Here is a 112617-nt window from a genome sequence, read left to right on the forward strand (position 1 = left end):
CGTCAGGAACTGGGCTCAGACCGCCGAAAACCCACACGCCCAGCTCGCCGACCCAACCCCTCACTCGCCGACGGGGCGCTCCGTCACGCACGCCGTGACGGGCGCAGCCCGACTCATTGCATAAAACTGCGACGATACGTATAGTCATGCCATCGACGAGGAGGGCTCATGGCTGTACGTGTGGCGGTCGCCGGCGCGAGTGGGTACGCGGGCGGCGAGGTGCTGCGGCTGCTGCTCGGGCACCCCGAGGCCGAGATCGGCGCGCTGACCGGCGACTCCAGCGCCGGGCAGCGCCTGGGCGCGCTCCAGCCGCACCTGGCGCCGCTGGCCGACCGGGTGCTCGCCGAGACCGGCGCGCACACGCTCGCCGGGCACGACGTCGTCTTCCTCGCCCTGCCGCACGGCCAGTCCGCGGCCGTCGCCGAGCAGCTCGGCCCCGACGTCCTGGTCGTCGACATGGGCGCCGACTTCCGGCTGCGGAACCCGGCGGACTGGGAGCGCTTCTACAGCTCCCCGCACGCCGGGACCTGGCCCTACGGGCTTCCCGAACTTCCGGGCGCCCGCGCCGCGCTGGAGGGGTCCAAGCGCATCGCGGTGCCCGGCTGCTACCCGACCGCCGCCTCCCTCGCCCTGGTCCCGGCCTACGCCGCCGGGCTCGTCGAGCACGAGGCCGTGATCGTCGCCGCCTCCGGCAGCTCCGGCGCGGGCAAGTCGCCCAGGCCCCACCTGCTCGGGGCCGAGGTCATGGGCTCCATGTCCCCCTACGGCGTCGGCGGCGTGCACCGGCACACCCCCGAGATGACGCAGAACCTCACCGCGGCGGCCGGCGAGCCGGTCACCGTCTCCTTCACCCCGACCCTCGCCCCGATGCCCCGCGGCATCCTCGCCACGTGCAGCGCCAAGGCCCGCCACGGCGTCACCGCCGAGACCGTGCGCGCCGCGTACGAGAAGGCGTACGCCGACGAGCCCTTCGTCCGCCTGCTGCCCGAGGGCCAGTGGCCCGCCACCGCCTCGGTGCACGGCTCCAACGCCGTCCACATCCAGGTGGCCCTCGACGAGAGCGCACACCGCGTCATCGCGATCAGCGCCCTGGACAACCTGACCAAGGGCACCGCAGGCGGCGCCGTGCAGAGCATGAACATCGCCCTCGGGCTCGACGAGAGCACCGGACTTTCCACGATCGGAGTCGCACCGTGAGCGTCACGGCAGCCAAGGGATTCCAGGCCGCGGGGATCGCCGCCGGGATCAAGGACAACGGCGCCCCGGACCTGGCCCTCGTGGTCAACACCGGGCCCCGCCGCGCCGCCGCGGGAGTCTTCACCGCCAACCGCGTCAAGGCCGCCCCTGTGCTCTGGTCGGAGCAGGCGGTCCGCAGCGGCCAGGTGTCCGCCGTCGTCCTCAACTCGGGCGGCGCCAACGCCTGCACGGGCCCCCAGGGCTTCCAGGACACGCACGCCACCGCCGAGAAGACCGCCGAGGCGCTCGGCCGCGGCGCCGTCGAGGTCGCCGTCTGCTCCACCGGCCTGATCGGCGTCCCGCTCCCCATGGACAAGCTGCTGCCGGGCGTGGAGACGGCCGCCGCCCAGCTCTCCGAGCACGGCGGCGAGAAGGCCGCCATCGCCATCAAGACCACCGACACCGTCCACAAGACCGCCGTCGTCACCCGGGACGGCTGGACCGTCGGCGGCATGGCCAAGGGCGCCGGCATGCTCGCCCCGGGCCTGGCCACCATGCTCGTCGTCCTCACCACCGACGCCGACCTCGACGGCGACGCCCTGGACCTGGCCCTGCGCGCCGCCGCTCGGGTCACCTTCGACCGCCTCGACTCCGACGGCTGCATGTCCACCAACGACACCGTCCTGCTGCTCGCCTCCGGGGCCGCCGGGATCGCCCCGGACCACGGTGACTTCGCCGAGGCCGTACGGGCCGTCTGCGACGACCTCGGCCAGCAGCTCATCCGCGACGCCGAGGGCGCCACCAAGGACATCAAGGTCGAGGTGATCAACGCCGCGACCGAGGACGACGCCGTGGAGGTGGGCCGCGCCGTCGCCCGCAGCAACCTCCTCAAGTGCGCCGTGCACGGCGAGGACCCCAACTGGGGCCGCGTGCTGTCCGCGATCGGCACCACCTCCGCCGCCTTCGAGCCCGACCAGCTCAACGTCGCCGTCAACGGCGTCTGGGTGTGCAAGAACGGCGGCGTCGGCGAGGACCGCGACCTGGTCGACATGCGCTACCGCGAGGTGCACATCGTCGCCGACCTCGCGGCCGGGTCCCAGACCGCGACCGTCTGGACCAACGACCTCACCGCGGACTACGTCCACGAGAACAGCGCGTACTCCTCATGAGCGGCACACGCAGGCACACCGCCCTGCCCAAGGCCCAGACCCTCGTCGAGGCGCTGCCCTGGCTCACCCGGCACCACGGCAAGACCGTCGTCATCAAGTTCGGCGGCAACGCCATGGTCGACGAGGAGCTGAAGGCCGCCTTCGCCCAGGACGTCGTCTTCCTGCGGCACGCCGGGCTCAAGCCCGTCGTGGTGCACGGCGGCGGCCCCCAGATCAGCGCCGCCCTCGACCGGCACGGCATCGTCAGCGAGTTCAGGGCGGGGCTGAGGGTCACCACCGAGGACGCCATGGACGTCGTGCGCATGGTGCTGGCCGGGCAGGTGCAGCGCGAGCTGGTCGGCCTGCTCAACCGGCACGGCCCGCTCGCGGTCGGCCTGACCGGCGAGGACGCGCACACCATCACCGCCGTCAAGCACACCCCCGAGATCGACGGGACGCCGGTCGACCTCGGGCGGGTCGGCCAGATCACCGCCCTGGACACCGGCGCCATCGAGGCGCTGCTCGCCGACGGCCGCATCCCGGTCGTCTCCTCGATCGCCCGCTCCGAGGACGACGGACATGTCTACAACGTCAATGCTGATACGGCGGCTGCGGCACTCGCTGCTGCGCTGGGCGCCGAGACCCTCATGGTCCTCACGGACGTCGAGGGCCTCTACGAGGACTGGCCGCGCTCCGAGGAGGTGATCAGCCGGCTCACCGCGACCCAGCTCGAAAAACTGCTGCCGGAGCTGTCCTCCGGCATGGCGCCGAAGATGCAGGGCTGCCTGCACGCCGTCCGCAACGGCGTCCGCACGGCCCGCGTGATCGACGGCCGGGTGCAGCACTCGATCCTGCTGGAGATCTTCACCGACGAGGGCATCGGCACCATGGTCGTGCCCGACAGCGCAGAGGGGGCGTCGTCATGACGGGCAACCAGGAGCTGACCGCGCGCTGGCAGGGCGCGCTCATGAACAACTACGGCACCCCGCGGCTGCCCCTGGTGCGCGGCGAGGGCGCCCGGCTGTGGGACGCCGACGGCAAGGAGTACCTGGACTTCGTCGGCGGCATCGCGGTCAACGCGCTCGGCCACGCCCACCCCGCCGTGGTCGAGGCCGTCAGCCGGCAGATCGCCTCCCTCGGGCACGTCTCCAACCTGTTCGTGGCCGAGCCGCCCGTCGCTCTCGCCGAACGGCTGCTCCAGCTCTTCGGCCGCAACGGCAGGGTCTTCTTCTGCAACTCCGGGGCCGAGGCCAACGAGGGCGCCGTCAAGATCGGCCGGCTGACCGGCCGCCGGCACATGGTCGCCGCCCAGGGCGGCTTCCACGGCCGCACCATGGGCGCCCTCGCGCTCACCGGCCAGCCCGGCAAGCAGGCGCCGTTCCTGCCGCTGCCCGGCGACGTCACCCACGTGCCCTACGGCGACGCCCAGGCGCTGGCCGCCGCCGTCACCGAGGAGACGGCCCTCGTCGTCATCGAGCCGATCCAGGGCGAGAACGGCGTCGTGCCGCCCCCGCCCGGCTATCTGAAGGCGGCTCGGGCGATCACGGCGGCCACCGGCGCGCTGCTCGTGCTCGACGAGGTGCAGACCGGCGTCGGGCGGACCGGGCACTGGTTCGCCTACCAGGCGCACGAGGGCGTCCTCCCGGACGTGGTCACGCTGGCCAAGGGGCTCGGCGGCGGGCTGCCGCTGGGCGCCGTCGTCGCCTTCGGCCGCGCCGCCGACCTGTTCCAGCCGGGCCAGCACGGCACGACCTTCGGCGGCAACCCGGTGGCCTGCGCCGCCGGACTCGCCGTGCTCGACGCCATCGCCGGCGAGGGGCTGCTGGAGAACGTCAAGCGGCAGGGCGAGCGGCTGCGCGAGGGCGTGGAGTCCGCGGGCCACCCGCTGGTCGACCACGTGCGGGGCGCCGGCCTGCTCCTGGGTATCGTGCTCACCGGACCGCACGCGCCACATGTGCAGCAGGCGGCCCAGGAGGCCGGGTTCCTGGTGAACGCGCCCGCCCCCGACGTCGTACGGCTGATGCCCCCGCTGAACCTCGGCGACGACGCGGTGGACGCGTTCCTCGGGGCGCTGCCCGGCATCCTTGCCGGGGCTGCCGGGGCTGCCGGGGCTGCCGGGGCTGCCGGGGCTGCCGGGGCTGCTGGGGCCGCCGGGGCTGCTGGGGCCGCCGGGGCTGCTGGGGCTGCTGGGGTCGCCGGGGCTGACGAAGCCAAGGGGGCCGAAGGGGCCGAGCGGGCCGAGGGGGTCGGATGATCCGGAGAATGGGACGAGGATGAGCCAGGCACAGGATCACCAGGACGCCGCCGCCGACGCCGGGGCGGGCGGGGCCGCCGTGCCGCAGACCCGCACCGCGCGCCACCGCCGGATCGTGGACATCCTCAACCGCCAGCCGGTGCGCTCGCAGAGCCAGTTGGCCAAGCTCCTCGCCGACGACGGGCTGAGCGTCACCCAGGCGACGCTCTCCCGGGACCTGGACGAGCTGAACGCGGTGAAGATCCGCGACACCGAAGGCGACCTCATCTACGCGGTGCCCAGCGAGGGCGGCTTCCGCACCCCGCGCGCGCCGCTGGGGGAGTCGGCGAAGGAGGAGCGGATGCGGCGGCTCTCCCAGGAGCTGCTGATCTCCGCGGAGGTCTCTGCCAACCTCGTGGTGCTGCGCACGCCGCCGGGGGCGGCGCAGTTCCTGGCGTCCGCGATCGACCAGGCCGAGCTGCACGACATCCTCGGCACCATCGCGGGCGACGACACGCTGCTGCTGATCAGCCGGGACCCGAACGGCGGCCAGGCCTTGGCCGACCACCTGCTGCGACTGGCCCAGAACGGACACTGAACGCGCCCCGGGGCCCCGGGGCGGGTCGCGCCGGCAGGGCCCGCGCGGGCGGGTCAGCCGAGCCGGGCGGGTACGTCAGCCAAGCTGGGCAGCGGCATCACCCGAGCCGCGCGTGTCAGCCGAGCCCGGCGGACGGGTCACCCGACCGGGAAGGCGTGTCAGCCGACCCGGGCGGGCGGCTCCCCGAGCCGCGCAGGCGGGTAAGCCGAACCGCACGGCTCACCCGGCCGCGCAGCCGGGTAAGCCGAGCCGCACAGCTCACCCGAGCCGGGCGGCGAGACCGTCTGTGCAGTGCACCTCGCCGTCCGCGGTGATCAGCAGGGCCTCCGCCCCGGGGAGTGCCTGGAGCCAGCGCAGGGCGTCCCGCGCCCCCCGGGCGAACGCGGCCGTCGCCCAGCAGTCGGCCCAGGTCAGCCGGGGCGCGATCACGGTCGCCGACACCAGGTCGGTCAGCGCGGGACGGCCGGTGTGCGGGTCGTGGATGTGGGCGCCGCGCTCGGCCGTGCCGGAGGTGGCCACGGCCAGCTCCCCGACGCCGGCCGCGGACACCACCGCCGCCAGCGCGCCCGGACGCAGCGGATCGGACACCCCGATCCGCCAGGGCCGGTCCGCCTCGGGCGAACCCAGCAACTGCACGTCCCCGCCGCCGTTCACGCTTACCCCGCTCGCTCCGGCCGCCGCGATCCGCCGGGCCGCGCGTTCGGCCGCCCAGCCCTTGACGATCCCGGTCGGATCCAGCGGGCCCCGGTGCCGCATGCCGAACCAGCCCCCGCTGACCCGCTCCGCCACGGTGCCCAGCCGCAGCACCTCGGCGACCTCCGGATCGCAGTCCTCCACGGTCAGCTCGCCGCGGGCCAGCCGGGAGATCTGGCTGTCGTCGCGGTAGGTGCTGAACACCTCGTCGACCCGGTGCAGTCCGGCGGCCGCCTCGCGCAGCGCGGCCCCGACCGCCTCCGGGTCCCCGCCGCGGACGTCGAAGGAGAAGACCGTCCCCATGACCTCCTCCACGTGACGCACCGCGGCGGGAGCACGCGGCGGCGCCGCCTCAGCCACGGACCCGGTCCAGCGCCGACTGAAGCGACCGCTGGTAGCCGCCGCTGGTGTACGTCGCCCCGGACACCGCGTCGATGTCCGCGCTCTGCGCGGCGACCGCCTCCCGGTTCAGCCGGGGCACGGCCATGGCGGTCTTCTGGTCGCTGAGGCCGCCCTTGGGCGCCTGGACCGCCTCGGACCGGACGATCTTCCCGTCGCTCACCGTCAGCCGGACCTGCACGATGCCGTACTGGGTCTGCGCCGCGTCGCCGGTCACGGTCCGCGCGCCGGTGCGCTGCGCGCCGCTGCCGCCCTGCGGCGACTCGTTGGCCGCCGCGGTCCGCTGCGGCGCCGGACCGGCCGCCGCGTCGGAGGCCGGCCCGGACGCCGGTTTCAGCGACAGCAGCAGCACGATCCCGGACACGGTGGCGGCGCCCGCGAGCACCGCGCGGCGCAGGGGGTGGCTCTTCCTCATGGCTGTGCAGCTCCTGACGTACCGTCGCTCACATCTCGAACGACTCGTGATGGATGCGCCGGGCGGGGACCCCCGCGCCGCGCAGTGCCTCGTACACCGACTGGGCGAAGCCGGGCGGCCCGCACAGGAAGACGTCGTGCCGGTCGACGTCGGCGATCTTCCGCCGCAGGGACTCGGCGGAGATGTCGGGGCGTTCGCCCCCGGGGCTGTTGACCGCGTACATGAGCCGGGCGCCGCGCTCCTCGGCGATCTTCGCCAGCTCGTCCCACAGGGCCAGGTCCTGGGTGCTGTTGGCCCGGTAGAGCAGGGTGATGTCACCGGCGGCGCCGGGCAGCGTCTCGAACAGCGCCCGCATCGGCGTGATCCCGACCCCGCCCGCGACCAGCAGCACCTTGCCGCGGCTGCGCCGGGCCGCGGTCAGCGCGCCGTAGGGCCCCTCGGCCCACACGCGGGTCCCCGGGCGCAGCTCGCGCAGCCGGGCGCTGTGGTCGCCGATGGCCTTGACGGTGATGCGCAGCCGCTCCGGCCGGGGCGCCGCCGACAGCGAGTAGGGGTGCGAGCTGAAGCGCATGCCCGGGGCGAGGAACCGCCACCGGAAGAACTGCCCGGCCTGCGCGCCCATCCGGTGCAGCTTGCGCCCGCTGATCAGCACCGACACGATCCCGGGCGCCTCCTCGACCACGGCCTCCACCCGCATCCGGTGTTTGACGTTCATCCGGATCGGGGTGAGCACCCGGTACCAGAGGGCCAGGGCGGTCACCGCGCCGTACAGCCCGTACCAGAAGGTCTTCGCGGCCGGCGCCACGGCGAAGTCGTTGCCGTCGGCGATCTGGTGCCAGAACGTCAGGAACACCGCCGCGTAGGTGAACAGGTGCATGTAGTACCAGGTGTCGTACGGCATCCGGCGGCGCACCGGGCCCATGGAGACCAGCCCGATCGCTGTGAGCAGCCCGGCGCCGACGGCGGCCTTGCCCATGTCGGGCAGATGCTCGACGGAGTCGACGGTCTGCTGCACGATCTGGCCCAGCGGCCTGCCCGCCTGGCGCGCGTAGCCCCACATGACGAGGAACACGTGCGCGAGGACGAGGGTGAGCGTGTACCGCCCGCTCATCGCGTGCCAGCGGGCGACCCGGTCGGAGCCGACCCGCCGCTCCAGCGCGGGCACCCGGGCCATCTGGAGCACGACCAGCGCCATCAGGTACCCGGCGAGCAGCCCGGTGATCCGGCCCGCGCCCAGGATCCGCCCGGTGGTGTCGGCGATCGACGGGGTGTTCGTCCACCACAGCCAGAGCACGCCCGCCGCGCCCGCTCCCACGGCGAGCAGCAGCGGGACGGCGGGGGAGCGGCGCGGCCGGATCCGGCGCATCGTCTGGCGCCGGGCGGCGCGGCCTCCTGCGAGCGTGGTGGTCACGGTTCCTCCGTGGACGGGGCAAGGGGCGGGCGGCGTGGCCTCCCGGCCTTGCAGTACGTGCCACGGCGGCGGTGCGTTCAGCGCGGGCGACGCGCGAGGCGGCCGGGGTCTCGCGGTCGCCCGCGGGAGGCGGTCACGTCGCGGTGGCGGGCGTCCCGGCGGCGGGGGACGGCGGCAGCGGCAGCGGGAGTCCGGGCAGCCCGTCCAGGCTGACCGCCACGTGGTCCTTCTTGGCGAAGTAGTCATTCAGCGAGGCGTCGTCCTCGCGGGCGAAGCGCCGGGCGTGCAGGTCGCGGTCCTCCTCGTAGGCCATGAGCGGGACCGCGTAGCCGCAGGTGTCCCGGACCAGTTCGGCGTGCACGACGATGACCGCGCGCAGCCCGTGCGGGGTGGCGTCGAGGTCCGGGAAGCGGGCGAGGAGTCCGGGCAGGCGCGGGTCGTCGCGGAAGACCGGCTCGCCCCGCCCGTGCACGCGCACGATGTTCGGCGGTCCCTGGAAGGCGCACCACATCAGGGTGATCCGGCCGTTCTCCCGCAGGTGGGCGACGGTCTCCGCGTTGGACCCGGCGAAGTCCAGGTAGGCCACGGTGTGCTCGTCGAGCACGGCGAAGGATCCCTTGAGTCCCTTGGGGGAGAGGTTGACCGTGCCGTCCGGGGAGAGCGGGGCGGTGGCGGTGAAGAACAGGGGCTGCTCCTCGATGAACGTGCGGAGCCTGCCGTCGATGCGTTCGTACGTCTTTCCCATGTCCGGTGATTCTCCCGGATTCCCGTCCGCCTGGCTCAAGGAGCCGGAAGCGCGGGGGAGACCGGCGATTGACGATCCATGCGTCACCTTGCATAATCATGCAAGCCGTGCGGGTCTCTTCAGGCGTAGCCTGACGCGCACGCCCGGTCACCCACCGCCATCGCGAGGAGCACGCAAGTGAGCAGCAACAGCGGCGACGTCCGGCTCTGGGGCGGCCGTTTCGCCGACGGTCCCGCCGAGGCCCTGGCCAAGCTGTCCGCGTCCGTCCACTTCGACTGGCGGCTCGCGCCCTACGACCTCGCCGGCTCCCGCGCCCACGCCCGCGTGCTGCACCGCGCCGGACTGCTCACCGAGGACGAGCTGACCCGGATGCTCGCCGGACTGGACCGGCTGGAGGCGGACGTGGCGGACGGCTCGTTCACCGGCACGGTCGCCGACGAGGACGTGCACACCGCCCTGGAGCGCGGCCTGCTGGAGCGCCTGGGCCCCGAGCTGGGCGGCAAGCTGCGCGCCGGCCGCTCGCGCAACGACCAGGTCGCCACCCTCTTCCGCATGTACCTGCGCGACCACGCCCGGATCCTGGGCGCCCTGATCGCCGACCTCCAGGACGCGCTGATCGGCCTCGCCGAGGCCCACCCGGACCTGGCGATGCCCGGCCGCACCCACCTCCAGCACGCCCAGCCCGTCCTCTTCGCGCACCACGTCCTCGCGCACGCGCAGTCCCTCGCCCGGGACGCGGAGCGGCTGCGCCAGTGGGACGAGCGCACGGCCGTCTCGCCCTACGGCTCGGGCGCCCTGGCCGGCTCCTCGCTCGGGCTGGACCCCGAGGCGGTGGCACGCGACCTGGGCTTCGAGCGCGGCAGCGTCGGCAACTCCATCGACGGGACGGCCTCCCGTGACTTCGCCGCGGAGTTCGCCTTCGTCACCGCGATGATCGGCGTGGACCTGTCCCGGATCGCCGAGGAGATCATCCTCTGGAACACGAAGGAGTTCTCCTTCGTGACCCTGCACGACGCCTTCTCCACCGGCTCCTCGATCATGCCGCAGAAGAAGAACCCGGACATCGCCGAGCTGGCCCGCGGCAAGTCGGGCCGGCTGATCGGCAACCTCACCGGCCTCCTCGCCACCCTCAAGGCCCTCCCGCTCGCCTACAACCGCGACCTCCAGGAGGACAAGGAGCCGGTCTTCGACTCCTGCGACCAGTTGGAGGTGCTGCTGCCCGCCTTCACGGGCATGCTCGCCACCCTCACGGTCCACCGCGAGCGCCTGGAGGAGCTGGCGCCGGCCGGATTCTCCCTGGCCACCGACATCGCCGAGTGGCTGGTGCGGCAGGGCGTGCCGTTCCGGGTGGCGCACGAGGTCGCGGGCGAGTGCGTGAAGGCCGCCGAGGCCGAGGGCAAGGAGCTGGACGAGCTGACTGACGAGCAGTTCGCGAAGATCTCCGCCCACCTGACCCCCGAGGTGCGCACCGTGCTCGACGTGCCCGGCGCGCTCGCCTCGCGCGACGGCCGCGGCGGCACCGCCCCCGCGGCCGTCGCGGTGCAGCTCGCCGAGGTCAAGGCGGACGTCGCCGCGCAGCACGCCTGGGCGGACGCCCGGAGGTAGCCGGCCGCACGCGAGCAGGGCGTCGCGGCCGGCGCTGCGGCCGGAGAGGCTCACCGGCACGCCTGTTCGGCCACAGCACTGGATTCGGCCACCGCACCAGGGCGTGTTTCGATAGTGGTCCCGTCCGCCCGCAGGGCAGACGGGACTTCCGAAGCGCGCCCTAGATCGGTCGACAGCCGCACGGAACCGACGAGACGGAGCCCGCGATGTCCTTCGCCCGACTGGCCTCGGCGACCACGCCCACCTGCCGCCTCGGCCTGGGCCTGGCCGCCGTCGGGCGCCCCGGGTACATCACCCTCGGCCGCGACCGCGACCTGCCCGCCGACCGCACGGTCGACGCCCTGCGCGAGCGGACCCGCGACCTTCTCGACGCCGCCTACGCCCAGGGCGTGCGCTACGTCGACGCCGCCCGCTCCTACGGCCGCTCCGAGGAGTTCCTCGCCGACTGGCTGGACGGCCGCCCCGACGCCGACGACGTGGTGGTCGGCAGCAAGTGGGGCTACACCTACACCGCCGGCTGGAGCGCCGACGCCGAGCGGCACGAGGTCAAGGACCACTCCCCGGCGGCCTACGAGCGCCAGCGCGCCGAGACCGCGGCCCTGCTCGGCGACCGGCTCGACCTCTACCAGATCCACTCGGTGACCCCCGACAGCCCCGCCCTCACCGACCGCGAGCTGCATGCTTCGCTCGCCGAGGCCGCCGCGCGGGGCGTCACCGTCGGCTTCTCCACCAGCGGCCCCGCCCAGGCCGACGCGATCCGCGCGGCCCTCGCCGTGACCGTCGGCGGCGAACCCCTCTTCCGCACCGTCCAGTCGACGTACAACGCCCTGGAGACCTCCGCCGCCGCGGCCCTCGCCGAGGCGCACGACGCGGGGCTCACGGTGATCGTGAAGGAGGGCATGGCCAACGGGCGGCTCGCCGCGCCCCACGCGCCGGACGCCCTGAAGACGGTGGCCGAGGAGACCGGGGCGAGCTGCGACGCGGTCGCGCTCGCGCTCGTGCTCTGCCAGCCCTGGACCGGCGTCGTCCTCTCCGGCGCCGCGACCACCGGCCAGCTCGCCTCCAACCTGCACGCCGCGGTCGTCGACCTCGACGACGGCCAACGGGACCGCCTCGCCGCCCTGGCCGAGGCGCCCGCCGCGTACTGGGAGCGGCGCGCACGCCTGCCCTGGCACTGACATACGCCGTCGCACTGACGCCTACGCCCGCATTGACGTCTGCCCTGGCACTGACGCACGCCCTGAGCACTGACGCCCGCCCTCGCACTGACACAAGCCCTGGCCGCTGATGGCCGCCCTGACGCCGCCGCCTGCCCCGGCGCTGACTGACGCCCGTCGAACTGAGCCGCTCACGCCCCGAATGAGACACTGACGTCTCAAAAAGCTTACACTTGTCTCATGCCTCTGGACCGTGACCTCGTGCTGCGCAGCGCCGCGGCCCTGCTGACCCGTAAAGCCACCGCGACCATGGACGAGGTGGCCAAGGCGGCCGGCGTCAGCCGGGCCACGCTGCACCGGCACTTCGCCGGACGGGACGCCCTGGTGCGGGCGCTGGAGTCGCTGGGGCTCGCCGAGTGCGAGGCCGCGCTGGAGGCCGCCCGGCTGGAGGAAGGACCCGCACGCGAGGCCGTACGGCGCCTGGTGCGGGCGATCGAACCGGCCGCCGCCCTGCTGTCCTTCCTCTACACCGAGAACCAGTTGTTCGAGGGCGAGGGGCAGAACGAGGGCTGGGCCCGGCTCGACGCCCCCGTCGCGGCGCTGTTCCGGCGCGGTCAGGCGGCCGGCGAGTTCCGCATCGACCTGACCCCCGCCTGGCTCACCGAGGCGCTGTGGGGCCTGCTGGCCTCCGGCGCCTGGGCGGTGTCGGAGGGACGCGTCGCCTCCCGGGACTTCACCCACATGATCGTCGAGCTGCTGCTCGGCGGCGCACTGCGGAGAGAGGAATCATGACCGGCACCCTGCGGCCGGCGGCCGCGACGGGGGACACGGAGCAGCGTCCGGGCCGATGGCTCGCGCTCGCCGTCCTCGTCCTCGCCGTGCTGCTGGTGGCCGTGGACGCGACCGTCCTCGGTCTCGCGACCCCGTACCTCAGCGAGGACCTGAAGCCCTCGGGCACCCAATTGCTGTGGATCGGCGACGTCTACTCGTTCGTCATCGCGGGTCTGCTCGTCTCCATGGGCAGCCTGGGCGACCGCGTCGGCCGCAAGCGCGTCCTGCTGACCGGCGCCGCGGCGTTCGGCGCCGTGTCCGTGCTCAACGCGTACGCGAGCACGCCCGGCCTGATGATCCTGGCCCGCGCCCTGCTCGGCGTCGCGGGCGCGACCCTGATGCCCGCCACGCTCGCCCTGATCCGCAACCTGTTCCACGACCCGCGCGAGCGGAGCATCGCGGTCGGCGTCTGGGGTGCGACCGCCTCCGCCGGCACGGCCGTGGGGCCGATCGCGGGCGGCTTCCTGCTCCAGCACTTCTGGTGGGGCTCGGTCTTCCTGATCAACCTGCCCGTGATGGCGGTCCTCGTCCTGGTCGGGGCCCGGCTGCTGCCCGAGTCGCGCACCCCGGCGCCGGGTCCGTGGGACCTGATGAGCGTGCTGCTGTCGCTGGTCGGCGTGATCGCCGTCGTGTACGCGATCAAGGAGACCGCGGCCCGCGGAGTCTCCGGGACGGCCCTCGCCGCCGGCGCCGCCGGGGCGGCCGCGCTGTACTGGTTCGTGCGCAGGCAGCGGGCGCTGCCCCATCCGCTGCTGGACGTCAGGCTGTTCGGCGACCGCGGCTTCAGCGGCGCCGTCCTGGCCGACCTGCTGACCGTGCTCGGCATGTCCGGGCTGGTGTTCTTCCTCTCCCAGTACCTGCAACTGGTGCAGGGACGGGGACCGTTCGAGGCCGGGCTGGCCGAGCTGCCCGCGGCCGCGGGCGCGGTGGCCGCCGGTCTGGCGGCCGGCCGGGCCGCCCGGCGCCTCTCGGTCCGCGCCGTGGTCTCCGGCGGCCTGGCCGCCGTCGGAGGGGCGCTGGCCGCGCTGACGACCCTCGAACGCACCACCGGCTACCCGCTGCTGGGGACCGCCCTGCTGGTGGTCGGCGTGGGCGCGGGGTTCTCCTTCACCGTCACCGCCGACGTGATCCTGGCGAGCGTCCCCAAGGAGCAGGCGGGCGCGGCCTCGGCGGTCTCCGAGACGGCCTACGAACTCGGCGCGGCCCTGGGCATCGCCCTGCTGGGCTCGGTCGTGACCGCCGCCTACCGTGACTTCACCGGTCCCGCCGGGACGCCGCCCCAGGCCCGCGAGTCGCTGGGCGGCGCGGTGGAGGCGGCGGCCGGCCTGCCGGGCGGCGCGGGCGGCGCGCTGCTGACCGCGGCGCGCGAGTCGTTCGTGCACGGCCTGCACCTGGCCTGCGGCACGGGCGCCGCCGTGCTGCTCGCCACCGCCGCGGCGGCCTGGTTCCTGCTGAAGGGCCAGAAGCTGTGAAGCCGACCGCCCCACGGTCCGTGGACCGCGGGGCGGGAAGCGCGCGGGCGCGCGGCCGCACGGCCGCCGAGTGGACGGAGCCCACAGGCGGCGGCCGCGGCGGTGCTAAGCCGCCTTCGCCTTGGTGGCGTACACGTCGACGTACTCCTGGCCCGACAGCCGCATGACCTCGGTCATCACCGAGTCGGTCACCGCCCGCAGCACGTAGCGGTCGCGGTCCATGCCCTCGTAGCGGGAGAACTCCATCGGCTCGCCGAAGCGGACGACGACCTTGCCCGGCCGGGGCAGGCCGGAGCCGCCCGGCTGGAGCTTGTCGGTGCCGACCATGGCGAACGGGACGACCGGGGCGCCGGTCATGAGGGTGAGCCGGGCGATGCCGGTACGGCCCCGGTAGAGGCGGCCGTCGGGGGAGCGGGTGCCCTCGGGGTAGATGCCGAAGATCTTGTTCTCCTCCAGGATCCGGCGGCCCGTCATCAGCGCCGCGACGCCGCCCCGGCCGCCGTCCCGGTCGACCGGGACCATGCCGACGCCGGTGAAGAACCAGGCCATCAGCCGGCCCTTGAAGCCCTTCCCGGTCACGTACTCGTCCTTGCCGATGAAGAAGACCTGACGGTCGCAGACCAGCGGCAGGATCATCGAGTCGATGAACGTGAGGTGGTTGCCGGCCAGGATGACCGGGCCTTCGCCGGGGATGCGCTCCGCGCCTTCCGCCCGTAGGCGGAACATCAGGCGCATGATCGGACCGAGCACTGCCTTGATGAGCGCGAAGCGGGACAACGGGCCCTCCGGTGTCAAGCGGATCTGTATGAGTCTGTGCAGGTGAGGACATTACTCGCGGTTCGCGCCCGATTGCACATCGGGCACACCGGCCATATGCCCTCTTGACGTACGCTCACCTGCGTCGACGCCCTGTCGCGCCGGGTGACCGGACGGGTGCGGTGTGACGCACCTCGCGCCGCACCTCGCGCCGCACCTCGCGCCGCACCTCGCGCCGCACCTCGCGCCGCGCCCCTCCGCGCCCCGCCGCGTTCCGGGCGCCGGACGTCCGCCGTCCCGGGCCGACGGGGCGTCACCCGTGCGGCCCGGGTGCGACATCCGCCGTCGTCTCCGTGTTCCGCGCGCGTCCGCTTGTATGTCATGTACGCACCCCTACGATCGGCGCGCACGCAGGACACGACGGGCAGGAGGCGGACATGGGAACGCAAGCGCCGGACGAGCGAGCCGGGACGCGAGAGGAAGCCGCGGGCGGGACCGGGACCGGTCGCCGGGCGGTGCTGGGCGCCGCGGTGCTCGGCGCCGGGGGCGCCGTGCTCGGGCTGCCCGGGACGGCCGCCGCGGCGGCGCGGGGCAAGGCCGGCGGTCGCCGCGGCGGCGGCCTCGCGAGCCTGCCCGCGCCGACGGTCATCGGCCACCGGGGCGCCGCAGGCTACCGGCCCGAGCACACCTTCGGCTCCTACGACCTGGCCCTCGACCTCGGCGCCCACGTCGTCGAGGCAGGCGACCTCGTGCCGACCCGGGACGGCCACCTCGTCTGCCGGCACGAGCCGGAGATCGGCGGCACCACCGACGTCGCCGACCACCCCGAGTTCGCCGGTCGCAGGACCACGAAGACCGTCGACGGGACCGCCGTCACCGGCTGGTTCACCGAGGACTTCACCCTGGCCGAGCTGAAGACGCTGCGCGCCGTCGAGCGCATCCCGGCCAACCGCCCGCACAACACCCTCTACAACGGTCGCTGGGAGATCCCCACGTTCGAAGAGGTGCTGAGGTGGCAGGACGAGCAGACCCGCCGCCGCGGCCGCCAGGTGTGGATCTACCCCGAGACCAAGCACCCCACCTACTTCCGCGCTCTGGGCCTGGGGCTGGAGGAGCGCGTCGCCAAGCTGCTGCGCCGGTACGGGAAGGACCGCCACGACTCGCCGGTCATCCTCCAGTCCTTCGAGCCGACCAGCGTCCAGCGGCTGAACCGGCTGGTGGACAACCCGCTCGTCGTGCTGCTGTCCGACGCCGGGTCCCGCCCCTGGGACTTCGTCCAGTCCGGCGACCCGCGCACCGTCGCCGACCTCGTCCGGCCCGAGGGCCTGCGGGAGATCGCCTCCTACGCGCAGGGCATCGGCCCGACCGTCGACCTGGTCATCCCGAAGACGGCGGACGGAAGCCTCGGCAGCCCGAGCACGCTCGTGCGCGACGCGCACGCCGCCGGACTGATCCTGCACCCCTACACGCTGCGCAACGAGAACCCGTTCCTGCCCGCCGAGTTCCGCAAGGGCGCCGCCCCGGACGGCTACGGAAACGCCTTCGGCGCGTTCCAGGCGTACTTCGCCGCCGGCGTCGACGGCCTGTTCACCGACAACGCCGACACGGCCCTGCTCGCCCGTGAGACCTTCCTGAAGGGCCGGTCCGTCAACCGCTGAACCGGCTCGCCCCGACGGAGTGAACCCGCGGCCGTTCCGGCAACCCGCGCCGGGACGGCCGCGTCGTGCCGCATATGACGCACGACATGCTCACCGCCCTCCGCCCGCTGCTGCTCGCCGAGGCGTCGGCGGAGGCGCCTGCCGCCGGAGCGGAACCGGGCGACCTGGAACAGGCGGTCTGGCTGCGGCTCCTGGAGCGCCTGAAAGCGGACGGACCGCCGCGCGACCCGCAGGGCTGGCTGCGCGACGCGGTCCGCCGGGAGGCCCGCCGCGCCCAGCGCACCCGCAGCGCCGAACAGCCCTACGGCCCGGAGCCCGCCGACGACGGCGAGCACGGCCCCGAACAGCTCGCCCTGGCCGCCGCCCGGCGCCGCGCCCTAGGCGACGCGGTGCGCCGGCTGCCCGGCCGCTGCCCCCGGCTGCTGGAGGCGCTGCTGTCGCCGCGAGACCTCACCTACCGTGAGATCGCAGGGGAGTTGGGTATCTCACAGGGCAGTCTCGGCCCAGAACGTTCCCGATGTCTGGGATGTCTGCGCCGGTTGCTCGCACCGGACCTTGCGGCCGACGAGGCGCGGCGATAGGAGTGGGGGACCACGGGGAATCAGATGAGCGGAAGGCGTGCGCACATGGGCATGAGCGTGACCATCTCTGCGGCGACCGGGCAGGACGCGGAGCAGATCCTGAAGTTGCAGTACCTCTGCTTCCAGAGCGAGGCGGCGCTCTACGGCGACTACCGCATCGACCCGCTCGTCCAGACCCTGGAGTCGCTGCGCGAGGAAGTCGCCGCCGACTGCGTCGTCGTGGCCCGGCTCGGCGACGAGGTCGTCGGCTCGGTGCGCGGCCGGATCGCCGAGGACGGCTCCGCCGCCATCGACCGGCTCTGCGTCCACCCGCGCCTGCAAGGCCACGGCATCGGCGCCCGGCTGCTGCGCGCGGCCGAGGCGGCCCTCGCCGCGGAGCGCGGCGCCACCCTGTTCCGCCTGCACGCCGGCCCTCGCGGCGAGGGAAGCCTGCGGCTGTACCGGCGCGAGGGCTACCGGACCGTGGACGTCTCGCAGGGCGCCGACGGCGTGACGGGCATCGTCCTGGAGAAGCCGGCCAAGCCGGCGGGGGACTACGCGGCTACCGCGTGACCGAGCGCGCCCCGCGCAGCCAGCGCATCGCGGTCAGCGGCAGCAGCACCGGGATGAACAGGTAGCCCATCCCGTACTGCGACCACACCGTGGCGTCGGGGAACGCCGACGGCTCGACGATCGTCCACGTCCCCACCGTCAGCACGCCCGCCAGCTCGGCGGCGCAGCACGCCAGCGCCGCCTTGCGGGCCCTCTCGCCGCCGCGCACCAGCGAATACGTGATGAAGCCGTACACCAACCCGGCCACGCCGGACAGCGCGTAGGCGAGCGGCGCCCGGTCGAACTCGGTCGCGATCTGGTAGGCGGAGCGGGACACGGCGCCGACCACCATCACGCCGTAGAACCAGACGAGCAGCATGCCGGGCCCGCCGATGAGCCGTTTGCGCCGCCGGCCGGTCTCCTCCTGGACGTCAGCCATCTCACCCTCCCCAGATGTCGTACAGCCGCACTTCCAGCACGGCGAGGACGATTCCGCCGGCCGCCGCCGTCACCGAACCCCAGCGGGTGCGCTCGGCCAGCGACATGAAGCCCGCGGCCGGGACGCAGGCGGCGGCGCCCAGCAGATAGGCCACGAAGATCGCCGTGCCCTGGTCCGGCTTCTCGCCCCGCGCCAGCGCCACGAATCCGATCACGAGCTGCACCAGGGCCAGCAGGGTGACCACGGCCATCCCGATGAAGTGCCAGTCCTTCGTCGGCTGGTCACGGTAGGCCGCCCAGCCGCACCAGGCGGCGAGCAGCAACGCGGCGACGCCGGTCGCCAGCGTCAGGGCATCAAGCATGCGGCGAGCCTATTACGGAGCGCGCATACCGCCGCGTCCCGCCCCGGCGACGGGGGAGCGGGGGCCCGGCCGAGGAAGCTCCTCACCTCGCCCTAGGTGAAGAAGTTCATCGAGGAGAAGTACCGGGGCTCGGTCGTCCCGTCCTTCTAGGCCGCGGGCCCGTCCGGCGGCTCCGTCCGCGGTCCCGTCCGGCCGCCGTGGGCGGACGTCTGCGCGCGACCACGCTCGGGGTCCGCTCCCTCACCGGGAGTGGACCCCGTGGTGCGTCGCGGGGCTCCGATGCTGCATGCTGGGCAGTTCAGCGGGCCATGAAAGCTCACCGAAGGTTACGGAGCGGCGCATGACGAGCACCTTCCCCAACGTCTCCATCAGCACGGAGCGGTTGGTCCTGCGCCCCCTGGAGGAGTCCGACGCCGCCGCCTTCGCCGAGATGATGAACGACGAACTGGTCACCGCCTGGACCTCCGCCCCCCACCCCTACACCGAGGCCGACGCCCACGCCTGGATCACCGAACTCGCCCCGGCCGAGCGCGCCGAGGGCCGCGGCATAGTCTTCGCCGTCGACGAGTTCCTCACCCAGCGCCTGGTCGGCACGGTCCACCTGCGCAACACCGACTGGCGGGTGCGCTCCACCGAGATCGCCTACGTCGTCGCCCCCTGGGCCCGCGGCGAGGGCTACGCCTCCGAGGCCGCGCTGGCCACCGCCCAATGGGTCTTCCAGGACCGCCGGTTCGAGCGACTGGAACTGCGCACCGCCGCCGACAACACCGCCTCCCAGCAGGTCGCCCAGAAGATCGGCTGCATCAGCGAGGGAGTGCTGCGCGGCGCCTGGATCGCCCGCGCCAAGGACGGCCGCGGCGAATGGGCCGACACCCGCACCGACCTCATCGTCTGGAGCCTGCTGCCCGAGGATCTGGAGGGCATGGGCGACCAACTGGCCGACGCGGGCGGCTTCTCGTCCTTCGCCGACTGGAACTGACCCCGAACCGGCCGGAGGCGCGGCGGCGCCCCCGGCCCCGTGCACGGGCGCACAGCCGGACCGGGTACGCTCACGAGGCCGCCACGTGGACCGTCCGCACGACGACCCGAGCGCACCCACCCCCTGAGACACCCCAGGAGACTGACGACGATGGCCGACCGGGTCACGGTGATCGGCTGGGACGGCTCGCCGCTGACCGAGGCGGCGCGCGGCGCCCTCGGCGCCGCCACCCTCGTGGCGGGCGCCCCCCACCACCTGACGCTGCCCGAAGTGCCCGCCGAGGCCCAGCGCGTCCGCCTCGGCAGCGTCTCCCTCGCCGGCCGCCGCATCGCCGACCACCGGGGAACCGCCGTGGTGCTCGCCGACGGCGACCCCGCCTTCTTCGGAGTGGTGCGCACCCTGCGCTCCCCGGAGTTCGGCCTGGAGGTCGAGGTCGTCCCGGCCGTCTCCCCGGTGGCCGCCGCCTTCGCCCGCGCCGGAATGCCCTGGGACGACGCGCAGGTGGTCGTCGCCCACAAACGCACCCTGCGACGCGCGGTGAACGTGTGCCGCGCCCACACCAAGGTCGCGGTCCTGACCGCCCCCGGCGCCGGCCCGGCCGAACTCGGCCTGCTGCTGGAGGGCGTGCACCGCACCTTCGTCATCTGCGAGGAACTCGGCACCGAGCGCGAGCAGGTCACCGTCGTCACCTCCGACAAGGCCGCCGACCACACCTGGCGCGACCCCAACGTCGTCATCGTCGTAGGCGGCCACCCCGGCGCCGGCGAGGGCGGCGGCTGGATCGCCGGGCGCGACCCGGCCGCGGGACCGCGCGGCTGGACCCAGCCCGCCGCGACCTACGGCGGCGCGCTCGGCGAGGGAGAAACGGATCTGCTCCGCGCCGCCCAACTCGCCCGGCTCGGCCCGCGCCTAGGCGACCTGGTCTGGGACATCGGCTGCGGCAGCGGCGCGTTCGCCGCCGAGGCCGCGCGCGGCGGCGCCGCCGTCATCGCCGTCGACCGCGACCCGCAGGCGTGCGCCCGCACCGAGTCCGCCGCACGCGCCTTCGGCGTCCAGGTGCAGGTGGTGCACGGCGACGCCCCGCACATCCTGGAGAACCTGCCGGAACCCGACGTCGTCCGGATCGGCGGCGGGGGCGCCGCCGTGGCCTCCGCGGTCGCCGACCGCCGCCCGCAGCGCATCGTCGCCCACGCCGTGAGCCGCGACGAGGCCGAACTCGTCGGCCGCGACCTCACCGAGCACGGCTACCGCGTCCAGTGCGCCCTGCTCCAGTCCGTCGAACTCGACGTCCGCGCCTGGACGGAGACGGAGCGGAGCGTCGCGTTCCTGCTCACCGGAGAGATCGTGCGGCGCGAGTCGCCCCGCTGACAGCGGCCTCGGCGCGACGGCCGGACGCTCGCGGAGCACGCCCCGTGATCGGGTTGTCGTACCGCGCGCGGTAGGCTGGCCGATCGTTGTGCCGCACTGGGGGCCCCGGAACTTCGTTCGACGATGGTCGGCAATGCTCGTCGACTTTCGTCGATGTTCCTTCCCTGTCCGGAAAACCCACCCGTTGCGCGGGGGATGCGGTACGGCGGAACCGGAGGACGCGCAACGTGTCGCAGTCCACAGCGGACCGTGGTGAATCATGTAGTCGCGGCAGCCGGACGACTAGGACAATGCCACTCAATGGCTTTGTCGCCTTTTACGGGCGGGTCGTTCGTGCCGCTGGGCGCCGACGCTCGTTCTTCACTGGGGCGGTCGGTGCGCCGTCCCCGGTGAGCAGGTCGTAGAAAGCACTAACCGATGGGCGAGGGGTACGCATGACGGACACCGGCCAGGTCCCGGGCGAGGGACTGCCGGAGGGCGCAGGCAGGGTGGAGCAGCCGGGCGTCCCCGCGCACGGCTCGTACACCTACCTCTCCGAGTCGCCCGCCGAGGACGAAGAGCTGCTTCTGCCGGGCTCCCACGGAGCCTGGGGCAACGAGGTGCCGCCGCCCGCCCCGGAGCCGGTCCTGGAGACCGTTCACCAGCCGGGCCCGCACGAGACGGCCGGCCGTGACACCGGCTCCGTCGACCTCACCGGGGTCCTGCACCCCGACCACGCGGCCGAGGCGGTCGTGCCCGAGGCCGTCGTGGCCGCGGCGGCCGCCGCCGCGCCCCCGCGCCGGCCGCTGCACCTGGGCCCCGTGATCCCCGACGCCTCCGCCAGCCCGGTCCGCTCGCTCGCCGACCGCGGTCCGGCCGGCGCCCCGGTCCGGCCCTCCGGACCGCCCGCCGCCGGCCTCGACTACCTCGACGTGCAGCAAGTGCCGGACACGGCGCCGCCGGGCCCCGCGTCCTGGGGCGCCCAGCCGCCGCACGACGCGGCGCTGGCCGCCGCGGCGCCGGACGCGAGCGCACCGGCCCTGGCGCCGGACGCGGAAGCGGTGGCTCCGGAGGCCGTTGACGCGGACGCGGTCGGCGCGGGGTCTGTCGGCGCGGGGTCTGTCGGTCCCGAGGCGGGCGCTCCCGACGCGGTCGCCGGGGGAGCGGTCGCCTCGGAGGCGGCCGCGTCGGCGCCCGACGCCCTGGAGGCGGTCGCCCCGGAGGCGTTCGCTTCGGGTGAGGCCGAGCCGTTCGGCGCGGCGGAGGCGACCATGGCCCGGCTCACCGCCCAGGCGGGCGCCTCCGGCCCGGCGGCCGCCCCCGAGGGCGACGAGACGCGCGCGGGACATCCCAGCGCGCCTGCGGCGGACGGCGAGCAGCCCGAGTCCTGGCGCCACGCGGCCCAGGACGACGCCCTGGTCGCGCCCGGCGTCGACCCGAACGGCGCCGACACCTCCACTGGATTCTCCGTCGCGCCCGGCCTCACCGCGGGGGCGGTTCACGACGTCCCGAACGGCCCGACGTTCGAGGCCGGTTACCCGTCGGCCGCCGGAACGCCCACCGCGACTCCCGCCGTGCGGCCCGGCGTCCCCGCCGACGCGTCGCCCACGGCCCCGGCGGCTGCGACGGCGCCCCCCGCCGCGACCGTCGAGGAGGGCATCGGCGCGGACGCCACCGCGACGGCGACCGGGACCGTGCACCTTCCGGCGGCGGACGTCCTCGCGGGCGCCCCCGCCCAGGACGCCGTGCCCGCCCAAGGCGCTGGACCGGCGCCGACGGCCGCGCAGGGCGCCGAGACCGCGGTCCCCACCGCGGAGACCCCCGCCGGGCCCGCGCCCGAGGCCGGGCAGCCCGCCCCGCTGGGGACCGCCACCGGCCCCGCCGCCCCCCTTCCGGACGCTCCCGCACCGGCGCCGCTGACCGAAGCGCCGCAGGGCGCCGCCCAGTTCGCGGAGCAGGGACCCGTCACCGCGCCTGCGCCCGGCGCGCTCCCGCCGCGGACCCTCGCGGCGCCCGAGGCCGCCGCCGTCCCCGTCTCTGAGGCCACGCACGCCGCTGTGCCGCAGCCCGCTCCCGAGGCCGCCCCCGCCCCCCGGGACACAGCCTCCGAGGCCCAGGGCCACCAGGCGGCCGCCCCCGCGCACCTCACCGTCCACGACGGCAGCGCCCTCCCGGCCGCAGGGCCGGAATCGGCGCTGGACCAGATGATCGCGGCGCGGGCGACCGAGCCCGAGGACGCGTTCCCGCACCTCGCGGCCCAGCCTGAGCCCCCCGTGACCGGCCCGGTCGGTCCGCCCGCCGGTCCCGCACCGGCGGCGGGGCTGGCCGAAGGCGTTCCGTCGCAGGCGCGACCGGGCATGCCCTCGGGCCGTTTCGCGCCCGCCGAGGGCGCCGTGCCGACCGCCCCGCACCCGGCGCCGACCCCGGCGCATCCGCTCGTGCTCCCCACGGAGCAGGTCCAGGCCGATCACGATCTGGCGGACCAGGACGTGCCGGAGCACGCCCAGCAGCAGCCGGCCGCCGCCGACGCGGCGCACCAGACGGTCGCCGGTGTGCCCGCCCCGCGCGACGGCGCCGAGCCCGAGCCCGCGACGGCCCAGTGGAGGGACGACCTGGACGCCCAGGGCGCGGCTCCCCACGCCCAGCGACACCAGGGCGACCGGATCGCCGAGGACGACCTGAGCGAAGAGGGCCCCGAGGGCGAAGAGGGCGGAGAAGGCCACGAGGGCGCGGCCCCGCCGGTCACGGCCCGGCGGCCCGCCGGACCGGCCGCGCCCGGCTACGGCGACGCGGAGCGCGAGGCCGTGCTCAGGGTGATGCGAGAGCGCCGCGACGTCCGCAACGGCTTCCGCCCCGACCCGATCCCGCACGAGGTGCTGCTGCGCGTCCTGGAGGCGGCCCACACCGCGCCCAGCGTCGGCCACTCCCAGCCCTGGGACTTCGTCGTCATCCGCTCCGCCGACACCCGGCGCGCGATGCACGAACTCGCCGAGCGGCAGCGCGACGCCTACGCCAAGTCGCTGCCCAAGGGCCGGGCCAAGCAGTTCAAGGAACTGAAGATCGAGGCGATCCTCGACACCCCGGTCAACATCGTCGTCACCGCCGACCCCACCCGGGGCGGCCGGCACACGCTCGGCCGGCACACCCAGCCGCAGATGGCCCCCTACTCCGCCGCCCTCGCTGTGGAGAACCTCTGGCTGGCCGCCCGCGCCGAGGGCCTCGGCGTCGGCTGGGTCAGCTTCTTCGACGAGCGCGAGATGGTCCGTGCCCTGGGCCTGCCCGAGCACCTGGAGGTCATCGCCTACCTGTGCGTCGGGTACGTCGACGAGTTCCCGGACGAGCCCGAGCTGGTGCAGGCGGGCTGGTCCAAGCGCCGCCCGCTGTCCTGGGTGGTCCACGAGGAGACGTACGGACACCGCGCGCTGCCCGGGGAGGCGCCGCACGACCTGCTGGCCGAGACGATCGCGCAGATCCGCCCGCTGGACGCCAAGGCGCTCGGCGAGGCGTGGGAGCGGCAGAAGCGGATGACCAAGCCGGCCGGCGCGCTCGGCATGCTGGAGATCATCTCCGCGCAGCTCTCCGGCCTGTCCCGGCAGTGCCCGCCGCCGATCCCCGAGCCCGCGGCCGTGGCGATCTTCGCAGGCGACCACGGCGTGCACGCCCAGGGCGTCACCCCCTGGCCGCAGGAGGTCACCGCCCAGATGGTGGCCAACTTCCTCGGCGGGGGAGCGGTCTGCAACGCCTTCGCCGCGCAGGTGGGCGCCGAGGTGTGCGTCGTCGACGTCGGCGTCGCGGCCGACCTGCCCGCCACCCCCGGGCTGCTGCCCCGCAAGGTGCGCGCGGGCACGTCGGACATGACCGCCGGTGCGGCGATGACCCGCGAAGAGGTCAAGAAGGCCGTCGAGGTGGGCATCGAGACCGCCCGCGACCTGGTGGCGGCCGGCAACAAGGCGCTGCTCACCGGCGAGATGGGCATCGCCAACACCACCGCGTCGGCGGCCCTGATCTCCGTCTACACCGGCGCCGACCCCGCCGAGGTCACCGGACGGGGCACGGGCATCAACGACGAGACCCTGGCCCGCAAGACCGAGGTGGTCCGCCGCGCCCTCGCACTGCACCAGCCGGACCCGGCGGACCCCCTCGGCGTGCTCGCCGCGGTCGGCGGCTTCGAGCACGCGGCCCTGGTCGGCCTGCTGCTCGGCGGCGCCTCCCTGCGCACCCCGGTGATCCTGGACGGCGTCAGCGCCGGGGCCGCCGCCCTGGTCGCCCGCGCCATCGCCCCCGAGGTGCTCGCGGCCTGCATCGCCGGCCACCGCAGCGCCGAGCCCGGCCACGTCGCCGCGCTCAACAAGCTCGGCCTGCGCCCGCTGGTCGACCTCGACCTGCGCCTGGGCGAGGGGACGGGCGCCCTGCTCGCCCTGCCGCTGGTGCAGAGCACCGCACGGGCGATGCACGAGGTGGCGACCTTCGACTCGGCCGGCGTCACCGAGAAGTAACCAGTGACCGACAAGCAACCGGTCACCGACAAGTAACCGGTCACCGAGAAGCAACCGGCGACCGGGCCGGACGCCGTCGCGGGCCGGGGGACGCGCTCCTGCGCACCCAGCCGGACCCCGTCGCGGGCCGGGGGACGCGCTCCTGCGCACCTCCCGGCCCGGCGTACGCTGAACGCACGTCTCACATCGCACGTCAGGGCCGCTCCGGAGCCGTAGCGCCCGTGCCCAACGCTTCGCCCGCCGCCACCGCGCCGCGGTCGTCCGGACGAGGAGCCGCATTTCCATGGCCGAACACCCCGCCTACCCTGTAGGACTCCGTCTGACCGGCCGCCGCGTGCTCGTGCTCGGCGGCGGCCAGGTCGCGCAGCGCCGCCTGCCCGCGCTCGTCGGGGCGGGCGCCGACGTCGTCCTCGTCTCGCCCGAGGCGACCGCGTCGGTGGAGGCGATGGCGGACGCGGGCGAGATCGCCTGGCAGCGGCGCCCGTACCGGGACGGCGACCTCGCCGGCGCCTGGTACGCGCTGATCGCCACCGACGACGCGGACGCCAACGCCCGCGCCTCCGCGGAGGCCGAGCAGCGCCGCGTGTGGTGCGTCCGCGCCGACGACGCCGACGCGGCCACCGCCTGGACCCCGGCCACCGGCCGCAGCGAGGGCGTCACGGTCGCCGTCCTGACCAGCAGCCCACGGGACCGCGACCCGCGGCACACCGCGGCCGTCCGCGACGCGGTCGTGGCGGGGCTGCGCGACGGCACCCTCGTCGCCCGGCACCACCGCACCCGCACGCCCGGCGTGGCCCTGGTCGGCGGCGGCCCCGGCGACCCCGACCTGATCACGGTGCGCGGGCGCCGGCTGCTCGCCGAGGCCGACGTCGTCATCGCCGACCGCCTCGGCCCGCGCGGCCTGCTCGCCGAACTCCCGCCGCACGTCGAGGTGATCGACGCCGCGAAGATCCCCTACGGCCGCTTCATGGCCCAGGAGGCGATCAACCACGCGCTCATCGACCACGCCAAGCAGGGCAAGTCGGTGGTCCGGCTCAAGGGCGGCGACCCCTACGTCTTCGGCCGCGGCATGGAGGAGCTCCAGGCCCTGGCCGAGGCCGGCGTCCCGTGCACGGTGGTCCCCGGCATCACCAGCTCCGTCTCGGTGCCCGGCGCGGCCGGCATCCCGGTCACCCACCGCGGCGTCGCCCACGAGTTCACCGTGGTCAGCGGCCACGTGGCCCCCGATGACGAGCGGTCCCTGGTCGACTGGGCCAGCCTGGCGAAGCTCACCGGCACCCTGGTGATCCTCATGGGCGTCGACAAGATAGGCGGGATCGCCGAGACGCTCATAGCCCACGGCAAGTCCCCCGACACCCCGGTCGCCCTCGTCCAGGAGGGAACCATGGCGGGCCAGCGCCGCGTCGACGCCACCCTGGCGACGGTCGCCGAGACCGTGCGCGCCGAGGACGTGAGGCCGCCCGCGGTCATCGTCGTCGGCCCGGTCGTCGCGGTGGGCCGGTCCGCCGCCGGGTGACCCCGCGCCTCCCCGCCCCGCCCCCCGCCGCGGGTCCTGCTCAGGCAGGCCCGCCGGCGCCCCCGACGACACAAGGCAGTCTTTCTCCGTGGCCGACCTCATCACCGTCGACGACCCCGACGACCCGCGTCTGCACGACTACACGGGCCTGACCGACGTCGAGCTGCGCCGTCGGCGCGAACCCGCCGAGGGCCTGTTCATCGCCGAGGGCGAGAAGGTCATCCGCCGGGCGATCGACGCCGGGTACGCGACGCGCTCGATGCTGCTCTCCGCCAAGTGGGTCGACGCCCTGCGCGACGTCATCGAAGAACTCCCCGCCCCGGTCTACGCGGTCGCCCCCGAGGTCGCCGAACAGGTCACCGGCTACCACGTGCACCGCGGCGCCCTCGCCTCCCTACAGCGCAAACCGCTGCCCGGGGCCGCCGCACTGCTGGGCACGGCCCGCCGGGTCGCGGTCATGGAGTCGGTCAACGACCACACCAACATCGGCGCGATCTTCCGCTCCGCCGCCGCCCTCGGCATGGACGCCGTGCTGCTCTCCCCGGACTGCGCCGACCCGCTGTACCGACGCAGCGTCAAGGTCTCCATGGGCGCGGTCTTCTCCGTGCCCTACGCCCGCCTCGACGCCTGGCCCACCGGCCTCCAGGCGGTCCGCGAGGCCGGTTTCGCGCTCCTCGCGCTGACCCCCGCCGACCGGGCCAAGCCCCTGGACGAGGTCGCCCCGCACCGCATGGACCGGGTGGCCCTGATGCTCGGCGCGGAGGGCAGCGGCCTGTCCCGCCAGGCCCTCGCGGCCGCCGACGAGTGGGTGCGCATCCCCATGTCCCACGGCGTCGACTCGCTCAACGTCGGCGCGGCGGCGGCGGTCGCCTTCTACGCGGTGGCGACGGGCAGGTCCGAGGCGTAGGCACGGGCCGGACGTGGAGACGGCCCGGCTCGGGGCATGACACGGCCCGGCTCGGGACGTACACACGGCTCGGCTCGGGACGTAGGCCCCGGCACGCGAAACAGCCCTGAGCGTCGGCCGCCCCTCCATCCCAGCACGAGCTGACGCCGGACACGCCCAGCACACCAAACGGCTGCCACGCCCGCCGTGTTGGAGCGCGCTTGCTTGTGTCACACGGCCACACATGCGGGGGCTGTTGTGGCTCATCGGGCCACACAATGGGGGGCCGTCGTAGGGCATCGGGCTACATGGTCGGGGGCTTGCCTAGGTCATCCGCCCACACCGGCTGGTGTCGCCGTACATGACCCGGCCACACGGTGGGGGCCGTCGTGGGTCATCGGGCCACACGGTGGGGGATCGTCGTAGGGCATCGGACCACAAGGTCGGGGGCGGCCCTAGGTCACCCGCCCACACCGGTCGGCGTCGCCGTACGTCACCCGCCCACACGGGCCGAGCCGCCGCCCGCGCGGGTCACCCAGCCTCGTGCGGGGAACGGCGCCGAGCGTCCGGCCCGTCCGGGTGCGCGCCGGTCTCCGCCGACACGTACGCCTGCTCCCGTGGCTGCTCCCGTCCCACCCGCGTCTGCGCGGCGCCGCCCAGACCGCGTGCGGGGCCCTGGCAGCCCTGGGCCGCCGCGATGCCCAGCGCGACCAGCAGCGTCACCACCACGAAGACGAACAGCCGCTGCCGCAGCAGCCGGGGGTTGGCGGGCCGCAGCCTGGTCAAGGTCCCGCGCGGCCCCGGGGGCCGGGCGCCGCCGCGCGGGGCCGGACGGCCGCCGCCGGTCGGACGCGATCCGGCGCCGGGCGCCGGGGTCTGCCGCCCGCCGCCGGGACGCGCGGCCGAGCCGGTCCCGCGCGGAGTGCCGCCCCGGGACGACCCGCCGGTGCGCGAGGACGCGCCGCCGCGCGAAGGGGCGGCGCCCCGGGGGGCGGGCGTCCCGTTCGCCGGGCCGGGCGGGCGGCGCCGTCCGCGCTGCTGCTCGGCGTAGCCGACGCGCTGCTGGTCCAGGTAGGTGTCCGCGAGCCTGCCGGTGGGCCGGTCGGCCTCGGCGGCGCGCGGCCCCGGCGGACGCGGTTCGCCCAGGCCCTGCGCCTCCCGCGCGGCGATCTCCTTCAGCCGCAGCGAGATCTGCAACGTGCTCGGCCGGTCCTCGGGGTCCTTCGCGAGGCAGGCCCGCACCAGCGGCGCCAGCGCGTCCGGCACGCCCTGAAGGTGGGGCTCCTCGTGCACGACGCGGTACAGCATCACTTCGGAGCTGCCGTGTCCGAACGGCGAGTCGCCGGTCGAGGCGTACGCCAGGGTCGCCCCGAGCGAGAAGACGTCGGTGGCCGGGGTGACGGCGGCGCCGCGCACCTGCTCCGGGGCGAGGAACCCGGGGGAGCCGACCGCGGTGCCGACGTGCGTGAGCGTCGAGGCGCCGGTCGCCCAGGCGATGCCGAAGTCGATGATCCGCGGCCCCTTGGGCGACAGCAGGATGTTCGAGGGCTTCAGGTCCCGGTGCACCACACCGGCCTCGTGCACCGCGACCAGCCCTTCGGACAGAGCCGCCCCGACCGCGGCGGCCTCCGCCGCGCTCAGCGCCCCCTCCTCGGCCACCTTGTCGTGCAGGGAGGGGCCGGGCACGTACTGCGTGGCGAACCAGGGCCGGTCCGCCTCCAGATCCGCGGCCACCAGCCGCGCCGTGCAGCCGCCGCGGATCCTGCGGGCCGCCGACACCTCGCGGGCGAACCGCGAACGGAACTCCTGGTCCTCCGCGAGATCGGGCCGGATGACCTTCAGCGCGACGCGCTGGCCCTTGCGGTCGGAGCCGAGGTAGACCACGCCCATCCCGCCCGCGCCGAGCCGCCGGTGAAGCCTGAACGAGCCGACGACGCGCGGGTCCTCGCGCCTCAGGCGCATCATCGCCATGTTCATCCCCGCTGCCCGGTCCCTCTGACGAGCCACAGCTTACGTTTCCGGGACCGCTCGCGCGCAGAGGCCGCGCCCTCTCCACTCGATCGATTATCGGTGCGCCGCAGCGGAATTGAAGCGCGATCAGGCGACGGAGGGCCCGCGCGGCCGCTCCGTCCAGCCGATCCCAACCACGGTGTGCACAGGGGAGATTGGGGGTGTGGAGGGAGAACAGGCGACGTCGGGCGCGGAGGCGGGGGCGCCGGTGGGCACGGAGGAACCGACGGGGTGCGCGGGGCGGCGCACACCGGCGGCGCCCCTGCCCGCAGGCGCCCCGAGAGTGATCGAACTCACCGGACCGGCGCCGCGCGGCGGGCGCGCCGCGGCCCTCCCCTCCGGGAGAACCCGGAGTCCTGGGCTCGCTTCTCCACCCAGGGGAGTACACCCCAGATGGCGGCTCATCCTCCGGGAGGCCCGGCAAGCGGTACGAGGGCATGACGCCCGCCAGGCGCCCGGCCCCTAGATTTGATGTCAAGCGGCGGGTGCAGCACTCGCCCCCCGAGGTCACACCCGCCGCTGTCGATGACGTGACGACGTTGACGAAGCGACGACGTGACGACCGAGGACGCGGAACGACGGCAACACAGACGGTCGGGAGAGGGACATGGCCCCCACGGCGCCGCGGACTCTGGTCTGCTCGCAGGGACGCTTCACGCGCCCCCGCCGTGCGGGCCGTCGCCACCCCTTGGTGGCGATGGTGATGGCCCTCCCCCTGGCGGCCCTGCTCCTGCTGGTCTTCGACGGCTGGAACACGGTGGCCGCACAAGCGTCGTCCGTGGGTGCGATGCTGGGGCGCTGAGCGGCGACCCCAGGCCCGGAAGAGCGGTCCGGGCGGGGACATCCACCCAGGAAACCCCGTGGGGACGGGGGTACGGCGGACGGCAGGACGCCGGCGCGGCTAGGAAGCCGCGCCGGCATCCTTCTTCCCCTGGCGGACTGGAGTCCGCTCGCCCCATTAGAGTCCGCTCCCCCCGTCGGCGTCCGCTCGCCCCGCGACTTCTGCCCGTCCTGCCGGCGTCCGCTCGGCCCGTTGGCGCCCGCTCCCGCCCCGCCGGGGCTGCCGCCGATGCGCGGCCCCGCCAAAGCCGCCCGCGCCGTCGCCCGCCTCCGTGCGGCAGCGCCCGGGCCCCCGGCCGCGCCGCCCGTGCTGCGCGCCTGGGCCGCGCTCCCCGCCTGGGCCCGCGCCGAGGCGCCCGCACCGGGTCCCGGCGCTCTCTGCCACGGCGACCTGCACCTCGGCCACCTCGTCCGGCACCCGGCGCCGGACGGGACTCTGTCCCGGCGGTACCCGAAGCAGCACCAGAAGGCGAGGAGTCGAGCCGACCATGCAGTGTCCGAAGTGCCATGCGCCGATGCACGTCTGCCACCGCAACGGCGTCCAGATCGAGCAGTGCAGCGGCTGCCGCGGCATCTTCCTCGACTACGGCGAGCTGGAGGCGCTGACTCGCCTGGAGTCCCAGTGGGCCCAGCCCGCGCCGCCCCCGCCCGCCCCGCAGGCGTACCCGGCGCCGCCCGCCTGGGGCGCCCCGCACGCAGGCCACCACGGCGGACACCATGACGATCACCACGGCGGCCACGGGCACTACGGACACGGCCACCGCCACCGGGGCTTCGGCCACATGCTGTTCTCAAGCTGAGCGCACGGAGAAGCCCCCGGCCGTACGAGACGGCCGGGGGCTTTGTCGACGCGTGGACGATACTGGGATTGAACCAGTGACCTCTTCCGTGTCAGGGAAGCGCTCTCCCGCTGAGCTAATCGTCCTCGGGACCGCGATCGTCCGACGGAGCACGGCGGAAGCGATCATGGATGCTGCGTGCGCGATACTGGGATTGAACCAGTGACCTCTTCCGTGTCAGGGAAGCGCTCTCCCGCTGAGCTAATCGCGCGGGGTCAGGATCCTGCCGGACCGGCCGGGGGATCCAGTGGACGATACTGGGATTGAACCAGTGACCTCTTCCGTGTCAGGGAAGCGCTCTCCCGCTGAGCTAATCGTCCTTGGAGGTGGAGACGGGATTTGAACCCGTGTAGACGGCTTTGCAGGCCGTTGCCTCGCCTCTCGGCCACTCCACCAGGAGTGCGGGGACCCGGAGATCCCCTCTTCCTGCGAGCGGACGACGAGGCTCGAACTCGCGACCTCAACCTTGGCAAGGTTGCGCTCTACCAACTGAGCTACGTCCGCCTGTCGTTTCGGTGCGCTTGCGCGCCCCGGCGACGTGTTGAACTCTAGCGGATTCCCCGGCCAGCACAAAAACGCGTTTGTGCAGCGTGCTGCGCCGTGCTCCCGACAGGACCGGGTCCGGGCCCCGGAAGGACACGCCGAGGACGTCCGCCGGACGGCCGCCCTAGACTCGGCCACGTGCACGACCTCCCTGCTCTGGCCCGCTTCGGCGACCGCGTCGCCACCGGCCTGACCGACGTCACCGGCGACCCCGCGGCCCTCGACTCGTCCGGCTTCTGGGCCGTCGCCGCCGACTACGAGGGCCGGCTCACCTGCGCCCGCTTCGCGGACGTCCGCGAAGCGCCCGTCCCCGCCCCCGGCGGGTGGCGAGGACCTGCGGCCGGGGACTGGACCTCGTCGCTCGACCGCGCCGCGTACACGGCGGGGGTGCGCCGCATCCGCGAGCACATCGCGACGGGCGAGGTGTACCAGGTGAACCTCTGCCGGGTGCTGTCCGCGCCGATCGCCGCCGACGCCGACGTGGACGCCCTGACCGCGGTCCTGGCCCGCGGCAACCCGGCGCCGTACGCGGGAACGATTCGGCTGCCGGAGCACGGCGTGGAGATCGCCACCGCCTCCCCGGAGCTGTTCCTGCGCCGCGACGGCCGCACCGTGGAGTCCGGGCCGATCAAGGGCACGGCCCGCACCGAGGCGGAGCTGCTGGAGAAGGACTACGCCGAGAACGTGATGATCGTCGACCTGGTCCGTAACGACATCGGGCGCGTCTGCGCCACCGGCAGCGTCACCGTCCCCGACCTCTGCGTCGTGGAGAAGCACCCCGGCCTGGTCCACCTGGTCTCCTCGGTCCGCGGCGACCTGCGCCCCGGCGCCGGCTGGCCCGAACTGCTCGACGCCGCCTTCCCGGCCGGTTCCATCACCGGCGCCCCCAAGTCGAGCTGCCTGCGGATCATCGACGCCCTGGAGACCGCACCTCGCGGCCCCTACTGCGGCGCCGTCGGCTGGGTCGACGCCGACCGGGGCACGGCCGAGCTGGCCGTCGGCATCCGCACCTTCTGGATCGACCGCGCGCCGGGCGGCGCGGCGGCCTTGCGTTTCGGGGCCGGCGCCGGGATCACCTGGGACTCCGACCCCGAGGGGGAGTGGCGCGAGACGGAACTGAAGGCGGCCCGGCTGCTCGCGGTAGCGTCGGGAACGTACGAGGACGGCGGAGAGGAACGGCGACTGTGAAGATCTGGCTCGACGGCGGCCTGCGGGACGTCGACTCCGCGCGCGTCTCCGTCTTCGACCACGGGCTGACCGTGGGCGACGGCGTGTTCGAGACCATCAAAGCGGTCGGCGGAGCGCCGTTCGCGCTCACCCGCCACCTGGACCGGCTGACCCGCTCGGCGCGCGGCCTCGGCCTGCCCGACCCCGACCACGACGAGGTCCGCCGCGCCTGCGCCGCCGTGCTGGACGCCGACCCCGTGCCGCTCGGCAGGCTGCGCGTCACCTACACCGGCGGCCACGGCCCGCTCGGCTCCGACCGCGGCGACCGCGGGCCGACCCTCGTGGTCGCCCTCGGCGAGACCAGCCGCCGCCCCGACTCCACCGCCGTCGTCACCGTCCCCTGGACCCGCAACGAACGCGGCGCGCTCACCGGCCTGAAGACCACCTCCTACGCCGAGAACGTCGTCGCCCTCGCCCACGCCCACCGGCTGGGCGCCTCCGAGGCCCTGTTCGGCAACACCGTCGGACAGCTCTGCGAGGGCACAGGCTCCAACGTCTTCGTCGTCCTCGGCGGCGAGATCCACACCCCGCCGCTCGCCTCCGGCTGCCTGGCCGGGATCACCCGCGCCCTGGCCGTCGAGTGGACCGGGGCCCGGGAGACCGACCTGCCGCTGGACGTCCTGCGGGAGGCGGAGGAGGTCTTCCTCACCTCCACCCTGCGCGACGTGCAGGCCGTGCACCGCGTCGACGACCGCGAACTGCCGGGCGCGCCGGGGCCGGTGACCGCCAAGGCGATGCGCGTCTTCGCCGAGGGCTCCGGGCACGACCAGGATCCGTGAGCCTCCGTCCCGGCCACGGGACCGCGGGCGCGCGGACGCGGGCGCGGGTACGCGGGCACGCGCGCACGCGCCGGTCTGCCGCTGGGCGGGGGCCGGTGTGACGCCGGGCGCGCGCCAGACTGATGTCGGGCGCGCCGGTCTGATGTCGGGAGTGCCCCGGTGTGACGCTGGGCGCGAGGCAGCCGGATGTCGGGAGTGTCCCGGTGTGACGTTGGGCGCGTGCCAGCCGGATGCCGGGCGCGAGTCGGCCGTGTGCCGCACCGCGTCGGCCGGACGTCCGACGCGTGCGGGAAAACCGGCTGACGCGGCGCGGCGCGGCGGGTAGAACTCCGGTGATGACCACGACCCTGCGGCCCGCCGAGCCGCTTCAGCACCACGCCGACGGAACCCGTTCCCGCCGCTACCAGGTGTGCGTGAACAGCCGCCCCGTCGGCGTCACGCGCCTGTCCACGCACCCTCTCTTCGGTCCGGCCGTGGCCCGGATCATGGAGCTGCGCATCGACGAACCCGACCGCGGGCGGGGCCGGGGCACGGTGGCCGCGCTCGCCGCGGAGGAGGTGGCGCGCGCCTGGGGCTGCGAGCGCCTTGAGATCACCGTGCCCGCCGCCGAGGAGGCCGCGCTCCGACTCGTACGGGCCCTCGGCTACGCCGAGCGCAATCGCGGCATGGAGAAACAGCTCGGCCCGACCGCCCCCGCACTACCCGCCGGGACCCGGGGACGGCCCCTGACGGAGGCCGAGTGGGGACCATGGCTGGAGCACGCGAAGAGCGGCTACGTCCAGAGCTGGATCGACCGCGGGGTGCCCGCCGAGCAGGCGCGGGCCAAGTCGGACGCCGAGCACGCCCGGTTGCTGCCCCAGGGCCCCGCCACCCCCGGGATGCTGGTGAGCGTCCTGGAGCACGACGGCGTCCCGGTCGGCGGCCTGTGGCTCGCCCTCGGCGACGACGACAGGGCCTTCATCTACGACGTCGAAGCCGACGAGCGCTTCCGCGGCCGGGGCCACGGCCGCTCCTTGATGCTGCTGGCCGAGGCGCAGGCGACGGCCGCCGGCAAGAACGTGCTCGGGCTCAACGTCTTCCGGGGCAACACCCCCGCGGAGCGCCTGTACGACTCCCTCGGCTACCGGCCGGTCGAGCACGCCTTCTTCAAGCCGCTCCTGTGAGCGGCTTCGGGTCGCCGCCGTACGGGGCTTGAGGGGTCGCCCCGGCGTAGGCGGCCCCGCCGCGCCCGCCTACGCGCCCTCGGCCAGGAGCCGGTCGACGATCTCCTCGATGCGCTCGCGCAGACCCTCCTGGCTCGCGCCGCCGTCCAGCCGTTCACCGCCGACGACGTACGTCGGCGTCCCCGTGACCCCGATCGCCTTGCCCTCGGCATGGTCGGCGTCCACGATCAGGATGTGCCGGCCGTCGATCAGCGCGGTGTCGAACTCCTCGGCGTCGAGGCCCAGTTCACGGGCCGTCTCGATCAGGACGGACTCGCCGGAGCGGTCCAGCTCCGCCACCCGGCCGAGGACCGCCTCCACGTACGGCCACAGCCGCCCCTGCTCGGCGGCCTCCTCGGCGGCCTGCGCGGCGGCGAAGGCGTGCCGGTGCTTGTCCAGCGGGAAGTGCCGCAGCCGCAGCTCCAGCCGGTCGCCGTAGCGGGCGCGCAGGGCGCGCACGTCGTCCAGGGCGGTGCGGCAGTCGGGGCACTGCAACTCGCACCAGACGTCGAGGACGGGGACGGCGGGCGCGGGGGAGGAGTCGCTCATGCGGCCAGTCTCCCAGGCCCGCCGCGCGGGGCCTAACCCGGACGGCGGGGGCAGCGCGGGGGCCCGGACCACCGCGCCCGGACCGCTGTGCCTGATCCGCTGTGCCCGGAACACCGGGCTTGATCCGCTGTGCCTAGCTCGCCGCGCCCGGACTGCTGTGGCTAGCTCGCCGCGCTTGATCGGCTGTGCCCGGCTCGCCGCGTCCGGCCCGTGCTCGCGCGTCTGCCCCGCGCTCCCGCGCCCGGCGCCGCCCGTCCGGCGCCCGCGGATGAGGGGCGACCCGGAGATCTCCCTGATCCCTGCCGAGGGCATGGCCGCACGAGGAGCGAGGGGTGCAGGATGGAGGGGACGAACTGCCCGACCGGTGAGCGCCGCCTGGAGGACCGGATGATTGCCGAGACCGTCTGTTCCGCCGTCTCCGCCGCCGGCCTGGGCGTGGCCGCGGTCACCGCGTACCGCAAGCGCTTCCTCTCCGCGATCCGCATCGCCGCCTACGCCCTGGTGCCGATCGCCCTGGTGATGACGGGCGTCGTCGGCTGGCTGGCGGGCACCGCCCTCAGCCCGACCGCCTGGGCGGGTTTCGGGCTGCTCGGCTGCGCCTGGCTGCTCTTCGTCGTGACCCGCGCGGTGGAGCGCCGCCGCGGCGGCACGCGCAAGGAGCGCAGGGCGGCGGCCCGTGCGGCCCGCGAGGACGCGGTGGCGCCGGCCGCTTCCGCGCCGTCCCTGGGTCCGGGCGCCCGGCGGGCCGCCGCGCCCGCCTCCGGCCGGGCTGCCGCCCGCCCTTCGGCCGCGTCCCGGGGTGAGGACGACTTCAGCGACATCGAGGCGATCCTGAAGAAGCACGGCATATGAATCCGGCCGCGCGACGCGGCGGAAGCGGTCGGGTTCCGCACCGAAGCGAAAGGAAGATCACGTGATGCGGTGAACTCCCGGACAACCTTGGCGTGTTGATCGCATCGTCGGCGCCGCCTGCGACATCATCGCCGGGAGATGGTGGACACGACACAGAGCGAGGCCGCGCAGCAGCACGATGAGCCGCGTGGATGCCTCTTCGCCCTATCCCAGCCGCCGCTGATGATCTTCCTTGCGGTGATCGGGTGTCTGCTGCTCATGGCTGCGTTGCACGACCTGCTGTTGCTGTGAGCCGTACCCGTGGGTCCTCGGCGTCACCCGCCGGGGACCACGACGCGCGGACCGGCCGCCGTCAGCCCGCCGACTCCTTGCGCCGCGCCCGGTAGGCGGCCACGTGCAGCCGGTTGCCGCAGGTGCGGCTGTCGCAGTACCGCCGCGAGCGGTTGCGGGAGAGGTCGACGAAGGCGCGCAGACAGTCGGGCGCCTCGCAGCGCCGCAGCCGCTCCTGCTCCCCGGCGACCACGAAGAAGGCCAGCGCCATGCCGCAGTCCGCCGCGAGGTGGTCGGCGACCGAGGCGCCGGGAGCGAAGTAGTGCACGTGCCAGTCGTACGCGTCGTGGTCCGTCAGCCGGGGCGTGGTGCCCGCGGCGGCGACCAGCTCGTTGATCATCCCGGCGGCGGTCCGCGCGTCGGGCGCCGCGAAGATCCCGGCGAACCGCCCCCGGATCCGGCGCACGGCCGACAGGTCGAACTCCGACAGCGCCCCGACGTCGCTCATCCGGTGGCCCCGCACGAACGCGTAGAGCCCCGCCACGTCCGCGAGCCCGTCGGGCGCCGACTCGTCGTCCGGTGCGGTGTTCACCAGATCCACCACGGTGTCGAGCGCGCACCGGGTGTCGTGGGTGATCAGCACATCTCGCTCCCATGGCCGGGGGCGAGCCTCCGCCCGCCGATGCAGGCCGATGGTAGTGGCTCCGCCGTCACCCGAGCAGCGCAGCGACACGCGGGCACCGGCGCCGTTCCCAAGGGGACCGGCGCCGGCGCATCCCGGTATGCGGTTGTTCTGGCCCGAGCCGTCTCCCCGAGTGGACGGCAACGGGCAGCTCCGGGCCCCGAGGGGCCTATCGCTAACTCTCCGCGAGGATGTGCGACAGCTCCTGATCCAGATCGAAGTGCCGGTGTTCCGTGCCGGGAGGCACGGCCGCGTCCGTCCGCTTCAGGAAGGACTCCAGGGCCCGCGCAGGGGCCTCGAGCAGGGCCTCTCCCTCGGGAGAGCTCAGGGCGATGCAGACGACGCCCTGACCGTGGCTGCGCGACGGCCAGACACGGACGTCGCCGGTACCGGTGGGACGGTGAAGCCCCTCGGCGAGGAGGTCGCGGGCGAACACCCACTCGACGGTCTCCTCGGCTCCGGTGTGGAAGGTGGCGTGCACGGCATAGGGGTCGGCCGTGTCGTACCGCAGGCCTGCGGGGACAGGCAGGGAGGACTCGCTCGACACAACGAGGCGCAGGTGCAGCTCGCAGCTGACCGTGGTGTTCATAAGCGCCAGGGCCTTTCGCTCAGTGTGCGCTCGGGGATTCGCACGTCGGCGAAATCGACATGCCACCTACGGTGCCGTTGTAAACCCCTCTGGGAGTTTTGCAGGGCTTTACGTAACTCTTCCGGCCGAGAAGCCGACGGGGTGAAGGGGCCATTCCGGTGACTCGTTTCCGTTTGTTTCCCTCCAGTAGGGTTCCCGCATGAATACGCACAGTGACGGGCCGGACGAGCCCGCCCGGACGCCGGAGGGGGCGAAGGCGGAGACCGGGGAGGGCGAGGGGGTGGACCGGCGGGGGCTCGGCTCCCGCGCGCCGGCGTTCGTCCGGTCACGCCCCGTGCTGCACCTGAGCTGGCAAGCCGGCGTCTTCGTCCTCGGGCTCGCGGTGATCGCCGCTGGCGTGATCATGCTCCCGCTGCCCGGCCCCGGCTGGGTGGTGATCTTCGGCGTCATGGCGATCTGGGCGATCGAGTTCGTCTGGGCCCAGCTCGTGCTCCGCTGGACCAAGCGCAAGGTCACCGACGCGACCTAGCGCGCCCTCGACCCCAGGGTGCGCCGCCGCAACCTCGCCGTGACGGCGGGCGGCCTGGTGATCGTCGCCGCACTGGCCGTGATCTACGTACGGAGGGTCGGCGCCGTGATGCCCTGGAGCGCCGACGGCCGGTGACCGGCGCGCGGCCCGCTCCCGTCCCTGGTGTCCGGCACACCCTGACTTGCGGTAATGTTCTTCCTGCACCCGGGCGATTAGCTCAGTGGGAGAGCGCTTCGTTCACACCGAAGAGGTCACTGGTTCGAACCCAGTATCGCCCACACCCGGAACGACGGCCCGTCCGCGATCAAGCGGACGGGCCGTCGTCGTCCCCGGCCCCTCCTTGACGTCCGTGACGGGCCGTTACTTTTCTCCGCCACGCGAACAGCGCACACCAAGCGCCCAGATCAGGCCCGGCGGCTTTTCCCGGCTCGCGACTTTCCGCCAGAAGTCACCGATGCGCCCTCGCGAGAAATCCGGCCGCCCGTATTCTCAATCCCCGTCACTTTCCGCTGGAAATAGGCCGGAAGAAGCGTGCAGGGCCGTCACACCGGCAACGGAACCGGCGCCGACGCCCCCACGCGACACGGCGCCGCATCGCGCGATGCCGGACTGCCAGGGGCGCATGTATACGCATCCCAGCCGCCAGCCGCCAGCCGCCAGCCGCCAGCCGCCAGCCGCCAGCCGCAGCGCCGGGCAGACTGGACGGCCATGGACCTCACCCACTACCGCTTCCGCAGCCTGTGGCCCCTCCCCGCACCGCCCGCCGCCGTGTATGAGGCGCTGGAGCGCGTCGAGGACTACCCGCGATGGTGGCGGCAGGTACGCGAGGTACGCCGGACGGGCCCCGCCGACGGCGTCATCCGGATCCGCTCCCTGATCCCGTACGACCTGACCTTCGCCGCCCGCGAAGTGCGCCGGGACCCGGCGGCGGGAATGCTCGAGGTCGCGCTGAGCGGAGACATCGACGGCTGGGCCCGCTGGACGCTCACCCCGCACGGCACGGGCACCCTGGCCCGCTACGACCAGGCGGTCCGGGTGAACAAGCCGCTGCTCCGATGGCTCGCCCTGCCGGGCCGGCCAGTCTTCCGCCTGAACCACCGCCTGATGATGCGCTCCGGACGGCGCGCGCTCGCCGGACGCCTGAAGACGGTTTGAACGAAGGCAGCCGAGACCTGTATGGTTCAGTGCGTTCCCGGGCGATTAGCTCAGCGGGAGAGCGCTTCGTTCACACCGAAGAGGTCACTGGTTCGAACCCAGTATCGCCCACCAGAAGAAGATCATCGACACCTCGATGCCTCCTAGGGGCCGTCCGTCAGGGCGGTCCCTGTTAGTTGCAGTCCAGCGCCCGTCCCCGGCTGGGGAGGGGCGCTTTGGCGTTTGAGGGCCCGCAGGACGGCTAGGGGCTGTCCCGTAATGCCTGGTCGTGGATGAGACGATCTTGTGGTGGCTGGCGTGATCACGGCATCGGAGCCTTCCTGGACAGCCCCGTTCACCGGGTTGAGCCCGCGCTGCTTCGCCAAGTTGGTGATCGTGGTGCGGCGCGAGGCCGCGGAGTGGCCGCGGCGCGGCCGACCGTGGGGTCTGCCGCTGGAGGACCGGGTATTGCCGGTCGCGGCGTACAGGCGGACCAACCTGACGTCACGCCAGCTCACGCCGCTTTTCGGGGTGTCGAAGTCGGCTGCCGACCGGATCATCGACCACCTCGGCCCGAAGGTCACGCTCCAGCCGCGCAAGCGGTCCGCCAAGGACACGATCCTGATCGTGGACGGCACCCTCGTGCCGACCCGCGACCACTCGGCGGCGGAGCAGTCGAAGAACTGCCGCTACTCGACCAACCACCAGGTCGTCATCGACGCCGACACTCGACTCGTCGTGTGGTCGGCCGGCCGCTGCCCGGCAACCGCAACGACTGCCGGGCTGGTCCGAGTCCGGTGCGAAGGACGCCGTCAGCAAGACGCTGACCATGGCGGACGGCGGCTATTCCGGCACGAGCCTGCCGATGCCGCACCGCCGCGCGAACGGCCACAACGAACTCCCCGCCTGGAAACGCGCACACAGAGGACACGGTTTAGATGTGGCTATCGGCGTCACACCAACGCGATGATGCACCAGACGACCTTGCCGCCGGTGGGCAGGAGGTAGTAGTCCCACTCCTTGGAGATCTCGCCCACGATGAACAGACCCCGGCCGCTCTCCGCGTCCTCGGACATCATGGTGTTGGCAACGGGCGGGTGATCGCTGGGGTCGGCAACCTCCGCGATGACCTGTGATTCGTCGTGCCGCAGCGTCAACGTGACGTGTGCTCCGGGGGTGTCGGGCGCGAAGTGTTGCACGGCATTGGAAACCAGCTCGCAGACGGCCAGCTCGGTCGTGTCGATCCGTTCGTCGGCGACCTGCCAGGCGCTGAGGACATCGCGGACGTGACGCCTGGCCCACGGCGTGGCTTCGGCTTTGGCGTCCAGTTCCAGGGTGCTGACGTAGTGCTCAGTGGTCATGGCCGTCTGCCTCAACAGCCGGTGCCGGCTGATTCGTGGCGGACGCCTCGCTGGCGAGCCACACCGTGCCGCGAATCTTCTCCGCCAGTTCTTCGCGCATGTAGGCCGCGACCACGGTGTCGTGGTGGAAGTGGTCGGTGCTCAGCACCAGGACGTTGGTGACACCTTCGGAACGACAGATCGTGATGAGTTCCCTCCAGGTGTCGAGACGTTCGCTGGGGCGTTCCTCGTAATAGACGTCGGCCACGCTGAGACCTTGGTCGACTGAGGAGGCCACCAGTGCCGTGACCGCTTCCCGCATGGCTGCATCGTCCATGCTGGGAAGACGCCGGAGGTACGCGAACGCGGCAGTGCGATCGCCTTCGGGGCGTAGCGGGGGTGCCACTGTCGTCATGCGGTTGCTCCTGTGCCTGGGGGCTGGGCCATGGGGAGCGTGGCCCGAGGCGCCACCTGACCGTCACGACGGCGCTGTATGGGGCGGCCATACGACGGACGTATGGACTACCGGACACGACGTGGCTACTGTCCGTAGGCTTGGCCTGTGGCACTGGCGCATGGCGGCCTTGGGGTACGGAATGGCACAACAGCAGGTCCGGTACTGCTCCTGCGGTACGCGGCTGGCCCGCGACAACCGGGGCACATTGTGTGCTTCCTGTCTGCGGCGACGGGAGACCACGGCCGTTAATCAACCGCCGCACGTGCCTGCGGAGTTCTGGCAGGACGAACGCCTGCGCGAGGCGCTGGCAAGCTGGCACATGGGTCAGGTCTTCTACGCCTACCGCGTTCACCCCTGGCACAACCGGGTCGTGTCACAAGAGACGCTCGCCGGGTGGCTCGGGCTCACCCAGGCACAGCTCAGCCGGATCGAGGGCGCTGCCACCGCCCCGCAGGATCTCAGCAAACTTATGAGTTGGGCGCATAGCTTGCGGGTTCCGGCCGACTTACTGTGGTTCAAGCTTCGCCGCGAGCCGCTGCCACCGCAGCCGACACTGGAGCGCACGGAACACGCTGCACGTAAGGTTCTGCTCGACATGATCACGCCTGGCGGTGACTGGCTGCCGCTGTCCAATAAAGCACCGGAATATGGCGTGTCCGCGCTCAGCGGCATGTCGTTGCAGGCGACCGGCGAGCATCTGCTGCGGACGTTCCTGCATCTGGACGACGAGCTGGGCGGCGATAGCCTCTACGTGCCGCTCACGAAGTACGTCGCCAGGATGGCAATCAGCGTGAAGGCCAACCCCCGCGACGGCTTCGCCGCCTACGGCCAGTTGAACCAGATGGTCGGCTGGCTGTCGTTGGACGCCAACAAGCACGCGCACGCCAAGCGGTATTTCGCTACCGCGGTTGAGGTTGGTCATGAAGTGGGTGACTCGGGCCTGGTGGCCAGTGCGCTTGGCTACATGAGCTTGCAGGAGACGTACAGGGGACGCTCGCAACCGGCGCGTTCGCTGGCACAGATGGCGTTCGCCGTTACGACGGATCGGCTGACGCCGCTGACCAAGACGGTCATGGGCGCACGGCTGGCGCGGGCACACGCTTCGCTGGGTGATGAGGAGTGCCTGCGAGTGCTCGACACTGTGCAGGCCGACTTCGCGTTGGCGGGCAGTGACGAGGAACCGCCATACGTCTCGTACGTTGACGCCGTCGAGGTCGCGGCGCAGCGGGGCGCGTGCTACCTCGATTTGGGCATGACCGACGAGGCGATCACGGCGTTGTCTGAGGCGCTCGACCTACTGAGCACCAGCGCGCCGAACCGAGCACGTGACCGCGTGCACTATCTGTCGCGGTTGGCGAAGTGCTACCTCCTGGACGGTGAGGTCGAGCGCGCCTGCCAGGTTGGGCACGACGCCCTGGCGCTCAGCCAAACGATCGGTTCGGCGCGGATTGGGGAGCGGCTTGGGGAGCTGGATACGGCCTTCGCGCCGTATGGACAACTCTCCTACGTACAGGAGTTCAAGGAGCTGTTTCGGCTGGTGACGGCGGACGACACATAGAAGCTACCAACCGAGTGCTTCGCTACAACAGCCGGCGAAGTCGGTGAGACTCCCCAGCACGATGTGCGCTCCGGCCTCGCGCAACTCGTCGGAAGTGTTCTTGCCACTGGCGACGCCTACGGCCAGGGCTTCGGCATCGAGGGCACCGCGCACATCGTGGGGCGTATCGCCAATGACCACGGCGCGGGTGCCGGCGAAGTCGTGACCGTACTTCTGCGACGCCCGCTTCCTCGCCAGGCGGACGAGGTCGGCGCGATCACTGCCATCGTCGCCGTAACCGCCGACCGAGAAGTCAAGGCCCTCGCCGAGGCCGAGGGCAGCGAGCTTGGCCTCGGCGATCGGACGTACGTTGCCGGTGACGGCTGACTGCACAGTGCCTCGGGCACCGCACGATGCGATGGCTTCCTGTGCCCCAGGGAGGACGACGCCGACCTCGCGCATGCGATCGGTGAGCTGTTCGGCGGCTGCGGCCAAGGCCGCGTAGAAGTCTTCAAACAGTGCTTCCGGATCATCGACGCCGTTCATGCGCAGCGTCTCCACCATGATCGCCTGGTCAGTACGGCCGGACATGTCTGCAAGCTCACCGAGCGGCCTGTTGGTCACTCGGTGGAAGGCCCGCTCGTAGATGCTGCGGCTGACGCCCCCGCCTATCTGGACCAGGGTGTGGTCGATGTCCCAGAGGATGAGCGTGGCACTGTCGGTCGGCATGGTGGCAAGCGTAGGACGTGGGTTAGCCAGAGCGCAGGACATCATCATCACGCCTGACGAGGTGATCCGCTGCGCCAACCGACGCCGGCCGAGTGGGTTGGTGTGGAACGACCTAACCGCCGAGAAGATCGCGGCAATCCCAGTGCTCGAAGCCCGAGGCCGCGCCGCCGAGTAGCTGACGGCGGCCAGCCTCGGTCACGCGGTCTTGCTTATGGTCTGCCCGTCGGACACCGCTTGCTGCGGCAAGGTGGCCACCTTCTTCATGCGGGGCTCCTTGCCGAAGAAGGTGCGGTACTTGTCGACGGTTCCGATCTCCTTGATGACCTTCTCCACCCAGGCGTCGGTGTACAGGTAGGTGTTCACCGGCTCGTCGTAGATGCAATACCGGGCATCGGTGATGCACGGGTCCGAGGTGCCCTTAGCGGGCCGGATGTTGAACCGTCGCCACATCTCGGTGTGCTCGCCGTACGCACTGAAGTGGAAGGGCAACCGTGCCTCAACGCGCTCGGCCACGGTGGTTGCGCGGAGCTTCGCCTTGTTGGCCACCTCGACGTGCTTCAACTTGGTCATGACGGTGCCCGTGCGCCCGGCTTCCGTCATGGTCTTGCGTTCCTCGTCGGTCAAGTCGTCGAAGTTGACGAAGTTCACCGCGAGATCCGCGTCGGTCTTGTTGCCGATGATGGGCACCAGCCGCACCCGGTAGTCGTAGCGGAGGTCGTCCTTCACGGACTCGTCCATGTTGGCTTCGAACCGCGTCACGAGGTCGCGCGTCGCCTTGGGAAGCTTGGCGGCCGCCTCACGCTGCTCGGCCTGTCCTTCCGCCGTCAACGACTGGAGGGTGATGGGGAAGCGGAGCACGTCGGCAAGGCTGTAGTCGGAACCGAAGTGGTCCACCCGTTCACGCTCGTAGTTCATGATGAGCGCCTGAGCCTTGCCGCCGGCCACGATCTTGAGGTTGTGCTCGTACCGGTGCTCCACCTTGTTTCGGAGGGCCACGAAGAGCTCAAGGTTCAAGCGCACCGGGTCGGCGCTGTTGGTGTAGCGCTGCTTGACGCACCACTCCAGGTCCCACGCCTTCGGCTCACCGTCGATGATCTTGTACTGGCCGTTCGACTCCTTGTAGTGGTAGTCGACGCCGTCCTTCTTGAACTCGGCGTGCAACAGGTAGTGCCACGCCTTGTGCATGTGGGTGAGGAAGTCGCCGAAGTTTCCCGACGAGCAGTTCCACTCGTCCACGGCCTTGAGGGCATGGCGCTTCGACTCGTCAAGCATGTGACGCCAGCGGGGGTGAGCCATTCGTGTGTCCTTCGTTCGGTAGAAGGATCACACCAAGGTGATCGGCGGGGCAAGCAAGATTCTCGAGGCGGACGGTAAACGTACGAGGTTTAACCGATGCGCGGTCGTCTACATGACCGAGCCCGTCCCTCCGGGTGGCGCTACGGACCATCCCGGCCGGGGCACCCTCGTGCGGCTCATCCACGTCGTTTTGCCTGTTCAAACCCCTCCACGGCGCACGGGTGTCCCCCTCGGTGTCGTGACCATGGCTGCATAGAGGTTGGCGAACAGAGCCTCGGACTGCTCGATGCCGTTCGGGCGCAGTGCTTCCGCCATGATCAGCCTGATCAGTTCGGCCGGGACAAGTCCGCTCGCTCACCGAGCGGTTGCCGGTCACCCTGGAGACCCATGGGTGTAGGTGGTGCGGCCCGTCGGCATGAGCACGGCGCAGGACGCTGACTTTCCAGGTCGTCGATAAGGGCTTGCATGTGCTCGGCCTTCGGGTGCATAGTATTTCGCACAATTATGAGTAAAGGAAGCCGTGGATGGACATCAACGATGAGGTAATCAAGCGAGGCGTGCGGGATGACGCACTATATGTTGGGCGCCTATTCCGCGACATCTCGACTCACGAAGACGGCGCGCTGGGTTGGATAATCTCATTCTGTGCGATTCCGTACCTCTCACTTTTCTTGCATGAGGCTCGTGCCAAGCCTGCCGCCATTGATCCTGCGGTGTTCTCAGGGTTCTCGGCGGACGCCGAAGAGATCTGTGCGCGTGCGCGACACAGTCTCAAGCTTTTCGAGGATACAAAGCGGGGAATCGAGGCGCAGCTAAACTATTTTGAAGATGATATTCGTTCTGCTCATGCGGATCGTTTCCTGAACAACACTTGGCTCAAGCCCGCGAAGTTCCTTGAATGCGACCTGGGCCTGTACAAGTTCCGGGGTGAGACGATTTCTACAACGCATGCTGCAACATTTCACCTGGGAGTGGAGCCGCGTCGGCTGCTCGAAGAGGACGGAGGCCCATACGTCGCCAGTATCACGCAGCAGTATGGGGAGGCTTTCGCCAAGCTCGGTGCCACTTTTGATAGCGGTGCCGAAACTTTCGTCCGTCACCTGACTAAGGTCGACTTCACGGACCGCGATAAGCGGTCGTCCCGGTACTACAAGAAGGTGTTTAACGGCGATGCCACTGCTGCCCTGAACGGCATTCTGACTGGGTTTCAGGCGATGATGAACTTCGCCGCTTCCATTATCACTGCTGGTTCCGATGCATCGGACCTTGAGTACACCGTTTTCAAGATCCGGTACCTTGCCCTGTACACGGTGCTGGCGAGCTTGCGACTGCTGCATGATGACCCCAAGTACCCCCTTACCCGCTCATCCCACGAGGCCGTGCGGAGTTTGATTGACCACCCGGATGCTCTTCTTGTCACTGACGGATCCGGCCGGCCGTTTCGCAATACGCTGATGCATTACAACCTCGTAGGCGCTGCGGCTCGCACACATGCGGACCTTGGCCAGCCGGTCTTTGGGCTAGTGCCACTATACTTTCCAGCCCATGATTTCGAGAGTTTCAGTGTTGTGGTGGACAGGTGTGTACGAGCAACCGCAAGGGGCCTCAACGAGTGGGCTAATGCCTAGTCTTTTTTGATACGAGACGTCCTTCTTCCTGGCCCGGCGTTATTGTCGGTTGGAGTCACTTCTGCTGCTGTCTGACTGGCTGCGCCTCCTAAGATACTTGTGATGGAGTTACGTCGTTCCCGCAGTCTTTGTTCCTCGGCGTCGATCTCAGCTAGCGCCTTGCTACGCAGGTCTTCATTACCTAGCTTCTTGGCGACCCAGTCGGTCAGGGCTTCAGTTCCAAGCTCGTTGATGGTTTGGCCCGTCAGCTTTCTGACGCCTTCTATCTGCTCGCGTAGCTCTGGAGTGATGCGGGGTGCGAACACGACAGGGTCGCGCTGTGCTTCAGGTGCTGGAGCTTGCGGTTGTGCGTCTGGTTGTTGTTCGTTCATAAAACCTCCATCTTTTGCGTTACTGATCGACTTCTATTTATAACTCCGGCCTAGGAATCGATCAATGCTGAAATGCGGGAGAAGTGGTCGCTCCGGCCGCGGGCATAGGAGACGATCAGGAGAGCTAGGAGTGGGAATGGGTTCAGCCGCGCCAGCATGGAACACGTATCTGCACCCTGCGCTTGTATAGGCGCAGCGGGACGGCTTCCGGATCGACTTTTGGTAGGTCTCCGACGCATGCCGATGATCAGCCGGTGTGGATGAACGACGGTACAAGACCTACTCGGTAACAACGTTCGTTCTACAGACTGGCAGCTCGTTGACTCGCTGGGCGGTAGCCTTCGATCCATGCATGCCACTGTGGTCACAGCCGGTGGGTTGGACCTGAGGACTTTGTTCGACACCTTCAAGGGCGCGGGCATCACGGACGCGTGGGTGCTCGGGAACGCCGCCGGCGACATGTTGATGGCTGACGACTCCCAACCGGACCTGGTCATCTGTGTCCTGAGCCCAGCCGACGCCGAACGCGTAGGCCCCAGCCCTGTCGGGTTTACGAACCTCGACGTGATGATGCGCGCTGGCCAGTCCGTAGGACGCGGTCTGCCGACGCTGATCATCGTGCCTCCGCCGTTGCTCGTCCTCTCGCCGCTGGCAGGCACAGTGGTAGCGCGCTGCCCTCTGGACGAAAGGGAGGCGCTGGCAGACCATGTGTGGGCTTTCGTGTCCACAACTCGCTCAGCGAAGCAGTTGGTAGCTACGCCGTCCCCGGCTCTAGAGCGACGGGTCGACCCGGGCTCGTTCCTGCATCGCCTTGAGCACCTGGCCTATGGGGCAGGACCAGACTTTTCCCTGGGTGTTGAGTCGCTCACCGCTGAGCTCTTGCGAGAGGCTGGTGCTGGTTTTCGTGAATCCCCGCCACATGTCGACCTGGCGTTTATCCCGTCGTCTGATTCAGCCGCCGTCATGCTGGTCGAGGTGAAGGCGGGCAAGCTCACGGAGGATCGCCTGATTGCGGCCGAGGTTCGGCTACAGGAGCGCGTGGAGACTACCCGTGCCCAGCTTGGTGTGTTGGTCTACCACGACGTCACGGGCCGCGAATTTCCAACTCGGTATGCAACTGGCGCAGCGGTCGTTCGCCTCGCATTGAGGAAGTTGATCGTACAGCTCAGCACCCAGAACCTGCCGGACGTCATCGCCTCAGCCGTCGCGCACCGCGGGGCGGTGGCTTCGTGACTGACTACGACGCCGCAGTGATCGAGAAGTTCATCAACCGGGGCCTTGATAAGAGTCTCACGACGAAGGCTCGGGGCGATGCGCTTGAGGATCTCTTCTGTTACCTGCTGGAACTGCTGCCCGGGATATCCGTGCGGCGCAAGGCGGTTGATCGCTTCAAGAGTTCCGAGGTCGACATCATCGTTGCAAATATCGGTGAGGCACGCTGGCTAAAGACTTACCCGACGATTTTTCTTGTTGAATGTAAGAACTGGGATAGTCCTGTGGACAGCAAGAGCGTGCTTGCTTTCTCGGGCAAGCTTGAGATGCGATATGTCGAACTTGGTGTCCTAGTTGCGGCCAACGGGATCACCGGGGACGAAGAGGATCTGGCCTCGGCTCACCACATCATTGAGATGCACCAGTCCAAGGGGCGTCGCATCGTCGTCGTAACACTTGAGAACCTGCGCGAGGTCAAGACCACGGACGATTTCGAAACACTCCTTCGTGATCGCCTATTGAATACGGTGGGCGCCAGCCATCTGTGAGATTGCCTTAACTAGAGGTATTTTGTAGTGTCTCGCGCCAGTGCGGGTCTCGCATCTGCACACCGCGCTTGCGTAGGCGTAGCCGGACGGTTTCCGGATCGACTTTGAGTAGGTCTGCGATACGTGCCGATGACCAGCCCTGGGCATAGAGGTGTTCGGCCTTGTCGACGTCCGCCTCGGAGAGCCGCCGCCATCGGGTGGCCACGCCCTGGCGCTTCAGGATGTTGCTCATGGTTCGCCGCTCGATCTTGAACCGTTTCAGCGAGCTGCCGCAGCGTCGATCCAGCTTCGTACGCCGCGACCAGCTCTTTAATCTCGTGGTCCTTGAGTCGCCTGGCCACCTTCGGAGTCAGACGCGGCTCCCGGTCCACAGGCGGCGCATCCGGCCCTGGCAGGTTGGCGGCAACGTGCCGGAGGTACTGGAGCTGGGCTTTTGTGTTCCAGAGGTGAGCCCTGTCGCCCACCAGAAGAAGATCATCGCCACCTCGATGCCTTCCAGGGGCCGTCCGTCAGGGCGGCCCCTTTTGCGTGCTCGGAAGTGATCACCCGCGTCACACCAGTGCGATGACGCACCAGACGACTTTGCCGCCGGTGGGCAGAAGGTAGTAGTCCCACTCCTTTGAGATCTCACCCACGATGAACAGTCCCCGGCCGCTTTCGGCGTCCTCGGACATCCCCGTGCCGGGAACGGGCGGCTGGTCGCTGGGGTCGGCTACTTCGGCGATGAGCTGGGTGTCGTCATGGCGAAGCGTCAGGGTGACACGGGACTCGGGCGCGTCGGACGCGACGTGTCGTACAGCGTTGGCCACCAGTTCGCAGACGGCCAGCTCCGCTGTGTCGATGTGTTCGCCGGTCACCTGCCAGGCCCGCAGGACATCGCGCACATGTCGTCTGGCCCATGGTGAGGCCTCGGCTTTGGCGACGAGTTCAAGGGTGCTGACGCAGCGCTCAGTCGTCATCGCGCACCTCGCCGGATGTCGCAGCGGCGATGAACACGGTGCCCTTGATCCTCTCGTCCAGCTCTTCACGCAGGAACGTCGCCGGCTCGGGCGTGGGAGGAAAGGCGTCCGTGCTGAGCGCCACTACGGCTGGCACATCTTCCGACCGGCAGGACTCCACCACTGACACTGCCTCGCTGTCCGTCTCGTCGAGGACACGGAAGTAGCCGTACAGGCGCGGTCGGCTGGGTGCCGTCGTCATGCTGGTGCTCCTGTGCTTGAGGGTTGGGCCACAGGGAGTGTGGGCGGAAGCACTGGCCGGGCGTCATGGTGCGGACGCATAGCCCCGCCATGCACCGGACGCATGGACTGCCTGACACGGAGCGGTTACTTTCCGTAGACTTCATCCCGGCACTGGTAGTGGGGCGGCCCTGGGGTACGGAATGGCACAGCAGCAAGTTCGGTTCTGCTCCTGTGGTACGCGGCTGGCTCGCGACAACCGGGGCACGTCTTGCGCTTCCTGTCTGCGCCGACGAGAGGTCACGGCTGTCACTCAACCGCCGGACGTCCCTGCGGAGTTCTGGCGAGACGACCGCCTGCGCGAAGCGCTGGACACGTGGCACATGGGCCGCGTCTTCTACGCCTACCGCGTCCACCCGCGGCATGGCCGCGTGCTGTCCCAAAAAATTACTCGCTGGCTGGGTCTGACGCAGGCCCAGCTCAGCCGAATCGAGAGCGCCACCACCGCGCCCCAGGATATCGGCAAGCTCACGAGCTGGGCGCGTAGCTTGCGGATTCCGGAGTATCTCCTGTGGTTCAAGCTGCCGGGCGGCCAATACCAGTTCGCGGCTCGCGCCCATTCGCAGGAAGAGACCGACTCCCAGATGCCAGAGCGACGACCCCGGACGCCAGGTTCGGCCCTGCTTCCGGTCGTGGTCAACGGACAACAGGTCTTCGCGCCGATCGACGCGGAGACGCTCGTGGCCACGAAAGGCTTCGGCAGCCTGTCAGCGATCCCAGCCAACAGCACCATCGCCACAAAGTATGAGGCCATGAGTCCGCTCCACCGTCGTACGTTTCTCAACACCATTGCCGCTGCCGCTGCCGCTCTGCCTGGTCCTGGTCTGGTAGAAGTTCAGCGCGCTGCGGGCGCTCTGGATGATTCCCGTCGCTACCAGGGCGGTCCAGTCGCCGACTACTTCCGTACCCAGCTCGACCACGCCAAGCACGATGACGGCTCCCTCGGCCCGAAACAGACCCTGCCGGTGGTGCTCGGGCTCCTGGAGGCCCTCAAGCTGCATGCCCGGAGCGCTAAGCCCAAGACTCGCCGCGAGCTGCTGTCCGTGGGGGCCGACGGCGCGGAGTTCGCTGGATGGCTGTACCGCGACATTCACCAGCCCGGTCAGGCTGGCTTCTGGTACGACCGTGCCATGGAGTGGGCCCAGGAAGCCGACGATGCCGCCATGCAGGGGTACGTCCTGCTGAAGAAGTCCCAGATGGCCTACGACGAACGTGATGCCCTGCGAGTGCTCGCCTTGGCCCAGGCGGGGAGCCATGCACGGTGGCAGTTACCGCCGCGTGCCCGTGCCGAGGTCGCCCAGCAGGAAGCCCTCGGGCTGGCCATGACCGGTGAGCCGCTGGATGTCGTCAACCTGAAGCTCGACGAAGCCCACGGGTTGCTCACCACTGTGCGGGACGACGACCCGACTCCACTCGGCGCGTACTTCACCGAAGACACACTGTTGCTCCGCAACGCCGTTGCCTACACAGAGGCCGGGAAGCCGCGTATGGCGGTGGAACTGTTCGGCGAGGCAATCGCCATGGGAACGCTGTCCCGCCGCGACACGGGGTTCTTCACCGCCCGGCGTGCCGCTGCGGTAGCACTCTGCGGTGAGCCTGACGAAGCTGCCCAACTCGGCCGGGAATCCGCCGAGGTAGCCCACACCATGAAGTCGGAACGCACCCTGCGTGTCCTTTCCGAAGTGCTGCACACATTGGATCGCTGGAGCGGCCGGCCCGCGGTACGAGACTTCCGCGAATCCCTGCACGCCTCCTGATGGTCACTAAGGCGTCGTTACCCACTCAGCCACGGTGCGGATGACGAACGCCTGCCAGTTCCGGCTCTGGGGGTCGAGGTACTGTGGGTCGTCGTGCACGGCGAAGCCGTGCTGAGAGCCCTCGATCTCAACCAGCTTGCAGGGACCGCCGAACCGCTCGACCGCTGTTCGTGACGACTCGATGGGTACGAACGTGTCCTTGGTGCCGTGCACGATGAGTGTCGGGGCTTGGACGCCACCGAGCGCTTCGTGGGGCCGGAGCCAGAACACCTCGTTGAAGAAGGACCGCCCGTGCTTCAGGGTCGGCGTGAACTGGATGAAGCCCTCTGACGCCAACTGCCTTGCGCTATCAGCCTGGAGGTAGTCGTTCTCCCAATAGGGCCGACTGTCGATGGTGCGCTTCTTGTAGTCGAGCTGGGGATTGAAGAGCACCAGGCGGGCGACGTCGTCCGGTCGCTGCGCGGCGTAGTACGCGCAGATACCGCCGCCGAAGCTGGCGCCGAGCAGAGTGACGTCGTTGGCTCCGGTGGCCTCACGAACGTGTGCCAGCGCAACACGGATGTCGTTCAGGACGGCCGACAGCGTGATGTCTTCCTGACGACCCTCGCTCTGTCCATGGCCGCGGAGATCGAAGCGCAAGGAAGCGACGGCCGCGTCGGCCAACCCGTCCGCGAGGCGCGCGAAGAAGCCGCCCTCTTCGCGGGTGACACCTCCTCCATGGACAAGCACCACAGCCCGGGAGGCTGGCTGTCCTGGTTCGACCAGAGTACCGGCGAGGTGGAGACCGTCGAGGGTGCGGACTGTCACTTCTGCGGTGGTGGACATGAGAGCCAGCGTAGGGCGGTCGGTTCGACGGCCGACAGAGGGCGACCGCAGGGTGAGAGGCCGCTCTGGTCCCCGTCTGTCTATGCAGGCGGCATAGTGCCTCGCAACGCTGGAGCTGTTGCCGGATGGGGCCGCTCGGAGCGCAAGAATGCTACTCGGTGATTAGCCGGTAAGTTGCCCTGAAGTGTCGACCATCTCGGCTCGTCGTAATTGCTTCAGGCGTGGTCTCGCCCGAGGCGGACCCTTTGTTTGCCTTGGCGCCCAAGGTTTCCCGCAACGGCAGCCGCCGTTCCTGGAGCGCTATTCTTCGGCATCTGCCGATCACCTGTCGGAACCCGATGCTCGTCGGGTACCGCCCGCAGGTACCCCCTACGCTGCCGCCGCCGGCGCGTCCGGTCGCAGTGGCCAGGACGGGTCCACCGTCTCCTCTGTTCCGCTGCGTGCGAACCACGCCTGGAGGCCGTGGGCTTGGGACGCGTGCCAGCCGGTCTGGAGGGCGTGCAGCTCGGCGGGGGTCAGACGCTCCAGGCGGGTCGCGAACCGGCGGCCGACCGCGCGCACGACCTCCAACGCGGCCAGCGCGTCCGCCGCCGCGTCGTGCGCGTCCGCCAGCTCCACCTCGTAGTGCGCGCACAGGTCGGTGAGGGTGCGGCGCCCCTTGCGGTAGCGGTCGAGCTGCTTGTCCAGCACCCGCGGGTCCAGCACCCGCAGGGGCCTCCCCTCGAACCAGCGCTCCAGCGACGACGCCCGATGGCGGCGCAACTCCCGGTCCAGCAGCGTCAGGTCGAACGGCGCGTTCATCACGACCAGCGGGCGCCCCCGGGCCGCGTGCTCCGCCAGCGCCTGGGCTATCTCGTACATCACCGGGGCCGGCCAGCGCCCGTTGCGCTGAAGGTGCTCCTGCGTCAGCCCGTGCACCGCCGTCGCCGCCTCGGGCACCGCCACACCCGGGTTCACCAGCCAGCGGGCCGTCCGCGGCCGGATCCCCGGAGCGTCCTGGACGACGACGGCGGCCGACACGATGCGGTCGGTCTCGACGTCGACGCCCGTGGTCTCCGTGTCGAAGGCGGCCAGCGGCCCCTCGTACCAGCAGTACGTCATGTCGACCACAACCCCTCGCTCGGTCACCGCACTTGGCGTTCCGACTTCTGCCCGTTCGGTGATACCCGGGCTGTTTGCGCCGTACGCCGGACGGAGACAACAGGAGTACGGGTCTTTGCAGTTCACGGACCCGCAGCGGGGACGCGAGCACGCACCCGCCAATCCCTCCACATCGAAAGGCTGTTGGCCATGACGGTTGCGCAGCCCGAGCGGGGCGGGCTGCTGCCCGAGCGTGCGGGCGTCCCGCGCGGCGCACTCGCCGTCACCGCCTGCATGGAGACGCTTCAGGTCGGCTACCTGCACGCGGTCGCCGCCGCGGCCGGCTGCTCGCTGTCGCAGCCGTTCCCGGACAACGGCATCGACTGGCACGTCAGCCACAGCGCCCCCGGGCACACCGTCGACGACGAGGTGACCATCAAGGTGCAGCTCAAGTGCACCTACCAGCTACCGCCCCACCCGCCGGGGCCCTCCTTCTCCTTCACGCTCGACAACGACCACCTGGCGAAGCTCGCCCGCACCCCGGTCTCGGTGCACAAGATCCTGGTCGTGATGATCGTGCCGCGTGCGCAGGACCAGTGGCTGCGCGCCGGGCACGACCGCCTCGATCTGCGGCACTGCTGCTACTGGGTCAACCTCGCCGGCCATCCGGTCACCGGCCGGCGCCGCACCACCGTGCGCGTGCCGACCTCGCGGATCTTCGACGACCGGGCGCTGTGCGAGATCATGACGCGGGTCGGCACGGGAGGCAGACCATGACGCACGGCCCCCTGGACGAACCGCACCGCCCCCTGGACGAACCGCACCGCCCCCTCGACGAACCGCATCCCCCACAGGACGCACCGCACCGCCCCCCGCGCGAACCGCTCCGGCCGGTGCGACCGCATCCCGGCGACGGCCCCTGGAACGCCGCCCCCGCCACCCGGCCCGCCGACGTCGACCCGGCCGTGCTCGGCGCGCTGCTGCGGCGCCACGGCTGGCAGCGGCGCGGCGGCGCCGCCGGACGCTACGGCCGCTGGACGCCGCCCGGACCCGGCGGCGCCGGGACGAGCCTGCTGGTGCCCGTCAGCCGCGCCTTCCCCGACAGTGACGACCTGTTGGGCGAGGCGCTGGACGCCCTGACCCGCAGCGGCGCACCGTCCGCCCGCGAGGTGCTGGTCGCCCTCGCCGTGCCCAGCGACGAGATCCACTGGCAGCGGGACGTGCCCAGCGGCCCGGCCGGCGCCGCGCCCTGGACCGCGGAGGAGGGGCTGCGCGCCGCCGCGCGCCAGATGCTGCTCGCCGCCGCGCTGGCCACCCGCGCTCGGGCCGGCTACCACGGCGCCAGGCACCGGCGCGCGGCCGCCGCCGCCCTGGAGCACGTCCTCGTGGGCTCCGCATCCGGCGGCGCCCGCCTCACCGCCCTGGCGCCGGTCGCGCCCGCAAGGCCGCTCGCCGTGCGCCTGCACCAGGCCCTGTTCGCGGTGCGCGAGGCCGTGGACTACCGGCGGGCCACCGGCAGCCTGGACGCCTTCGACGGCGCCGTCCAGGCCGGCGCCAGCCGCGAGCTGACCGAGGCCCTGGTCGCCCTGGTGCGCGGCGCCGAGGGCGCGCGGATCGCGGTCGACTGGGCGCCCGCCGCAGGCGTCCCCGCGCACTGCGCCGCCGGGGCCGTCGAGTTCTCCCCGGGCGACCTGCCCGTGCTGCGCGAGGCGGGCGCCCGGTATCTGCGCGCCGAGCCGTCCGTGCCCGTGCGGATCACCGGCACGGTGGTCCGGCTGCGCCGGGCGCAGCCGGACGGCGAGGGCACCGCGCGGCTGCGGGTGATCTCCGGCGCGGAGGTGCCCTACGTCCGGGTGGCCCTGGCGGAGGAGGACTACCGGACCGCCGGTCACGCCCACCTGGTCGGGCTGCCGGTGCGGGTGCTCGGGCGGCTGGAGAGCCGGGGCGGCTTCCGCAGGCTCACCGGCGCCTGCGAGCTGGCGCCCGTGCCCGTGGACGACGAGGAACGCTTCCGGCTGATGAAGGCACTTCAGGAAGCCCCCGCTGACGACGCCGACGACACCGCCGACGACGTAGAGGACGTCGTAGACCCCGACGCCCTCCCGGAGGCCGACCGCCCCGGAGGCCCCGCGGGCGCGGACCGCGACTGAACGCCGCGCGGGCAAACCGTTTCGCGGTCGGCGCCCCCGGGTCGGTACGATCCAGGGCATGCGCGCGCTCCCGGTACGGCGCCGCATCCCCTCTTCAGTCAGGAGAAACCGGTGTCAGACGTCCGTGTGATCATCCAACGCGATTCCGAGCGGGAAGAGCGCACGGTGACGACGGGCACCACGGCCGCCGACCTCTTCGCCGGCGAGCGCTCGATCGTCGCCGCCCGCGTCGGCGGGGAACTGAAGGACCTGTCCTACGAGGTCGGCGACGGCGAGACCGTCGAGGGCGTCGAGATCTCCTCCGAGGACGGTCTGAACATCCTGCGCCACTCGACCGCGCACGTCATGGCGCAGGCCGTGCAGGAGCTGTTCCCCGAGGCCAAGCTCGGCATCGGCCCGCCGGTCAAGGACGGCTTCTACTACGACTTCGACGTCGAGAAGCCCTTCCACCCCGACGACCTCAAGGCCGTCGAGAAGAAGATGCAGGAGATCCAGAAGCGGGGCCAGAAGTTCTCCCGCCGGGTGGTCACCGACGCCGAGGCCCGCGAGGAACTGGCCGACGAGCCGTACAAGCTGGAGCTGATCGGCCTCAAGGGCGCCGCCTCGCACGACGACGGCGCGGACGTGGAGGTCGGCGCCGGCGAGCTGACGATCTACGACAACCTGGACGCCAAGACCGGCGAGCTGTGCTGGAAGGACCTCTGCCGCGGTCCCCACCTGCCCTCCACCCGCCTCATCCCCGCGTTCAAGCTGATGCGCAACGCCGCCGCCTACTGGCGCGGCAGCGAGAAGAACCCGATGCTCCAGCGCATCTACGGCACCGCCTGGCCGTCCAAGGACGAGCTGAAGCAGCACCTCGACTTCCTCGCCGAGGCGGAGAAGCGCGATCACCGCAAGCTGGGCAACGAGCTGGACCTGTTCTCCATCCCCGAGCAGATCGGCTCCGGCCTCGCCGTCTTCCACCCCAGGGGCGGCATCGTCCGCCGGGTCATGGAGGACTACTCGCGCCGCCGCCACGAGGAGGAGGGCTACGAGTTCGTCTACACCCCGCACGCGACCAAGGGGAAGCTCTTCGAGACCTCGGGCCACCTGGACTGGTACGCCGACGGCATGTACCCGCCCATGCAGCTCGACGAGGGCGTGGACTACTACCTCAAGCCCATGAACTGCCCCATGCACAACCTGATCTTCGACGCGCGCGGCCGGTCGTACCGCGAACTGCCGCTGCGCCTGTTCGAGTTCGGCACCGTGTACCGCTACGAGAAGTCGGGCGTCGTGCACGGCCTCACCCGCGCCCGCGGCTTCACCCAGGACGACGCGCACATCTACTGCACCCGTGAGCAGATGGCCGACGAACTGGACCAGACGCTCACCTTCGTGCTGAACCTGCTGCGCGACTACGGCCTGACCGACTTCTACCTGGAGCTGTCCACTAAGGACCCGGAGAAGTTCGTCGGCGCCGACGAGGTGTGGGAGGAGGCCACCGAGACGCTGCGCCAGGTCGCCGAGAAGCAGGGCCTGCCGCTCGTCCCGGACCCGGGCGGCGCGGCCTTCTACGGCCCGAAGATCTCCGTGCAGACGAAGGACGCCATCGGCCGCACCTGGCAGATGTCGACGATCCAGCTCGACTTCAACCTGCCGGAGCGCTTCGACCTGGAGTACACGGCCGCCGACGGCTCCAAGCAGCGCCCGGTCATGATCCACCGCGCGCTGTTCGGCTCCATCGAGCGCTTCTTCGCGGTGCTGCTGGAGCACTACGCGGGCGCGTTCCCGGCGTGGCTGGCGCCGGTCCAGGCGGTCGGCATCCCGATCGGCGACGCGCACGTGGACTACCTGCACCGGTTCGCCGCCGCGGCGAAGAAGAAGGGCCTGCGGGTGGAGGTCGACTCCTCCTCGGACCGGATGCAGAAGAAGATCCGCAACGCGCAGAAGCAGAAGGTCCCGTTCATGGTCATCGCGGGCGACGAGGACATGGCGAACGACTCCGTGTCCTTCCGCTACCGCGACGGATCCCAGGAGAACGGCATCCCCTTCGACGAGGCCCTCGCGAAGATCGCGAAGGTCGTCGAGGAGCGCGCGCAGGTCTGAGCGGCATAGAAGGCCCCCGGTGATCCGTCCGCGCTCACCGGGGGCCTTTCCCGTCGCCCCGGCGGCACGCCATATGCTGCCTTGCATGACGAGTGAGCCGGAGCAGCAGATCGGAGTCGGGACCCAGGACGCGTTTCAGCGCCTGTGGACGCCTCACCGGATGGCCTACATCCAGGGCGAGAACAAGCCGACCGGTCCGGGGGCGGGCGACGGCTGCCCATTCTGCGCCATACCGGCCAAGTCCGACGAGGACGGCCTGATCGTCCGGCGCGGCGAGCACGTGTACGCGGTGCTGAACCTGTACCCGTACAACGGCGGCCACCTGATGACCGTCCCGTACCGGCACGTCGCCGACTACACCGACCTCACCGCGGCGGAGACCGCCGAGCTGGGGGAGCTGACCAAGCAGGCCATGCGGGCCCTGCGGGCCGCCTCCGGCGCGCACGGCTTCAACATCGGCATGAACCAGGGCGCCGTCGCGGGCGCCGGCATCGCCGCCCATCTGCACCAGCACATCGTGCCCCGCTGGGGCGGCGACACCAACTTCATGCCGGTGGTGGGCCACACCCGGGTGCTGCCGCAGCTCCTGGCCGACACCCGGACCATGCTGGCGGCGGCCTGGCCCGAGGCGTGAGCACGGGCGGGGCGCCCGTGCGAGGCGCCCGCGGCGTGCGAGACGCCCGCGGCGTATGAAACGCCCGCGCCCTAGGCCGTGACGGCCTGAAGCACCCCTGCGCCCCAGCCTGTGCCGGCGTAGAGCGCGCCCGCGTCCCAGGCCGTCACGGCGGGCAGCGCGTCCGCGCCCCCGCTCACGCGTCGTACAGGTCCGCCTTGCGCGGGGAGACGTCCTGCACCAGGCCGCTGAGGACGGACGAGCGCGTGCCGAACTTCTCCACGTCCACGCCGTTGTCCCGCAGCGTCCTGAGCGCCGCCGCGTGCACCACCCGCAGCACGGGGGCGGCGGCGCGCAGCGCGTCGTCGGCCATGAAGCGGTGGCGCCAGGGCTGGTCGGCCCAGGCGTGCCGCAGGCCGAACGGCTCGGGCAGGGTCAGGCTGCCGCCGAGCCAGTTCAGCAGCGGCGGGTGCCAGGTCAAGGGGGCGCGGGCGGCCAGCCGCACCACCTCGTCGGCGTCGACCAGGGGCAGCTTCACCTTGCGGGTCTCCCAGAAGCGGAACGCCTTCTGCACCTCCCTCTCCCGGACCGCGGGCTTGCCGTTGAACAGCGGGTTGACCGGGCCCAGGGCGTGACCGGTGACCTCGATGCGCAGGGTGTTGTGCAGCACGGTGACGGTGATCATCATGGTGAGCACCAGGTGACCGTCCCACAGCGTCCACTGCACGCCCAGGTAGTGCCGGTCGCCGCTGCCGAACTGCTGCTTGTTGCAGATGTCCTGGATCGCGTGGGTGCGGACCGTGTAGGCGTCCACGTCGGTTCCGCTGGGCCGGGACACCTCCTTGGCGTTCTCCCCGACCGGCGTGACGACCCAGTGGGTGACGCGCGGCTTGGGGAAGCCGCCGGTGTTGACGGACGTGCGCTCCAGCATCGCCAGGCCGCCCTGGATCGCGGTGATCACGTCCCAACTGCGGAACGGGTGGAACTCCTTGCCCGGCTCGGCGGAGACCAGGTCCTCGGCCAACTGCCAGCTACCCCACCGCGTCCCCATGCCGAGGATGCCCTTGGGCCCGGCGTAGAAGACCGAGTTGGAGTGCTGCTCGGCGCTCAGCCGGGCCAGCTCCTTGCGGAGCTGCTCGGCGGCGTCGCCGGGGCTGCCCGGCACGGCCTCGGGGATCTTCGCGCCGATGGCGCCGCCCGAGAGCAGGGCCAGCCACCGCTCCCTGAGATCCTGTGCCGTGCGCTCGCAGATCCGCTTGGCCCAGAACCAGCCGGCCACCGGCATCACCACCGCGGCGCGTCCGTACCACGCCCAGAAGCCGTGGAAGGGCATCTTGACCAGGAACAGCACGGCGAGCGCCGCCACGGCGGTGAGCAGGACAGTGCCCAGCGCGCCGGCCCGCCGGTCCTCCCGCCTGCCCACGGTGCTGCGCAGGCTGAACGCCATCAGCCACACCGCGAACCCGGGCAGGAAGAGCACTCCGCACAGCACGGTGACCGCCGTCAGCCAGTTGTCGCGCTCGCGGCGGATGCGGTGGGCCGCCAGGCAGTGCTCCACGACGACCTGGGGCTCGGTGCCGAAGGACTGGATGAGCGGCTTGCGCCCGGCGCCCAGCATCCGGTCGATCACCGCGCGGGAGTACGCCTCGCCGAACAGCGGGCGGAAGATCCGCGCCCAGGGGCGCGGAGGCCTGACCGTGGACTGGTGCCACTCGTTGTCGGCGTCCTTGATCTTGCCGACCTCGTCGTCCCGGTAGGCGGCCGAGGCCAGCGCGTAGGTCGCCGCCGTCTGCCCCGCCGCACCCGACAGGGGCACCTGAGCCCCGGGACTGAAATCGAATCCGTCCGTCACTGCCGCCCCCACTGCCGCCGCCTCTGCACCTGCGGCCTTCCCGACTTCCCTGCCCCGCACACCTGTTGATCAGGTCACCAGCGTATCCGCAGCCCTGTGCGCGCGGAGGCGGACGGGCCAATCCGCCCGCCTCCGGCGGCACTTGGGCCGACGAGACGCCCCGTCGGCCCTGGGGAGCGGCATGGTCCCCCGCGCGCCCGCCGGTTGTGCGCCCGGCGCGCTGATCAGGACGCCTCGCGCTCCTCCCGGCGGACGCGGTCGGCGACCTGCGCCGGCATCGGCTCGTGCCGGGCGTAGCGCCGCTCGAAGCGCGCCGTGCCGTGCGACAGGGACCGCAGGTCGACCGCGTACCGGCCGATCTCGATCTCGGGCACCTCGGCCCGCACCAGCGTGCGTCCGCTGCCCACCTGCTCGGTGCCCACCACCCGGCCGCGCCGCCCGGACAGGTCGCTCATCACGGTGCCCACGTAGTCGTCGCCGACCAGCACGCTCACCTCGGCCACCGGCTCCAGCAGATGGATCCGGGCGTCGGCCGCGGCCTCCCGCAGCGCCAGCGCGCCGGCCGTCTGGAACGCGGCGTCGGAGGAGTCCACCGAGTGCGCCTTGCCGTCCAGCAGGGTGACGCGCACGTCGATCAGCGGATGGCCGGCCGCGATCCCCTTGGCCGCCTGGGCCCGTACGCCCTTCTCCACCGACGGGATGAACTGCCGCGGCACCGCGCCGCCGACCACCTTGTCGACGAACTCGACGCCCGAGCCGCCCGGCAGCGGCTCCACCTCGATCTCGCAGATCGCGTACTGCCCGTGCCCGCCGGACTGCTTGACGTGCCGGCCCCGCCCGGCGGACTTGTTCGCGAACGTCTCCCGCAGCGGGACCCGGTGGGGCACCACGTCGACCTGGACGCCGTAGCGGCTGCGCAGCCGCTCCAGGGCCACGTCGGCGTGCGCCTCGCCCAGGCACCACAGCACCACCTGGTGGGTGTCCTGGTTCTGCTCCAGACGCATCGTCGGGTCCTCGGCGGCCAGCCGGGCCAGCCCCTGGGACAGCTTGTCCTCGTCCGCCTTGCTGTGCGCCTCGATGGCGAGCGGCAGCAGCGGGTCGGGCATCTCCCACGGCGCCATCAGCAGCGGGTCGTCCTTGGCGGACAGCGTGTCGCCGGTCTCCGCGCGGCCGAGCTTGGCCACGCACGCGAGATCGCCGGCGACGGCGTGCGTCACCGGGCGCTGCTGCTTGCCGAACGGCGTCGACAGGGCGCCGACGCGCTCCTCGACGTCGTGGTCCTCATGGCCCCGGTCGGTCAGACCGTGCCCGCACACGTGCACCGTCTCGTCGGGGCGCAGGGTGCCGGAGAAGACGCGGACCAGGGAGACCCGGCCGACGTAGGGGTCCGAGGCGGTCTTCACGACCTCGGCGACCAGCGGCCCGGCCGGGTCGCACGGCTGAAGCGCGCGCGGCCTGCCGTCCACCGTGGTGACGGCGGGCGCCTCGCGCTCCAGCGGGGTCGGGAAACCGCGGACGATCAGTTCCAGCAGCTCCACCGTCCCCAGGCCCTGCCGCGCGCCGTCCGCGGCCGGGGCGGCGGCCAGCACGGGGAAGAACACCCCGCGCGCCACGGCCCGCTCCAAGTCCTTGACCAGGGTGTCGACCTCGACCCGCTCGCCGCCGAGGTAGCGGTCCATCAGGGTCTCGTCCTCGCTCTCCGAGATGATCCCCTCGATGAGCCGGCCGCGCGCCTCGTCCAGGCGCGGCACGTCCTCCTCGCCCGGCTCGGACTCCTTGCGCTCCCCGCCCGCGTAGTCGAACAGCTTGCGCGTCAGCAGTCCGACCAGGCCGGTCACCGGCGCGTGCCCGTCGGCGCCCTCGGGGCCGTGCAGCGGCAGGTACAGCGGCAGCACCGCGTCCGGGTCGTCGGCGCCGAACGCCTGCGCGCACACCCGGGTCATCTCCGCGAAGTCGGCGCGGGCGGCCTCCAGGTGCGTGATCACGATGGCCCGCGGCATGCCCACGGCCGCGCACTCCTCCCACGCCATGCGGGTCGAGCCGTCCACCCCGTCGGAGGCGGAGACGACGAAGAGGGCGGCGTCCGCCGCCCGCAGACCGGCCCGCAGCTCTCCGACGAAGTCGGCGTAGCCGGGGGTGTCCAGCAGATTGATCTTGATGCCGTCCCAGTCGACCGGCACCAGGGAGAGCTGCACCGACCGCTGCTGGCGGTGCTCGATGTCGTCGTAGTCCGAGACGCAGCCGCCGTCCTCGACGCGGCCGGCCCGGTTCACCGCTCCCGCGGTCAGCGCGAGAGCCTCCACCAAGGTCGTCTTGCCCGATCCGGAGTGGCCGACCAGCACCACATTCCGTAGGGACGTGGGTCGGTCGGCCGCCGTAGCCCTGCCGGCGGCGCCGGGGTGTGTGTGCGCCTTGTCGCCCATGGTTCTGCCTCCCGTGCACGGTGAGGTGGCTGGGGGCGCGGACACCCGGCGCCGCGTCACCGGCGGCTCCTGCGACGCCCGCGGTCTTCCGAGCTTTCCACTCCCCTCACGCCGCGTCCATACGAGGGACCCGAACCCGCCCGGCACGCGCGCCCCGAGGGCCCCGGGCGCCCCGCTCGGGCGCCCGGACCCCGGGCACGCGCGCGCGTGACTACGATGGGCCAGCCGGCGGCCAGCAGGGGCCGCGCGGCGACACCGACCCTCGGGAAGGCCATGCTGAACAAGTACGCGCGTGCATTCTTCACGCGTGTCCTCACACCGTTCGCCGCGTTTCTCATCAGACGGGGCGTGAGCCCCGACACGGTCACCTTCCTCGGCACCGCCGGAGTGGTCGCGGGCGCGCTGGTCTTCTACCCCCGGGGCGAGTTCTTCTGGGGCACGGTCGTGATCACCCTGTTCGTGTTCTCCGACCTCGTCGACGGCAACATGGCCCGCCAGCTCGGCCGCTCCAGCCGCTGGGGCGCCTTCCTGGACTCCACCCTGGACCGGGTGGCCGACAGCGCGATCTTCGGCGGTTTCGCCCTGTGGTACGCGGGCCGCGGCGACGACGAGCTGCTGTGCGCGGTGTCGATCTTCTGCCTGGCCAGCGGTCAGGTGGTCTCCTACACCAAGGCCCGGGGCGAGGCGATCGGCCTGCCGGTCGCCGTCAACGGTCTCGTCGAGCGCGCCGAGCGCCTGGTCATCTCGCTGGTCGCCGCCGGATTGGCGGGCCTGCACGCGTTCGGCGTGCCCGGCATCCAGTACCTGCTGCCCGTCGCCCTGTGGATCGTCGCGGCCGGCAGCCTGGTCACGCTGGTGCAGCGGGTGGTCACCGTCCGCCGCGAGTCTGCGGAGGCCGAGGCGGCGGCCCGGCCGGAGAACCAGGGGAGCGGAGCGGCGACATGAGCGCCCGCGACCGCCTCACCGACGCCCTGTACGGCCTGGGCTGGAGCGCCGTCAAGAAGCTGCCCGAGCCGGCCGCCGTACGGCTCGGCCGCACCGTCGCCGACCTCGCCTGGCGGCGGCGCGGCAAGGGCGTGCTGCGGCTGGAGGCCAACTACGCGCGCGTGGCGCCGGACGCGAGCCCGGAGCGGCTCGCGGAGCTGTCCCGCGCGGGCATGCGGTCCTACCTGCGGTACTGGATGGAGTCCTTCCGGCTGCCCGCCTGGAGCCCGCAGCGCGTCCGCGACGGCTTCGCCCCCAAGGACGTGCACCACCTGACCGACGGCCTGGCCGCCGGACGCGGCGTCATCCTCGCGCTGCCCCACCTCGCGAACTGGGACCTGGCGGGCGCCTGGGTCACCACCGAGCTGGACACGCCGTTCACCACGGTCGCCGAGCGGCTGAAGCCCGAGACGCTCTACGACCGGTTCGTCGCCTACCGCGAGAGCCTGGGCATGGAGGTCCTGCCGCACAGCGGCGGATCGGCGTTCGGCACGCTGGCCCGGCGGCTGCGCGAGGGCGGCCTGGTCTGCCTGGTCGCCGACCGCGACCTGTCCGCGTCCGGCGTCGAGGTGACGTTCTTCGGCGAGCGCGCCCGGATGCCCGCCGGCCCCGCGCTGCTCGCCCAGCAGACGGGCGCCCTGCTGCTGCCCGTCACCCTCTGGTACGACGACTCGCCCGTCATGCGGGGCCGCGTGCACGCCCCGGTCGACGTGCCCGAGGCGGGCACGCGCGCCGAGCGGACGGCCGCCATGACGCAGGCGCTGGCCGACGCCTACGCCACCGGGATCGCCGAGCACCCCGAGGACTGGCACATGCTCCAGCGCCTGTGGCTCTCGGACCTGGCGCCCCGCGCCGAGCGGACGCAGGGCGCCGGGCAGGGGGAGCGGGCGTGAGGATCGGCATCGTCTGCCCGTACTCCTGGGACGTGCCCGGGGGCGTGCAGTTCCACATCCGCGACCTGGCCGAGTACTTCACCGGGCTGGGCCACGAGGTCTCCGTCCTCGCCCCCGCCGACGACGACACCCCGCTGCCGCCCTATGTCGTCTCGGCAGGCCGCGCGGTCCCGGTGCCGTACAACGGCTCCGTCGCCCGGCTGAACTTCGGGTTCCTCTCGGCGGCCCGGGTGCGGCGCTGGCTGCACGAGGGCGCGTTCGACGTGATCCACATCCACGAGCCGACCTCGCCGTCGCTGGGTCTGCTGAGCTGCTGGGCGGCGCAGGGCCCCATCGTCGCCACCTTCCACACCTCCAACCCCCGCTCGCGCGCCATGATCGCCGCGTACGCCATCCTCCAGGCGGCGCTGGAGAAGATCAGCGCCCGGATCGCGGTGAGCGAGTACGCCCGCCGGACCCTGGTCGAGCACCTGGGCGGCGACGCGGTGGTCATCCCCAACGGCGTCGACGTCGACTTCTTCGCCGCCGCCGAGCCGCGCCCCGAGTGGCAGGGGGACACCATCGGCTTCATGGGCCGCATCGACGAGCCCCGCAAGGGCCTGCCGGTCCTGGTGCGGGCCCTGCCCAAGATCCTCGCCGCCCGGCCCGGCGCCCGGCTGCTGGTCGCCGGCCGCGGGGACGCGGTCGAGGCCGTGGCGGGCCTGCCCAAGGAACTGCGCTCCCGGGTCGAGTTCCTCGGCATGGTCAGCGACGAGGACAAGGCCCGCTTCCTGCGCAGCGTCGACCTGTACGTCGCCCCGAACACCGGCGGCGAGAGCTTCGGCATCATCCTGGTGGAGGCGATGTCCGCGGGCGCCCCCGTCCTCGCCTCCGACCTGGACGCCTTCGCCCAGGTCCTGGACCAGGGCAAGGCCGGCGAGCTGTTCGCCAACGAGGACGCGGACGCGCTCGCCGAGGCCGCCGTGCGCCTGCTCGCCGACCCGGTTCGCCGCGCCGTGCTGTGCGAGCGGGGCAGCGCCCACGTCCGCCGCTTCGACTGGTCCACGGTGGGCGCGGACATCCTGTCCGTCTACGAGACGGTCACCGCGGGCGCGGCGGCGGTCGCGACGGACGACCGCGCGACGGGTCTGCGCGCCCGCTGGGGGCTGGCCCGCGGCTGAGGCCGCGGCCTTAGCCGCGGAGCGCGACGAGCACGGGCGGGGCGGGGCGGCGCGGGGCAGGCGGCGCGGGCGCTTGAGGGACGCCGGGGAGGCGGGCGCGGGGGCCGTACGCCTGAGCCGCCTGCGGGCGCCGTGGGCGCGGGTAGGCCCCCCGCGGGCGCTGCGGGCGCGGGTAGGCCCGCTGAGAGGCCCCCTGCGGGCGCCGCGGGCCCGCTATGCCCCTCGGCGGGCGCTGCGAAGGCGCGAGGCGCACCTCTGAGACCTTCCGGAAGGCGCTGCGGACGCGTGGCCGCCCCCCTGAGTCCCCGCGGGCGCGTGGCCGCACCCGGGCCGACCGTCGGCAACGAGGAGCAACTCCTTGATCCCCCGCGGGCGCGTGGCCGCACCCCTGCGCCCCCGCGGACGCCGCGGGCTCGGGATGCACCCCTGAGAGCCCCCGGCGGCCGCTGAGAGCGCGGGACGCCCCCTAAGACATCCCCGGGCGGGCGCCGCGCCCGCAGGCCGGCCGCGGCGCTCGCCGCGCCCTCCCGGTAGCCTTGCCGCCCGTGACTGCCACGCTCCTCTGGATCCTCGTCGCGCTGGTCCTCGTCGGCCTGTATCTGAGCTGGACGGCCGGGCGGCTGGACCGGCTGCACGCCCGGATCGACGCCGCCCGCGCCGCGCTCGACGCCCAGTTGCTGCGCCGGGCCTCGGTGGCCCAGGAGCTGGCCACCTCCGGGGTGCTCGACCCGGCCGCCTCGATCGTGCTGTACGAGGCCGCGCACGCCGCCCGGCAGGCCGAAGAGGACCACCGGGAGGTCGGCGAGAGCGAGCTGAGCCAGGCGCTGCGGGCGGTCTTCGGCGAGGCGCAGCAGGTGGAGGCCGTCCGCGAGGCGCCCGGAGGCGAGGAGGCGGCGCGCGAGCTGACCGAGGCGGTGCGCCGGGTGCCGATGGCCCGCCGGTTCCACAACGACGCGGTGGGCGCCGTCCGCAGGCTGCGCGAGCACCGCAAGGTGCGGTGGTTCCGGCTGGCCGGGCACGCCCCGTTCCCCATGGCCTTCGAGATGGACGACGAGCCGCCGCCCGCCCTGGTGGAGCGGGTCGCCGCGCAGTGACCGGCCGGACCTCCGGCGGACCGGACGCGCGGCGGTCCGCGGGCCGCACGCGGACAAAACGATCCACCGCCTTCCCATTGGCCCTTGCCGTGGACCGGTCCGCTCCCGTTTCCTCGGAAGCTGCACCACATCCTCTTTTGCATCGAGTGAGGTCACCCGTGTCCACTGCGCTTTCCGACTCAGCCCAGACTCCCGAGACCGGCACCGCCCGCGTGAAGCGCGGCATGGCCGAGCAGCTCAAGGGCGGCGTGATCATGGACGTCGTCACGCCGGAGCAGGCGAAGATCGCCGAGGACGCGGGCGCCGTCGCCGTCATGGCCCTGGAGCGGGTCCCCGCCGACATCCGCAAGGACGGCGGTGTGGCCCGCATGTCCGACCCGGACATGATCGAGGGCATCATCGACGCCGTCTCCATCCCCGTCATGGCCAAGTCCCGCATCGGCCACTTCGTCGAGGCCCAGGTCCTCCAGTCGCTCGGCGTGGACTACATCGACGAGTCCGAGGTCCTCACCCCGGCCGACGAGGTCAACCACTCCGACAAGTGGGCCTTCACCACCCCGTTCGTGTGCGGCGCCACCAACCTGGGCGAGGCTCTGCGCCGCATCGCCGAGGGCGCCGCGATGATCCGCTCCAAGGGCGAGGCCGGCACCGGCAACGTCGTCGAGGCGGTGCGCCACCTGCGCCAGATCAAGGGCGAGATCGCCAAGCTGCGCGGCTGCGACAACAACGAGCTGTTCGCCGCCGCCAAGGAGCTGCGCGCCCCCTACGAGCTGGTCAAGGAGGTCGCCGAGCTGGGCAAGCTCCCGGTGGTCCTCTTCTCCGCCGGCGGTGTGGCCACCCCGGCCGACGCCGCGCTGATGCGCCAGCTCGGCGCCGAGGGCGTCTTCGTCGGCTCCGGCATCTTCAAGTCCGGCGACCCGGCCAAGCGCGCCGCCGCCATCGTGAAGGCCACCACCTTCTACGACGACCCGAAGATCATCGCGGAGGCGTCCCGCAACCTCGGCGAGGCCATGGTCGGCATCAACTGCGACACCCTCCCCGAGGCCGAGCGCTACGCCAACCGCGGCTGGTAGTCGCCTCATGTCCGACGCGACCCCTGTCATCGGCGTCCTGGCCCTCCAGGGTGACGTGCGGGAGCACCTCGTCGCCCTGGCCGCGGCCGACGCCGTGGCCAGGCCGGTGCGGCGCCCCGAGGAGCTGGCCGAGATCGACGGCCTGGTGCTGCCCGGCGGCGAGTCCACCACGATCTCCAAGCTGGCCGTCCTGTTCGGCGTGATGGAGCCGCTGCGCGCGCGTGTGCGCGAGGGCCTGCCCGTGTACGGCACCTGCGCCGGCATGATCATGCTCGCCGACAAGATCCTGGACCCGCGCTCCGGCCAGGAGACCGTCGGCGGCATCGACATGATCGTGCGCCGCAACGCCTTCGGCCGGCAGAACGAGTCCTTCGAGGCCGCCGTCGCCGTCGAGGGCGTGCCGGGCGACCCCGTGGAAGGCGTCTTCATCCGCGCTCCCTGGGTGGAGTCCGTGGGCGCCGGGGCCGAGGTGCTCGCCGAGCACGAGGGCCACATCGTCGCGGTCCGCCAGGGCAACGCGCTGGCCACTTCGTTCCACCCGGAGCTGACCGGCGACCACCGGGTGCACTCCCTGTTCGTCGACATGGTGCGCGCCGACCGGGTGGCGTAGTCCTTGTAGGATCTCCCGGGGGTACCCTCCGGCCTACGGGTGAAGTCCGGCGGGAATCCGGACGCAGACGGGTTTACGCGAAGGAGACAGGCAGATGTCCGGCCACTCTAAATGGGCCACGACGAAGCACAAGAAGGCCGTCATCGATGCCAAGCGCGGCAAGCTCTTCGCGAAGCTGATCAAGAACATCGAGGTCGCGGCGCGCATGGGCGGCTCCGACATCGACGGCAACCCGACGCTGTACGACGCCATCCAGAAGGCGAAGAAGCAGTCGGTCCCGAACAAGAACATCGACTCCGCGGTCAAGCGCGGCGCGGGCCTGGAGGCCGGCGGCGCCGACTACGAGACGATCATGTACGAGGGCTACGGTCCGAACGGCGTCGCGGTGCTCATCGAGTGCCTCACCGACAACCGCAACCGCGCCGCCTCCGACGTCCGCGTGGCCATGACCCGCAACGGCGGTTCGATGGCCGACCCGGGCTCGGTGTCCTACCTCTTCCACCGCAAGGGCGTCGTGATCGTCCCCAAGGGCGAGCTGGGCGAGGACGACGTCCTGGGCGCCGTCCTGGACGCGGGCGCCGAGGAGGTCAACGACATCGGCGAGTCCTACGAGGTGCTCAGCGAGGCCACCGACCTGGTCGCGGTCCGCAGCGCCCTCCAGGACGCCGGGATCGACTACGACTCCGCCGAGGCGAACTTCGTCCCGACCATGCAGGTCGAGCTGGACGAGGAAGGCGCCAAGAAGATCTTCAAGCTGATCGACGCGCTGGAGGACAGCGACGACGTGCAGAACGTCTTCGCGAACTTCGACGTGAGCGACGAGGTCATGGAGAAGGTCGACGCGTAACGCCGGCGCGGGCCGCGCCGCCGAACGGGCCGACGGGGCGTCCCCGTCGGCCCGTCGCCGTGCCGGGCCCGGCTGCACCGCGTTGTCACAGGCAGCCGATAGCCTGCGGGAACAGGCCGTCGAAGGGAGGGGCGCGTGCGCGTACTGGGGGTGGACCCGGGGCTGACCCGGTGCGGCGTCGGCGTCGTCGAGGGGGTGGCGGGCCGCCCGCTCACCATGATCGGCGTCGGCGTGGTGCGCACGCCCGCGGACGCCGAGCTGAGCCGCCGGCTGCTCGCCCTGGAGGAGGGCGTCGAGCAGTGGCTCGACGAGCACCGGCCCCAGTTCGTGGCCGTCGAGCGGGTCTTCAGCCAGCACAACGTGCGGACGGTCATGGGCACCGCCCAGGCCAGCGCGGTGGCCATGCTGTGCGCCGCACGCCGGGGCCTGCCCGTCGCCCTGCACACCCCCAGCGAGGTCAAGGCGGCCGTCACCGGCACCGGCCGCGCCGACAAGGCCCAGGTCGGCGCCATGGTGACCCGGCTGCTCCGGCTCGCCGAGCCGCCCCGGCCCGCCGACGCCGCCGACGCCCTCGCGCTCGCCATCTGCCACATCTGGCGCGCGCCCGCCCAGAACCGGCTTCAGCAGGCCGTCGCCCTGCACGCCGCCAAGACATCCACCGCAGCTCCCGCAGCCCCCTCAGCAGACGCACCGAAAGGCCGCCTCGCATGATCGCCTTCGTCAGCGGCCCGGTCGCCGCCCTCGCCCCCGACTCGGCCGTGGTCGAGGTGGGCGGGATCGGCATCGCCGTCCAGTGCGCCCCGAACACCCTGTCCGCTCTGCGCAGGGGACAGCAGGCCCGGCTCGCCACCTCCCTGGTCGTCCGCGAGGACTCGCTGACCCTGTACGGCTTCGCCGACGACGACGAGCGGCAGGTCTTCGAACTGCTCCAGACCGCCAGCGGCGTCGGCCCGCGCCTCGCCCAGGCGATGCTCGCGGTGCACAGCCCCGACGCCCTGCGCCGCGCGGTCGCCACCGGCGACGAGAAGGCGCTCACCGCCGTGCCCGGCATCGGCAAGAAGGGCGCCCAGAAGCTGCTGCTGGATCTGAAGGACCGGCTGGGCGAGCCGCTCGGCGCCCCCGCGGTGGGCGCACCGGTCACCCAGGGCTGGCGCGACCAGCTCCACGCCGCGCTGATCGGCCTCGGCTACGCCACCCGGGAGGCCGACGAGGCGGTGGCCGCGGTGACTCCGCAGGCCGAGGCCGCGGGTGCCGCGCCCCAGGTGGGACAGCTCCTGAAGGCCGCACTCCAGACCCTGAACCGAGCCCGCTGAGCCCGCTGAGCCCGCTCAGCGCGCCGAGTCCGCCGAGCCCGCCGGCACGCCGCGCTCCCCGAGCCCCCCTCACCCACCGACCACCGAGGCACACCACATGAACTGGGACGACGACACGAACGGCGCCGGCGCGGAGCGGCTGGTGGGCTCGGTCGCCGACCGCGAGGACCAGGCGGTCGAGGCCGCGCTGCGCCCCAAGGACCTGGGCGAGTTCATCGGCCAGGAGAAGGTCCGCGAACAGCTCGACCTGGTGCTGCGCGCCGCCCGCGCGCGGGGCGCCACCGCCGACCACGTGCTGCTCTCCGGCGCCCCCGGCCTCGGCAAGACCACCCTGTCCATGATCATCGCGGCTGAGATGGGCGCCCCCATCCGCATCACCTCCGGCCCCGCCATCCAGCACGCCGGCGACCTCGCCGCGATCCTCTCCTCCCTCCAGGAGGGCGAGGTGCTGTTCCTCGACGAGATCCACCGCATGTCGCGGCCCGCCGAGGAGATGCTGTACATGGCGATGGAGGACTTCCGCGTCGACGTGATCGTCGGCAAGGGCCCCGGCGCCACCGCCATCCCGCTGGAGCTGCCCCCCTTCACCCTGGTCGGCGCCACCACCCGCGCGGGCCTGCTGCCGCCCCCGCTGCGCGACCGCTTCGGCTTCACCGCGCACATGGAGTTCTACGAGCCCGCCGAGCTGGAGCGCGTCGTGCACCGCTCGGCGCAGTTGCTCGACGTGGAGATCGGGACCGACGGCGCCGCCGAGATCGCCGGCCGCTCCCGCGGCACGCCCCGCATCGCCAACCGCCTGCTGCGCCGCGTGCGGGACTACGCGCAGGTCAGGGCGGACGGCGTGATCACCCGGGAGATCGCCGCGGCCGCCCTCGCCGTCTACGAGGTCGACGCCCGCGGCCTGGACCGGCTCGACCGCGCCGTGCTGGAGGCGCTGCTGAAGCTGTTCGGCGGCGGTCCCGTCGGCCTGTCGACCCTCGCGGTCGCGGTGGGGGAGGAGCGCGAGACCGTCGAGGAGGTCGCCGAGCCCTTCCTCGTCCGGGAGGGGCTGCTGGCCCGCACCCCGCGCGGGCGCGTGGCCATGCCCGCCGCCTGGGCCCACCTCGGCCTCGCGCCGCCCGCCTCGCCGGCCGCGGGAAGCGGACAACAGGGCCTGTTCGGGGCGTGAGGCGCGCAGCATTGGCACCAGAAGGAACCCAGGCGCCATGCTGAGCGTTGTTCCCTGCATGCGGACTCGCTTAGACTCCGCCGGTGCCGCCCTAGTCGACGGCGCACACACCCCCAACCATCAGGCCGCGCGCTTCGCGGTCGTGTGAAGGAAGTTCCGACCCGTGAAGCTCGTGACCCTCCTCCCGTTCATCGTGCTCATCGGGGCCATGTTCCTGATGACCCGGTCGGCCAAGCGCAAGCAGCAGCAGGCCTCCACCATGCGGAACCAGATGCAGCCAGGCAGCGGCGTCCGCACCATCGGGGGCGTGTACGCGACGGTCAAGGAGGTCAACGACGAGACGGTCCTCCTCGACGCCGGGCCGGGCGTGGAGCTGCTGTTCGCGAAGAACGCGATCGCGACCGTCCTGTCCGACGACGAGTACAACCGCATCGTCCACGGCGTCGAGCACGACCTGAAGTCCGACGCCGACCTGGTTCCGGACGACGCCTCCTCCCTCACCGGGACCGACGAGCCGGTCGCCGACAGCGCCCCCGCCGACAAGACGGTCGACCTCGGCAAGGACCTCGGCACGAAGGACCCGGCCGACAAGCCGGCCGACGCCGCCGAGGCGAAGACGGACGAAGAGCCGAAGAAGACCCACGGCGACTCCGAGGCGAAGTAGCCGCCGCCCAGGGCGCGCGGCACCGACCGCGCGCCCTGGGACGTGTTCACTTCGCCCGGGGTCCCGACACCATGCCATGGCCGCCTCCGGTCCCACCCGGCGCAAGGCGGCCCGAGAGGGAGTACGAGAAGGTGGCAGCACCCAAGAAGGGCAGGAGCGCGGGCTCTCACAGCAAGCCGTGGCGCTCGCTGGCCCTGATCCTGATCGCCATCGTGGCGCTCACGGGAGGCATGTTCGCTTCCGGGAAGACCACTCCGCGTCTCGGTATCGACCTGGCCGGCGGTACCAGCATCACGCTGCGGGCGGTCCCCGAGCGCGGTCAGGAAGCCGCGATCAACAAGGCCAACATGGACACCGCGGTCGACATCATGAACCGCCGTGTCAACGGGCTGGGCGTCTCGGAGGCCGAGGTCCAGACCCAGGGCGATCGCAACATCATCGTCAACATCCCCAAGGGCACGAACTCCGAGCAGGCCCGGGAGCAGGTCGGCACCACCGCCAAGCTGTACTTCCGCCCCGTGCTCGCCACCCAGGTCTCCGGCCCCTCCGCCAGCCCGTCGCCCACCGCCTCGGGCAAGCCCGGCGACAAGGCGACCGGCAAGCCCAGCGAGACCGGCAAGCCCGGCGAGAGCGGCGACAAGGCGACCTCCACCGGCTCCGCCGCCCCGTCGTCGACCGCCTCCCCGCAGGGCCGCGCCGTCACCGACGGCCTCAAGGCGGACGCCACCCCGTCCGCGGGCGGCACGCCGTCCCCCGGCCCCACCACGGCGCCCGCCAGCCCCGCCCCGTCCGGCGCCCCGGCCACCGGCGCCCCGTCCACGGGCAACGCCGCGGCGGCCAAGCTCCAGGCCCAGTACGCGGCCCTGGACTGCACCAAGCAGGCCGTCCGCGCCACGGCCGGGAAGGGCGTCAAGGCCACCGAGCCGACCGTCGCCTGCGGCCAGAACGGGCAGAACCAGTGGCAGAAGTACGTCCTCGGCCCCGCCGCGGTGGACGGCACGGACGTGAACAAGGCGCAGGCCGTCTTCAACACGCAGAACGCCTCCGGCTGGACCGTCACCATGGAGTTCACCTCCCAGGGCGCCAAGAAGTTCGCTGACGTCACCGGCAAGCTGGCCCAGCAGCAGTCCCCGCAGAACCAGTTCGCCATCGTCCTGGACGGCAACGTCGTCTCCGACCCGTACGTCAGCCAGGCGCTGACCGGCGGCAACGCGGAGATCTCCGGCCGCTTCACGCAGCAGCAGGCGCAGAGCCTGTCGAACATGCTGTCCTACGGCGCGCTGCCGCTGACCTTCAAGGAGGACAGCGTCACCACCGTCACCGCCGCGCTGGGCGGCGACCAGCTCCACGCCGGACTGATCGCCGGCGCGATCGGCCTCGCCCTGGTCGTGCTCTACCTCGTGGTCTACTACCGCGGCCTGTCGCTGATCGCCGTCGCCTCGCTGCTGGTCTCCGCGATCCTCACCTACGTGCTCATGTCCCTGCTGGGCCAGGCCATCGGCTTCGCGCTGAACCTGCCCGCGGTGTGCGGCGCGATCGTCGCCATCGGCATCACGGCGGACTCGTTCATCGTGTTCTTCGAACGGATCAGGGACGAGATCCGCGAGGGACGCACGCTGCGCCCCGCCGTCGAGCGGGCCTGGCCGCGCGCCCGTCGCACCATCCTGGTCTCCGACTTCGTGTCCTTCCTGGCCGCCGCGGTGCTCTTCATCGTCACCGTCGGCAAGGTCCAGGGCTTCGCGTTCACGCTCGGCCTGACCACCCTGCTCGACGTGGTCGTCGTCTTCCTGTTCACCAAGCCGCTGATGACGATCCTCGCCCGCAGGGCGTTCTTCGCGAACGGTCATAGCTGGTCCGGCCTGGACCCCAAGCGGCTGGGCGCCAAGCCGCCGCTGCGCCGCACCCGCCGTCCCTCCGGTCCCGCCGCCGGGCCCGCCGACCCGAAGGAGGCGTGAGATGTCCAAACTCGGCTCCATCGGCGCCCGACTGCACCGCGGCGAGGTCGGCTACGACTTCGTCAAGAACCGCAAGATCTGGTACGGCGTCTCCATCCTGATCACCATCACGGCCATCCTCGGCCTGGCGGTGCGCGGCCTGAACATGGGCATCGAGTTCCAGGGCGGCGCGGTCTTCACCAGCCCGAAGCACATGAGCGCCTCGGTCGCCCAGACCGAGACGTACGCCAAGGACGCCTCCGGCCACGACGCCATCGTGCAGAAGCTCGGCGACGGCAGCCTGCGCGTCCAGATCGCCGGCATCGACACCGGCAAGTCGGACCAGATCAAGGACGCGCTGGCCAAGGACCTGAAGATCAGCCCGGAGCAGATCAACGCCGACCTGGTCGGCCCGAGCTGGGGCCAGCAGATCGCCGACAAGGCCTGGCAGGGCCTGGCGATCTTCATGGTCCTGGTCGTGGTCTACCTGGCCATCGCGTTCGAGTGGCGGATGGCCCTGGCCGCGCTGGTCGCCCTCATCCACGACATCACGATCACCACCGGCATCTACGCCCTCGTCGGCTTCGAGGTCACGCCCGGCACCGTGATCGGTCTGCTGACCATCCTCGGTTACTCGCTCTACGACACGGTCGTCGTCTTCGACAGCCTCAAGGAGCAGACGAGGGACATCACCCGGCAGACCCGCTGGACCTACAGCGACGTGGCCAACCGCTCCATCAACGGCACGCTGGTGCGCTCCATCAACACCACCGTGGTCGCCCTGCTCCCGGTGGCCGGCCTGCTCTTCATCGGCGGCGGCGTGCTCGGCGCGGGCATGCTCAACGACATCTCGCTGTCGCTGTTCGTCGGCCTCGCGGCCGGCGCGTACTCCTCGATCTTCATCGCCACGCCGCTCGTCGCCGACCTCAAGGAGCGCGAGCCGCAGATGAAGGCGCTCAGGAAGCGCGTCATGGCCAAGCGGGCCCAGGCGGCCGCCCAGGGCGAGCCGGCCGTGGAAGCCGCCGGCGGCGAGCACGGCTACCCGGACGAGGAGTCCGAGGACGCCGCACACGCCGTGGTGGGCCCGCGCAACCAGCCCGCCTCCCGCGGCCGTGGCCGCGGCCGGCCCTCGGGGAAGCGCAGGTGACCACGATGACCGACGTGCAGGAACTGCTCCTCAGCCGCATCCGCGACGTCGAGGACTACCCCGAGCAGGGCGTGCTGTTCAAGGACATCACACCGCTGCTGGCCGACCCGGCCGCCTTCACCGCCCTCACCGACGCCCTCGCGGAGATCGCCGAGCGGACCGGAGCGACGAAGGTCGTCGGCCTCGAGGCCCGCGGCTTCATCCTCGGCGCTCCCGTCGCCGTCCGGGCCGGTCTCGGCTTCATCCCGGTGCGCAAGGCGGGCAAGCTCCCCGGCGCCACCCTGCGCCAGGCGTACGACCTGGAGTACGGCTCGGCGGAGATCGAGGTGCACGCCGAAGACCTCACCGCGGGCGACCGCGTCCTGGTCGTCGACGACGTGCTCGCCACCGGCGGCACCGCGGAGGCGTCCCTGACGCTCATCCGCCGTGCGGGCGCCGAGGTCGCGGGCGTCGCGGTCCTGATGGAGCTGGGCTTCCTCGGCGGCCGCGACCGGCTCGCCCCGGCCCTGGCCGGCGCCCCGCTGGAGGCGCTGCTCCGGCTCTGAGACGAGCACGGGGAGAGCGCCGTCCGCGGCGCGGAGCCGACGACGCGCAGCAGGGACGGGCCCGGAGGAATCCGGCGCCCGTCCCTCGCGTTTCCCCGGTGCACAGCCTTCCCAGCCATCCGAGGGCGTTGCACGCGTCGCGGATCGCTACCATGGGGTATCCGGAGCCTGACCGGGCGACCCGGATCGCGCACGAGGAGTCCTCTTGCCAGACGAGGCCCAGCCACTGACCGCCGCCAAGCCCGAGTCCCCCTCGGCGTCCGCGGCGAAGCCCGCGCCGAACGGCTCGCACGCGTCGCACGCGAAGAACGACGCCCGCGGGACGGTGCAGCACGCCCAGTCCGCGCCGGTCGAGAAGACCGCCGAGACCGCGCGCCCCAAACCCGCGCCGCCGGTGCGCACCGCCTCCGGCCAGCCCGCGCGCTCCGGCTCCTCCAACCGCGTCCGCGCCCGCCTCGCCCGCCTCGGCGTGCAGCGCACCAACCCCTACAACCCGGTCCTGGAACCGCTGCTGCGGATAGTGCGCAGCAACGATCCGAAGATCGAGAGCTCCACGCTGCGCCAGATCGAGCACGCCTACCAGGTCGCCGAGCGCTGGCACCGCGGCCAGAAGCGCAAGAGCGGCGACCCGTACATCACGCACCCGCTCGCCGTCACCACGATCCTGGCCGAGCTGGGCATGGACCCGGCCACCCTGATGGCCGGGCTGCTGCACGACACCGTCGAGGACACCGAGTACGGCCTGGAGGACCTGCGCCGTGACTTCGGCGACGTCGTCGCCCTGCTCGTCGACGGCGTCACCAAGCTGGACAAGGTCAAGTTCGGCGAGGCCGCGCAGGCCGAGACCGTGCGCAAGATGGTCGTCGCCATGGCCAAGGACCCCCGCGTCCTGGTCATCAAGCTCGCCGACCGCCTGCACAACATGCGCACCATGCGCTACCTCAAGCGGGAGAAGCAGGAGAAGAAGGCGCGCGAGACCCTGGAGATCTACGCGCCGCTCGCCCACCGCCTGGGCATGAACACCATCAAGTGGGAGCTGGAGGACCTCGCCTTCGCGATCCTCTACCCCAAGATGTACGACGAGATCGTCCGCCTGGTCGCCGAGCGCGCCCCCAAGCGCGACGAGTACCTCACCGTCGTCACCGACGAGGTCCAGGCCGACCTGCGCGCCGCCCGCATCAAGGCGACCGTCACCGGCCGCCCCAAGCACTACTACAGCGTCTACCAGAAGATGATCGTCCGCGGCCGTGACTTCGCGGAGATCTACGACCTGGTGGGCATCCGCGTCCTGGTCGACACCGTCCGCGACTGCTACGCGGCCCTCGGCACCGTGCACGCGCGATGGAACCCGGTCCCCGGCCGGTTCAAGGACTACATCGCGATGCCCAAGTTCAACATGTACCAGTCGCTGCACACGACGGTCATCGGGCCCAACGGCAAGCCGGTCGAACTCCAGATCCGCACCTTCGACATGCACCGCCGCGCCGAGTACGGCATCGCGGCGCACTGGAAGTACAAGCAGGAGGCCGTCGCGGGCGCCTCCAAGGTCCGCACCGACGCCCCCAGGTCGTCCGGCAAGGACAAGGACGCCATCAACGACATGGCGTGGCTGCGGCAGTTGCTGGACTGGCAGAAGGAGACGGAGGACCCGGGCGAGTTCCTGGAGTCGCTGCGCTTCGACCTCTCGCGCAACGAGGTCTTCGTCTTCACGCCCAAGGGCGACGTCATAGCGCTCCCGGCCGGCGCCACCCCCGTGGACTTCGCCTACGCCGTGCACACCGAGGTCGGCCACCGCACCATAGGAGCCCGGGTCAACGGGCGCCTGGTGCCGCTGGAGTCCACCCTGGACAACGGCGACCTGGTGGAGGTCTTCACCTCCAAGGCGACCGGCGCCGGTCCCTCCCGGGACTGGCTCGGCTTCGTCAAGTCGCCGCGCGCCCGCAACAAGATCCGGGCGTGGTTCTCCAAGGAGCGCCGCGACGAGGCGATCGAGCAGGGCAAGGACGCGATCGTCCGCGCGATGCGCAAGCAGAACCTGCCGATCCAGCGCATCCTGACCGGCGACTCGCTCGTCACCCTGGCCCACGAGATGCGCTACTCGGACATCTCCGCGCTGTACGCGGCGATCGGCGAGGGCCACGTCTCCGCGCAGAACATCGTGCAGAAGCTGGTGCAGGCCCTCGGCGGCGAGGAGGCCGCCACCGAGGAGATCGACGAGAGCGTGCCGCCCGCGCGCGGACGCGGGCGCAAGCGCCGCGCCAGCGCCGACCCGGGCGTGGTCGTCAAGGGCGTCGACGACGTGTGGGTCAAGCTGGCCCGCTGCTGCACGCCCGTGCCCGGCGACCCCATCATCGGCTTCGTCACCCGGGGCAGCGGCGTCTCCGTGCACCGCACCGACTGCGTCAACGTGGACTCCCTGTCCCGGGAGCCCGAGCGCATCCTGGAGGTCGAGTGGGCGCCCACGCAGTCCTCGGTCTTCCTGGTCGCCATCCAGGTCGAGGCCCTGGACCGCTCACGGCTGCTCTCGGACGTCACGCGGGTGCTGTCCGACCAGCACGTCAACATCCTCTCCGCGGCCGTCCAGACCTCTCGTGACCGCGTCGCCACCTCCCGGTTCACCTTCGAGATGGGCGACCCCAAGCACCTGGGGCACGTCCTGCGCGCGGTGCGCGGCGTCGAAGGCGTCTACGACGTCTACCGGGTGACGTCGGCGCGACAGCAGCACTAGGGCGTGTTTCGAAAGTAGCCTCGTCCGCCCGCCGGGCAGACGGAACATTCGAAACACGCCCTAGAGCCGCGAAAGCGGCGCATGGGCGCCGCCGCACACGGTTCGGGCGAACGCAGAGCGGGCCGGGCAGTCACTGCCCGGCCCGCTCTCGGTGTCCCGACCGCGGAGGGTCAGCCTCCGAACTCGTGGAGACCCTTCAGCGCCTGGTCCAGCAGGGCCTGGCGGCCCTCCAGCTCCCGCCCCAGCTTGTCGGCCCTGGCGGTGTTGCCCTGGGCGCGGGCCTGCTCGATCTGCGCCGTCAGCTTGTCCACCGCGGCCTGGAGCTGACCGGTCAGACCCTCGGCGCGGGCGCGCGCCTCCGGGTTCGTCCGGCGCCACTCGCTCTCCTCGGCCTCCTGCATCGCCCGCTCGACCGCGTGCATCCGGCCCTCGACCCGGGGACGCGCGTCGCGCGGCACATGGCCGATGGCCTCCCAGCGCTCGTTGACCGAGCGGAAGGCGGACCGCGCGGCCTTCAGATCCGTGATCGGAACGAGCTTCTCGGCCTCCTCGGCCAGCTCCTCCTTGAGCTTCAGGTTCTCCGTCTGCTCCGCGTCCCGCTCGGCGAACACCGAGCCGCGGGCGGCGAAGAACACGTCCTGGGCGCCGCGGAAGCGGTTCCACAGGTCGTCCTCGTGCTCGCGCTGGGCGCGGCCCGCGGCCTTCCACTCCGTCATCAGCTCGCGGTACCGGGCCGCCGTCGGGCCCCAGTCCGTGGAGCCGGACAGCGCGTCGGCCTCGGCGACCAGCCGCTCCTTGATCTGCCGGGCCTCCTCCCGCTGCGCGTCGAGGTGCGCGAAGTGCCCCTTGCGGCGCTTGGAGAACGCCGACCGGGCGTGCGAGAAGCGGTGCCACAGCTCGTCGTCGGACTTGCGGTCCAGCCGCGGCAGCCCCTTCCAGGTGTCCACCAGCGCCCGCAGCCGCTCGCCCGCCGCCCGCCACTGCTCGGACTGGGCCAGCTCCTCGGCCTCGGCGACCAGCGCCTCCTTGGAATGCCGGGCCTCGTCCGCCTGCCGGGCCCGCTGCGCCTTGCGCTCCTCGCGGCGCGCCTCGACGGACGCGGTCAGCTTGTCCAGGCGGGCGCGCAACGCGTCCAGGTCGCCGACCGCGTGATGGGCGTCGATCTGCTCGCGCAGGTGGCCGACGGCGGTCTGGGCGTCCTTCGCCGACAGGTCGGTGGTCTGCACCCGCTTCTCGAGGAGGCCGATCTCGACTACCAGACCCTCGTACTTGCGCTCGAAGTAGGCCAGCGCCTCCTCAGGGGAGCCGGCCGCCCACGAACCGACGACCTGCTCGCCGTCGGCCGTACGCACGTACACGGTCCCCGTCTCGTCGACGCGGCCCCACGGGTCGCTGCTCACAGCGCCTCCTCCACATGATGCCTGCGAGGGGGCCACCAGCCTCCCCCGGGCATCGTCCACAGTTTCGTCACCGCCAACATAGGCGACCGGTCGCGTGCCTGTCCGCATCCAGCGCGACCGAGATTACGCAGTTGACGCTCAGGATTTCACCACTGTTGCCTTGTCGATGACGACGGTGGCGTTCGGCGCCGTGTTGCCGGTCGCCGGGTCGGCGGGCTGCGCTCCCGCGGCGGCGATTTTCTTCAGCACCGTCATCCCGGACGCGGAGACCGTGCCGAACGGCGTGTAGTTGGGCGGCAACTGGCTGTTCTGGTAGACGAGGAAGAACTGACTGCCCCCGGTGTGCTTCTGACCGGTGTTCGCCATCGCCACCGTGCCCGCCGGGTAGACGTTGCCCTTGAGACTCGGGTCCTTGAGGTTCTCGTCCGGGATCGTGTACCCGGGACCGCCGTTGCCCTTGGCCGTCGGGTCGCCGCACTGGAGAACGTAGATGCCCTCCGTGGTCAGCCGGTGGCACCGGGTGTGGTCGAAGAAGCCCTGGCCGGCCAGGAAGTCGAACGAGTTCACCGTGTGCGGCGCGGCCGACGCCTTCAGCGCCAGGTCTATGTCGCCGCACGTCGTGGCGAGCTTCATGGTGTACTTCGCCGACGCGTCGATCTTCATCGCCGGCTCCTGCTTCCAGCTCAGCTTCTTCACCGAGCCCGCCGCCGGCTTCGCGCACGGGTCCGGCGCCTTGCTGGAGGGGGACGGGGTGACGGCCGCGCTCGCGGCGCTCTTGTCGCTCTTGTCGCTCTCGTCGTCCTTTCCCTGCTTCAGCACGCCGGTCGTGTAGAGCGCCGCACCGCCGATCACGACCACGCCGAGCGCCGATGCGATCACCGAGTTGCGCATGCGCGACTTGCGGCGCGCGGCCGTGCGCCGCTGCTGCTGCCGCAAGAACTTCTCCCGGGCGAGCTGACGCCGCCGCTGCTCCTGGCTGACCACCGGGTTCTCTCCTCATGCGTCGTGTGTGTCGGCCGCTGCGCGTGGGCCGTGTGCGCCGAACGGCTGCATTAGCCCCGTACCGTATATGGGTTCGCTGAGGATCCGGCAGCGCCGGTAGGCTCTGACCGCTGCCGCAGCCGCCCGTATCGACGCAAAACGAGGACGAACGTGCTCATTGCCGGGTTCCCCGCCGGCGCCTGGGGGACGAACTGCTATCTCGTCGCCCCCGCCGCCGGTGAGGAGTGCGTGATCATCGACCCCGGCCACCAGGCCGCCGACGGCGTCGAGGAAGCGCTGAGAAAGCATCGGCTCAAGCCCGTCGCCGTCGTCCTCACCCACGGCCACATCGACCACGTGGCCTCGGTCGTCCCGGTCTGCGGCGCGCACGACGTGCCGGCCTGGATCCACCCGGACGACCGCTACATGATGAGCGACCCCGAGAAGGCCCTCGGCCGCTCCATCGGGATGCCGCTGATGGGCGAGCTGACCGTGGGGGAGCCCGACGACGTCAGGGAACTCGGCGACGGCGCACGGCTGGAGCTGGCCGGCCTGGAGTTCTCCGTCGCGCACGCGCCCGGCCACACCAAGGGGTCGGTGACCTTCCGGACGCCCGAGGCCGCGGACGTGCCGCAGATCCTCTTCTCCGGGGACCTGCTGTTCGCCGGCTCCATCGGACGCACCGACCTGCCCGGCGGCGACATGGCCGACATGCTCGGCTCGCTGGCTCGCGTGTGCCTGCCGCTCGACGACTCGACCGTGGTCCTCTCCGGGCACGGTCCCCAGACGACCATCGGCCAGGAGCGCGCCGCCAACCCGTATCTGCGGCAGGCGGCCGACGGCCCGGGAGCCGCAGGGGCTCCCCGACGAGGAATGTGACGAGAGACTCGTGAGCACCTTCAAGGCCCCCAAAGGCACGTACGACCTGATCCCCCCGGACTCCGCCGTCTACCTGGCGGTGCGCGAGGCGATCGCCGCCCCGCTGCGCAACTCGGGCTACGGCTACGTCGAGACGCCCGGCTTCGAGAACGTGGAGCTGTTCGCGCGGGGCGTCGGCGAGTCGACCGACATCGTCACCAAGGAGATGTACGCCTTCGAGACCAAGGGCGGCGACCGGCTGGCCCTGCGCCCCGAGGGCACCGCGTCCGTGCTGCGCGCCGCCCTGGAGGCCAGCCTGCACAAGGCCGGCAACCTGCCGGTCAAGCTCTGGTACTCGGGCTCCTACTACCGCTACGAGCGCCCGCAGAAGGGCCGTTACCGCCACTTCTCGCAGGTGGGGGCGGAGGCGATCGGCGCGGAGGACCCGGCGCTCGACGCCGAGCTGATCATCCTGGCCGACCAGGCGTACCGCTCGCTGGGCCTGAGCCGGTTCCGCATCCTGCTCAACAGCCTGGGCGACCAGGAGTGCCGCCCGGTCTACCGCGCCGCGCTCCAGGACTTCCTGCGCGGCCTGGACCTGGACGACGACACCCGCCGCCGCGTCGACATCAACCCGCTGCGGGTCCTGGACGACAAGCGGGAGGCGGTGCAGAAGCAGTTGACCGGGGCGCCGCTGCTGCGCGACTACCTGTGCGACGCCTGCAAGGCGTACCACGAGGAGGTCCGCGAGCTGATCACCGCGGCGGGCGTCTCCTTCGAGGACGACGCCAAGCTGGTCCGCGGCCTGGACTACTACACGCGCACCACCTTCGAGTTCGTGCACGACGGCCTGGGCTCGCAGTCCGCGGTGGGCGGCGGCGGCCGCTACGACGGCCTGTCGGAGATGATCGGCGGCCCCGCGCTGCCCTCGGTGGGCTGGGCCCTCGGCGTCGACCGCACGGTGCTGGCCCTCCAGGCGGAGGGCGTCGAGCTGAAACTCCCCGCCGCCACCAGCGTGTTCGCGGTCCCGCTCGGCGAGGAGGCGCGCCGGGTGCTGTTCGCGAAGGTCACCGAGCTGCGCAAGGTGGGCATCGCGGCCGACTTCTCCTACGGCCACAAGGGCCTCAAGGGCGCCATGAAGAACGCCGACCGCAGCGGGGCGCGCTACGCCCTGGTGGCCGGGGAGCGCGACCTCGCCGAAGGGCTGGTGCAGCTCAAGGACATGGAGTCCGGCGAGCAGGAGCCGATCGCGGTCAACGAGATCGTGGCGGAGCTGGAGTCCCGGCTCGGCTGACGCCCGCCCGCGCGAAACCGCCGGAGCGGGCGCGGCCCGGCCGCCGCTCCGGCGGTCTCCCGGACGTCAACCCCGCGGCCGCGGATTCGTCCCGCCGGACGATTCCGCCACGCGACCGCGGCACGGGAACACCTCGAACAGCCCGAGCACCCCGGACGCCCCGGACGCCCGGCCCCGCCCGCAGCCGGGGCCGCCGGTCCCGGCGGCGGCCGGCCCGCCGTCCGGAATCGAACGCCCGGGGAGCGGTGTGCGCGCCCTCTTATGTCCTTCGAACGGTGGACCCCCGCACGGGTGCGGCACAATGGCCGTGCCCGAAGCAGGTCCCCCTCCCCAGTGACGGAATCGGCGTGATGAGCAAGACGACTGTCAAGGACGCCTCCACGGAGCCCGCACCGGGCCGTGCCGCCGCCGGTCCGCGCACTGCCGGATCCGGCCGCGCCTTCGCGCTCCTGATGGTGATCACCGGTGCGGCCGGACTGCTCGCCGCGTGGGTCATCACGATCGACAAGCAGAAGATCCTCGAGGGCAAGCTCAGCGGCAAGACCTTCACCCCGAGTTGCAGCATCAACCCGATCGTGTCCTGCGGCAGCGTCATGGAGAGCAAGCAGGCGTCGGTCTTCGGGTTCCCCAACCCCATGATCGGCCTGGTCGCCTACGGCATCGTGATCTGCGTCGGCATGACCCTGCTCACCGGCGCCCGCTTCCCGCGCTGGTACTGGCTGACCTTCAACGCCGGCACGCTCTTCGGCGTCTGCTTCATCACCTGGCTCCAGATCCAGTCGCTGTACGAGATCAACGCGCTGTGCCTGTGGTGCTCGCTGGCGTGGGTCGCCACGATCGCCATGTTCTGGTATGTGACCTCGGCCAACGTCCGCAACGACTTCCTGCCGGCCCCGCGCCCGCTCAAGAGCTTCCTGGGCGAGTTCACCTGGGTGCTCCCGGTCACCCACTGCGGCGTCATCGCCATGCTGATCCTGACCCGCTGGGGCGGCAGCCTCTTCGTCTGACCGAGCCCCGTGCCTGAGCCGCCTCGTGTCTGAGCCGTCCCGAATCCGAACCGCCCGGATCCGAACCGCCCGGATCCGAGCCGCCCGGATCCGAGCCGCCCGGATCCGAGCCGCCCCGAGGGGCCACAGCACCCCCGGTTCCCGCCGCCCCCGGTCCGCACGGACCGGGGGCGGACGGCATTGTCAGCGGCGTGCCATAGGGTTTCAGGGTGGAGCCCGACCTGTTCACCGCCGCAGCGGAAGAACGCCAGGAGAAGGACCCGGCAGCGAGTCCCCTGGCGGTCCGGATGCGCCCGCGCACCCTCGACGAGGTGGTGGGCCAGCAGCACCTGCTCAAATCCGGCTCGCCGCTGCGCCGACTGGTCGGCGAGGGCGCCGGAGGTCCCGCCGGGCCGTCCTCGGTGATCCTGTGGGGTCCGCCCGGGACCGGCAAGACCACCCTCGCCTACGTCGTCTCCAAGGCCACCGACAAGCGGTTCGTGGAGCTGTCGGCGATCACCGCGGGCGTCAAGGAGGTCCGCGCGGTCATCGACGGCGCCCGCCGCGCCTCCGGCGGGTACGGGCGGGAGACCGTCCTCTTCCTCGACGAGATCCACCGCTTCAGCAAGGCCCAGCAGGACTCCCTGCTCCCCGCGGTCGAGAACCGCTGGGTGACCCTGATCGCCGCCACCACCGAGAACCCGTACTTCTCGGTGATCTCCCCGCTGCTGTCCCGCTCCCTGCTGCTCACCCTCGAACCCCTCACGGACGAGGACGTGCGCGGCCTGCTCCGCCGCGCCCTCACCGACGAGCGCGGCCTGAAGGGCGCCGTCACCCTGCCCGGGGAGACCGAGGACCACCTGCTGCGCATCGCGGGCGGCGACGCCCGCCGGGCGCTGACCGCCCTGGAGGCCGCCGCCGGGGCCGCGCTCGACAAGGGCGAGGGCGAGATCGGCCTGACCACGCTGGAGGAGACGGTCGACCGGGCCGCGGTCGCCTACGACCGCGACGGCGACCAGCACTACGACGTGGCCAGCGCCCTGATCAAGTCCATCCGGGGCTCCGACGTCGACGCGGCCCTGCACTACCTGGCCCGCATGATCGAGGCGGGTGAGGACCCCCGGTTCATCGCCCGCCGCCTGATGATCTCCGCCAGCGAGGACGTCGGCCTCGCCGATCCCCACGCGCTGCCCCTCGCGGTGGCCGCCGCCCAGGCCGTCGCCATGATCGGCTTCCCCGAGGCCGCCCTCACCCTCAGCCACGTCACCATCGCGCTGGCCCTCGCCCCCAAGTCCAACTCCGCCACCACGGCGATCGGGGCCGCCCTGGGGGACGTGCGCAAGGGCCTGGCCGGCACCGTGCCGCCGCATCTGCGCGACGGCCACTACCAGGGCGCGGCCAAACTCGGCCACGCCCAGGGCTATGTCTACCCGCACGACCTGCCCGAGGGCATCGCCGCCCAGCAGTACGCGCCGGACGCGCTCAAGGACCGCGAGTACTACGCGCCGGGCCGGCACGGCGGCGAGGCGCGCTACGCGGACGCCGTGGAGTGGACCCGCGCGCACCTCGGTCGGAAGCGCCCGTGAGCGCCCTGTAGACTGCCGCAAGCGCTGAGTCCCGTGTCCGGCCCCAGGTCGGCGCGTCAGAACGGGACACCCAGCCGGAGCCGGTCCCCAGGGACGCGGCTCCAGGAGCGTCGCGCACCGTCGAACGGTGTCGCGGGCAGCCCACCACCACCCGGTTTCCCCGGAGCGGTCGGTGGGCCACTCGCGTACTGCACGTATGTGCCCAGACCAGGGGAGCGGCTGCCCAGCGGGTCCCACGCGGACCCCTATGGGATTCCCCGGCTGCGGATGCGACCTCCCATAACTCTGACAAGCCGGAGACTAGGAAAAGAGACAGAGACAGTGCCGAACCAGTCCCGTCCCAAGGTCAAGAAGTCGCGTGCCCTCGGCATCGCGCTGACCCCGAAGGCCGTCAAGTACTTCGAGGCCCGCCCCTACCCGCCGGGCGAGCACGGCCGCGGCCGCAAGCAGAACTCGGACTACAAGGTCCGTCTGCTGGAGAAGCAGCGTCTGCGCGCGCAGTACGACGTGTCCGAGCGCCAGCTCGTGCGCGCCTACGAGCGTGCCTCCAAGGTCCAGGGCAAGACCGGTGAGGCCCTGATCGTCGAGCTGGAGCGCCGCCTCGACGCGCTGGTCCTGCGCTCGGGCATCGCCCGCACGATCTACCAGGCCCGCCAGATGGTCGTGCACGGCCACATCCAGGTCAACGGCCAGAAGGTCGACAAGCCGTCCTTCCGCGTGCGCCCCGACGACGTGATCCAGGTCCGCGACCGCTCCAAGGAGAAGACGCTCTTCACGATCGCCCGTGAGGGCGGCTTCGCCCCCGAGGGCGAGACCCCGCGCTACCTCCAGGTGAACCTCAAGGCCCTGGCGTTCCGCCTGGACCGCGAGCCGAACCGCAAGGAGATCCCGGTGATCTGCGACGAGCAGCTCGTCGTCGAGTACTACGCCCGCTGATCTCCGGCAGGCGCAGCGCACCGCATACCAGCCCGCCGTCTCCCCGCCCCTGGGCGGGCGAGGCGGCGGGCTGGCCCGTACCCGGGGCCGCCCGGCGGGCCGCCCCGGGCGCGGGAATCCGGTACGGCGCCCCGTCCGCGGCGCGATAGGCTCGGTGCACGACTTTCTCGACGGTCTCGCGAGGCGAGGGTCGCGAGAGTCCAGACGTTCGGGCACGTATCAGGGAGCGGGTGCGCACAGTGACCGGTGGCGAGGTGGCCGGGATCCTGGTGGCCGTGTTCTGGGCGATCCTGGTCTCCTTCCTCGCGGTCGCGCTCGCGAGGCTGGCCCAGACGCTCAAGGCGACCACCAAGCTGGTGGCGGACGTGACCGACCAGGCGGTCCCGCTGCTGGCCGACGCCTCGCAGGCGGTGCGCTCCGCGCAGACCCAGATCGACCGCGTCGACTCCATCGCCTCCGACGTCCAAGAGGTCACCTCCAACGCCTCCGCGCTGTCGACCACCGTCGCCTCCACCTTCGGCGGCCCGCTGGTCAAGGTCGCCGCCTTCGGCTACGGCGTGCGCCGGGCGCTGAGCGGCCGCAAGGAGCAGGAGCCCGCCAAGCCGTCGAGGCGTACCGTGATCGTGGGCCGCACCGTCCCGGCCGCCCGGCGGGGGAAGCGGAACAACCGGGAGAGGTAAGGACTGAGCGATGTTCCGCCGTACGTTCTGGTTCAGCACGGGTGTCGCCGCCGGTGTGTGGGCCACCGCCAAAGTCAACCGCAAGCTGAGGCAGTTGACCCCTCAGAGCGTCGCCGTGAGCGCGGCGAACAAGGCCCTGGAGACCGGTCACCGGATCAAGGACAGCGCCGTGGGGTTCGCGCTCGACGTCCGCGACAACATGGCCCGGCGGGAGGCCGAACTCGGCGAGGCGCTCGGCCTGAACGCCTCCGTCGACGGCGAACTCCCCGCGCCCCGGCGGCTCGCCGCCATCGAGAACCCCGACAAGCCGCAGTACGTCGAGAGGTCGACGTACCCCACGCACAACCGGAATGAGGACCACTGATGGAGTCGGCCGAGATTCGCCGCCGCTGGCTGAGCTTCTTCGAGGAGCGCGGGCACACCGTCGTCCCTTCGGCGTCGCTCATCGCGGACGACCCGACTCTGCTCCTCGTCCCGGCCGGCATGGTGCCCTTCAAGCCCTACTTCCTGGGCGAGGTCAAGCCGCCCTTCGCGCGCGCCACCAGCGTGCAGAAGTGCGTGCGCACGCCCGACATCGAAGAGGTCGGCAAGACCACGCGGCACGGCACCTTCTTCCAGATGTGCGGCAACTTCTCCTTCGGCGACTACTTCAAGGAAGGCGCCATCAGGTTCGCCTGGGAGCTGCTCACCAGCGCCCAGGACAAGGGCGGTTACGGACTCGACCCCGAGCGCCTGTGGATCACGGTCTACAAGGACGACGACGAGGCCGAGCGCATCTGGCACGAGGTCGTCGGCGTGCCCCGCGAGCGCATCCAGCGCCTGGGCATGAAGGACAACTACTGGTCCATGGGCGTCCCCGGCCCCTGCGGCCCCTGCTCCGAGATCAACTACGACCGCGGCCCCGAGTTCGGCGCCGAGGGCGGCCCCGCCGTCAACGACGAGCGGTACGTGGAGATCTGGAACCTGGTCTTCATGCAGTTCGAGCGGGGCGAGGGCATCGGCAAGGACGACTTCGAGATCCTCGGGGACCTGCCGAGCCAGAACATCGACACCGGTCTCGGCCTGGAGCGCCTCGCCATGATTCTGCAGGGCGTGCAGAACATGTACGAGATCGACACCTCCATGGCCGTCATCGACAAGGCCACCGAGCTGACCGGCGTGCGCTACGGCGACGCCCACGGCTCCGACGTGTCCCTGCGCGTGGTCACCGACCACATGCGCACCGCCACCATGCTCATCGGCGACGGCGTCACGCCGGGCAACGAGGGGCGCGGCTACGTGCTGCGCCGCATCATGCGCCGCGCCATCCGCAACATGCGCCTGCTGGGCGCCGCCGGCCCGGTCGTCCAGGAGCTGGTGGAGACCGTCATCCGCATCATGGGGCAGCAGTACCCGGAGCTGCTCACCGACCGCGAGCGGATCGAGAAGGTCGCCGTCGCCGAGGAGAACGCCTTCCTGAAGACCCTGAAGGCGGGCACCAACATCCTCGACACCGCCGTCACCGAGACCAAGCAGACCGGCGGCTCGGTCCTCTCCGGCGACAAGGCGTTCCTGCTCCACGACACCTGGGGCTTCCCGATCGACCTCACCCTGGAGATGGCCGCCGAGCAGGGCCTGTCCGTGGACGAGGACGGCTTCCGCCGCCTGATGAAGGAGCAGCGGGAGCGCGCCAAGGCGGACGCCCAGGCCAAGAAGACCGGGCACGCCGACCTCGGCGCGTACCGGGAGATCGCGGACGCCGCCGGGGAGACCGACTTCATCGGCTACGGCGACACCGAGGGCGAGTCCGTCATCGTCGGCATCCTCGTCGACGGCGTGTCCTCCCCGGCCGCCTCCGAGGGCGACGAGGTCGAGATCGTCCTGGACCGCACCCCGTTCTACGCCGAGGGCGGCGGCCAGATCGGGGACACCGGACGGATCAGGACGGACTCCGGCGCCGTCGTCGAGGTCCGCGACTGCCAGAAGCCGGTGCCCGGCGTCTACGTGCACAAGGGCGTCGTCCAGGTCGGCGAGGCGACCGTGGGCGCCACGGCGCACGCCTCGGTCGACTCCGGCCGCCGCAAGGCCATCGCCCGCGCCCACTCGGCCACCCACCTGACCCACCAGGCGCTGCGCGACGCCCTCGGCCCGACGGCCGCCCAGGCCGGCTCGGAGAACCAGCCCGGCCGTTTCCGCTTCGACTTCGGCTCCCCGTCCGCCGTTCCGACGGCCGTGATGACCGACGTCGAGCAGAAGATCAACGAGGTGCTCGCCCGCGACCTGGACGTGCAGGCCGAGGTCATGGGCATCGACGAGGCCAGGAAGCAGGGCGCCATCGCCGAGTTCGGCGAGAAGTACGGCGAGCGGGTCCGCGTCGTCACCATCGGCGACTTCTCCAAGGAGCTGTGCGGCGGCACCCACGTGCACAACACCGCCCAGCTCGGGCTGGTGAAGCTGCTCGGCGAGTCGTCGATCGGCTCGGGCGTGCGCCGCATCGAGGCCCTGGTCGGCGTGGACGCCTACCGCTTCCTCGCCCGCGAGCACACGGTCGTCGCCCAGCTCCAGGAGCTGGTCAAGGGCCGCCCGGAGGAGCTGCCGGAGAAGGTCTCCGCCATGCTCGGCAAGCTCAAGGACGCCGAGAAGGAGATCGAGAAGTTCCGCGCCGAGAAGGTGCTCCAGGCCGCCGCCGGTCTCGCCGAGTCCGCCAAGGACGTGCGCGGCGTGGCCGTGGTCACCGGCCGGGTGCCGGACGGCACGACCCCCGACGACCTGCGCAGGCTGGTGCTTGACGTGCGCGGGCGCATCCAGGGCGGCCGGGCCGCCGTGGTCGCCCTGTTCACGGTGAACAACGGCAGGCCGCTCACGGTCATCGCCACCAACGAGGCCGCCCGCGAGCGCGGCCTGAAGGCCGGCGACCTGGTGCGCACCGCCGCCAAGACGCTCGGCGGCGGCGGCGGCGGCAAGCCGGACGTCGCGCAGGGCGGCGGCCAGGACGCGGCCGCCCTCGGCGAGGCCGTGGACGCCGTGGAGCGGCTCGTGGCGGAAGCGGCCCGCTGATGCGCAGAGGCCGCCGGCTCGCCGTCGACGTCGGGGACGCCCGGATCGGGGTCGCCTCGTGCGACCCCGACGGGATCCTCGCCACACCGGTGGAGACGGTCCCCGGCCGGGACGTCCCGGCCGCCCACCGCCGCCTGCGGCAGCTCGTCGAGGAGTACGAGCCGATCGAGATGGTCGTCGGCCTTCCCCGCTCCCTCAAGGGGGGCGAGGGGCCGGCGGCGGCCAAGGTCCGCGCGTTCGCCGCGGAACTGGCCCGGGGCGTCGCCCCGGTGCCGGTCCGGCTGGTGGACGAGCGGATGACCACCGTCACGGCTAGCCAGGGACTGCGGGCGTCCGGGGTGAGGTCCAAGAAGGGACGCTCCGTGATCGACCAGGCCGCCGCCGTCATCATCCTCCAGCAGGCCCTGGAATCCGAACGGGTGTCAGGCGAGGCGCCGGGCGAGGGCGTCGAAGTGGTCATCTGATCGCGATACGGTAACGTGCCGCGCGATGCGCCGGTGTTCGAACAGCAGGCGCACGACAAGAGGCAGAACGGAAGCGGGGCCGGCGCCCGCGCGACCTCCGTCTCGTGGCTCTAGGGGATCGATGACTGAGTATGGCCGGGGCCCAGGCTCCGAACCGTGGCATCCGGAGGACCCGTTGTACGGGGACGGCGGATGGGGAGGGCAGCAGGGCCACGCCGCCGCGCAGTCCCCCTACGGCGGCCGCTCGCAGCACCCTTCACAGCAGCCGCAGTACGACGGGGTGCAGTGGAGCCCCGAGCAGCAGAACGGGCACGGCCAGCCGTACGGGCAGTCGTACGACGAGCAGGGCCGCCCCCTCGCCCCGCACTACGGCCAGCAGGGCCACCACCCCTACGACGAGCGGTTCGCGGCCCACGGCCAGGACCAGCAGCACCCGCAGTACCCCCAGCACCCGCAGTACCCCCAGTCCCCGCAGGACGGCTGGGACGCCGCCGGGCGCCAGCCGCAGGTCCCGTACGCCGCCGATCCCGCGGACCCCTACGGCCACCAGGCCATGGCCTACGGCCCCGAGCAGCCCGACCCCTACGGCGCCCACGGCGCCTATCCGCCTCCGCAGCCGCCCGGCCGCAGGACGGCCGAGCCCGAGCAGCGACCCGACTGGGACCCCGCGGCCGGCGACGCCCCGGAGGAGGACCACTCGTTCTTCGCGGGCGGCGGCCCATACGACGAGGCCGGCGACGCTCCCGACGCCGACGACCCCGACCGGGGCCGAGGCGAGCGCAGGGGCAGGGGCGGCAAGGGCAAGGGCGGCAGGAAGCGCCGCACCGGGTGCGCCTGCCTGGTCGTCGTCCTGGTGTTCGGCAGCGGCGCGGCGGTCGTGGGCACCTACGGCTACCACTTCTACCAAAATCGTTTCGGCGCCGCGCCGGACTACACGGGCAACGGCGTGGCCCCGACCGTGACGGTCGAGATCCCGCAGGGTGCCGGGGGCTACGACATCGGGCGCGCGCTGAAGAAGGCGGGCGTCGTCAAGAGCGTGGACGCGTTCGTGGCCGCCCAGTCGCAGAACCCGCAGGGCAAGCAGATCCAGGCGGGCGCCTACCTGCTGAAGACGCAGATGTCGGCGGCGAGCGCGGTCGCGATGATGCTCGACCCCAAGAGCCAGAGCAGCGTGCTGGTCAAGCCGGGGGAGCGCGACGTCCAGGTGTACGCGGCGATCGACAAGCAGCTCGGGCTGGCCGGCGGCACCGCCAAGAAGACCGCCGCCAAGGAGTACAAGACCCTCGGCCTGCCCAGTTGGGCGAACAGCCACAGCCAGATCATCGACCCGCTGGAGGGCTTCCTCGCTCCGGGCACCTATCCCGCGGCCAAGGGCATGAAGCCCGACGAGGTCCTGCGGGAGATGGTCAAGCAGGCCAGCGCCGCCTACGCACGCTACGACCTGGCCGCCAAGGCGAAGGGCCTGGGCCTCGACGACCCGCTCCAGCTCGTCACCGTCGCCAGCCTGGTCCAGGCCGAGGGCAAGACGAACGAGGACTTCCGCATGATGGCGGAGGTCGTCTACAACCGCCTCAAGCCCACGAACACCGAGACCAACCGGCTGCTCCAGTTCGACTCGACCTTCAACTACCTGAAGGGCACGAGCGACATCAACATCAGCGAGAAGGAGATCAACGGCAACACCAGCCCGTACAACACCTACACCCACAAGGGCCTGCCGCCCGGCCCGATCGGCAACCCCGGCGAGGACGCGCTGAGGGCGGCCCTCGACCCGACCGCCGACGGCTGGATCTACTTCGTGGCGACCGACGGCATGAACAAGACCGAGTTCGCCAAGACGTACGCCGAGTTCCAGAAGCTCAAGGAAAAGTTCAATGCCACCTCGGGCCACCGGTGACGCCCGCCGGGCGGCCGTGCTCGGGTCGCCCATCGCCCACTCCCTGTCCCCAGTGCTGCACCGCGCGGCCTACGCGGAACTGGGGCTGACCGGCTGGTCCTACGACCGGTTCGAGGTCGACGAGACCGGGCTGCCCGGGTTCCTGGAAGGCCTCGGGCCCGAGTGGGCGGGACTGTCCCTGACCATGCCGCTGAAGCGGGCCGTCATCCCGCTGCTCGACGCCGTCAGCGACACGGCGGCCTCCGTGGAGGCGGTCAACACGGTCGTGCTGGCCGAGGACGGGCGGCGCACCGGCGACAACACCGACATCCCCGGCATCGTCGCCGCCCTGCGCGAGCACGGCATCGAGCGGGTCGAGTCCGCCGCGATCCTCGGCGCGGGCGCCACCGCGTCCTCGGCGCTGGCCGCGCTGGCCCGCGTCTGCACCGGCGAGGTCGTCGCCTACGTCCGCAGCGGGACCCGCGCGGCCGAGATGCGCCGGTGGGGCGAGCGGCTGGGCGTCGCGGTCCGCACGGCTGACTGGGCGGACGCCGCGCAGGCCCTGCACGCGCCCCTGGTTATCGCCACCACCCCGGCCGGCACGACGGACGCGCTCGCCGCGGCCGTCCCCGAACGGCCCGCCGCCCTCTTCGACGTGCTCTACGAGCCCTGGCCGACCGCGCTCGCGGCCCGCTGGTCCCTGGCCGGCGGCGCCGTCGTCAGCGGCCTCGACCTGCTGGTGCACCAAGCCGTGCTCCAGGTGGAGCGGATGACCGGACGCGCCCCGGCCCCGCTGGAGGCGATGCGCCGGGCGGGCGAGAAGGCCCTGGCGGAACGCTGACGCCCCCGGCGGACGCCCGATGCGACCGCCTCGGCGCGCCGACCTCGGCGAGGTGGTCGCCGCTGCGGCGGGGCGGGCGCGGCTGCGGGCGGAGCGGTCGCGGCTGCGGCGGGGCGGGGTGCCGAGTCCGGTCCGCGCGGCCCGGCGGCGAACCCGCCCGGGGGCCAGCGGCAGACCGTCTGTCGGCTCACCGCGGACGGCCTCTGACCCGCATGCAGCGCTTCCGTCGACCCGTCCGCTGGGTCGGTCCGCCGTCGTCCGCAGGCCGTCTGCGGAGCGACAGCAGACCTGACTGTGGGCCAGCGGCAGACCGTCTGTCGGCTCACTGCGGACGGCTTTTGGCCAGCATGCAGCGCTTCCGTCGGCCCGTCCGCTGGGTCGGTCCGCCGTCGTCCGCAGGCCGTCTGCGGAGCGACAGCAGACCTGACTGTGGGCCAGCGGCAGACCGTCTGTGCGGCCCGGCAGACGCCCTCTGATCCGCCCGCAGCCGCTTCCGCCGGTCCGTCCGAGCCCGTTCCCACGGCTCGGCCGCGGTCCCGGCCAGCGGTCCGTCAGGGGACCGTCCGCAGGCCGTCCAGCAGACGGGCGCGGCCCGGGGCCCGGTGCGGGCGCCCGGCGCCGGATCCGCCCGCCGGACCGGTGGCCCGTCGCCGTGCCGGGACGTGGGAGGATCGAAGGCGGCGGGCCAGGGCCGCGCACCCGGTCGCGCCGTCGCAGTCGCAGGCGCGAGCATGAGGAGCACCGTTGAGCAGGTTGCGTTGGCTGACCGCGGGGGAGTCCCACGGCCCCGCACTCGTCGCCACGCTGGAGGGCCTTCCCGCCGGCGTGCCGATCACCACGGAGACGGTGGCGGACCACCTCGCACGGCGGCGCCTCGGCTACGGACGCGGCGCCCGGATGAAGTTCGAGCGGGACGAGGTCACCTTCCTCGGCGGCGTCCGGCACGGCCTCACCCTCGGCTCGCCGGTGGCGGTCATGGTCGGCAACACCGAGTGGCCCAAGTGGGACAAGGTGATGGCCGCCGACCCGGTGGACCCGGCGGAGCTGGCCGAGCTGGCGCGCAACGCGCCGCTGACCCGGCCCCGGCCCGGCCACGCCGACCTGGCGGGCATGCAGAAGTACGGCTTCGACGAGGCCCGGCCGGTCCTGGAGCGGGCCTCGGCGCGGGAGACCGCCGCCCGCGTGGCGCTGGGCGCGGTGGCCCGCTCCTACCTGCGGGAGACGGCCGGGATCGAGATCGTCTCCCACGTGGTGGAACTGGCGTCGGCGAAGGCCCCGTACGGGGTGTACCCGACGCCCGCCGACGTGGAGCGGCTGGACGCGGACCCGGTGCGCTGCCTGGACCCGGACGCCTCCGAGGCGATGGTCGCGGAGATCGACCAGGCCCACAAGGACGGCGACACGCTCGGCGGCGTGGTGGAGGTGCTGGCCTACGGCGTGCCGGTCGGCCTCGGCTCGCACGTGCACTGGGACCGGCGGCTCGACGCGCGCCTGGCGGCGGCCCTGATGGGCATCCAGGCGATCAAGGGCGTCGAGGTCGGCGACGGCTTCGACCTCGCGCGGACGCCGGGGTCCGAGGCGCACGACGAGATCCTGACCACGCCGGAGGGCATCAAGCGCGCCACCGGCCGCTCCGGCGGCACCGAGGGCGGACTGAGCACCGGCGAGCTGCTGCGGGTGCGCGCCGCCATGAAGCCGATCGCGACCGTGCCGCGGGCCCTGCGCACGGTGGACGTGGCCAGCGGCGAGCCCGCCCAGGCCCACCACCAGCGCTCCGACGTGTGCGCGGTGCCGGCGGCCGGGATCGTCGCCGAGGCGATGACCGCCCTGGTGCTGGCGGACGCGGTGGCGGAGAAGTTCGGCGGCGACAGCGTGGCCGAGACCCGCCGCAACGTGCGCTCCTACCTCGACCATCTGGCCGTCCGGTGAGCGCGGCGCCGCTGGTCGTGCTGGTCGGCCCGATGGGCGTCGGCAAGTCCACCGTCGGGCGGCTGCTGGCCGAGCGCCTGGCGGCCCCCTACCGGGACACCGACGACGACATCGTGGCCGCGCAGGGCCGCACCATCGCGGAGATCTTCGTCGACGACGGCGAGGCCGCCTTCCGCGCCGTCGAGAAGCAGGCGGTGCGCCGTGCGGTCGCCGAGCACCGGGGCGTCCTCGCGCTCGGCGGCGGCGCGGTGCTCGACGCGGACACCCGCGCCCTGCTGGCGTCCGCCCGCGTGGTCTACCTCTCGATGGACGTCGAGGAAGCCGTCCGGCGCACCGGCCTGAACGCGGCCCGCCCGCTGCTCGCGGTCAACCCGCGCAAGCAGTGGCGCGAGCTGATGGAGGCCCGCCGGCACCTGTACGAGGAGGTCGCCACCGCCGTGGTGGCGACCGACGGCCGCAGCCCCGAGGACGTCGCCCAAGCCATCCTGGACGCACTGGAGTTGAAGGAAGCATGAGCGAGGCAGTGACGCGCATCCCGATCGGCGCCGCCGCGGACGCCGCACCCTACGAGGTCCTGGTGGGCCGTCAACTGCTCGGCGAGCTGGCCGGGTTGATCGGGGTCGCGGCCAAGCGGGTCGCGGTCGTCCACCCCGAGGCGCTGGCCGGGACCGGCGACGCGCTGCGCGCCGACCTGGCCGAGCAGGGCTACCAGGCCGTCGCCATCCAGGTGCCCAACGCGGAGGAGGCCAAGACCGCCGAGGTCGCCGCCTACTGCTGGAAGGCGCTGGGCCAGTCCGGCTTCACCCGCTCCGACGTGATCGTCGGCGTGGGCGGCGGCGCCACCACCGACCTCGCCGGGTTCGTCGCCGCGACCTGGCTGCGCGGAGTGCGCTGGATCGCGGTGCCCACCACGGTGCTCGCCATGGTCGACGCGGCCGTCGGCGGCAAGACCGGCGTCAACACCGCCGAGGGCAAGAACCTCGTGGGCGCCTTCCACCCGCCCGCGGGCGTGCTCTGCGACCTGGCCGCCCTCGACTCCCTGCCGGTCAACGACTACGTCTCGGGCCTCGCGGAGGTGATCAAGGCCGGTTTCATCGCCGACCCGGCGATCCTCGACCTCATCGAGTCCGACCCGAAGGCCGCCCGCAGTCCCGCCGGACCGCACACCGCCGAGCTGATCGAGCGCTCCATCCGGGTCAAGGCCGAGGTGGTCTCCGCGGACCTGAAGGAGTCGGGCCCGCGGGAGATCCTCAACTACGGCCACACCCTGGGCCACGCCATCGAGAAGAACGAGCGGTACAAGTGGCGGCACGGCGCGGCGGTCGCCGTCGGCATGCACTTCGCCGCCGAACTGGGCCGTCTCGCGGGCCGCCTGGACGACGCGACGGCCGACCGGCACCGCACCGTCCTGGAGTCGGTCGGACTGCCCCTGCACTACCGCTACGACCAGTGGCCCAAGCTCCTGGAGACCATGAAGGTCGACAAGAAGTCCCGCGGCGACCTGCTGCGCTTCATCGTGCTCGACGGGCTGGCCAGGCCCACCGTCCTGGAGGGCCCCGACCCGGCCGTCCTGCTCGCTGCGTTCGGCGAAGTGGGGCAGTAGGGCCCTCCTGCACCACCATGCCGGGCTCGCGCGGCACGGCATGGACCCAACAAGGGACCCCCAGCCGCGCCGCCGCACGGTCCGGCCCACGCGCCCTGCGACGGCGGGCACTTCGGGCCGTCCCCCGCCGTTCACCACAGGGCGGCCGGGGACGGTACCGTTCGGTAGGCGGCGGGGCGAGGACCCGCCGTCAGCGCCCATGGCCTCGCATGAGACGGAGTGGCACCGGATGCAGCACGCAGGGGGTTCGCCGCTGCCGCCCCACCAGCCGGGGCACGGACCGGCCGCCGGCTGGCAGCCGCCGGGCGGACACCACCCGGGCGGGCGGCACCCGGCCGCACACCACCCGGACCCGCGTCAGGGCGCCGCCCCCTTGCCCCCGCAGGCGCCCCCGCAGCAGGTCCCTCCCGGAGCGCAGGGCGCGCCGCATGTCGCGATCCCGACCGTCCCGCCCGTGCCGCAGCCGCCCCCGGCGCCGCGGATGCCCGCGGCCCAGCCGCCGGTCGCGCCGCCGCCGCCCGGAGGGGAGGCCACCGGGCACCTCCTGCTGCCGGCCGGGACGCCGGTCCCGATGCCCAGCGTGCCGCCCGCCCAGGCCGCGCCCGACGCGACCGGCGCCACCCTCGCGGTGCTGCTCATCGGCCCGGCGGGCGCCGGGAAGACCAGCGTCGCCCGGCACTGGGCCGAGCGCCGCCGGGTGCCCACCGCGCACATCAGCCTGGACGACGTCCGCGAGTGGGTCCGCTCCGGCTTCGCCGACCCCAAGTCGGGATGGAACGACGACTCCGAGGCGCAGTACCGCCTGGCCCGCCGCACCTGCGGCTTCGCCGCGCGCAACTTCCTCGCCAACGGCGTCTCCTGCATCCTCGACGACGCCGTCTTCCCCGACCGCCCGGTGGTCGGCCTCGGCGGCTGGAAGCGGCACGTCGGACCGGGTCTGCTCCCGGTGGTCCTGCTCCCGGGCCTGGACGTCGTCCTGGAGCGCAACGCCGAGCGCAGCGGCAACCGCCGCCTCACCGACGAGGAGGTCGCCCGCATCCACGGCCGCATGGCCGGCTGGTACGGCTCCGGCCTGCCCATCATCGACAACTCCCAGTTGGACGTGCCGACCACGGCCCACGTCCTGGACGAGGTGCTGTCCCGGGCCCTCGCGAGTCCGCCGAGCTGGTAGCCGGCCGTCGCCCGACGGACACGGCGGCCTCGGCCGAGCGGCTCGATCAGGCGGCCCGGCCGGGCGGCCCGCCAGGGGGCGCCCCGCGGAAGGCCGGGCGGCCCGCGTCCGGCCAAGTTCCGGGCAGGCCCCCCACTCGGCTCCTCCTCGGCCCGCGTCCGGCCGGGTTCCTGGCAGGCCCCCACTCGGCTCCTCCTCGGCCCGCGTCCGCCCGGTTTCCAGGCAGATGCCCCACTCGGCCCTTCCCCGGCCCGCGTCCGCCCGGGTTCCGGGCAGGCGCCCCACTCGGCCCCTCCCGAACGGCGATCTCCCGCCGCCGCTTTTACGCTCGGTCCATGTCAGAGGTGTACGCGGCCCGCCGGACCCGCCTACGGGAGCGCTGCAACGCGGGAGGCAGCGCGGCGGCGCTGGTGACTCGTCCCGCCAACGTGCGGTATCTCGCGGGCGCCGCCCCGCGCGGCGCCGTCCTGCTCCTCGGAAAGCGCGAGGACCTGTTGGTGTGCCTGAGCCCACCGGAGGACCGGCCGCACGACGGGCGCCCGGACGACGCGGTGGGCGTCCAGGTGCTGCCCCAGCCCGGCGGCGACCCCGCCGTCGCCGCCGCCGACGTCGCGCGGGCGCAGGGCGCCGAGTCGCTCGCCGTCGAGGAGCACCACCTCACCGTGGCCCGCCACCGCGCCCTCGCCGCGGCGGCCCCCGGGCTGCGCACCGCCGACCTGGGCAGTGCGGTCGAACAGCTCAGGGTCGTCAAGGACGAGGAGGAGATCTCCTGCCTGCGGATCGGCGCCGAGATCGCCGACCAGGCCCTCGGCGAGCTGCTCGAGTCCATCCTCGTGGGCCGCACCGAGCGGCACCTGGCGCTGGAGCTGGAACGGCGGCTGGTGGACCACGGCGCCGACGGCCCCGCCTTCCCCACCTCGGTGGCAACCGGCCCGAACTCGGGCCGCCGCGGCCACCGGCCCACCGACCGCAGAGTGGAGGAGGGCGACTTCCTCACCGTCTGCCTGGGCGCGGCCTACCGCGGCTACCGGTGCGAGATCGGGCGCACGTTCGTCATCGGCACCTCCCCGGCGGACTGGCAGATCGAGCTGTACGACCTGGTCTTCGCCGCGCAGCGGGCCGGCCGCGAGGCGCTGGCGCCCGGCGTCGCCTACCGGGACGTGGACCGCGCGGCACGCCAGGTGCTGGACTCCGCCGGGCACACCGAGGGACTGCAACCGCTCACCGGACACGGGGTGGGACTCGAAATCGACGAGGACCCGCAGTTGGCCCCCGCGGCCATGGGTAAACTGGACGCTTGCGTGCCGGTCACCGTCGAACCGGGGGTCCACCTCCCGGGCCGGGGCGGTGTCCGGATCGATGACACGCTCGTCGTGCGCCCCGAGGCGGACGGCGGACCCGAGCTACTCACCATCACGACCAAGGAGCTGCTCGCCCTGTAGGCAGGTGCGCGCGCCGGGGTCGTACGTCAGTCCAGGAGATTCCGCAACCGTGGCTTCCACGAACGACCTCAAGAACGGCCTGGTGCTCAAGCTCGAAGGCGGCCAGCTCTGGTCCGTCGTCGAGTTTCAGCACGTCAAGCCCGGCAAGGGCCCCGCCTTCGTGCGCACCAAGCTCAAGAACGTGCTCTCCGGCAAGGTCGTCGACAAGACCTTCAACGCCGGCGTCAAGGTCGAGACGGCCACCGTCGACAAGCGCGACATGCAGTTCTCTTACATGGACGGCGAGTACTTCGTCTTCATGGACATGGAGACCTACGACCAGCTCCACATCGACCGCAAGGCCGTCGGCGACTCCGCCAACTTCCTGATCGAGGGCTTCACCGCCACCGTGGCGCAGCACGAGGGCGAGGTGCTCTTCGTCGAGCTGCCGGCCGCCGTCGAGCTGGTCATCCAGGAGACCGAGCCGGGCGTGCAGGGCGACCGCTCCACCGGCGGCACCAAGCCCGCCACGCTGGAGACCGGCCACCAGATCCAGGTCCCGCTGTTCATCACCACCGGCGAGAAGATCAAGGTCGACACCCGCACCAGCGACTACCTCGGCCGGGTGAACAGCTAACCGTGGCCGCCCGCAACACGGCTCGCAAGCGTGCCTTCCAGATCCTCTTCGAGGGCGACCAGCGCGACGCCGACGTCCTGACCGTGCTCGCGGACTGGATCCGGCACTCGCGCAGCGACACCCGGCAGCCGCCGGTGAGCGAGTACACGATGCAGCTCGTCGAGGGCTACGCGGAGCACGCGGCCCGCATCGACGAGCTGATCGCCCAGTACGCGGTCGGCTGGACGCTGGACCGCATGCCGGTGGTGGACCGCAACATCCTGCGGCTCGGCGCCTACGAACTGGTCTGGGTCGACGAGACCCCGGACGCCGTCGTGCTGGACGAGATGGTCCAGCTCGCGAAGGAGTTCTCCACGGACGAGTCGCCCTCGTTCGTCAACGGCCTGCTCGGCCGGTTCAAGGAGCTGAAGCCGTCGCTGCGCCGCGACGCGTAAGCCGGGACCGTCCGCCCCGTACGCACGACGCCCGAGGGCCCGCAGCACGGATGCTGCGGGCCCTCGGGCGTGTCCGTGCCGTCCTGTGCCGCGGGAGCCGCGGAGAGCCGCAGAAGGCCGCCCAGAGGGCCGGAACCGACGGGTTCCGGCCACATCCGGCGGTACGTTTCTGCTGAGGGGGCTGAGGCTGCGGAGGCGCCGGTGCTCAGGCGTCCTCGTGGGCCACCGCGCGGCGCGCGTCCGCGTCCAGCACGCCCCAACTGATGAGCTGCTCGGTGAGGACGGAGGGGGACTGGTCGTAGATGACGGCGAGTGTGCGCAGGTCGTCCTGGCGGATCGAGAGCACCTTGCCGTTGTAGTCGCCGCGCTGGGACTGGATCGTCGCGGCGTACCGCTGGAGCGGTCCCGCCTTCTCGGCCGGCACCGTGGCCAGCCGCTCCAGGTCCAGGACGAGCTTCGGCGGCGGCTCGGCGGCGCCGCCCGGAGTGGTGCCGGGCAGCAGCTCCTGCACGGGGACCCCGTAGAAGTCCGCCAGCTCGGCGAGGCGCTGCACGGTCACGGCGCGGTCTCCGCGCTCGTAGGAACCGACCACGACCGCTTTCCAGCGTCCCTGGCTCTTCTCCTCGACACCGTGGAGGGAAAGGCCCTGCTGGGTGCGGATGGCCCGGAGCTTCGCCCCGAGCTGTTTGGCGTATTCGCTGGACATATGGCTCCCCGGAACACTGTGTCGACGCGGCCGGCTGTGATTTCCGCCCGCGCGGCTGGTAACTCACTGTGAGGTTACGCAGCGTTACTCTGCCGCGTCAAGCCGAATGGTCCGCACCGACTCATCCGTGCCAGCGGCCTCTCATTGCTCCGAACGGGTGAAGGGGTGGGTCGGGGAGAGAGGCGGGAGGCGCGTGCGGAGGGGGCGATCCCCCGGACGGCGGGAAAACGCGGGGGCGCCGCGAGCGGTCTCCGGCGCCTGCTAACCTGGTTGGCGCAAATCCGACGTCCTTTAAGGTCCGTCCCGTGAGGCGGAGAAGGAGGTCCGTTGCGTATGGACACGCAGGACACACAAGACGCGCACGCGCACCCGCAGGCCACCGACCCGCGGCCCGTGCTCGAAGGCCCCGACATCGCGCGGGTGCTCACCCGCATCGCCCACGAGATCGTCGAGCGCGCCAGGGGCGCCGACGACGTGGTGCTCCTCGGCATCCCCACCCGCGGCGTCTTCCTCGCCCGGCGGCTCGCCGCGAAGCTCGAGCAGATCACCGAGCGCCGGATCCCGGTCGGCTCCCTCGACATCACCATGTACCGCGACGACCTGCGGATGCACCCGCCGCGCGCGCTGGCCCGCACCGAGATCCCCGGCGACGGCCTCGACGGCCGGCTGGTCGTCCTCGTCGACGACGTGCTCTTCTCCGGCCGCACCATCCGCGCCGCCCTCGACGCCCTGAACGACCTCGGGCGCCCGCGCGCCGTGCAACTGGCCGTCCTCGTCGACCGGGGCCACCGCGAGCTGCCCATCCGCGCCGACTACGTCGGCAAGAACCTCCCCACGTCGCTGCGCGAGACGGTCAAGGTCCAGCTCGCCGAGGAGGACGGCCGCGACACCGTGCTGCTCGGCGCCAAGCGGACCGCTCCGGCCGAGCGGTAACGGCGCCCCGGCCCTCGGCCCGGAGTGCGCCCCCGTGCGCCCGAATGCCCGAAAACTCCTGAACATCCCCACGGAGCCTGACAGATGCAGCGTCATCTCATCTCGGCCGCCGACCTCACCCGCGACGACGCCGTCCTGATCCTCGACACCGCCGAGGAGATGGCCCGGGTCGCCGACCGGCCGATCAAGAAACTGCCGACCCTGCGCGGCCGCACCGTCGTCAACCTGTTCTTCGAGGACTCCACCCGCACCCGGATCTCCTTCGAGGCCGCCGAGAAGCGGCTGTCCGCGGACGTCATCAACTTCACCGCCAAGGGCTCCAGCGTCTCCAAGGGCGAGTCCCTGAAGGACACCGCGCAGACCCTGGAGGCCATGGGCGTCGACGCCGTGGTCATCCGGCACGGCGCCTCCGGGGCCCCCTACCGGCTGGCCAACTCCGGCTGGATCGACGCCGCCGTGATCAACGCCGGCGACGGAACCCACCAGCACCCCACCCAGGCCCTGCTCGACGCGTTCACGATGCGGCGCCGCCTGGTCGGCAGGGACGCCGGGATCGGCCGCGACCTCGCCGGACGGCGCGTCACCCTGGTCGGCGACGTGCTGCACAGCCGGGTCGCCCGCTCCAACGTCGACCTGCTGCACACCCTCGGCGCCGAGGTCACCCTGGTCGCCCCGCCCACCCTGCTGCCGGTCGGGGTCACGTCCTGGCCCTGCGAGGTCTCCTACGACCTGGACGCCGTCCTGCCCAAGGCGGACGCGGTGATGATGCTCCGCGTCCAGCGCGAGCGCATGAACGCCGCCTTCTTCCCCACCGAGCGGGAGTACTCCCGGCGCTACGGCCTCAACGGCGACCGCATGGCGCGGATGCCCGAGCACTCCGTCGTGATGCACCCCGGCCCCATGGTGCGCGGCATGGAGATCACCGCCGAGGTCGCCGACTCCGCCCGCTGCACCGCCGTCGAGCAGGTCGCCAACGGCGTCTCCATCCGGATGGCCGTGCTGTACCTGCTGCTCGGCGGCAACGAGCCCGCCGTCGCCCCCGTCCGCAACACCGAGGAGAAGCAAGACACATGAGCACGACCCTGATCCGCGGTGCGCGGGTGCTCGGCGGCGAACCGCAGGACGTCCTGATCGACGGCGAGACGATCGCCCAGGTCGGAACCGGCCTGTCCGCCGAGGGCGCCGAGGTCGTCGAGGCCGGCGGCAAGATCCTCCTGCCTGGCCTGGTCGACCTGCACACCCATCTGCGCGAGCCCGGCCGCGAGGACTCCGAGACCGTCCTCACCGGCACCCGCGCGGCGGCGAGCGGCGGCTACACCGCCGTGTTCGCCATGGCCAACACCTTCCCCGTCGCCGACACCGCCGGCGTCGTCGAGCAGGTCTGGCGGCTCGGCCGCGAGCACGGCTACTGCGACGTGCGGCCCATCGGCGCCGTCACCGTCGGCCTGGAGGGCCGCAAGCTCGCCGAGCTGGGCGCCATGCACGAGTCGGCCGCCGGGGTCACCGTCTTCTCCGACGACGGCAAGTGCGTGGACGACGCGGTGATCATGCGCCGGGCGCTGGAGTACGTGAAGGCGTTCGGCGGGGTCGTCGCCCAGCACGCGCAGGAGCCGCGGCTGACCGAGGGCGCCCAGATGAACGAGGGCGTGGTCTCCGCCGAGCTGGGCCTGGGCGGCTGGCCGGCCGTGGCCGAGGAGTCGGTCATCGCGCGGGACGTGCTGCTCGCCGAGCACGTCGGCTCGCGCGTCCACATCTGCCACCTGTCGACCGCCGGCAGCGTCGAGATCGTCCGCTGGGCCAAGTCCCGCGGCATCGACGTCACCGCCGAGGTCACCCCGCACCACCTGCTCCTCACCGACGAGCTGGTGCGCACCTACGACCCCGTCTACAAGGTCAACCCGCCGTTGCGCACCGAACGCGACGTGCGCGCCCTGCGCGAAGCCCTCGCGGACGGCACGATCGACGTCGTCGCCACCGACCACGCCCCGCACCCGCACGAGGACAAGGACTGCGAGTGGGCCGCCGCCGCGATGGGCATGGTCGGCCTGGAGACCGCCCTGTCGGTGGTGCAGGAGACCATGGTCGCCACCGGGCTGCTGGACTGGGCCGGCGTCGCCGACCGGATGTCCTTCGCCCCGGCCCGGATCGGCCGGGCCGACGGGCACGGGCGCCCCGTCTCGGCAGGCGAGCCCGCCAACCTCACCCTGCTCGACGCGGCATACCGTGGGCAGGTGGACCCCGCGGGCTTCGCCTCGCGCAGCCGCAACACCCCCTACCAGGGGCGCGAGCTGCCGGGCTGTGTCACCCACACCTGGCTGCGGGGCAAGGCCACGCTCGTGGACGGGAAGCTGACGTGACACCTGCAACACTGTTCGCCGCCTCACTCGCGGCCGGCCTCGCCGCCGACAAGAAGTCGGCCGAGGTCACCGACTGGGCCGGCCGCATCGGCTGGCTGGTGGGCCTCGCCCTCTTCGTCGCCCTCGTCTACTGGCTGATGCGCGAGGGCTGGAAGTGGCGCGGCGCCCTCCAGGGCGACCTGCCCGAGCCGCCCGCCGCGCCCGCCGAGCCCGGAGAGACGCGCCTTGCCATGACGGGCCGCTACCACGGCTCCACCACGGCCGGCCAGTGGCTGGACCGCATCGTGGCGCACGGCCTGGGCGTCCGCAGCCGCGCCGAGCTGACCCTGACCGACGCGGGCCTGGACGTCGTGCGCCCCGGGGCGAGGGACTTCTTCGTCCCGGCCGGGCGGCTGCGCGGGGCCCGGCTGGACAAGGGCATCGCGGGAAAGGTCCTCACCGAGGGCGGCCTGCTGGTGGTGACCTGGGAGCACGGCGGCAAGCTGATCGACTCCGGCTTCCGCTCCGACCGCGCGGCCGAGCACGCCGAGTGGGTCCGGGCCCTGAACTCCATGACCGAGACAAGCACCACGGAAGGCGCCGAACGATGACCACCTCCAGCCAGGGGACCGCCTCGCGGAGGCGCCAGGCGGCGCCCGCCGTACTCGTCCTGGAGGACGGCCGCGTCTTCCGCGGCCGCGCCTACGGGGCCGTGGGGGAGACGTTCGGCGAGGCCGTGTTCTCCACCGGCATGACCGGATACCAGGAGACCCTCACCGACCCCTCCTACCACCGCCAGGTGGTCGTCATGACCGCCCCGCACGTCGGCAACACCGGCGTCAACGACGAGGACCCCGAGTCGCAGCGGATCTGGGTGGCCGGCTACGTCGTGCGCGACCCCGCGCGCGTGCCGTCCAACTGGCGCTCCCGCCGCTCCCTGGACGAGGAGCTGGCCGCGCAGGGCGTCGTCGGCATCAGCGGCCTGGACACCCGCGCCCTCACCCGCCATCTGCGCGAGCGCGGCGCCATGCGCGTCGGCATCTTCAGCGGTGACGCCGTCCGGGACGACGCCGCGCTGCTGGCCCGCGTCCAGGAGTCCCCCCAGATGGTCGGCGCGGACCTTTCCGCCGAGGTCGCGACCGGAGAGGCGTACGTCGTCCCCGCGATCGGCGAGAAGAAGTTCACCGTCGCCGCCGTCGACCTCGGCATCAAGGGCATGACCCCGCACCGCATGGCCGAGCGCGGCGCCGAGGTGCACGTGCTGCCCGCCACGGCGGCGCTGGAGGACGTGTACGCGGTCCAGCCGGACGGCGTGTTCTTCTCCAACGGTCCGGGCGACCCCGCCACCGCCGACCACGCCGTGTCGCTGATGCGGGGAGTCCTGGAGCGCGGCACGCCGCTGTTCGGCATCTGCTTCGGCAACCAGATCCTCGGCCGCGCCCTCGGCTTCGGCACCTACAAGCTGAAGTACGGCCACCGCGGCATCAACCAGCCCGTGCAGGACCGCACGACCGGCAAGGTCGAGGTCACCGCGCACAACCACGGCTTCGCCGTCGACGCCCCCGCCGACCGGGTCTCCGACACCCCCTACGGCCGGGCCGAGGTCTCCCACGTCTGCCTCAACGACGACGTGGTGGAGGGGCTGAGACTGCTCGACCGGCCGGCCTTCAGCGTCCAGTACCACCCCGAGGCGGCCGCCGGCCCGCACGACGCCGCCTACCTGTTCGACCGGTTCGTCTCCCTGATGGAGGGCCAGCGTGCCTAAGCGCACCGATATCCAGTCCGTCCTGGTCATCGGCTCCGGCCCGATCGTCATCGGCCAGGCCGCCGAGTTCGACTACTCCGGCACCCAGGCGTGCCGCGTGCTGAAGGCCGAGGGCCTCCGGGTCGTCCTGGTGAACTCCAACCCGGCGACGATCATGACCGACCCGGAGATCGCCGACGCGACCTACGTGGAGCCGATCACCCCGGAGTTCGTCGAGAAGATCATCGCCAAGGAGCGCCCCGACGCCCTGCTGCCCACCCTGGGCGGCCAGACGGCCCTGAACACCGCCATCTCGCTGCACGAGAACGGCGTCCTGGCCAAGTACGGCGTGGAGCTGATCGGCGCCAACGTCGAGGCCATCCACAAGGGCGAGGACCGCGAACAGTTCAAGGAGGTCGTGCGCCGGGTCCGCGAGAGGACCGGGCACGGCGAGTCCGCGCGCTCGGTGATCTGCCACACCATGGACGACGTCCTGGCCGGCGTCGACGAGCTGGGCGGCTACCCCGTCGTGGTCCGCCCGTCCTTCACCATGGGCGGTGCCGGCTCCGGTTTCGCGCACGACGAGGAGGAGCTGCGCCGCATCGCGGGCACCGGCCTCACGCTCTCCCCGACCACCGAAGTGCTCCTGGAGGAGTCCATCCTGGGCTGGAAGGAGTACGAGCTGGAGCTGATGCGCGACAAGCACGACAACGTGGTGGTCGTCTGCTCCATCGAGAACTTCGACCCGATGGGCGTGCACACCGGCGACTCGATCACCGTCGCCCCCTCGATGACGCTCACCGACCGCGAGTACCAGGTCCTGCGGGACGTCGGCATCGCCGTCATCCGCGAGGTCGGCGTCGACACCGGCGGCTGCAACATCCAGTTCGCGATCGACCCCGCGGACGGCCGGGTCATCGTCATCGAGATGAACCCGCGCGTCTCGCGGTCCTCCGCGCTCGCCTCCAAGGCCACCGGCTTCCCCATCGCCAAGATCGCCGCGAAGCTCGCCGTCGGCTACACCCTGGACGAGATCCCGAACGACATCACCCGCGAGACCCCGGCCTCCTTCGAGCCGACCCTGGACTACGTGGTCGTCAAGGCGCCCCGGTTCGCCTTCGAGAAGTTCCCGCAGGCCGACTCCACGCTGACCACCACCATGAAGTCGGTCGGCGAGGCCATGGCCATCGGCCGCAACTTCACCGAGGCGTTCCAGAAGGCGCTGCGCTCGCTGGAGAAGAAGGGCAGCCAGTTCGCCTTCACCGGCCCCGTCGGCGACAAGGACGAGCTGCTGCGCGCGGCCGTCCGCCCCACCGACGGCCGGATCAACACGGTGATGGAGGCCGTGCGCGCGGGCGCCACGCCCGAGGAGGTCTTCGAGGCGACCAGGATCGACCCCTGGTTCACCGACCAGCTCTTCCTGATCAAGGAGATCGCCGACGAACTGGCCGAGGCGCCCGAACTGACCGCCGACCTGCTCGCCGAGGCCAAGCGGCACGGCTTCTCCGACCAGCAGATCGGCGAGATCCGCGGGCTGCGCGAGGACGTCGTGCGCGAGGTGCGGCACGCCCTCGGCATCCGCCCGGTCTACAAGACGGTCGACACCTGCGCCGCCGAGTTCGCCGCGAAGACGCCGTACTTCTACTCCTCCTACGACGAGGAGAGCGAGGTCGCGCCCCGGACCAGGCCCGCGGTGATCATCCTGGGCTCCGGCCCCAACCGCATCGGCCAGGGCATCGAGTTCGACTACTCCTGCGTGCACGCCTCCTTCGCGCTGTCCGAGGCCGGCTACGAGACGGTGATGGTCAACTGCAACCCGGAGACCGTCTCCACCGACTACGACACCTCCGACCGGCTCTACTTCGAGCCGCTCACCCTGGAGGACGTGCTGGAGATCGTGCACGCCGAGCGGCAGGCCGGCCCGATCGCCGGCGTCATCGTGCAGCTCGGCGGCCAGACCCCGCTGGGCCTGGCCCAGGCGCTGAAGGACAACGGCGTGCCGGTCGTGGGCACCTCGCCGGAGGCCATCCACGCGGCCGAGGACCGGGGCGCCTTCGGACGGGTGCTGGCGGAGGCGGGCCTGCCCGCGCCCAAGCACGGCACCGCCACCGCCTTCGCCGAGGCCAAGGCCATCGCCGACGAGATCGGCTACCCGGTCCTGGTCCGCCCGTCCTACGTGCTCGGCGGCCGCGGCATGGAGATCGTCTACGACGAGGCCCGGCTGGAGGCGTACATCGCCGAGTCCACCGAGATCAGCCCGTCCCGGCCGGTCCTCGTCGACCGGTTCCTCGACGACGCAATCGAGATCGACGTCGACGCCCTCTTCGACGGCGAGGAGCTGTACCTCGGCGGCGTCATGGAGCACATCGAGGAGGCCGGCATCCACTCCGGCGACTCCGCGTGCGCGCTGCCGCCGATCACGCTGGGCGGCTTCGACGTCAAGCGGCTGCGGGCCTCCACCGAGGCCATCGCCCGCGGCGTCGGGGTGCGCGGCCTGATCAACATCCAGTTCGCGCTGGCCGGCGACGTCCTCTACGTCCTGGAGGCCAACCCGCGCGCCTCGCGCACCGTCCCCTTCACCTCGAAGGCGACCGCGGTCCCGCTGGCGAAGGCCGCCGCCCGGATCTCGCTGGGCGCGACCGTCGCCGAGCTGCGCGAGGAGGGCCTGCTGCCCAGGACCGGCGACGGCGGCACCATGCCGCTGGACGCGCCGATCTCCGTCAAGGAGGCGGTCATGCCGTGGTCGCGCTTCCGCGACGTCCACGGCCGCGGCGTGGACACCGTGCTCGGCCCGGAGATGCGCTCCACCGGCGAGGTCATGGGCATCGACTCCGTCTTCGGCACCGCCTACGCCAAGTCGCAGGCCGCCGCCTACGGCCCGCTGCCCACCAAGGGCCGCGCGTTCATCTCGGTCGCCAACCGGGACAAGCGCTCGATGATCTTCCCGGCCCGGGAACTGGTCGCCCACGGCTTCGAACTGCTCGCCACCTCCGGCACCGCCGAAGTGCTCAAGCGCAACGGCATCAACGCCACCGTCGTGCGCAAGCAGTCCGAGGGCGCCGGACCCGACGGCGAGAAGACCATCGTCCAGCTCATCCACGACGGCGAGGTCGACCTCATCGTCAACACCCCCTACGGCACCGGCGGCCGCCTGGACGGCTACGAGATCCGCACCGCGGCCGTGGCCCGGTCCGTGCCGTGCCTGACCACGGTCCAGGCGCTCGCCGCGGCGGTGCAGGGCATCGACGCCCTCAACCGCGGCGACGTGGGCGTCCGCTCGCTCCAGGAGCACGCCGAGTTCCTGACCGCGGCCCGCGACTAGCGTTCCCGAGGGGGACACCGGAAGCGGTGTCCCCCTCGGCACGCGGACCCCGCGCGTCCGCACGCGCACCCCGCGCACCCCGTGCGCGGGCCCTGGCCACATCAGACCGGTAAGAAGGCCCGCACCCGCATGGGGACGCCCGGCCCCGCCGCTCCCCGGACCACCGGCCCGCCGGACCGGCCAGACCGCCCAGACCACCCGGACTCACTGGACCACCTGGATCGACTGGACATGTACAAGCTGTTCTTCCGCCTCGTCTTCACCCGGATGGACCCCGAGGCCGCCCACCGTCTCGCCTTCGGGTGGATCCGCCTCGCCGCCCGCGTCCCGGTGCTGCGCACCCTCCTCGCGGCCGCCCTCGCCCCCCGCCGCCGGGAGCTGCGCACCGAGGCCCTCGGGCTGCGCATGCACGGGCCCTTCGGGCTCGCGGCCGGCTTCGACAAGAACGCCGTCGCCGTCGACGGGATGTCCATGCTGGGCTTCGACCACGTGGAGATCGGCACCGTCACGGGCGAGCCGCAGCCCGGCAATCCCAAAAAGCGGCTGTTCCGCCTGGTCGCCGACCGCGCCCTGATCAACCGCATGGGCTTCAACAACGACGGCTCGCTGGCCGTCGCCGCCCGCCTGGCCTCCCGCACCCCCGTGTTCCGGACCGTGGTCGGCGTCAACATCGGCAAGACCAAGGCCGTCGCGGAGCAGGACGCCGTCGCCGACTACGTGAAGTCCGCCGAGCGGCTCGCCCCGCAGGCCGACTACCTGGTCGTCAACGTCTCCTCGCCCAACACCCCCGGCCTGCGCGACCTCCAGGCCACCGAGGCGCTGCGCCCGCTGCTCACCGCGGTGCGCGCGGCCGCCGACCGCGTCACACCGGGGCGCCGCGTGCCGCTGCTGGTCAAGATCGCACCGGACCTCGCCGACGCGGACGTCGACGCGGTGGCCGACCTCGCCGTGGAGCTGGGCTTGGACGGCGTCATCGCCACGAACACCACCGTCGCCCGCGACGGACTCGGACTGCGGTCCGGCGCCGCCCTGGTCGAGGAGACCGGCGGACTCTCCGGCGCGCCCCTGAAGGCCCGCTCCCTGGAGGTGCTGCGCCGCCTCTACGCGCGCGTGGGCGACCGCATCACCCTGGTCGGCGTCGGCGGCGTCGAGACCGCCGAGGACGCCTGGCAGCGCATCCTGGCCGGCGCGACGCTCGTCCAGGGCTACAGCGCCTTCGTCTACCAGGGCCCCTTCTGGTCCCGCACGCTGCACAAGGGACTCGCCGCCCGCCTGCGCAACAGCCCGTACGCCACCCTCGCGGACGCGGTCGGCGCGGACGTGCGGACGGGGGCGACCGCGCGGACCGCTGCGACGGCGCGGACCGGGACCGCCGCCGGGGGAACGGAGAGCGCCCAGGACATCCAGAACAGCGGGCACGCCCGGAACACCGGTGACATCCGTGACACCCGTGACACAGGGAACGACAAGGGGGAGACGACCGCATGAGCCCGTCAGAGCCGTTCGGCGCCCGGCTGCGCCGCGCCATGGACGAGCGCGGCCCGCTGTGCGTCGGCATCGACCCGCACGCCTCCCTGCTCGCGGAGTGGGGCCTCGCCGACGACGTGCGGGGGCTGGAGCGGTTCAGCCGCACCGTCGTGGAGGCGGTGGCCGACCGGGTCGCCGTGCTCAAGCCGCAGAGCGCCTTCTTCGAGCGCTTCGGCTCGCGGGGCGTGGCCGTCCTGGAGAAGTCCGTCCAGGACGCGCGGGCGGCCGGCGCGCTGGTCGTCATGGACGCCAAGCGCGGCGACATCGGCTCGACCATGGCCGCCTACGCCGAGTCCTTCCTGCACCGGGACGCCCCGCTGTTCTCCGACGCGCTCACCGTCTCGCCCTACCTCGGCTTCGGGTCGCTGAAGCCCGCCGTCGAGCTGGCCCGAGAGCACGGCGCCGGGCTGTTCGTGCTGGCGCTCACCTCCAACCCGGAGGGCGGCGAGGTGCAGCACGCGGTCCGGCCGGACGGCCGCACCGTCGGCGCGACCATGCTCGCGCACCTGGCCGCCCAGAACGCGGGGGAGGGCCCGATGGGCTCCTTCGGCGCGGTGGTGGGCGCCACGCTCGGCGACCTGTCCGCCTACGACCTGGACATCGGCGGCCCGCTCCTGGCGCCGGGGATCGGGGCGCAGGGAGCGGCGCCGGCCGACCTGCCGCGGGTCTTCGGCGGCGCGGTGCGCGCCGTCGTCCCGAACGTCAGCCGGGGTGTCCTTCGTCACGGCCCCGACCAGGGCGCGCTGCGCGCGGCGGCGGAGCGGTTCGCGGACGAGATCCGGGCGGCGGTGGAGGCCGGCTGAGCCCCCCGCCAGCGGCGATCCGGGGCCGCGGGAGTCTGGATAGATTCCCGAATCCGAGGCACTATGTCCTCAATGTCCGTCCTGACTGAGGCTGACCAGGACTTTTCCGCTGTTCTCGCTGACTCCGGCGCACTTGACCGCTAGTCTCCGTCGAGTGGGGGCGCCTCCCACGCCCCGCAAGGCAGTGGGGGAGTACGGGCAAGCGTGTTGCTCGTGTCCCCCCTGGTGTGGGGCGACTAGGTTCCTCACCGGTCCGTATCCGACAGTTCGACATCCGAGGTGACGTAGGCGTGGCTCTTCCGCCCCTTACCCCCGAACAGCGCGCAGCCGC

100 protein-coding genes, 7 tRNA genes and 6 pseudogenes (1 of these 113 running past the window's edge) are annotated in these 112617 nt (G+C 72.2%); 82 read left to right on the forward strand and 31 right to left on the reverse strand.

Features of this window, described 5'->3' with window-relative positions; all coding sequences use genetic code 11:
• Nucleotides 1-168 precede the first annotated feature (168 nt).
• Genes argC through ABZ861_RS08715 form a run of 5 tightly spaced genes read left to right on the forward strand, consistent with a single transcriptional unit; the run spans nt 169 to nt 5155 of the window.
• Nucleotides 169-1197 (forward strand): N-acetyl-gamma-glutamyl-phosphate reductase, encoded by a 1029-nt coding sequence (gene argC / locus ABZ861_RS08695; RefSeq protein WP_361625903.1) that lies wholly within the window; start codon nt 169-171, stop codon nt 1195-1197.
• Nucleotides 1194-2345 carry a bifunctional glutamate N-acetyltransferase/amino-acid acetyltransferase ArgJ gene (gene argJ, locus ABZ861_RS08700; RefSeq protein ID WP_361625906.1) on the forward strand — a complete coding sequence of 384 codons (1152 nt, stop codon included), beginning with the start codon at nt 1194-1196 and terminating at the stop codon, nt 2343-2345. The genes argC and argJ overlap by 4 nt, the downstream gene beginning before the upstream one ends.
• The gene (gene argB / locus ABZ861_RS08705; protein ID WP_361625909.1) at nt 2342-3250 is read left to right on the forward strand and encodes an acetylglutamate kinase; all 909 of its coding nucleotides are present in this window, start codon (nt 2342-2344) and stop codon (nt 3248-3250) included. The genes argJ and argB overlap by 4 nt, the downstream gene beginning before the upstream one ends.
• Nucleotides 3247-4578 (forward strand): acetylornithine transaminase, encoded by a 1332-nt coding sequence (locus ABZ861_RS08710; protein ID WP_361625912.1) that lies wholly within the window; start codon nt 3247-3249, stop codon nt 4576-4578. The genes argB and ABZ861_RS08710 overlap by 4 nt, the downstream gene beginning before the upstream one ends.
• Nucleotides 4579-4597: 19 nt before the next feature.
• Nucleotides 4598-5155: an arginine repressor gene (locus ABZ861_RS08715; RefSeq protein ID WP_361625915.1), complete on the forward strand. Its 558-nt coding sequence runs from the start codon at nt 4598-4600 to the stop codon at nt 5153-5155.
• 258 nt (nt 5156-5413) lie between these two features.
• Here ABZ861_RS08715 and ABZ861_RS08720 read toward each other — a convergent pair whose 3' ends face one another.
• From ABZ861_RS08720 to ABZ861_RS08735, 4 genes and pseudogenes are all read right to left on the reverse strand, one after another.
• Nucleotides 5414-6151 carry an FAD:protein FMN transferase gene (locus ABZ861_RS08720; RefSeq protein WP_361625918.1) on the reverse strand — a complete coding sequence of 246 codons (738 nt, stop codon included), beginning with the start codon at nt 6149-6151 and terminating at the stop codon, nt 5414-5416.
• Between the two features lie 55 nt (nt 6152-6206).
• Nucleotides 6207-6662 (reverse strand): annotated as a pseudogene (locus ABZ861_RS08725) (FMN-binding protein); the annotation flags it as partial.
• A gap of 28 nt (nt 6663-6690) precedes the next feature.
• On the reverse strand, nt 6691-8073 hold the full coding sequence (locus ABZ861_RS08730) for a ferredoxin reductase family protein (RefSeq protein ID WP_361625921.1): 1383 nt from the start codon (nt 8071-8073) through the stop codon (nt 6691-6693).
• A gap of 133 nt (nt 8074-8206) precedes the next feature.
• Nucleotides 8207-8818 (reverse strand): pyridoxamine 5'-phosphate oxidase family protein, encoded by a 612-nt coding sequence (locus ABZ861_RS08735; protein WP_361625924.1) that lies wholly within the window; start codon nt 8816-8818, stop codon nt 8207-8209.
• Between the two features lie 177 nt (nt 8819-8995).
• On the opposite strand from ABZ861_RS08735, the gene argH reads away from it, so the two are divergent.
• The 4 genes from argH to ABZ861_RS08755 all read left to right on the forward strand — a co-directional run bounded on the left by argH (nt 8996) and on the right by ABZ861_RS08755 (nt 13883).
• Nucleotides 8996-10423, forward strand: a complete 1428-nt coding sequence (gene argH / locus ABZ861_RS08740; RefSeq protein ID WP_361625927.1) for an argininosuccinate lyase — start codon at nt 8996-8998, stop codon at nt 10421-10423.
• A 206-nt stretch (nt 10424-10629) separates the two neighbouring features.
• The gene (locus ABZ861_RS08745; RefSeq protein ID WP_361625930.1) at nt 10630-11601 is read left to right on the forward strand and encodes an aldo/keto reductase; all 972 of its coding nucleotides are present in this window, start codon (nt 10630-10632) and stop codon (nt 11599-11601) included.
• 219 nt (nt 11602-11820) lie between these two features.
• Entirely contained in the window at nt 11821-12372 is a 552-nt protein-coding gene (locus ABZ861_RS08750) for a helix-turn-helix domain-containing protein (RefSeq protein ID WP_361625933.1), read from the forward strand.
• Nucleotides 12369-13883: an MFS transporter gene (locus ABZ861_RS08755; RefSeq protein ID WP_361625936.1), complete on the forward strand. Its 1515-nt coding sequence runs from the start codon at nt 12369-12371 to the stop codon at nt 13881-13883. Before ABZ861_RS08750 ends, ABZ861_RS08755 begins: the two co-directional genes overlap by 4 nt.
• Nucleotides 13884-13988: 105 nt before the next feature.
• Here the strand turns inward: ABZ861_RS08755 and ABZ861_RS08760 are convergent, their stop codons facing one another.
• Entirely contained in the window at nt 13989-14678 is a 690-nt protein-coding gene (locus ABZ861_RS08760; protein ID WP_361625939.1) for a lysophospholipid acyltransferase family protein, read from the reverse strand.
• A 398-nt stretch (nt 14679-15076) separates the two neighbouring features.
• On the opposite strand from ABZ861_RS08760, the gene ABZ861_RS08765 reads away from it, so the two are divergent.
• The 3 genes from ABZ861_RS08765 to ABZ861_RS08775 all read left to right on the forward strand — a co-directional run bounded on the left by ABZ861_RS08765 (nt 15077) and on the right by ABZ861_RS08775 (nt 17430).
• Nucleotides 15077-16297, forward strand: a complete 1221-nt coding sequence (locus ABZ861_RS08765) for a glycerophosphodiester phosphodiesterase (RefSeq protein WP_361625942.1) — start codon at nt 15077-15079, stop codon at nt 16295-16297.
• 74 nt (nt 16298-16371) lie between these two features.
• Nucleotides 16372-16878, forward strand: a complete 507-nt coding sequence (locus tag ABZ861_RS08770; protein ID WP_361625945.1) for a sigma-70 family RNA polymerase sigma factor — start codon at nt 16372-16374, stop codon at nt 16876-16878.
• Nucleotides 16879-16923: 45 nt separating this feature from the next.
• Entirely contained in the window at nt 16924-17430 is a 507-nt protein-coding gene (locus ABZ861_RS08775) for a GNAT family N-acetyltransferase (RefSeq protein WP_361625948.1), read from the forward strand.
• Here ABZ861_RS08775 and ABZ861_RS08780 read toward each other — a convergent pair.
• The gene (locus ABZ861_RS08780; protein WP_361625951.1) at nt 17420-17848 is read right to left on the reverse strand and encodes a hypothetical protein; all 429 of its coding nucleotides are present in this window, start codon (nt 17846-17848) and stop codon (nt 17420-17422) included. The genes ABZ861_RS08775 and ABZ861_RS08780 overlap by 11 nt on opposite strands.
• A 1-nt stretch (nt 17849) precedes the next feature.
• Nucleotides 17850-18209 (reverse strand): hypothetical protein, encoded by a 360-nt coding sequence (locus ABZ861_RS08785; protein ID WP_361625954.1) that lies wholly within the window; start codon nt 18207-18209, stop codon nt 17850-17852.
• Nucleotides 18210-18549: 340 nt separating this feature from the next.
• Between ABZ861_RS08785 and ABZ861_RS08790 the strand changes: the two genes are divergently transcribed.
• The 5 genes from ABZ861_RS08790 to ABZ861_RS08810 all read left to right on the forward strand — a co-directional run bounded on the left by ABZ861_RS08790 (nt 18550) and on the right by ABZ861_RS08810 (nt 27454).
• Nucleotides 18550-19188 (forward strand): GNAT family N-acetyltransferase, encoded by a 639-nt coding sequence (locus ABZ861_RS08790; RefSeq protein WP_361625957.1) that lies wholly within the window; start codon nt 18550-18552, stop codon nt 19186-19188.
• Between the two features lie 150 nt (nt 19189-19338).
• A complete protein-coding gene (cbiE, locus tag ABZ861_RS08795) occupies nt 19339-20556 on the forward strand; it encodes a precorrin-6y C5,15-methyltransferase (decarboxylating) subunit CbiE (RefSeq protein WP_361625960.1) in 1218 nt (405 codons plus the stop codon).
• A 434-nt stretch (nt 20557-20990) separates the two neighbouring features.
• Nucleotides 20991-25031: a nicotinate-nucleotide--dimethylbenzimidazole phosphoribosyltransferase gene (cobT, locus tag ABZ861_RS08800; RefSeq protein ID WP_361625963.1), complete on the forward strand. Its 4041-nt coding sequence runs from the start codon at nt 20991-20993 to the stop codon at nt 25029-25031.
• Nucleotides 25032-25314: 283 nt separating this feature from the next.
• Nucleotides 25315-26547, forward strand: a complete 1233-nt coding sequence (cobA, locus tag ABZ861_RS08805; protein ID WP_361625966.1) for a uroporphyrinogen-III C-methyltransferase — start codon at nt 25315-25317, stop codon at nt 26545-26547.
• 88 nt (nt 26548-26635) lie between these two features.
• On the forward strand, nt 26636-27454 hold the full coding sequence (locus ABZ861_RS08810) for an RNA methyltransferase (RefSeq protein ID WP_361625969.1): 819 nt from the start codon (nt 26636-26638) through the stop codon (nt 27452-27454).
• Nucleotides 27455-27964: 510 nt separating this feature from the next.
• On the opposite strand, the gene ABZ861_RS08815 is transcribed toward ABZ861_RS08810, so the two are convergent.
• Nucleotides 27965-29410, reverse strand: coding sequence for a serine/threonine-protein kinase (locus ABZ861_RS08815; RefSeq protein ID WP_361625971.1), 1446 nt, complete (start codon nt 29408-29410; stop codon nt 27965-27967).
• Nucleotides 29411-30050: 640 nt separating this feature from the next.
• Between ABZ861_RS08815 and ABZ861_RS08820 the strand changes: the two genes are divergently transcribed.
• From ABZ861_RS08820 to ABZ861_RS08830, 3 genes and pseudogenes are all read left to right on the forward strand, one after another.
• On the forward strand, nt 30051-30245 hold the full coding sequence (locus ABZ861_RS08820; RefSeq protein WP_361625973.1) for a hypothetical protein: 195 nt from the start codon (nt 30051-30053) through the stop codon (nt 30243-30245).
• Between the two features lie 243 nt (nt 30246-30488).
• Nucleotides 30489-30716, forward strand: a pseudogene (locus tag ABZ861_RS08825) (phosphotransferase); the annotation flags it as partial.
• Nucleotides 30717-30771: 55 nt separating this feature from the next.
• Nucleotides 30772-31083, forward strand: a complete 312-nt coding sequence (locus tag ABZ861_RS08830) for a zf-TFIIB domain-containing protein (RefSeq protein WP_361625976.1) — start codon at nt 30772-30774, stop codon at nt 31081-31083.
• Between the two features lie 53 nt (nt 31084-31136).
• Here the strand turns inward: ABZ861_RS08830 and ABZ861_RS08835 are convergent.
• The 5 genes from ABZ861_RS08835 to ABZ861_RS08855 form a co-directional block, all read right to left on the reverse strand.
• A tRNA-Val gene (locus ABZ861_RS08835) sits at nt 31137-31208 on the reverse strand.
• A gap of 53 nt (nt 31209-31261) precedes the next feature.
• Nucleotides 31262-31333: transfer RNA gene (locus tag ABZ861_RS08840), tRNA-Val, on the reverse strand.
• A 37-nt stretch (nt 31334-31370) separates the two neighbouring features.
• Nucleotides 31371-31442, reverse strand: a tRNA-Val gene (locus tag ABZ861_RS08845).
• A 1-nt stretch (nt 31443) separates the two neighbouring features.
• Nucleotides 31444-31517: transfer RNA gene (locus ABZ861_RS08850), tRNA-Cys, on the reverse strand.
• A gap of 36 nt (nt 31518-31553) precedes the next feature.
• A tRNA-Gly gene (locus ABZ861_RS08855) sits at nt 31554-31626 on the reverse strand.
• 177 nt (nt 31627-31803) lie between these two features.
• On the opposite strand from ABZ861_RS08855, the gene ABZ861_RS08860 reads away from it, so the two are divergent.
• The 3 genes from ABZ861_RS08860 (at nt 31804) to ABZ861_RS08870 (ending at nt 34834) form a co-directional block, all read left to right on the forward strand.
• Nucleotides 31804-32853, forward strand: a complete 1050-nt coding sequence (locus ABZ861_RS08860; protein ID WP_361625979.1) for a chorismate-binding protein — start codon at nt 31804-31806, stop codon at nt 32851-32853.
• The gene (locus ABZ861_RS08865) at nt 32850-33671 is read left to right on the forward strand and encodes an aminodeoxychorismate lyase (protein ID WP_361625982.1); all 822 of its coding nucleotides are present in this window, start codon (nt 32850-32852) and stop codon (nt 33669-33671) included. Before ABZ861_RS08860 ends, ABZ861_RS08865 begins: the two co-directional genes overlap by 4 nt.
• 335 nt (nt 33672-34006) lie before the next feature.
• Nucleotides 34007-34834 (forward strand): GNAT family N-acetyltransferase, encoded by an 828-nt coding sequence (locus ABZ861_RS08870; RefSeq protein WP_361625985.1) that lies wholly within the window; start codon nt 34007-34009, stop codon nt 34832-34834.
• A gap of 69 nt (nt 34835-34903) precedes the next feature.
• On the opposite strand, the gene ABZ861_RS08875 is transcribed toward ABZ861_RS08870, so the two are convergent.
• Nucleotides 34904-35422: a DsbA family protein gene (locus tag ABZ861_RS08875; protein WP_361625988.1), complete on the reverse strand. Its 519-nt coding sequence runs from the start codon at nt 35420-35422 to the stop codon at nt 34904-34906.
• A gap of 339 nt (nt 35423-35761) precedes the next feature.
• Here ABZ861_RS08875 and ABZ861_RS08880 point away from each other — a divergent pair, with 339 nt between their 5' ends.
• Together ABZ861_RS08880 and ABZ861_RS08885 are read left to right on the forward strand one after the other, a co-directional pair.
• Complete coding sequence (locus ABZ861_RS08880) at nt 35762-36274, forward strand: hypothetical protein (protein WP_361625991.1); 513 nt, start codon at nt 35762-35764, stop codon at nt 36272-36274.
• A 138-nt stretch (nt 36275-36412) separates the two neighbouring features.
• Complete coding sequence (locus ABZ861_RS08885) at nt 36413-36565, forward strand: hypothetical protein (protein WP_361625994.1); 153 nt, start codon at nt 36413-36415, stop codon at nt 36563-36565.
• A 61-nt stretch (nt 36566-36626) separates the two neighbouring features.
• Here the strand turns inward: ABZ861_RS08885 and ABZ861_RS08890 are convergent, their stop codons facing one another.
• Nucleotides 36627-37187, reverse strand: coding sequence for a CGNR zinc finger domain-containing protein (locus ABZ861_RS08890; RefSeq protein ID WP_361625997.1), 561 nt, complete (start codon nt 37185-37187; stop codon nt 36627-36629).
• 214 nt (nt 37188-37401) lie between these two features.
• A complete protein-coding gene (locus tag ABZ861_RS08895; protein WP_004002642.1) occupies nt 37402-37815 on the reverse strand; it encodes an SsgA family sporulation/cell division regulator in 414 nt (137 codons plus the stop codon).
• 199 nt (nt 37816-38014) lie between these two features.
• Between ABZ861_RS08895 and ABZ861_RS08900 the strand changes: the two are divergent.
• The 5 genes and pseudogenes from ABZ861_RS08900 to ABZ861_RS08920 all read left to right on the forward strand — a co-directional run.
• A pseudogene (locus ABZ861_RS08900) lies at nt 38015-38479 on the forward strand (TIGR02611 family protein).
• Between the two features lie 71 nt (nt 38480-38550).
• Nucleotides 38551-38622 (forward strand) — tRNA-Val (locus tag ABZ861_RS08905).
• A gap of 430 nt (nt 38623-39052) precedes the next feature.
• Nucleotides 39053-39499, forward strand: a complete 447-nt coding sequence (locus ABZ861_RS08910) for an SRPBCC family protein (RefSeq protein ID WP_361626000.1) — start codon at nt 39053-39055, stop codon at nt 39497-39499.
• A 39-nt stretch (nt 39500-39538) separates the two neighbouring features.
• Nucleotides 39539-39613: transfer RNA gene (locus ABZ861_RS08915), tRNA-Val, on the forward strand.
• Nucleotides 39614-39787: 174 nt separating this feature from the next.
• Nucleotides 39788-40391: pseudogene (locus tag ABZ861_RS08920) on the forward strand (transposase); the annotation flags it as partial.
• Nucleotides 40392-40431: 40 nt separating this feature from the next.
• Here the strand turns inward: ABZ861_RS08920 and ABZ861_RS08925 are convergent.
• Both ABZ861_RS08925 and ABZ861_RS08930 read right to left on the reverse strand, forming a co-directional pair.
• Complete coding sequence (locus tag ABZ861_RS08925) at nt 40432-40839, reverse strand: ATP-binding protein (protein ID WP_361626003.1); 408 nt, start codon at nt 40837-40839, stop codon at nt 40432-40434.
• Nucleotides 40829-41233, reverse strand: a complete 405-nt coding sequence (locus ABZ861_RS08930; RefSeq protein WP_361626006.1) for a hypothetical protein — start codon at nt 41231-41233, stop codon at nt 40829-40831. The genes ABZ861_RS08925 and ABZ861_RS08930 overlap by 11 nt, the downstream gene beginning before the upstream one ends.
• A gap of 181 nt (nt 41234-41414) precedes the next feature.
• On the opposite strand from ABZ861_RS08930, the gene ABZ861_RS08935 reads away from it, so the two are divergent.
• The gene (locus ABZ861_RS08935; RefSeq protein ID WP_361626009.1) at nt 41415-42833 is read left to right on the forward strand and encodes a helix-turn-helix domain-containing protein; all 1419 of its coding nucleotides are present in this window, start codon (nt 41415-41417) and stop codon (nt 42831-42833) included.
• 3 nt (nt 42834-42836) lie between these two features.
• On the opposite strand, the gene ABZ861_RS08940 is transcribed toward ABZ861_RS08935, so the two are convergent.
• Nucleotides 42837-43541 carry a haloacid dehalogenase-like hydrolase gene (locus ABZ861_RS08940; RefSeq protein WP_361626012.1) on the reverse strand — a complete coding sequence of 235 codons (705 nt, stop codon included), beginning with the start codon at nt 43539-43541 and terminating at the stop codon, nt 42837-42839.
• 37 nt (nt 43542-43578) lie between these two features.
• Here ABZ861_RS08940 and ABZ861_RS08945 point away from each other — a divergent pair.
• Nucleotides 43579-43716, forward strand: a pseudogene (locus tag ABZ861_RS08945) (5-formyltetrahydrofolate cyclo-ligase); the annotation flags it as partial.
• 20 nt (nt 43717-43736) lie between these two features.
• On the opposite strand, the gene ABZ861_RS08950 reads toward ABZ861_RS08945, so the two are convergent.
• Nucleotides 43737-44837 (reverse strand): DUF3644 domain-containing protein, encoded by a 1101-nt coding sequence (locus tag ABZ861_RS08950; protein WP_361626015.1) that lies wholly within the window; start codon nt 44835-44837, stop codon nt 43737-43739.
• Between the two features lie 524 nt (nt 44838-45361).
• On the opposite strand from ABZ861_RS08950, the gene ABZ861_RS08955 reads away from it, so the two are divergent.
• Nucleotides 45362-46465, forward strand: a complete 1104-nt coding sequence (locus ABZ861_RS08955; RefSeq protein ID WP_361626018.1) for a hypothetical protein — start codon at nt 45362-45364, stop codon at nt 46463-46465.
• On the opposite strand, the gene ABZ861_RS08960 is transcribed toward ABZ861_RS08955, so the two are convergent.
• Nucleotides 46462-46836, reverse strand: a complete 375-nt coding sequence (locus ABZ861_RS08960) for a hypothetical protein (RefSeq protein WP_361626021.1) — start codon at nt 46834-46836, stop codon at nt 46462-46464. The genes ABZ861_RS08955 and ABZ861_RS08960 overlap by 4 nt on opposite strands.
• Before the next feature lie 348 nt (nt 46837-47184).
• On the opposite strand from ABZ861_RS08960, the gene ABZ861_RS08965 reads away from it, so the two are divergent.
• Together ABZ861_RS08965 and ABZ861_RS08970 are read left to right on the forward strand one after the other, a co-directional pair.
• Nucleotides 47185-48069, forward strand: coding sequence for a hypothetical protein (locus ABZ861_RS08965; RefSeq protein WP_361626024.1), 885 nt, complete (start codon nt 47185-47187; stop codon nt 48067-48069).
• Nucleotides 48066-48596: a restriction endonuclease gene (locus ABZ861_RS08970; protein WP_361626027.1), complete on the forward strand. Its 531-nt coding sequence runs from the start codon at nt 48066-48068 to the stop codon at nt 48594-48596. Before ABZ861_RS08965 ends, ABZ861_RS08970 begins: the two co-directional genes overlap by 4 nt.
• Before the next feature lie 7 nt (nt 48597-48603).
• On the opposite strand, the gene ABZ861_RS08975 is transcribed toward ABZ861_RS08970, so the two are convergent.
• From ABZ861_RS08975 to ABZ861_RS08985, 3 genes are all read right to left on the reverse strand, one after another.
• Nucleotides 48604-48828: a helix-turn-helix domain-containing protein gene (locus ABZ861_RS08975; RefSeq protein WP_361626030.1), complete on the reverse strand. Its 225-nt coding sequence runs from the start codon at nt 48826-48828 to the stop codon at nt 48604-48606.
• Nucleotides 48829-49147: 319 nt separating this feature from the next.
• On the reverse strand, nt 49148-49555 hold the full coding sequence (locus ABZ861_RS08980) for an ATP-binding protein (RefSeq protein ID WP_361626033.1): 408 nt from the start codon (nt 49553-49555) through the stop codon (nt 49148-49150).
• Nucleotides 49545-49796: a hypothetical protein gene (locus tag ABZ861_RS08985; protein ID WP_361626036.1), complete on the reverse strand. Its 252-nt coding sequence runs from the start codon at nt 49794-49796 to the stop codon at nt 49545-49547. The genes ABZ861_RS08980 and ABZ861_RS08985 overlap by 11 nt, the downstream gene beginning before the upstream one ends.
• Nucleotides 49797-49977: 181 nt before the next feature.
• On the opposite strand from ABZ861_RS08985, the gene ABZ861_RS08990 reads away from it, so the two are divergent.
• On the forward strand, nt 49978-51591 hold the full coding sequence (locus tag ABZ861_RS08990) for an XRE family transcriptional regulator (RefSeq protein WP_361626039.1): 1614 nt from the start codon (nt 49978-49980) through the stop codon (nt 51589-51591).
• Nucleotides 51592-51597: 6 nt separating this feature from the next.
• Here the strand turns inward: ABZ861_RS08990 and ABZ861_RS08995 are convergent, their stop codons facing one another.
• Entirely contained in the window at nt 51598-52416 is an 819-nt protein-coding gene (locus tag ABZ861_RS08995; protein WP_361626042.1) for an alpha/beta fold hydrolase, read from the reverse strand.
• A 369-nt stretch (nt 52417-52785) separates the two neighbouring features.
• Nucleotides 52786-53517 carry a 3'-5' exonuclease gene (locus ABZ861_RS09000; protein ID WP_361626045.1) on the reverse strand — a complete coding sequence of 244 codons (732 nt, stop codon included), beginning with the start codon at nt 53515-53517 and terminating at the stop codon, nt 52786-52788.
• A 189-nt stretch (nt 53518-53706) separates the two neighbouring features.
• Between ABZ861_RS09000 and ABZ861_RS09005 the strand changes: the two genes are divergently transcribed.
• From ABZ861_RS09005 to ABZ861_RS09020, 4 genes are all read left to right on the forward strand, one after another.
• Nucleotides 53707-54273, forward strand: coding sequence for a DUF4365 domain-containing protein (locus ABZ861_RS09005; protein ID WP_361626048.1), 567 nt, complete (start codon nt 53707-53709; stop codon nt 54271-54273).
• Nucleotides 54270-55646, forward strand: a complete 1377-nt coding sequence (locus tag ABZ861_RS09010; RefSeq protein WP_361626051.1) for a hypothetical protein — start codon at nt 54270-54272, stop codon at nt 55644-55646. The genes ABZ861_RS09005 and ABZ861_RS09010 overlap by 4 nt, the downstream gene beginning before the upstream one ends.
• A gap of 111 nt (nt 55647-55757) precedes the next feature.
• Nucleotides 55758-57734 carry a threonine--tRNA ligase gene (thrS, locus tag ABZ861_RS09015; RefSeq protein ID WP_361626054.1) on the forward strand — a complete coding sequence of 659 codons (1977 nt, stop codon included), beginning with the start codon at nt 55758-55760 and terminating at the stop codon, nt 57732-57734.
• Nucleotides 57735-57807: 73 nt separating this feature from the next.
• Nucleotides 57808-58368, forward strand: coding sequence for an HIT domain-containing protein (locus ABZ861_RS09020; protein ID WP_361626057.1), 561 nt, complete (start codon nt 57808-57810; stop codon nt 58366-58368).
• 175 nt (nt 58369-58543) lie between these two features.
• On the opposite strand, the gene ABZ861_RS09025 is transcribed toward ABZ861_RS09020, so the two are convergent.
• Together ABZ861_RS09025 and ABZ861_RS09030 are read right to left on the reverse strand one after the other, a co-directional pair.
• A complete protein-coding gene (locus ABZ861_RS09025) occupies nt 58544-60199 on the reverse strand; it encodes a hypothetical protein (RefSeq protein ID WP_361626060.1) in 1656 nt (551 codons plus the stop codon).
• A gap of 224 nt (nt 60200-60423) precedes the next feature.
• Nucleotides 60424-62622: an elongation factor G-like protein EF-G2 gene (locus tag ABZ861_RS09030; protein ID WP_361626063.1), complete on the reverse strand. Its 2199-nt coding sequence runs from the start codon at nt 62620-62622 to the stop codon at nt 60424-60426.
• A gap of 216 nt (nt 62623-62838) precedes the next feature.
• Between ABZ861_RS09030 and pgsA the strand changes: the two genes are divergently transcribed.
• From pgsA to ABZ861_RS09105, 15 genes are all read left to right on the forward strand, one after another.
• Nucleotides 62839-63567 carry a phosphatidylinositol phosphate synthase gene (gene pgsA, locus ABZ861_RS09035; RefSeq protein WP_361626066.1) on the forward strand — a complete coding sequence of 243 codons (729 nt, stop codon included), beginning with the start codon at nt 62839-62841 and terminating at the stop codon, nt 63565-63567.
• Nucleotides 63564-64499, forward strand: coding sequence for a phosphatidylinositol mannoside acyltransferase (locus ABZ861_RS09040; protein ID WP_361626069.1), 936 nt, complete (start codon nt 63564-63566; stop codon nt 64497-64499). The genes pgsA and ABZ861_RS09040 overlap by 4 nt, the downstream gene beginning before the upstream one ends.
• A complete protein-coding gene (locus ABZ861_RS09045) occupies nt 64496-65659 on the forward strand; it encodes a glycosyltransferase family 4 protein (RefSeq protein WP_361626072.1) in 1164 nt (387 codons plus the stop codon). Before ABZ861_RS09040 ends, ABZ861_RS09045 begins: the two co-directional genes overlap by 4 nt.
• Nucleotides 65660-66204: 545 nt before the next feature.
• The gene (locus ABZ861_RS09050; RefSeq protein WP_361626075.1) at nt 66205-66753 is read left to right on the forward strand and encodes a hypothetical protein; all 549 of its coding nucleotides are present in this window, start codon (nt 66205-66207) and stop codon (nt 66751-66753) included.
• A 158-nt stretch (nt 66754-66911) separates the two neighbouring features.
• Entirely contained in the window at nt 66912-67826 is a 915-nt protein-coding gene (gene pdxS / locus ABZ861_RS09055) for a pyridoxal 5'-phosphate synthase lyase subunit PdxS (RefSeq protein WP_361626078.1), read from the forward strand.
• Between the two features lie 7 nt (nt 67827-67833).
• The gene (gene pdxT, locus ABZ861_RS09060; protein WP_361626081.1) at nt 67834-68436 is read left to right on the forward strand and encodes a pyridoxal 5'-phosphate synthase glutaminase subunit PdxT; all 603 of its coding nucleotides are present in this window, start codon (nt 67834-67836) and stop codon (nt 68434-68436) included.
• Between the two features lie 94 nt (nt 68437-68530).
• Complete coding sequence (locus tag ABZ861_RS09065) at nt 68531-69283, forward strand: YebC/PmpR family DNA-binding transcriptional regulator (protein ID WP_361626084.1); 753 nt, start codon at nt 68531-68533, stop codon at nt 69281-69283.
• A 135-nt stretch (nt 69284-69418) separates the two neighbouring features.
• Nucleotides 69419-69994 carry a crossover junction endodeoxyribonuclease RuvC gene (gene ruvC / locus ABZ861_RS09070; protein ID WP_361626087.1) on the forward strand — a complete coding sequence of 192 codons (576 nt, stop codon included), beginning with the start codon at nt 69419-69421 and terminating at the stop codon, nt 69992-69994.
• Nucleotides 69991-70596, forward strand: coding sequence for a Holliday junction branch migration protein RuvA (ruvA, locus tag ABZ861_RS09075; protein WP_361626090.1), 606 nt, complete (start codon nt 69991-69993; stop codon nt 70594-70596). The genes ruvC and ruvA overlap by 4 nt, the downstream gene beginning before the upstream one ends.
• A 97-nt stretch (nt 70597-70693) precedes the next feature.
• Complete coding sequence (gene ruvB / locus ABZ861_RS09080; protein WP_361626093.1) at nt 70694-71764, forward strand: Holliday junction branch migration DNA helicase RuvB; 1071 nt, start codon at nt 70694-70696, stop codon at nt 71762-71764.
• Between the two features lie 163 nt (nt 71765-71927).
• A complete protein-coding gene (yajC, locus tag ABZ861_RS09085; protein ID WP_361626096.1) occupies nt 71928-72428 on the forward strand; it encodes a preprotein translocase subunit YajC in 501 nt (166 codons plus the stop codon).
• A 131-nt stretch (nt 72429-72559) separates the two neighbouring features.
• Nucleotides 72560-74383, forward strand: coding sequence for a protein translocase subunit SecD (gene secD / locus ABZ861_RS09090; protein WP_361626099.1), 1824 nt, complete (start codon nt 72560-72562; stop codon nt 74381-74383).
• 1 nt (nt 74384) lies between these two features.
• Nucleotides 74385-75509 (forward strand): protein translocase subunit SecF, encoded by a 1125-nt coding sequence (gene secF, locus ABZ861_RS09095; RefSeq protein WP_361626102.1) that lies wholly within the window; start codon nt 74385-74387, stop codon nt 75507-75509.
• Nucleotides 75510-75514: 5 nt separating this feature from the next.
• Nucleotides 75515-76054, forward strand: a complete 540-nt coding sequence (locus tag ABZ861_RS09100) for an adenine phosphoribosyltransferase (RefSeq protein ID WP_361626229.1) — start codon at nt 75515-75517, stop codon at nt 76052-76054.
• A gap of 205 nt (nt 76055-76259) precedes the next feature.
• On the forward strand, nt 76260-78782 hold the full coding sequence (locus ABZ861_RS09105; RefSeq protein ID WP_361626105.1) for a bifunctional (p)ppGpp synthetase/guanosine-3',5'-bis(diphosphate) 3'-pyrophosphohydrolase: 2523 nt from the start codon (nt 76260-76262) through the stop codon (nt 78780-78782).
• 170 nt (nt 78783-78952) lie between these two features.
• On the opposite strand, the gene ABZ861_RS09110 is transcribed toward ABZ861_RS09105, so the two are convergent.
• Nucleotides 78953-80182, reverse strand: coding sequence for a DUF349 domain-containing protein (locus tag ABZ861_RS09110; protein ID WP_361626108.1), 1230 nt, complete (start codon nt 80180-80182; stop codon nt 78953-78955).
• A gap of 138 nt (nt 80183-80320) precedes the next feature.
• Complete coding sequence (locus ABZ861_RS09115) at nt 80321-81166, reverse strand: peptidylprolyl isomerase (RefSeq protein WP_361626111.1); 846 nt, start codon at nt 81164-81166, stop codon at nt 80321-80323.
• Between the two features lie 168 nt (nt 81167-81334).
• On the opposite strand from ABZ861_RS09115, the gene ABZ861_RS09120 reads away from it, so the two are divergent.
• From ABZ861_RS09120 to nusB, 18 genes are all read left to right on the forward strand, one after another.
• A complete protein-coding gene (locus tag ABZ861_RS09120; protein ID WP_361626114.1) occupies nt 81335-82042 on the forward strand; it encodes an MBL fold metallo-hydrolase in 708 nt (235 codons plus the stop codon).
• 10 nt (nt 82043-82052) lie between these two features.
• Entirely contained in the window at nt 82053-83315 is a 1263-nt protein-coding gene (hisS, locus tag ABZ861_RS09125; protein ID WP_361626117.1) for a histidine--tRNA ligase, read from the forward strand.
• A 350-nt stretch (nt 83316-83665) separates the two neighbouring features.
• The gene (locus tag ABZ861_RS09130) at nt 83666-84322 is read left to right on the forward strand and encodes a vitamin K epoxide reductase family protein (protein ID WP_361626120.1); all 657 of its coding nucleotides are present in this window, start codon (nt 83666-83668) and stop codon (nt 84320-84322) included.
• Nucleotides 84323-84531: 209 nt separating this feature from the next.
• The gene (locus ABZ861_RS09135; RefSeq protein WP_361626123.1) at nt 84532-85887 is read left to right on the forward strand and encodes a replication-associated recombination protein A; all 1356 of its coding nucleotides are present in this window, start codon (nt 84532-84534) and stop codon (nt 85885-85887) included.
• Between the two features lie 321 nt (nt 85888-86208).
• Nucleotides 86209-86823, forward strand: coding sequence for a 30S ribosomal protein S4 (rpsD, locus tag ABZ861_RS09140; protein ID WP_361626126.1), 615 nt, complete (start codon nt 86209-86211; stop codon nt 86821-86823).
• Nucleotides 86824-87062: 239 nt separating this feature from the next.
• The gene (locus ABZ861_RS09145) at nt 87063-87503 is read left to right on the forward strand and encodes a DUF948 domain-containing protein (RefSeq protein ID WP_361626232.1); all 441 of its coding nucleotides are present in this window, start codon (nt 87063-87065) and stop codon (nt 87501-87503) included.
• Nucleotides 87504-87513: 10 nt separating this feature from the next.
• A complete protein-coding gene (locus ABZ861_RS09150) occupies nt 87514-87867 on the forward strand; it encodes a hypothetical protein (RefSeq protein ID WP_361626129.1) in 354 nt (117 codons plus the stop codon).
• Complete coding sequence (gene alaS / locus ABZ861_RS09155) at nt 87867-90539, forward strand: alanine--tRNA ligase (RefSeq protein ID WP_361626132.1); 2673 nt, start codon at nt 87867-87869, stop codon at nt 90537-90539. The genes ABZ861_RS09150 and alaS overlap by 1 nt, the downstream gene beginning before the upstream one ends.
• Nucleotides 90539-91003 carry a Holliday junction resolvase RuvX gene (gene ruvX, locus ABZ861_RS09160; protein WP_361626135.1) on the forward strand — a complete coding sequence of 155 codons (465 nt, stop codon included), beginning with the start codon at nt 90539-90541 and terminating at the stop codon, nt 91001-91003. Before alaS ends, ruvX begins: the two co-directional genes overlap by 1 nt.
• Before the next feature lie 121 nt (nt 91004-91124).
• Entirely contained in the window at nt 91125-92900 is a 1776-nt protein-coding gene (gene mltG, locus ABZ861_RS09165) for an endolytic transglycosylase MltG (RefSeq protein ID WP_361626138.1), read from the forward strand.
• Complete coding sequence (locus tag ABZ861_RS09170; protein ID WP_361626141.1) at nt 92878-93720, forward strand: shikimate dehydrogenase; 843 nt, start codon at nt 92878-92880, stop codon at nt 93718-93720. The genes mltG and ABZ861_RS09170 overlap by 23 nt, the downstream gene beginning before the upstream one ends.
• Before the next feature lie 744 nt (nt 93721-94464).
• On the forward strand, nt 94465-95649 hold the full coding sequence (gene aroC, locus ABZ861_RS09175; RefSeq protein WP_361626144.1) for a chorismate synthase: 1185 nt from the start codon (nt 94465-94467) through the stop codon (nt 95647-95649).
• Nucleotides 95650-95681: 32 nt separating this feature from the next.
• The gene (locus tag ABZ861_RS09180) at nt 95682-96164 is read left to right on the forward strand and encodes a shikimate kinase (RefSeq protein WP_361626235.1); all 483 of its coding nucleotides are present in this window, start codon (nt 95682-95684) and stop codon (nt 96162-96164) included.
• Nucleotides 96161-97252, forward strand: a complete 1092-nt coding sequence (gene aroB / locus ABZ861_RS09185) for a 3-dehydroquinate synthase (protein WP_361626147.1) — start codon at nt 96161-96163, stop codon at nt 97250-97252. Before ABZ861_RS09180 ends, aroB begins: the two co-directional genes overlap by 4 nt.
• A 229-nt stretch (nt 97253-97481) precedes the next feature.
• On the forward strand, nt 97482-98423 hold the full coding sequence (locus tag ABZ861_RS09190) for an AAA family ATPase (RefSeq protein ID WP_361626150.1): 942 nt from the start codon (nt 97482-97484) through the stop codon (nt 98421-98423).
• A 335-nt stretch (nt 98424-98758) separates the two neighbouring features.
• Entirely contained in the window at nt 98759-99865 is a 1107-nt protein-coding gene (locus tag ABZ861_RS09195; protein ID WP_361626153.1) for an aminopeptidase P family protein, read from the forward strand.
• Nucleotides 99866-99914: 49 nt separating this feature from the next.
• Nucleotides 99915-100481 (forward strand): elongation factor P, encoded by a 567-nt coding sequence (efp, locus tag ABZ861_RS09200; RefSeq protein WP_361626156.1) that lies wholly within the window; start codon nt 99915-99917, stop codon nt 100479-100481.
• Nucleotides 100482-100483: 2 nt separating this feature from the next.
• A complete protein-coding gene (gene nusB / locus ABZ861_RS09205; protein ID WP_361626159.1) occupies nt 100484-100915 on the forward strand; it encodes a transcription antitermination factor NusB in 432 nt (143 codons plus the stop codon).
• A 205-nt stretch (nt 100916-101120) separates the two neighbouring features.
• On the opposite strand, the gene bldD is transcribed toward nusB, so the two are convergent.
• Nucleotides 101121-101621, reverse strand: coding sequence for a transcriptional regulator BldD (bldD, locus tag ABZ861_RS09210; RefSeq protein ID WP_099927449.1), 501 nt, complete (start codon nt 101619-101621; stop codon nt 101121-101123).
• A gap of 333 nt (nt 101622-101954) precedes the next feature.
• Here bldD and pyrR point away from each other — a divergent pair, with 333 nt between their 5' ends.
• The 9 genes and pseudogenes from pyrR to ABZ861_RS09255 all read left to right on the forward strand — a co-directional run.
• A complete protein-coding gene (gene pyrR / locus ABZ861_RS09215) occupies nt 101955-102554 on the forward strand; it encodes a bifunctional pyr operon transcriptional regulator/uracil phosphoribosyltransferase PyrR (RefSeq protein WP_361626163.1) in 600 nt (199 codons plus the stop codon).
• Nucleotides 102555-102638: 84 nt separating this feature from the next.
• A complete protein-coding gene (locus tag ABZ861_RS09220; protein ID WP_361626166.1) occupies nt 102639-103628 on the forward strand; it encodes an aspartate carbamoyltransferase catalytic subunit in 990 nt (329 codons plus the stop codon).
• Nucleotides 103625-104911 (forward strand): dihydroorotase, encoded by a 1287-nt coding sequence (locus ABZ861_RS09225; RefSeq protein ID WP_361626169.1) that lies wholly within the window; start codon nt 103625-103627, stop codon nt 104909-104911. Before ABZ861_RS09220 ends, ABZ861_RS09225 begins: the two co-directional genes overlap by 4 nt.
• The gene (locus ABZ861_RS09230; RefSeq protein ID WP_361626172.1) at nt 104908-105501 is read left to right on the forward strand and encodes a hypothetical protein; all 594 of its coding nucleotides are present in this window, start codon (nt 104908-104910) and stop codon (nt 105499-105501) included. Before ABZ861_RS09225 ends, ABZ861_RS09230 begins: the two co-directional genes overlap by 4 nt.
• Entirely contained in the window at nt 105498-106655 is a 1158-nt protein-coding gene (carA, locus tag ABZ861_RS09235; RefSeq protein ID WP_361626175.1) for a glutamine-hydrolyzing carbamoyl-phosphate synthase small subunit, read from the forward strand. The genes ABZ861_RS09230 and carA overlap by 4 nt, the downstream gene beginning before the upstream one ends.
• Complete coding sequence (gene carB / locus ABZ861_RS09240; protein WP_361626178.1) at nt 106648-109956, forward strand: carbamoyl-phosphate synthase large subunit; 3309 nt, start codon at nt 106648-106650, stop codon at nt 109954-109956. Before carA ends, carB begins: the two co-directional genes overlap by 8 nt.
• 231 nt (nt 109957-110187) lie before the next feature.
• Nucleotides 110188-111291, forward strand: a pseudogene (locus tag ABZ861_RS09245) (quinone-dependent dihydroorotate dehydrogenase); the annotation flags it as partial.
• A gap of 149 nt (nt 111292-111440) precedes the next feature.
• Nucleotides 111441-112286: an orotidine-5'-phosphate decarboxylase gene (gene pyrF / locus ABZ861_RS09250; RefSeq protein ID WP_361626181.1), complete on the forward strand. Its 846-nt coding sequence runs from the start codon at nt 111441-111443 to the stop codon at nt 112284-112286.
• A gap of 290 nt (nt 112287-112576) precedes the next feature.
• Nucleotides 112577-112617, forward strand: the start of a protein-coding gene (locus ABZ861_RS09255) for an integration host factor (protein WP_003977346.1). The gene runs 283 nt beyond the window's last position; the window shows 41 of its 324 coding nt (coding positions 1-41); it begins with the start codon at nt 112577-112579; its stop codon lies beyond the right edge, outside the window.

Source organism: Streptomyces sp. NPDC046985 (genome assembly GCF_040644415.1).
Taxonomy (GTDB): Bacteria; Actinomycetota; Actinomycetes; order Streptomycetales; family Streptomycetaceae; genus Streptomyces.

Coding starts and splice junctions, on each gene's coding strand:
- ABZ861_RS09005 (WP_361626048.1), top strand. CDS start 53,707: ATGACGGTTGCGCAGCCCGAGCGGGGCGGGCTGCTGCCCGAGCGTGCG.
- ABZ861_RS08720 (WP_361625918.1), bottom strand. CDS start 6,151: ATGGGGACGGTCTTCTCCTTCGACGTCCGCGGCGGGGACCCGGAGGCG.
- ABZ861_RS09170 (WP_361626141.1), top strand. CDS start 92,878: ATGCCACCTCGGGCCACCGGTGACGCCCGCCGGGCGGCCGTGCTCGGG.
- cbiE (WP_361625960.1), top strand. CDS start 19,339: ATGGCCGACCGGGTCACGGTGATCGGCTGGGACGGCTCGCCGCTGACC.
- ABZ861_RS08965 (WP_361626024.1), top strand. CDS start 47,185: ATGCATGCCACTGTGGTCACAGCCGGTGGGTTGGACCTGAGGACTTTG.
- ABZ861_RS08925 (WP_361626003.1), bottom strand. CDS start 40,839: ATGACCACTGAGCACTACGTCAGCACCCTGGAACTGGACGCCAAAGCC.
- pyrR (WP_361626163.1), top strand. CDS start 101,955: ATGGACACGCAGGACACACAAGACGCGCACGCGCACCCGCAGGCCACC.
- ABZ861_RS08715 (WP_361625915.1), top strand. CDS start 4,598: ATGAGCCAGGCACAGGATCACCAGGACGCCGCCGCCGACGCCGGGGCG.
- ABZ861_RS08735 (WP_361625924.1), bottom strand. CDS start 8,818: ATGGGAAAGACGTACGAACGCATCGACGGCAGGCTCCGCACGTTCATC.
- ABZ861_RS09130 (WP_361626120.1), top strand. CDS start 83,666: ATGAGCAAGACGACTGTCAAGGACGCCTCCACGGAGCCCGCACCGGGC.
- ABZ861_RS08960 (WP_361626021.1), bottom strand. CDS start 46,836: ATGAACGAACAACAACCAGACGCACAACCGCAAGCTCCAGCACCTGAA.
- bldD (WP_099927449.1), bottom strand. CDS start 101,621: ATGTCCAGCGAATACGCCAAACAGCTCGGGGCGAAGCTCCGGGCCATC.
- ABZ861_RS08755 (WP_361625936.1), top strand. CDS start 12,369: ATGACCGGCACCCTGCGGCCGGCGGCCGCGACGGGGGACACGGAGCAG.
- ABZ861_RS08950 (WP_361626015.1), bottom strand. CDS start 44,837: ATGGCTCACCCCCGCTGGCGTCACATGCTTGACGAGTCGAAGCGCCAT.
- ABZ861_RS09180 (WP_361626235.1), top strand. CDS start 95,682: ATGGGCGTCGGCAAGTCCACCGTCGGGCGGCTGCTGGCCGAGCGCCTG.
- ABZ861_RS08975 (WP_361626030.1), bottom strand. CDS start 48,828: ATGAGCAACATCCTGAAGCGCCAGGGCGTGGCCACCCGATGGCGGCGG.
- ABZ861_RS09220 (WP_361626166.1), top strand. CDS start 102,639: ATGCAGCGTCATCTCATCTCGGCCGCCGACCTCACCCGCGACGACGCC.
- ABZ861_RS08880 (WP_361625991.1), top strand. CDS start 35,762: ATGGAGGGGACGAACTGCCCGACCGGTGAGCGCCGCCTGGAGGACCGG.
- ABZ861_RS09225 (WP_361626169.1), top strand. CDS start 103,625: ATGAGCACGACCCTGATCCGCGGTGCGCGGGTGCTCGGCGGCGAACCG.
- ABZ861_RS08930 (WP_361626006.1), bottom strand. CDS start 41,233: ATGACGACAGTGGCACCCCCGCTACGCCCCGAAGGCGATCGCACTGCC.
- ABZ861_RS08775 (WP_361625948.1), top strand. CDS start 16,924: ATGGGCATGAGCGTGACCATCTCTGCGGCGACCGGGCAGGACGCGGAG.
- argB (WP_361625909.1), top strand. CDS start 2,342: ATGAGCGGCACACGCAGGCACACCGCCCTGCCCAAGGCCCAGACCCTC.
- ABZ861_RS08910 (WP_361626000.1), top strand. CDS start 39,053: ATGGACCTCACCCACTACCGCTTCCGCAGCCTGTGGCCCCTCCCCGCA.
- aroB (WP_361626147.1), top strand. CDS start 96,161: ATGAGCGAGGCAGTGACGCGCATCCCGATCGGCGCCGCCGCGGACGCC.
- ABZ861_RS09195 (WP_361626153.1), top strand. CDS start 98,759: ATGTCAGAGGTGTACGCGGCCCGCCGGACCCGCCTACGGGAGCGCTGC.
- ABZ861_RS08875 (WP_361625988.1), bottom strand. CDS start 35,422: ATGAGCGACTCCTCCCCCGCGCCCGCCGTCCCCGTCCTCGACGTCTGG.
- ABZ861_RS08990 (WP_361626039.1), top strand. CDS start 49,978: ATGGCACAGCAGCAAGTTCGGTTCTGCTCCTGTGGTACGCGGCTGGCT.
- ABZ861_RS08830 (WP_361625976.1), top strand. CDS start 30,772: ATGCAGTGTCCGAAGTGCCATGCGCCGATGCACGTCTGCCACCGCAAC.
- ABZ861_RS08710 (WP_361625912.1), top strand. CDS start 3,247: ATGACGGGCAACCAGGAGCTGACCGCGCGCTGGCAGGGCGCGCTCATG.
- ABZ861_RS08785 (WP_361625954.1), bottom strand. CDS start 18,209: ATGCTTGATGCCCTGACGCTGGCGACCGGCGTCGCCGCGTTGCTGCTC.
- ABZ861_RS09065 (WP_361626084.1), top strand. CDS start 68,531: ATGTCCGGCCACTCTAAATGGGCCACGACGAAGCACAAGAAGGCCGTC.
- cobT (WP_361625963.1), top strand. CDS start 20,991: ATGACGGACACCGGCCAGGTCCCGGGCGAGGGACTGCCGGAGGGCGCA.
- ABZ861_RS09020 (WP_361626057.1), top strand. CDS start 57,808: ATGCTGCCTTGCATGACGAGTGAGCCGGAGCAGCAGATCGGAGTCGGG.
- secF (WP_361626102.1), top strand. CDS start 74,385: ATGTCCAAACTCGGCTCCATCGGCGCCCGACTGCACCGCGGCGAGGTC.
- ABZ861_RS08820 (WP_361625973.1), top strand. CDS start 30,051: ATGGCCCCCACGGCGCCGCGGACTCTGGTCTGCTCGCAGGGACGCTTC.
- ruvB (WP_361626093.1), top strand. CDS start 70,694: ATGAACTGGGACGACGACACGAACGGCGCCGGCGCGGAGCGGCTGGTG.
- ABZ861_RS08895 (WP_004002642.1), bottom strand. CDS start 37,815: ATGAACACCACGGTCAGCTGCGAGCTGCACCTGCGCCTCGTTGTGTCG.
- ABZ861_RS08995 (WP_361626042.1), bottom strand. CDS start 52,416: ATGTCCACCACCGCAGAAGTGACAGTCCGCACCCTCGACGGTCTCCAC.
- ABZ861_RS09190 (WP_361626150.1), top strand. CDS start 97,482: ATGCAGCACGCAGGGGGTTCGCCGCTGCCGCCCCACCAGCCGGGGCAC.
- ABZ861_RS08750 (WP_361625933.1), top strand. CDS start 11,821: ATGCCTCTGGACCGTGACCTCGTGCTGCGCAGCGCCGCGGCCCTGCTG.
- ABZ861_RS08980 (WP_361626033.1), bottom strand. CDS start 49,555: ATGACGACTGAGCGCTGCGTCAGCACCCTTGAACTCGTCGCCAAAGCC.
- ruvX (WP_361626135.1), top strand. CDS start 90,539: ATGCGCAGAGGCCGCCGGCTCGCCGTCGACGTCGGGGACGCCCGGATC.
- ABZ861_RS09000 (WP_361626045.1), bottom strand. CDS start 53,517: ATGACGTACTGCTGGTACGAGGGGCCGCTGGCCGCCTTCGACACGGAG.
- ABZ861_RS08790 (WP_361625957.1), top strand. CDS start 18,550: ATGACGAGCACCTTCCCCAACGTCTCCATCAGCACGGAGCGGTTGGTC.
- argC (WP_361625903.1), top strand. CDS start 169: ATGGCTGTACGTGTGGCGGTCGCCGGCGCGAGTGGGTACGCGGGCGGC.
- ABZ861_RS09100 (WP_361626229.1), top strand. CDS start 75,515: ATGACCGACGTGCAGGAACTGCTCCTCAGCCGCATCCGCGACGTCGAG.
- ABZ861_RS08870 (WP_361625985.1), top strand. CDS start 34,007: ATGACCACGACCCTGCGGCCCGCCGAGCCGCTTCAGCACCACGCCGAC.
- ABZ861_RS08885 (WP_361625994.1), top strand. CDS start 36,413: ATGGTGGACACGACACAGAGCGAGGCCGCGCAGCAGCACGATGAGCCG.
- pdxT (WP_361626081.1), top strand. CDS start 67,834: ATGTCCGACGCGACCCCTGTCATCGGCGTCCTGGCCCTCCAGGGTGAC.
- pgsA (WP_361626066.1), top strand. CDS start 62,839: ATGGGCCAGCCGGCGGCCAGCAGGGGCCGCGCGGCGACACCGACCCTC.
- ABZ861_RS08765 (WP_361625942.1), top strand. CDS start 15,077: ATGGGAACGCAAGCGCCGGACGAGCGAGCCGGGACGCGAGAGGAAGCC.
- ruvA (WP_361626090.1), top strand. CDS start 69,991: ATGATCGCCTTCGTCAGCGGCCCGGTCGCCGCCCTCGCCCCCGACTCG.
- alaS (WP_361626132.1), top strand. CDS start 87,867: ATGGAGTCGGCCGAGATTCGCCGCCGCTGGCTGAGCTTCTTCGAGGAG.
- mltG (WP_361626138.1), top strand. CDS start 91,125: ATGACTGAGTATGGCCGGGGCCCAGGCTCCGAACCGTGGCATCCGGAG.
- ABZ861_RS08940 (WP_361626012.1), bottom strand. CDS start 43,541: ATGCCGACCGACAGTGCCACGCTCATCCTCTGGGACATCGACCACACC.
- ABZ861_RS08780 (WP_361625951.1), bottom strand. CDS start 17,848: ATGGCTGACGTCCAGGAGGAGACCGGCCGGCGGCGCAAACGGCTCATC.
- ABZ861_RS08770 (WP_361625945.1), top strand. CDS start 16,372: ATGACGCACGACATGCTCACCGCCCTCCGCCCGCTGCTGCTCGCCGAG.
- ABZ861_RS08935 (WP_361626009.1), top strand. CDS start 41,415: ATGGCACAACAGCAGGTCCGGTACTGCTCCTGCGGTACGCGGCTGGCC.
- ABZ861_RS08745 (WP_361625930.1), top strand. CDS start 10,630: ATGTCCTTCGCCCGACTGGCCTCGGCGACCACGCCCACCTGCCGCCTC.
- ABZ861_RS09040 (WP_361626069.1), top strand. CDS start 63,564: ATGAGCGCCCGCGACCGCCTCACCGACGCCCTGTACGGCCTGGGCTGG.
- pyrF (WP_361626181.1), top strand. CDS start 111,441: ATGAGCCCGTCAGAGCCGTTCGGCGCCCGGCTGCGCCGCGCCATGGAC.
- ABZ861_RS08815 (WP_361625971.1), bottom strand. CDS start 29,410: ATGAACATGGCGATGATGCGCCTGAGGCGCGAGGACCCGCGCGTCGTC.
- carA (WP_361626175.1), top strand. CDS start 105,498: ATGACCACCTCCAGCCAGGGGACCGCCTCGCGGAGGCGCCAGGCGGCG.
- ABZ861_RS09030 (WP_361626063.1), bottom strand. CDS start 62,622: ATGGGCGACAAGGCGCACACACACCCCGGCGCCGCCGGCAGGGCTACG.
- cobA (WP_361625966.1), top strand. CDS start 25,315: ATGGCCGAACACCCCGCCTACCCTGTAGGACTCCGTCTGACCGGCCGC.
- ABZ861_RS08955 (WP_361626018.1), top strand. CDS start 45,362: ATGGACATCAACGATGAGGTAATCAAGCGAGGCGTGCGGGATGACGCA.
- ABZ861_RS09150 (WP_361626129.1), top strand. CDS start 87,514: ATGTTCCGCCGTACGTTCTGGTTCAGCACGGGTGTCGCCGCCGGTGTG.
- ABZ861_RS08985 (WP_361626036.1), bottom strand. CDS start 49,796: ATGACGACGGCACCCAGCCGACCGCGCCTGTACGGCTACTTCCGTGTC.
- ABZ861_RS09010 (WP_361626051.1), top strand. CDS start 54,270: ATGACGCACGGCCCCCTGGACGAACCGCACCGCCCCCTGGACGAACCG.